Below are 115,343 nucleotides of genomic sequence, written 5' to 3' on the forward strand. Positions count from 1 at the left end.
GTCCTTGACTTTCGCCGTCATGGCCATGAAATCCATACCTTTCGAAAAAACACCCTGAACGCCTCTGCCGGTCGCCAGTCCCGACACTGTAGTGCGCCACGCCGAACAAACTCGTCGGTAGGTGCCGCACCACCGCCCGCCCGAGACGGTCTCGTGCCTAGCCCATCACGTCACGGTATGCGGCGGCCAGGCGAAGAGTGTCGTGCGCCACGGGCCGATCCGGATCCGCCACATCGGTGAGCACCACCTCAGCTCCGTGAGCCTGAGCGGACTCCCTCAGCTCGGCGGCCGCCGAACCCACGGCCTTCTCGTCAGCCAGGACCACATCAAGGTGAAGATCACGCGCGTGTTGGGTGAGGACGTCGAGATGATCCGAGGGCGAAAAGCCATCGGTCTCACCTTGGTTGAGTACGAGATTGAGGGTGACGAGTCGACGAGCCTTGGTGTGCACCAACGCATCTCGTAGTTCAGGCACCAAAAGGTGGGGCATCACCGAGGTGAACCACGAACCGGGACCGAGCACCACCCAATCGGCGTCGTAGATCGCTTGCACAGCTTCGGCGCAAGCCGCGGGTGGGTCCGGCTCGAGATAGACGCTCTCGACCGCACCGGGGCTCACCGCCAACTGGACCTGGCCACGTACTTCTTGCACCTCGTGCGGTCGCTCCGGGTCATGACCGCGGACGAGACCACCGATGCGTACGGGCTCGATGGCCATGGGGAGCACGCGCCCGCGCACACCCAGCAGTCGCCCGACCAGATCGAGGCCCGCGACTGGATCGCCAAGAAGATCCCACAGCGAAGCAATCAGCAGATTGCCAAGGGCGTGACCGCCAAGCTCTCCCTCCCCAGGGAACCTGTGCTGCAACGCATCTCGCCACTGCACACCCCAGTCGGTTGGGCTGCAAAGCGCCGATAACGCCATCCGCAAATCTCCCGGCGGGAGAATGTCGAACTCATTGCGTAGCCGCCCACTGGAGCCACCATCATCGGCGACCGTCACGATCGCAGTGATTCCATCCGTCACGTGCTGGAGGGCTCCCAAGGACGCGGCCAGGCCATGGCCACCACCCAACGCGGCCACCTGGAGTCGCCGGGTCGTCATTCGCGGCCCAGGTCCCGGTGGACCACAACCGTGCCGATCTCCGAACTCGCGATGCGCTTCGTCAACTCCTCAGCCATGGCGACCGACCGGTGCTTGCCGCCGGTGCACCCCACGGCGAGCGTGACATAGGACCGACCCTCACGGTGATAACCGGCGGTCATCGGCTTCAGCAGGTCGAGGACTCGCTCGACAAACTCCTCCGCACCGGGTTGGGCCAGCACGAAGTCGGACACCACCTGATCCTGACCTGTGTAGGGGCGAAGCTCAGGATTCCAGTAGGGATTAGGCAGGAACCGCGCGTCAAAAACCAGGTCGGCATCGAGGGGTAGTCCGTACTTGAAGCCGAAAGACATCACCGCGATGCGCAGCGGCACTCGCTCCTCGGAACCGACCAACTGGCGAATCTTGGCGGACAACTGGTGCACGTTGAGACCGCTGGTGTCGATGAGCAGATCGGCAGTGGACCGGAGGTCGCGCAGCATCTCGCGCTCGCGAATAATGCCGTCGAGCATTCGCCCCTCGCCCTGCAGTGGGTGAGGTCGGCGAACGGACTCAAAGCGGCGTACCAGCGACTCATCGGTCGCATCGGCAAACACCACGGTCGGTGAGTACCCGTGGTCGCGGAGTCGATCGAGCCCATCGCGGAAGTCGGTGAAGAACGCCCTGCTGCGGACGTCGACGACCGCCGCGAGGCGGATGCCTTGGCCGACTCCGTCACGTTCCAACAGCTCGGCCATCGGCACCAGCATTTGGGGCGGAAGGTTGTCGATGACATACCAACCGGCGTCCTCCAGGACTTTGGCTACCGTCGATCGACCTGCGCCGCTCATCCCCGTCACGATGAGGAGTTCGCTGGTGACGCGGTCGTCGCCTTGCTCGTGCATGTCGGCCCTTTCGCCAGGCTCCCGGCCTAGGTCGCTCAGTCCATCACCTCACCGGTTGTCACGTTGACCGCCGGCGTCGTCTCGGTCGAACTTTGTTGCAGTGCTGCGTAGACGTTCGCCGCCAGACTAGGCCCTACCCCCTTCACCTCGGTGAGGTCCTCGATGCTCGCAGCCCGCATCTTCTTCACCGAGCCGAAGTGACTCAGGAGTGCGCGTTGACGAACCTCGCCCAAGCCCGCAATGTCGTCCAGCCCGGACCGTGTCATGGCCTTGGATCGGCGTTGCCGATGAAAGGTGATCGCGAAGCGGTGCGCCTCATCGCGAACGCGCTGAAGCAGGTAGAGGCCCTCGCTCGTGCGCGGCAGCAGCACGGGAAACTCATCGTCCGGCAACCACACCTCTTCCAATCGCTTCGCCAGTCCAATCACTGCGACATCGTCGATGCCCCATTGGTCCAACACCCGCCGTGCCGCGTTGACCTGAGGACGCCCACCGTCGACCACAACAAGTTGCGGCGGATAGGCGAATCTCCTCGGCCGACCGGTGGTTTCATCGATCGGACCGCCAGGGAGATCATCCTCATCGGCGCTGCTGGGGCCGACCCCTTCCAAGTCGCCCGCCTGATCACGGTCTTGGAGATAACGACGGAACCGCCTACCGAGAACCTCGGCCATCGCGGCCGTGTCATCGGTTCGTACCGACCCGTCCTCTTGTTCAAGGCCACGGACGATGAACCGTCGGTATTCGCCCTTGCGCGGAAGCCCGTCCTCGAACACGACCATGGAGGCCACCACCTGCGTGCCCTGGACGTGGCTCACGTCGTAGCACTCGATGCGCAACGGCGCCTGGTTTAGATCCAGCGCTTGTTGCAACTCCTCCAAAGCTTGGCTGCGCGCGGTGAGGTCGCCGGCTCTGGCGACCTTGTGGCGCGCCAGTGACTGCTCGGCGTTGCGTCGTACGGTCTCCATGAGTGTCCGCTTGTCACCCCGCTGAGGGATGCGTAGGTCGACCTTGGCGCCACGCACGGTGCCCAGCCAACTCGACATCGCCACGGGGTCGGGTGGGAGTTCGGGTACCAGCACCTCCCGTGGCACGCCTTCGGGCGACTCCCCGCCATAGACCTGCTGCAGCAGATGCTCGATGACCTCAGGCATTCCCAGATCGCCCTCGGACTGAATCTCCACCACCCACCCACGTTGGCCGCGTACCCGGCCACCGCGGACGTGGAACACCTGCACTGCCGCTTCTAGCTCATCACCGCTCACCGCAAAGACATCCGCGTCGGTGGCATCGCCCAGAACGACAGCCGACCGCTCAAGTGTCTTGGTCAGAGCCTGCAGGTCATCGCGCAAACGTGCGGCTGTTTCAAAGTCCAGATCATCGCTGGCCGCCAACATCTCGCGCTCAATCCGCTTGACGAAGCGCTGGGTGTTGCCGGCCAGAAAATCGCACAGGTCTTCGACTATCGCGCGGTACTCGTGTTGGTCGACCCTGCCCACACAGGGTGCCGAGCACTTCTCGATATAACCCAACAGGCACGGCCGACCGACTTGGGCGGCGCGCTTGAAGACGCCATTGCTGCAGGTGCGGACCGGAAAGACCCGTAGCAACTGATCCAACGTTTCGCGGATGGCCCACGCATGCGCGTAGGGGCCGAAATATCTCGTGCCCTTGCGTTTGCGTCCACGCATGACTTGAGCGCGCGGGTAGTCCTCGCTCATCGTCACCGCGAGATAGGGATAGGACTTGTCGTCCCGGTACTTCACGTTGAAGCGGGGGTCGTACTCCTTGATCCAGGTGTATTCGAGTTGCAGCGCCTCGACCTCATTGCGGACAACAGTCCACTCCACGCTGGCAGCGGTGCGCACCATCGTGCGCGTCCGGGGGTGCAGTGCCGCAATATCTTGGAAGTACGACGACAGTCGACTGCGCAATGACGTTGCCTTGCCGACGTAGATCACCCGCCGGTCGGGGTCGCGGAATCGATAGACGCCTGGTTCAACCGGGATCTCCCCCGGTTTCGGGCGGTAGGTCGACGGGTCAGGCACAGGTCCAGCGTACGAACCGGCACCGACATCCGAGATGCAGGCATCCGAGGCTTGCGCTCAACGCGCCAAACCTGGTTCCATGCAATGCGCATAATATCGTCCTCAAAACCTGCGGAGCTCTATGTCGTTTGTAGCCTGCCCGCTGCTGTTCGTATCACCGGGCGCGTGCGGTTCTGATCCTGGTTCACGGCTTTGAAGACTCTGCGAGAACCAGCCAGCACGACCAGTATTCGGGTGGTGTCTGCCATCCGGGAAGGCGCGGCGTCCCAGGCCGAAATTGCCACGCAGATCGGTTTGAACCAAGCAACGGTCAGTCGAGTGCTCCAACCGATGCTTGATAGCGGATTGGTGCGCTCAGAGCCGATGCCGGTTCAGGGACCGGGGCGACCGGCACGCCAACTGCGTATCGCCCACGAGAACTTCTCGACCGTCGGAGTTCACCTCAGTCGGTTCGGGGCCCACGTGGCGTTGACCGACATCGGCGGGCGCCGCCTGCACCAGAGCGTGCACCGTATCGACCTCGACTCGCCGTCATCCACGCTGCAGAACGTGGCCTCGATCGTGCGCGGCGTCATCGCCTCGGCACCCCGCCCAGTGCTCGGAGTGGGCGTGACGTGCGCTGGCGACGTCGACGCGCAAGAAGGAGTCATCCGACACTCATCATCGCTCGAGTGGCGTGACGTCGAGGTCGTGGAAGTGCTTTCACGCGAACTCGGCAGCCTCGTCGTTCTCGATAACATCGCACGGAGCCTGATCGCCGCCGAGTTCACCTTTGGAACCCTCGCGCGCGGCAGCCACATCTTGGTGGTTCTCGTCGCTGAGGCAGTGGAATGCGCCTACACACTCAGCCTGAACGGCCCACTCACCCAGGCCCGCCAGGGCGACCTCGCCAACCTGGTGGTACCCGGTCTGCAGGCCGGGACGTACGCACCGTTCGGCGACGTGGGCGTCAACCGGGCCTTCGTCGCCGAGGCACGTCGTCGCGGCCTCGCGCTGGACAACATTCTGGAACTCCAACGCTTTGCCGATGCTGGCAACCCGATCGCTGAGGAACTCGTCGGCCGGCGCCGGCAGCAAGCCGTGGCAGCCATTCGGGCCGTCTCGGACATCGTGCGCCCAGAAATGGTCTTCCTCACCGGGCTGGGCATCTCCGCACCCGTCATGATGGACGCGATCCGGGAGGACCTCGAAGACCGCTACCCTCGGGACGCTATTTGCCCAACCGGGCGCCGCGGGTACACCGTGGAGTCGGCTGCGGCATGTCTTGCCCTACGGCATTCCCTGGTGACTGGGCGGTTCACCGCAATGAAGGAGATCCCATGACCAGCGCGCCGATCACCGTTGAGGATGTCGCGCTCTGTGTGTGCGAGCCGCGCGACGACCGCGGATTGACCGCGGCCGTGATCCGCCTGTTCGACGAGAGTGGCCACGAAGGCCTCGCCGAGATCTCTCGTCCGCACCACGCCGTAGACGTCGTGGCCTTTCTTGGGTCCCTATTGGACATCGGACATGAGGCCCTCGACCTTGACCGCTCCACCACGCTGGCACACCACGGTCACACCAGTCTCGAACGCGCTGTTGGCACTGCGCTCTCAACCGCGTGGCACGACCTGCAGGCACGTCAAGAGGGTCAGCACCTGGCGACCTATCTCGGCGGGGTCCGGCGCCCGGTCCTCACCTTCGCGCGCCTGTGGCTGGATGCGGTGTCCCACCGATCCGCAGATGCCTCCGACCTCATTGGTGCCGCCGAGCTCGCGGCGAGTATCGGCCACCAGGATTACCTCCTGGCGCCCTTTGTCGAGACGGCCAGCGAGCGGCCGTTGGTTGCTGGACTCGACCTGTTGACCACCGTGCGCGAAGTGGTCTCCCCCAACACCAATCTGCGCGTCGACCTCTGTAGCGACCTGGCGTTGAACGACGTCCGATGCATCGGTTCGGCCTTGAGGGACCTGCACGTCGGCACGCTGCACAATGCCGCACCGGTCGAGGACCTCGACACCTTGCACGCACTCCGCGAGGAATTTCCCTTCACCCTCACGTCCGTGGTCACCTCAGCGGCCCAAGCCAAACCAGCCATCGACCGGGGCCTCCTCGACGCGGTCTACCTCGACCTGCGCCACGGTGCTGGACCGGTTGAACTCCTCACCCACCTGCAAGAACTTCGAGCCGCTGGCGTCCAGGTCGGTGTGTGCGGAGCCACTGGCCCGATCTCTACCGCCGTGGGTGGCCACGTCCTGGGCGCCCTTGGGCTTGGGCACCTCGAGGTGCCCGTGACCGCTAACGTCTGGCGTCAATCAGGTGTGGTGCCTGCAGGACGACTACCGGGCGGGACCTGGTTGGCCGGGCCCGGTGTTGGCACAGGGTTATGGCTCGACGCCGACGCGTGGACCGCAGACGATATCCAATACCGCATCATCGCCTCCTGATCCACGCGCCGTACGTCACGCCCTAGGTCGTCCTAGGACACCGTGATCTGATCACCGTCCACAGTCGCCTTCTTCGCGTCCAGGCCCTTCTTCGCTGGGCCGCCCGTACGCTCACCAGTCGACCCGTCGAAGGTACTGGCGTGGCAGGGACACCCAATCTCGTTGTCCTTGACTTGATCCACGACGCAACCCTGATGAGGGCATACGGCACTGAAGGCTTTGAACTCGCCTTTGGCAGGCTGGGTTACGACGATCTTGTTTTTCTCATCGATGAACCCGCCTCCCATCGGCACCTTCGAGGCGGCAACGCTCACGCCACCGCTGTCACCGCCTGCGCTCGATTTTGCGGCTGAACTCGGTTCGGCGGCTGCGCTGCTGGGTTGGTTCTCGGAGGCTGGCGATCCTTCCTCCTCCCCCGATCCGCAGGCCGCAAGCCCGGTCGCAGAACCAACGACGGCGACTCCTGTCACCACTCCGCGTCGGGTCAATCGGGTGTTCTGGTCTGTGAATTTAGCCATCACGGGGCTCCTCTCGACCGGTCCGGCATCCGGTCTGTGCCCTCAGCATGCCTGCCCAACCTGCGCTAGCCCTGGATTCGCGCCGACCAATCCGAAAATGCGCCCTTCAGGCCGACCGGCGACGGGACTTCGCTGCGCCGGCCCCTGCCCCCTTGGGGGTTCGTGACGGAGTACTTCCGCCTGCCCGCTTCGCGGGAGCCGGACGTTTGCGCCGCTGGCTGGGGCGGGCACCACTGGTTCGCTCGAGCATGGGCGCCAGGAATCGGCCGGTATGACTTGCCGCGACTTGAGCAACATCCTCCGGTGTGCCCTCGGCCACGACCGTGCCGCCGCCGTAGCCACCCTCAGGGCCCATGTCGATGACCCAGTCAGCGTTTTTGATGACGTCGAGATTGTGTTCAATGACCAGGACGGTGTTGCCTTTGTCGACCAAGCCTTGAAGCACGCCGAGCAGTTTGCGGATGTCTTCGAAGTGCAGGCCGGTGGTCGGCTCATCGAGGACGTAGATCGTGCGACCGGTCGACCGCTTCTGCAACTCCGTCGCGAGCTTCACCCGCTGAGCCTCGCCACCGGACAATGTGGGCGCTGACTGACCGAGCCGGACGTAGCCGAGTCCGACCTCATTCAAGGTCGTCATATGGCGAGAGATCGCAGGTACAGCGGCGAAGAACTCGGCAGCTTCCTCGATAGGCATGTCGAGAACGTCGGCAATGGTCTTGCCCTTGAACCGGACCTCGAGGGTCTCGCGGTTGTAGCGCGCCCCGTGGCATACCTCGCAGGGGACGTAGACGTCCGGGAGGAAGTTCATCTCGATCTTGAGCGTGCCGTCGCCGCTACACGATTCGCAACGACCGCCCTTGACGTTGAATGAGAACCGGCCAGGTTGGTAGCCGCGCACCTTGGCCTCTGTGGTCTCGGCGAAGAGCCGACGCACATGATCGAACACGCCGGTGTACGTCGCGGGATTGCTTCGCGGGGTCCGCCCAATAGGGCCCTGGTCGACGTGCACCACCTTGTCGAGCTCATCGAGTCCTTCGACGGTCTTGTGGCGCCCTGGCACGTGGCGGGCGCCATTCAACTGGTTAGCCAGAACGCTATACAGGACGTCGTTGACCAGAGTCGACTTTCCCGAGCCGGACACACCGGTGATCGCGACGAGGTTACCGAGCGGGAAACTCACGTCGATGTTGTGCAAATTGTGCTCGCGCGCTCCGCGCACAGTGACGTGACGGCCGTCTTGTGGTCGACGCTCCCCTGGGGTGGGGATTTCTTCTCGGCCGGACAGGTAGGCGCCCGTGATCGATTCGGGGACTTTGAGCAGGTCAGCCACGGTCCCCGAATGGACCACATCGCCGCCGTGCTCGCCCGCCCCAGGACCGATGTCAACGATCCAGTCGGCAGTCGCGATGGTGTCTTCATCGTGCTCGACGACGATCAAGGTGTTGCCTAGATCGCGAAGCCGGGTCAACGTTTCAATCAGGCGATGATTATCGCGTTGGTGCAGGCCGATGGAGGGCTCGTCAAGGACGTAGAGCACGCCTACGAGGCCCGACCCAATCTGAGTCGCCAACCGGATGCGTTGCGCCTCCCCACCAGACAGCGTGCCCGCCGGGCGATCCAGCGCGAGGTAGTCAAGACCAACATCCAGCAGAAAGCCCAGACGGGCGTCGATTTCCTTGATGACGCGCTCAGCGATCTGGCGTTCACGGGAAGTGAAGTCGACGGTGTCCAGAAAGCCGTAAGCATCGGAGATCGGGAGCGCGGAGACCTCGGCAATGGATTTTCCGCCCACTGTGACGGCGAGGGTTTCAGGTTTGAGCCGAGCGCCGTTGCACACCGGGCACGGAACCTCACGCATGTAGCCCTCGTACCGCTCACGGCTCCAGTCGGATTCGGTCTCCGCATGCCGACGCTTCACGAACGTCACCACGCCCTCAAAGCCGGTCGAGTAGTTGCGCTCGCGGCCATAGCGGCTGCGGTACCGGACGTGCACCTTGTGGTTCTTCCCGTGGAGCAACGCCTCCTTGGCCCGCTCGGGAAGAGAGGACCACGGCTGGTCGAGCGAGAACTTCAGGTCGTCACCCAGAGCTGTGATGACTCGCTCGTAGTAGTCATTGAGGCCTGCGCCCTGCGCCCACGGCAGCAGGGCGCCGTCACGAATGGACTTGTCCTGATCGGGTACGACGAGGTCGGCATCGACCTCCAACTCGGTTCCGATGCCGGTACATGCCGGGCAGGCCCCAAAGGGGCTATTGAACGAGAAGGAACGCGGTTCGATTTCGTCTATCGACAGCGGATGCTCGTTGGGGCAGGCCATCTTCTCGGAGTAGCGGCGCTCGCGCGGCTCCCCATCAGCGTCGTCCGCGCGGTCGACGAACTCGATCACCACCAGGCCGGAGGCAAGACCGAGCGCGGTCTCCACGGAGTCGGTGAGACGCTGCTTTGCGCTGGCATCTTCACTGCCCTTGGCGACCAGTCGGTCCACGACGACGTCAATGGTGTGTTTCTTTTGCTTGGCCAACTTGGGGGGCTCAGCCAGCGTCACCGTCTCGCCGTCGACCCGGGCGCGGGAGTAACCCTTGCTCTGCAGTTCATGGAAGAGGTCGACGTATTCGCCCTTGCGCTCGCGCACCACCGGGGCGAGTACCTGGAACCGAGTGCGCTCGGGCAGCTGCAGCAGCTGATCGACGATCTGTTGGGGCGTCTGGCGCCCCACCGGCTCACCGCACGTGGGGCAGTGCGGGCGACCAGCGCGCGCGAACAGCAACCGGAGGTAGTCGTAGACCTCGGTAATGGTGCCAACGGTCGAGCGCGGGTTGCGGTTCGTCGACTTCTGATCAATGGACACCGCCGGCGAAAGGCCCTCAATGAAATCGACGTCCGGCTTATCCATCTGGCCCAAGAACTGGCGCGCATAGGCCGAAAGCGACTCGACATACCGCCGCTGGCCCTCGGCGAAAATGGTGTCGAACGCCAGCGATGACTTGCCCGACCCGGACAGTCCGGTAAAGACGATCAGGCTGTCTCGCGGCAAGTCGACAGCAATGTTCTTAAGGTTGTGCTCGCGCGCGCCACGAACTCGAAGGTGGTCGCGCGCGTGGCCGGGGGCCGGGACGGGAGTGGGGGTCGCTGCAGGCACGCCTGCCATCGTAGGTGCGACCACCGACAGCGCCGTATTTAGTACCTCTGGTCGCCCGGGTCAGGCTGTCCCGGTGGCGTGGAACGGCCGATGTTGTCGGGCCCGGGAGAACTCGGGGGTGCTGGCGGCGCCGGCTCTGGACGGGCATCTTGCGGCGGGTAGGGAGTCCCGGGACGGGCCGGCTCGGTCGGCGGGATCTGACCACGGGGCCGACGCGGTTCGGTGGGTGGGTACTCACCATCGTCGCTTCCATCGTCGGTCTGGAAGAGCAGTTCGTTGAGGCGTACCTGGACCTTCTCAACGCTGGGCACGTCGTGGAGTTCCATCCCCGCCTTTTCCGTCGCGTCCGACACAATCAATGTGCCGCAGCCAAGGATCCGGTCGAGCGGGCCCTTCTCATAGGTCACGTCATTGATGCGGTAGAGCGGAATGTCGCGGCCTGTCCGGGTGATCAGACCCGTGCGGGTCAGGAGCCGTCGGTTGGTGACGACGTACTGGGTCGTCCGCCACTTAATCAGCGGAATGGCCACCCACACCAGGAAGACCAACACACCGACGACGATGATCAGCCACATCAGCCAGCTCGCCCACTCGTTGTCGGCACGCAACTTCAGCAGGTAGGCCACCGCAGCAACCGTGACGATGAATACCAGGATCGGCGCTGCCACCGTCTTGACGTGAGTGCGGAGCTCGAGCTCTACGCGCTCGCCCTGGGCGAGCAACTTCTCCGAGAAGGCCATGGGCTCATGGTGCCACGCCCAACTCGATCGGCAGCGTTGCGGGCGCGGTGCGCCCTCCGGTCATCAGCCCAAACGATCGGCTGCCACGACCCCACGAAGTACCGAATCCACGGCATAGCGAGCGGTCCGTCGCACCTCCTGATCGGGCGAGGCGTCCGCGATCTGGTCGAGCAGGTCGATCAATTGCTTGCACCGTCGCACGAAGTCACCCGCAGTGAGGTCGCTATCGCGCAGGCATACCTCAAGGCGTTGGCCGCTCGCCCACCGGTGAATCGTCCAGGCAATCCCTGGCTCGGGCGCACCCATCGGCGCAACCCGGTGCTCACGCTGGAGGTACTGGAGCTCGCCCCAGATGGAGTCAAGTTCCTTCAGCGCGTCGCGCACCTCGTCGTTCGGAAGCCGCGGCATCACATCGGTTGGCTCACGACGTGGCTCGTGAACCAGGGCACTGATGACGCTGGCAAACGATGCTGGATCGAGTCCGCGCCACACTTGTCGGCGGAGACACTCAGCCACCAAGAGATCCTTCTCGGTATAGATGCGCTGCAGCACCCGGCCTTCCTCAGTGACCTGCTGACCTTTCGCATCGAGATAGCCCAGGACGCTCAGCAGGTCGCAGATTCGGTCGAAGGTCCGCGCCACCGTGTGCGTACGCCCCGCGACCTTGCGTTCCAATCCATCAGTCTCTCGACGCAGACGCCACCAGCGTTCGGACCAGCGCGCGTGGTCCTCCCGATATGGACATTCGTGGCTCGGGTGATCAGTGAGCGCCCGCCGCAAGCGATCGATCTCGGCGGTGCTCTCGGCGTCCCGTTCTTCGCCCGACTCCGAGCGCCGCGGCGGCGGATCGTGCGGCGCTTTCGCGCGCAAGGTGGCCGCCAGATCCCGTCGAGACTTCGGATTGCGGCTACTGAACGACTTGGGAATCTGGATTGTCATGATGGGCTCAAGCGGCTCATCGACATCGCTGTCGCCGATGGCCCGCACCTGACCATCCGCAGTGAGCACGATCGGATCGCCCGCCACGGCCCGACGGGGACCGCGCTTGCCGGGGACGACGACGGCCAGACCAGCCCGCCGACCGTCTGGCACGCGGACTACGTCACCGGGTTCAAGCAAGCTGAGCGAGTGGGCCGCCGCGGCACGCCGATTCCCGGCACGCTGCTTCTGAACTGACTTCTGGAGGTCGGACAGCTCGCGGCGTAGACGGGCATACTCGGCGAAGTCGCCCAGGTGACAGCGCATCGCATCCGCGTAGCCCTCCAGGCCTTCCTCGTTGCGCTTGATAGCCCGTGCAATGCCCACGACGGCGCGGTCTGCCTGAAACTGTGCGAACGAGGACTCCAACACCTCCCGAGCTCGCGCGCGGCCAACCTGGTCCACGAGGTTGACGGCCATGTTGCTGGTGGGCACGAAGCTTGATCGCAGCGGATAGGTACGGGTCGAGGCCAATCCCGCGACCGACTCGGGATCGATGCGGCGATCGTGCAGCACGACCGCATGGCCTTCGACATCGATGCTGCGGCGGCCGGCCCGACCCGTCAGTTGGGTGAATTCAGCAGGCGTGATGTCGGCGTGCGTCTCTCCGTTGAACTTGACCAACTTCTCCAGTACGACGGTCCGGGCTGGCATGTTGATGCCCAGCGCGAGCGTCTCCGTGGCAAACACCGCTTTGATCCGACCATCGGTGAAGAGGTCTTCGACGATCTCCCGAAAGGTGGGAAGCATCCCGGCGTGATGGGCGGCGAAGCCGCGCGACAGCCCCTCGACGAAGTCGTAGTAACCAAGCACGCCGAGGTCCTCGTCGGGCAGGCTCGACACCCGTTCCTCGACCATGCGACGAATGGCGCGACCTTCGGACTCAGGAATGAGCTCGGTACCCCACGCCAGGAGCTGGCTCACCGCAGCGTCGCAGCCAACTCGACTGAAAATGAACGTAATCGCTGGCAGAAGACCGCTGCGGTCGAGCCGATCGATGACCTCAGCCCGACTCGGACCACCGCCCGGTCGGGCGCCGCGCGGTGGCGGCCCACCGGATTGACGACCGCGAGTCTGCCGGCCCTGGCGACCTCTGGGTGCGCCTGCGTCCTCACGTCGACCGCGTCGCTCCTGCTGGATTTGCGCGATGCGCTTGCGCAGTTGCGGGTTGAGCGCCAGCTGAGACTCATCGCCAGCGCGCCGGGTGTCCTCGACGAACAAGTCCATGAGTTCGCGACCGACCATCATGTGCTGCCAAAGAGGTACGGGGCGATGCTCCTCAACGATGACCTCGGTGTCGCCACGGACTTCCCGTAACCAGTCGCCAAATTCCTCGGCGTTGGAGACGGTTGCGGACAACGACACCACCTGCACCGCCAGCGGCAACTGAATGATGACTTCTTCCCAGACTGCGCCACGGAACCGATCGGCGAGATAGTGCACCTCGTCCATGACCACGAACCCCAGCGTGTCGAGGGTCGCGCTACCGGCGTACAGCATGTTGCGGAGCACCTCGGTGGTCATGACGACGATCGAGGCTTCACCATTGATCGATGAGTCACCGGTGAGGAGGCCAACGTTGTGTGTGCCATGACGCTCGCACAAGTCGGCGTACTTCTGATTGGACAACGCCTTAATCGGCGTCGTGTAAAAGGTCTTACGACCGGTGTGGACTGCGAGGTAGCACGCGAACTCACCCACCACGGTTTTGCCCGAGCCTGTGGGTGCCGCAACGAGCACCCCGCGGCCTTCCTGAACCGCCTCGCACCCCGATACCTGGAAGGCATCTAGCGGGAAGTCATAGCCCTGCGCGAAACGGGTGAAGTGGCTGGAGTCGTAGCGACGGCGCTCTGGCGCTGCCTCGGAGGTTGAGCTGGGCATGCTGCTGAGACTAGGCGGACAACGAGGGGCCGGACGGCGCGACGCGCTCAGACCTCAGAGCTCAGATTGTGCTTCGTCATCGACATCAAGCCACTCGGGTCGTTCCTTGGCCTCGCGGCGCTTGTCGAGCATGATCGCCAGCCCACAGGAGCCGTAGTACAGGATCATCAGGGGGATCAGGATGACGAACATCGCCAACGGGTCGGGCGTCGGGGCCATCATCGCCGAGAACACCGCGATCACCAGAACTGCCACGCGCCAGCCCTTGAGCATGATGCGACCCGGGAGGATACGAATGGTGTTGAGCGCCATCAGGATCACCGGCAACAGGAACGACAGCCCCATCAGCAGGATGAACTTCGTGACGAAGTTGATGTAGTAGGTCGCGTCGATCAGATTGGACGTGATGTTGTCGGCTGGCGTGAAGCCGAACAGCGCGCCGATGATGGCCGGGATCGCCAGGCCGCCAAAGATGCAGCCGATGATGAACAGGGGCACCGCCGACCCGATGAACAAGCGGGCGACTTTCTTCTCTTTCTTGGTCAGACCCGGCACCAGGAAGCCCCAGATCTGCCACAGCCACACCGGACTCGACAGAATCAGGCCAACAAAGAAAGAGATTTTGATCCGCAAACTGAATGCCTGCGTCGCCTGCCCGAAGTTGGGCTGGATTTGGGCTGAAGGATGCTCGTCGCGATAGTCGAAGATCGGCTGGATCAGGACGTTCCAGACACCCTTGAAATCCCAGCTGCCGATCGCGACCGGGTCGAAAATGAGCCAGCCAATCACCGCTCCGGCCACGATGGCGCCGGTCGCGATCAACGTGCGATTGCGGAACTCCCGGAAGTGGTCGCCGAGCGACATCCGGGCTTCGGGGTTGGCCGACTTCCGGCGCAGCAGCGCCATTCAGCAGGTGCCGTTCACGCGGTCATGGAGTGGAAAGTTCGCAACGGAGCGGGTGGGCTCAGTTGCCCTGCGAGGGGCCGGTGGCGCCGCCCTGGTTCTGCGGGGGCTGCTGACCTGCGACGGGAGCCTCGCCGGGAACCGACTGATCGGGGGCGGCCGCACGTGGTGCCTCGCCGGGGACCGTGCCGTCGGCGCGCTTGGGCTGGCTCGCCTGACCCTGAACGGTTTCTTTCGATGCGTCGCTGTCGGTCAGGTCGCCGAGTTCACTCTTGAGGATGCGCGTCGAACGCCCCAGGCTACGGGCTGCGTCCGGCAACTTCTTCCAGCCGAACACGACCACGATGATCAGCACCAAGATGACAACGGCCATCGGGTTATCGAACAGTCGGGCCACGGTGGATTCCTCTTCTCACACGCACAGGATGAACTAGGTCTACCCAAGTCTACGCACCACTCTGGTCGTACGTCGCCAGTGCCTCACGCGCGGCGGCAGACACCCGGTCTGCCACGGCTGCCGGCGCCAAGACCACGGCCTCTCCCCCGAGGCGACTCACCAGGGACACCACCCACGTCGGGTCGGTGACGCGCAGGTCGACTTCGATTTTTCCGTCGGGTCGCGTCGCCACCTGCTCGATGGGGTAATACTCCGCGACCCAGGCCGCGGCTGGCTCAAGAAGCAATTGGACCAGGACGTCGTCTGCTGACGGCTGGAACAGCCCGTCGCTCAACTCACGAGGTTGCACGCCCTCCGGTGGGGTCCCATCGACATCGAGTACCTCGACATGTTCGATTCGATCAAGCCGGAAGAGCCTCCGGTCCTCAGCGCGATGGCACCAACCTTCGAGGTACCAACGGCCATCAAGATTGACCACGCGCATCGGATCGACGTCTCGCTCGGTGGATTCGTCCCGCGCCGCGACCAGATAGCGCAAGTGGACGCGACGACTCCGGTCGAGTGCGCCCCGCAGCAGGGCCAACGCCTCACGCTCGGAGTCAGCACCGAGGGCGACCTGCACCTGCCCTGCGCCCTCCAGCATCTCGCCGGTGGCGCTCGTGAGTTTGGCCAGGGCGCGAGAGGCGGCTCCTCGCTCGCTCAGGTCGGGGATTGCGAGCAGCGTCCGAAGGCCCACGATGAGGGCAAGCGCCTCATCGCGATTGAGCCGCAACGGTGTCGAGATGGTGTCAGCGTTGCGGAGATAGACCCGTCCGTCCTCCCACTCTGCCTCGATGAGGTCATCGGGCATGTGCCCCGGCGTGCCACAGAGGAACAACAACATGAGGTCGGCTTCGACCTGCTCGGGTGTGACGCCCAACTCTGCCGCAGCCTCAGTGAGGTCGATGCCTTGGCGGTTCACCAGCCACGGGACCATGGTCAACAGTCGCGCCAGCCGTCCGGTCGCGCTTTCTACCGTCGCGGTCATACCGACCCTTCCTGAGCGGCCACGAGCGCGGCCAGTCGGGCGCGTACGCCCTCGACAAGTTCAGTGGGGCTGATGGCCACCGCCGACGGACCGAACCCGCATACCTCCGACACGAGACGCTCGACGTCGTGATGGGCCAGGGTGAGTTGATCCCAGTCATCATCGACGGCAACGACTTCACTGGCCCGGCGCCGCAACGTATTTCCGGCGCCGGCGCGCACTCGCACGACGGCGGTCCGCGCGCTCCGCCCGCTGTCGTTGGTAGCGATCATCGACATGGCGTCGTGGCCTTCGGGAATGTCGTAGGCCTTGGCCGGACCCTGAACCTTGACCTTTCCCACCACCCGACTTAACCGGAAGACTCGGGGTGCGTCGCGGTCAAGGTCGAAGCCGGTGACATACCAGTGACCATGCCAACTGGCCACCGCCCACGGCTGCAAGCGACGCGCTTGCGCGGGTGCGTCAACACCCTTGCGGTAGGAAAACGCAACCATGCGGCGCTGCAACGCCGCGTCCTTTATCGGCTCAAATGCTGGCTCCGTGGTGCGGACCCGCGGTTCGAGGGTGACCACCGGTCCGACCTCACGGTCGACATCGTGAACGCGCAGTTTGCGCATCGCCTGAGCCGCAGCTCCCCCAAGGCTCGCCTGCTGCCAGGTTCGGGCGGCCAAACCCAGCACCGCGAGTTCGTCGGTCTCGAACGCGATGTCAGGGAGGGCGTATTCGCGTTGGTCGATGCGATAGCCCGGTTCATCGTCGAAGTAGGCGTCCAGCGGCTCGGTACGCAATGGGATACCGATATCGCGAAGTTCGTCCTTGTCGCGCTCAAACATTCGGTCGAAGGACTCATCAGACGCCGCGTCACCATACTGCGGGACGGCCTTGCGGATGTCCTGTTTGGACAGCGGTCGGCGCGTAGACAGGAGGCAGATCACGAGGTTGAGGAGGCGCTCGGTCTTAAGAGCGGGCGAAACCGCACGCGACGAGGAAGCCATGCCCCCGAGCCTACCTAGCCGATTCGGACTAGTGTGCGAGGCGTGATTCATTGGCGATCGGGTGTCGTGGAGTCTGAGGTATCGCGCCGGTCGGGTGCCGTCGAGCATCTCGTCCGGATCGACGACCGAGTCGTCCGGGCGTTGTCCTACTCCGAACTCGTGGGCGAGCCCGCTGTCGGTGACCGAGTTCTACTCAACGTTTCTGCGCTCGATCGGGGCCTGGGAACCGGTGGCCTCGCTCTCGTGGTCGCCCTGCCAGACCGCCTGCCCAAGGACCCACCGGCCGGGCCAGGTCACGTGGTCAAGGCGCGCTATTCCCCCACCCAGACGATGGTCCTCGGGGTCGACGAGCAGGAGTCACCCCATCATGAGGTGCTTCGCGAGGCCGATGACCTGGCGGGCATGCCGGTGGTCGTTGCCGATCTGCACTCGGCTGTCCCGGCGATCCTCGCGGGTCTGCGGGAGCAGGCCGGGCTACGAGTCGCGTACGTCATGAGTGACGGTGGCGCGCTGCCGATTGCGTTCTCCCGCACGGTCGCCGACCTGAAGGACGCTGGCTGGCTGGCCGGGACCGTGACAGCGGGGCAGGCCTACGGCGGTGACCTGGAGTCGGTCAACGTGCATACCGGCCTGCTTGCCGCCCACGCCGTTCTGGGCGCCGACGTCGTCGTACTCAGCCAGGGCCCGGGCAATCTCGGCACTGGCACCCGATGGGGCTTCTCCGGCGTGGCAGCAGGTGAGGCGCTCAACGCCGCGTGGGTCCTCGGCGGGCGCGGCGTGGCCTCACTTCGGGTCTCGCAGGCTGATGAGCGCGAGCGCCACCAAGGAATTTCGCACCACTCCATGACGGCGTACGGTCGAGTCGCGCGGGTACCAGCAGACCTACCAGTGCCGATCCTGGAGGGAGAACTCGGCGCAACGATCCGAACTCAGGCGCAGGACCTGGTGGCCCTCAGCGACGACCGACTCGTGCGCCATGACATCGAGACCGAGGGTCTGCGCGCTGCGCTTGAGGACTGCCCGGTCGACCTACGCACCATGGGACGCAATCTGGACGCTGATGAGGCGTCGTTCCTCGCCGCAGCAGCCGCCGGGCGCTTCACGGCTGCCCTGCTGTCAGCGGACCAACAGTGACTTGTTGTCCGGGTGGCGGGTTCCTCACCCGTTGGTGCGATGTACCGCACCAACGGGTGGGAAAACCACCAGTGGCTAGCTGAGACCGAAGGAACGGCCTGCGCCAGGCTTGTTGGTCGATACCAAGTCGACGACGAAGATGAGCGTCTCACCCGGGGCGATGGCCTCGCCCGCGCCGCTGTCGCCATAGCCGAGGTGCGGCGGGATGGTGATCTTGCGGCGGCCGCCGACCTTCATGCCGAGCAGGCCCTGGTCCCATCCCTGGATGACCTGGCCGACTCCGGCCTGGAACGCCAATGGCGTCCCACGGTTCCAGGATGCGTCGAACTCTTCGCCGGTGGACCAGGCAACCCCGACGTAGTGGGCCTGGATGCTGTCACCGGCCGCTACCTCGGCGCCGTCACCGACGGAAAGATCTTCGACAACCAGTTCTTCCGGCGGGTTCTCACCGGGGAAGTCGATCTCGGGCTTGGTCGTGCTGGGGTCAAACGGCATCGTGAAACTCCTGAATTGTGCTGTGCAAGAACGGTTTAGAGGGCAGCGAGGATATCGACCACGAAGACCAGAGTGTCCGTGCCCTTAATCCCACCCTGGGGGTTGCCCTTCTTGCCGTAGCCATCAGCGGGCGGGATCGACATCAACACCCGGCTACCCACGGTCTGACCGACGAGGGTCTTGTCCCAGCCGGGGATGACCTTGCCCGCGCCGATCTGCATCGGTGTTGGCTGTCCCGGAGTCTTCTGCGGGTTCGGCGGCTGGCCCGGAACGGCGCCTGTGGAATCAAACATCTTGCCGCCCCAGATCTGCCCGGTGTACTGGACGAGCATCTGTTGGCCCGCCACGACCTTCGGTCCCTCACCCTTGATGAGGACCTGGGAGCGCAGCTTGGCCGGCGGCTTCGAGCCCTTCGGGACAGTGATCTTTGCGGGCTTCGCATAGCTGCTCGGCATCGTGACGGTCGGAAGGCCAGGCTCGGATGGAGCCTGCTTCCCGGTGAGCTTGGTCAGGATCGGCATCGAGTCGTTGATCTTGACGTAGAACACCAGAGTGTCCTTGGCCTTGACACCGACCTGCTTGTTGCCCTTCGTGCCGAAACCATCAGCTGGCGGAACGGCGACGACCATCTCGGTCCCGACCTTCTTGCCCTTCAGCGAGTCGACAAGTCCGGGAAAGGTCCCCGGGTTGCCCAGGTTGAACGACGCGTTCGGCTTCCCGAAGGTCGATTCGATCGTCTTGCCCGATGTGCCGTTGACCGCGACATAGGACACGTACGCGATGTCCTTGTTTCCGACCTTTTTGCCGGTGCCCTTCTTGGTCACCTTCGTCGTGGTCTCGTTGACCTGGAAGGGCGCGTCTTTGACCGTGAGCTTGGGCTTTGCCGGGTCGGCCGTGCTGACGGTCGCGTCGGAGATCGGCGCAACTTTGCTCTTGGCGACCGTGTGCGGCGAGGCCGCGGTGGTCGGCTTTGCACTGGAGCTGTTGGCCTTCTGCTCACTGTCATCGCCGCAGGCGGCGAGGAAGGTGAGGGGAACAAGGGCAGCAGCCGCGGCGAACCGCATACCGGGAGAACGCACAGAAAACCTCATCGTCGACGATCGGACGCGTCAGCCTAACGTTCGACCCTGAGTCCGCGGTGTGTGCGGTCTCGATACGGCTCGCGCCAGGGCGCTCGCCTACTCGACCAGCGATGGCAGTGGCTCACATGCCGTCGATCAGTCGCTGCACCCGGGCATCGGAATTTTCGAACGGGTTCTTGCACAACACCGTTCGCTGCGCCTGGTCGTTCAACTTCAGGTGCACCCAGTCGACGGTGAAATCGCGACGCTTCGCCTGCGCGGCGCGGATGAAGTCGCCGCGCAACTTGGCCCGGGTCGTCTGTGGCGGAAAGGTCTTGGCCGCGAACACTTCGAGGTCCGTGCTGATCCGGGCGATCTGACCGCGCCGCTGCAGGAGGTAGAACAACCCGCGCCGACGGTTGATGTCGTGGTAGGCCAGGTCGAGTTGCAACATGCGCGGGTCACCGAGGTCGAGACCATGACGGGCCGAATAGGCGTCCAGCAGTTTGTGCTTGATCACCCAGTCGATCTCGGTGTCGACCAGGCTCAGGTTGTCGGTCTCGATCGCCGTCAGAGTGCGCTCCCACAGGTCCATGACGGTGGTGGTCACCGGGTCGACAAGTCCGTGGTGCTCGACATAGGCCTGAGCCCGAGAGAAGTACTCGGCCTGCATTTGAAGTGCCGACATCTCCTTGCCGTTCGCGAGACGTACCGCGGTGCGTCCCGTGCGGTCGTGACTCATCTCGCGGATGGCGCGGATCGGGTTCTCCAGCGTCATATCCCGCATCGCGAATCCGTCTTCAATCATCCGCAGCACCAGGTGCGCGGACCCCACCTTGAGCAAGGTCGTCGTCTCGCTCATGTTGGAGTCACCCACGATGACGTGCAGACGGCGGTAGTGCTCAGCGTCCGCGTGCGGCTCATCGCGCGTATTGATGATCGGACGCGAACGGGTGGTCGCGCTCGAGACGCCCTCCCAGATGTGGTCGGCCCGCTGGCTCACGCAGTACGTCGGGGTCTGACCCAGCATCGCGATCTTGCCTGAGCCACAGGTGATCTGGCGGCTCACGAGGAAGGGAATCAGCACATCGTTGACGACGTTGAGGTCGCCCTGGCGGCTTAGAAGGAAGTTCTCATGGCAGCCATAGGAGTTACCCGCGGAATCGGTGTTGTTCTTGAAGACGTAGATCTGGCCCTCGATGCCCTCGTCGGTCAGGCGCGCTTGAGCATCCTCGACGAGACCTTCGATGATCCGCTCCCCAGCCTTGTCATGGACAACGAGCTGATGGATGTCGTCGCACTCGGCGGTGGCATATTCCGGGTGGCTGCCGACGTCGAGATAGAGCCGAGCCCCGTTGCCAAGGAACACATTGCTCGACCGGCCCCACGACACGACCTTGCGGAAGAGGTAGCGCGCGACTTCATCTGGCGTGAGACGGCGCGCTCCGTTGAACGTACAGGTCACGCCGTACTCGTTCTCGATGCCGAAGATGCGCCGCTCCATGGGCCTGACTCTAATGTGGTGCAACCGCGGCAGTGGCCCGCCTTACGCTCCACGGCGCCATATGGCACTCTTCTGTCACATTGTCGTGGGGGCAAGGGAGGACACGTCATGACCTCGATTTACGAAGAGTTGCGCCAGCGGATCATCCGCAACGACCTTCAGCCAGCCGCCCGCATCAATATCGACGCGCTCACCCGCGAGCTTGGCGTATCTCAGACGCCGATTCGCGAGGCGCTGCAACACCTCGAAGGCGCTCGCCTCGTCACCCGGGAACAGGGCCGGGGGTATGCCACGACTCCCCTGCTCGACGAGACCTCGCTTCGGCACCTGTTCGAAGTCCGCATGTTGATCGAGCCCTGGTCCGCCAAGGTGGTGGCGGCGGATCGGGCCTGGAACCCGGGACCTGACCTCACGGCACTCATCGAGCGGTTCGAGGAAGAGCATCCCTCGGTCAGCCCGCGATTGGAGCTGGCCGAGCATGACCTTGAGTTCCACACCATCGTGCACCGTGCCACGGGAAATACGTTCCTGGTCAACGCCTTTGTCGACATGCACCCTCAACTACATGTGTGCCGGTTGTACGGCGAAGACTTCGATGGCACGTACACCCTGGATGATCACCGCTCGATCGCGAAGGCCATCACGGACTGCGACCCGGTGGCAGCCGAGCGGGCCATGCGCGACCACCTGGAAAGCGCGCTGCGCTTTCTGCTCGCCCAACTGAACCCCGCCGGGCCTGCCTCACCAGTGGCGAGCCGCGACCTCCCGAACCGATCCCAGGTGTTCCTCAAACCCAATCAGCCCGGCTAGGACCACTCACTCATCGCCTTCGGGCACATCATGGATGGGGTCTTCTGGCGAGAGCAGTGCCGCAAGGAGGGATTCGTTGATCCGGCGGAACGTCCGACGCGTGCGGTGACGGTCCAGGACCGCCGCCTCGAGCTGAGTCGGCTCGAGCGTGCGCGATGCGTCCGCATCCTGCGGGTCGATGCTCAGCACTTCCACGGCGAGGCGCAGCACCGAGTCAAGGTCTTGGCCCGGCTGCCACAGCTCTTCAAGGGCTGCGGTCATCTGCTCGCTGCCGCCACCCATCGCGACAAAGCCGGACTCAAAGGCCACCGACCCGTCGTAGGTGAGCCGATACATCTGGTCGTCCTCGGGGCGCTGACCGACCTGCGCCACCACGATTTCGACCTCGTAGGGCTTCTGCTCCTGGGTAAACACCGCACCGAGCGTCTGGGCATAGGCGTTGGCCAGCCCGCGGGCGGTCACATCGGTGCGGTCATAGGAGTAACCGCGCAGATCGGCGTAACGCACGCCAGCGACGCGGAGGTTCTCATATTCGTTGTATTTGCCGACGGCGGCGAACGCAATGCGGTCGTAGATCTCCGACACCTTGTGGAGCGCCCGCGACGGGTTCTCGCCGACGAACGCGATGCCTCCGTCGTACGCCAAAACCACAACGGCCCGACCGCGAGCAATTCCCTTGCGCGCGAAGTCAGCCCGGTCCTTCATGAGCTGCTCGGGCGAGACATAGAACGGCATCGTCATCAGCGCGCACCTCCTGGATTGTCGTGCCGGTCGGCGATGACCGAGCCCACGACCTGCTCGAGTTCGGCATCGTCAAGGAAGCGGACGCCCTCCACATCGAGTACGGCAACCGTCGGCCAGATGCGTCGACCCAGGTCGGGACCGCCGGTGGCCGAGTCGTCGTCCGCCGCGTCGTACAGCGCCTCGATCGCTGCGCGCACTGCCTGGTGTTGGTCATGCCCAGGACGCCACAACTTCTTCAGCGCCCCTCGGGCGTACTGCGAGCCTGAGCCCACACTGTGGTGACCGCGCTCCTCGTAACACCCACCGGTGACGTCATAGGAGAAAATCCGACCGGTCCCCTCCCTCAGGTCGAAGCCGGCGAACAGCGGAACGACCGCGAGGCCCTGCATGGCCATGCCGATATTGCTGCGGATCATCGAGGCCAGCCGATTGGCCTTTCCCTCGATGGACAGCAAGTCGCCTTCGATCTTCTCGTAGTGCTCAAGCTCCACCTGGAAGAGTTTGACGAGTTCGATGGCAATGCCGGCCGTCCCCGCGATTCCCACGGCGGAGAACTCATCGGTCGCGTACACCTTGGTCATATCGCGATTGGCGATGATGTTGCCCATGGTGGCCCGGCGGTCCCCAGCCAACAGCACCCCACCCTGATAGGTGGCCGCCACGATCGTGGTGCCGTGCGGTGCCTCCAATGTCATACCTGCCGGGATCTGACGAGCCGACGGCACCAGATGCGGCGCGTGGCCGGTCAAGAACTCGGCGAAAGATGACGTTCCCGGCGTCAGGAAGGCTGCGGGAAGTCGGGCGCCATCAGGTGCGGGACTCACTGGCCGCCCTTCTGGACGAACCCGCGGACGAACTCCTCAGCGTTGGACTCCAGCACCGAATCAATCTCATCGAGCATCGAGTCGGTCTCCTCGTCCTTGACCTGAGCGGTGGGAGCCGTGGGCACCTCGGGCGCGTCATCGCCGCCGTCTGGCTCGCCGTCACGACGCTGTGGGCTCTTGTGCTCCTGAGCAGACATCGTCTCGCCCCTCTCTGATCAACCGGGCATGTCGACGCGCGTCACGTCGATGTGATCCCAACCTTATTCCACGGCAAGGCGACTCAGCAGGTCCGCAACATCTGTCGCAGACTCAAGTACCTCGCCCACCGCCGCCCGGGTTCCCCGCTCCGGTTCCAGCATCGGAACGCGCTGCAGACTGCGCTCGCCCGGCACATCGAAAATGATCGAATCCCACGAGGCCGCAGCGATTCGGTCGGGAAAACGAGCCAGGCAGGTGCCGCGGAAATATGCTCTGGTGTCCTCCGGCGGTTCGGTGACTGCCCGCAGTACGTCCTCCTCCGCGACCAATCGCTCCACCTGCCCGCCCGCAAGCATCCGGTTGAACAGGCCCTTGTCCTCGCGCACATCTGACCACTGGATGTCGATGGCCCGCAGGCGTGGGTCCGTCCACTCCAGACCAGCTCGGTCGGCATAACTACGCAAGAGTTTGAGTTTGGCGACCCAGTCCAGTTCTCGGTGCAGGGACATGGGATCGGACTCGAGTCCCGTGAGCACCTGTTCCCACCGGGTCATCACCTCAGCGGTGTCCTCATCCGGCATAGTGCCGCCGTAGGTCCTTTCCAACCACTTCGCAGCCATCTCGTAGTAGGCCCAGAGCAACTCGATCGAGGTCATTGAGCGGCCGGACGCGAGCCGTACAGGGGTCTGCAGCGTGGGGTCATGAGAAATGTCGCGCAACGTCGAAACCGGTTGGGACAGTGTCAGATCCGAGGTGATGGCGCCCGCCTCAATCATGCCGAGCACCAAACTTGTTGTGCCCATCTTGAGCAGATTGGCCACATCGCAGTGGTTGGCATCGCCGAGGATCACGTGCAATCGGCGATACCGATCCGCCACCGCATGGGGCTCGTCGCGGGTATTAATAATGGGCCGTTTCAGGGTGGTCTCCAGCCCCATTTCCACTTCAAAGAAGTCAGACCGCTGAGCGAGCTGGAAGCCCGGGCGGCTCGACTCCGCGCCGATACCGACCCGACCGGATCCGCACATCACTTGGCGGACCACAAAAAACGGGATGAGGTTCTTAGCGATGTCCGCGAACGGCGTCGCACGGGACATCAGGTAGTTCTCGTGCGTGCCGTAGGAGGCACCCTTGCCATCCGTGTTGTTTTTGTAGAGATTGACGCCCGGTTGCTGGGGCGAGAGCAGTCGTACCGCCTCTCGCATCACCAACTCCCCCGCTCGATCCCATCGCACGGCATCGCGTGGACTCATGACCTCCGGTGAGGAGTACTCCGGATGGGCGTGGTCGACATACAGCCGTGCCCCGTTAGTGAGGACCACGTTGGCCAGCGTTGGGTCTTCCTCGTCGGTGAGTTGACTGGCGTCAGCGTCGACCCTGGCCATCTCCCACCCGCGGGCATCGGACAACGGCGTCTCATCTTCGTAGTCCCATCCGGTGCGCGCGGCAGGCAACCCCACGTCCTGGGCGTACGACGTCACGACCCGCCCGGATTGCACCATCGGGTTGGCCTGCGGACTTCCCGGGACAGAAATGCCGTACTCGGTCTCCACGCCCATTACGCGTCGTACAGTCATGAAGTCAGCCTAGGTCGCCCAGTAAGGACAACCAGCACCCATGTCTCATCGTCACCTGATGCCGTTGCGCACTCGCGCCTTCACTTCGGCGTATGAGCGCACGGCTCGACGGGATTTCGCGAACTTCACGCCCGAGCAAATCGCCGAGGACCGCGCCAAGGTCATGCCCACCCGGCCGCCCGCGAGTTGGGTCACCGGAGCCGTGCCCGACGGGGTGACCTTCAGCACCGCGCAGATCCCCATGCGAGATGGCACCACCATCCGCGCGCGCATTGCCCGGACGAGGTCGGCTGCCGCACACGCACCCGTCATCATCTACTACCACGGCGGTGGGTGGACCCTCAGCAATCCGGCCAACTACGACTCCCTCACCGGCTACCTCGCTTCCACCTTGGGAGCCGTGGTTGTAGGCCCGGACTACCGAAAGGCGCCTCAGGACAAGGCCCCTCAAGCGTCGTTCGATGCCTACGACAGCCTGCTCTGGGTCGCGAGCCGCCCCTCTGAAGTCGACGCCACCGGCCCGATTGCCGTGGCCGGTGACAGCGCTGGCGGCAACCTTTCCGCGGTGGTTTCGCTCATGGCGCGGGACCTCGAGGGGCCGACCATCGCGGGTCAGGCCCTCATCTATCCCGCTACCGACCTCACCCGCAGCCACCCCAGCTCGCGATGGCGGGAGGAGGCGGTCCTCACGGGTGAGTCCATGGACTTCTTTCTCGAGGCATATCTCAATGAGGCTGACGTCACCGCCGAGGATCCGCTGGTGTCCCCGCTCTGGGCTTCATCGCACGCCGACCTGCCGCCGTGCCTCATTCAGACCGCTGAATGCGACCCCCTCGTCGATGAAGGCGAGCGCTACGGCGCGATCCTCGAAGCGGCGGGCGTACCCACCCGTGTAACCCGATACGCACAGATGCCACATGGATTCATGAGCTTTCCTGGTGTGGCTCCCGTCGCGGCCCAGGCTCGCTCAGAACTCTCACGTTGTCTGCGGGACTGGCTTTCGACGTCGCCAAAGACTCGCTAGCGATCGGCGAGGTCGAGGTCGACCCGCGTCGACTCCTGGAGCACCGCGAGACTGCGTGTCAGCACCGCTCCGTCACTTTCCCGCCACGCCGAGAGCACGTAGCGACCAGAGGTGGGTAGCGGGAGTTCATAGCCGCCATGTTCATCGGTCACTGTGTGGGCGACTTGCTCACCCAGGTGGCGCACGAGCGCCACGCCCGCGCCAGGCGCGGCCTGACCACAATCAGTCACGGTTCCCCGCATCGTGAGCCGTTCACGCAACTCGGTTGGCGGCAACTCAGCATCTGTCACGCGGACAATCTCTGACCGTGGCGCAAAGCCGTCCGCCGTCAACACCAACAACACCGATTCGCCGTGCCTGAGCGCCAATCGGTAGGTCCCGGTGTCATCGGTACGGCCCCAGTCGATCTGCTCGCCATCCATCCGCAGTGCGGAGGCGACCGCCCTGTTGAGCGGCTCCTTGGTCGGGGTGTGCACCACGCCGCTCACGATGAGTTCCTCAGCATCGTCTTCATCAGAAGGGCTGGCGGTGGGTGCGGGCGTGGCCGCAGGTGCGGACGCGGGAAGTCCTGGGATCGCAAGCGCGACGCCGACGGCGATGAGCGCGGCAACCATCGCCACCCAGAAGGTGTGCTTGAAGGCCTCGAGGGTGGGAAGAGTTTGCCCGGAAACCACCATCGTGGAGGCGCCGAGGAAGGCGACGACTGCAGCCGAGGAAGTCGACGTACCGATCGCCCGAAGCAGCGTGTTGAGGCCGTTCGCGGAGGCCGTCTCGGTGATCGGAACCGACCTCATGATCAAGATCGGCATGGCCGCATAGCCAATGGCCGTACCGATCGAAATGACAGTGGCGCCGATCAAGACCTGGGCAACGGAGTGGGTGAGGAAGACGCGCAGGAGGTAGCCGGCAGCCATCAGCAAGCTGCCGACGATCAGGGTGAACTTCGCCCCGAACCGGCGAGTGACCGACGCTGAGATCGGCGCGAACACCACCATGGCCAGGCCGCCGGGGAGCATCGCCAGACCGGCCTGGGTGACCGATAGTCCGAAGCCATAGCCGGTCGCCTCAGGCATTTGCATCTGCTGGGTCGTGCTCAGCATGTTTCCGAACATCGCAAAGCCGAGAAGGAGCGAGGCAATGTTGGTGAGGAGAACGGGGCGGCGTACCGAGGTCCGCAGATCGACCAGCGGCTGTCCAACGCGCAACTGCGAGGGCAACCACAGCGCCAAGAAAACGGCCGCGACCACGAACGACACCAGGGTTTGCTCGCTCCCCCAACCCCACGTGCCGCCTTTGGAGATTCCCAAGAGCAAGCCCACGAGCGCAACGGACAACAGGACGGCGCCGACATAGTCGAATCGGCCGCCGGTGCGCATCTGTGACTGCGGAATTACCACCAACACGGCCGCGAACATGACGGCGGCGAAGACGGCCGAGACCCAGAACAGCGCGTGATAGGAGAAACGGTCGCTCAGGACGCCAGAGAGCGGCATTCCGATGGCGCCGCCGATGCCGAGGGTGGCACTCATCAGGGCAACGGCGCTGCCGACCCGATTCGGCGGCAGCTCATCGCGCATGATCGAGATACCGACTGGGATCAAGGCCGCGCCAACACCTTGTAGCCCCCGGCCAGCGATCACCACACCAATGGTCTCCGGACCGAGTGCAGGCAACAATGAGCCGACAATCACGGTCCCCAGGCACAACAGCATCATCAATCTCTTGCCGAACATGTCGGCCAAGCGAGCGACGATCGGTGTCGCGACAGCGCCGACGAGCAGGGTGATCGTGACCAGCCAGGACGCGGTGTCGGCAGAGGTGTTGAGGAGCTCTGGAAACATCGGCAGCATCGGGATGACCAGCGTCTGCTGCAGCGAGACCACCGTCCCGCAAATGCTCAGGACCGCGACGACCAGCGGAGTTGACGGACGGGAACGGGCAGCACGGGACACGAGAAAAAGACTCCTAGGGGTGAATATTGTCATTCTATCTATGGCCGCCGTCGCCTGCTCTGGGGTCCCCGTTAGGTTGGTGGGGTGACACGTCGAATCCAGCTTGCCCTCGGCCTCGATCTGCTCAGCATCCTGTTGTTCGCGATCGTTGGTCGGCTCAGTCATCAAGAGTCCGTGCTCGGGGCGCCGCTCACCGCGCTTCCGTTCCTGATCGGCGCCGGACTCGGCTGGTACGTGGTGCGATCCCGCTCTGGTTTGGATGCCGACACCGTCGGCCCTGGCCTCACCGTGTGGGTCTTCACCGTCGTCATTGGTTTGGTTCTGCGGGCCGTGACCGGCGGCGGAATCGCGGCCTCGTTCATGGTGGTCACGCTGGTGATTTTGGGCATTCTGATGATCGGATGGCGAGCAGCAGCAGAGCGCTGGCTCCCGGCGGGCTTCGGAGCCGAGACGCCGGCAGCGTCCGAGGACCAAGATGTCGACGCCTGACTAGGCTTCACCCATGCCCTATCAGACGATGAGCACCGCGGACGTTTTCGAGTTTCTCTCGACCCAGCCAGCGCGTCCAGGTGCCCTGGCCAGCACGCGCAAGGATGGACGTCCGCACGTGGCGCCGATCTGGTACCTCGTCGATGGCGAACCCGACAATTTCACGATCGTGTTCAACACCGGCGCACAGACCGTCAAAGGCCGGTCATTACGCCGGACGGGACTGGCCTCACTCATGGTTCAGGACGACCGAGCCCCCTTCACCTTCGTGACGGTGCAGGGCACCGTCACGATCTCGGAGGACCACGCCGAGGTGCGCGAGTGGGCCGGTCGGCTCGGCGCGCGCTACATGGGCGCTGACCGCGAAGAAGAGTTCGCAGCCCGCAATGGTGTCCCGGGCGAACTCCTCGTCCGCCTTACTCCGGTGCATCTGACCGGCGCACGCGACGTCGCCGACTAAGCAGGACCGCAGCCCTAGAGGTACTGGCCCGTCGCAGCCGCTTGATCGATGGACCGTCCCGGTTCGGCGCCGTCCTTGCCGCTGATCAGCGTCCGGATGTAAACGATGCGCTCGCCCTTCTTACCCGAAATCCGTGCCCAGTCATCAGGATTCGTGGTGTTGGGCAGGTCCTCGTTTTCCTTGAACTCATCGACACAACTGCGGAGCAAGTGCTCGACGCGCAGGCCCTTCACTCCCGTGGTGATCTGATCCTTGATCGCCATTTTTTTGGCGCGCCCGACGATGTTCTCGATCATCGCGCCGGAGTTGAAGTCCTTGAAGTAGAGGATCTCCTTGTCACCGCCGGCATAGGTGACCTCCAGGAACCGATTCTCATCCATCTCGGAGTACATCCGCTCGACGGTCGCTTGGATCATCGCGGCGACGGTGGCCTCGAAGGAATCGTCATTCTCGGCCACGTCATCGGGATGCAACGGCAAATCAGGGGTGAGGTATTTGCCGAAAATATCTCGTGCACTCTCGGCGTCGGGCCGCTCGATCTTGATCTTCACGTCGAGTCGGCCGGGCCGCAGAATGGCCGGGTCGATCATGTCTTCTCGGTTGGATGCACCGATCACGATGACGTTCTCGAGACGCTCAACGCCGTCGATCTCCGCAAGCAACTGCGGGACGATCGTCGTCTCGACGTCGGAACTCACGCCCGAACCACGGGTCCGGAACAAGCTCTCCATCTCGTCAAAGAACACGACGACTGGAACGCCCTCGTTGCTCTTTTCGCGCGCCCTTTGGAAGATCAGGCGGATGTGTCGCTCGGTCTCGCCGACATACTTGTTGAGCAGCTCGGGACCCTTGATGTTGAGGAAGTAACTCTGCTGCTCCTCGCGACCTGTCTGCGCAGCTACCTGGCGCGCGAGAGATGCCGCGACCGCCTTGGCGATCAGCGTCTTTCCGCATCCGGGCGGGCCATACAGCAGGACACCCTTGGGCGGCCGAAGTTGGTGCTCTTTATAGAGATCCGCATGCAGGTACGGCAACTCGACCGCGTCGCGGATTTGTTCGATCTGGCCAGTCAGTCCCCCAATGTCCTCATAGGAGATATCTGGGACTTCTTCGAGGACCAGATCGGCCACCTCAGCCTTGGGGATACGTTCGAAGACGAAGCCACTTCGGCTGTCGAGCATCAAGGAGTCGCCCACCCGAATCGTTTCGCCTGCAAGGGAGTCCGCGATCCGACAGACCCGCTCTTCGTCGGCGTGCGACATCACCAGGACTCGGCCGGTGCCGAGGAGTTCTTTGGCCATCACGAGCTCGCCGACCTGCTCAAATCCGGCGGTCGCCACGATGTTGAGCGCCTCGTTGAGCATGACTTCACGGCCGGGCGCCAACTCACCTGCCTCGACGTTGGGACTCACCGCGACCCGCATTTTGCGGCCGCTGTTGAGGATGTCAGCGGTCGAATCCTCGTGGACAGCAACGATGACGCCGTAGGACGCGGGCGGCTGCGCGAGCCGGTCTACCTCGTCCTTCAACGTGACGATCTGTTGACGGGCGTCTTTCAGCGTCCGCACCAGCCGCTCGTTTTGGGCCGACAGGGTGCCCATCGAGGACTTGAGTTGGATGACTTGCTGCTCGAGCCCGCGATCCTGACCCGGCCCTGGGGAGGCCTGGCCGCTCAGATTGCGCACCTCGGCCCGCAGGCTTTCTTCGCTAGTCGGGCTGCCGTCCGCTCGGCGCTCGGGCTGCTGCTCGCTGGTCATCGCAGGCACCTCCTCGGTTGGCCTCGACCCTAACCCGCGCACCTGTCGATCAGCAGCGCCGACTCACGGTGTGGGCATCGGCGATGTGGCCCGTGTCCCCCTACCCGGTGTAGGAGCAAAGCAGGGCGGCGACGGCGGCGACGACTCCCACACCGAGCGCCTTACTACTGGAGGAGGTCACCCTAGTGTCCCTCAAGGCCCAGATCAGGACAATGCCAGCGGCCGAACCACCGAACAGGAGACCGAGCGGCAGACTTGCCCATAGGTCGCTGGTCGCGCTACCCGGAAACCATGTACCGATAAAGGCCCCTGCGACAGCTAATCCCATCATGAGCCCAAGGAACTCGAGCGAAACCTTCTCGCGCCCTTTAGTCGAGAACACGATCAGGAGGAGGAACGCGACACAAAGCACCGCAGCCGTCAGCATGAGCAGCCCGGTGACCCAGTCCATTTGATGTCTCCTAAGCCCTATTCGCTCTCGTCGGGCGCCATCTTGCGAGCCAGCTTGCGCACCTTCTTGTCCGACACCGGTCGCTCGCCATAGTCCGCCGGGTCGTTGGACTCGATGGGCAGGTCCTCCGGCGCGACCTCTGAAAAGTCGCCCTTCCCAGGGCGGCGCTTGCGCAGCGGCGGCGTGACACCCGGCGCCAGCCGACGAGTCGTGATCAAGAATCCGGTATGCCCGTGCATCCGGTGCTCCGGCCGCACGGCCAGGCCCTCCAAGTGCCAACCACGCACCATCGACTCCCATGCCTGTGGCTCGGTATATCCACCGTGCGTCCGGGCGGCCTCGGCGACTCTGGATAGCTGTGTCGTCGTGGCGACGTAACAAATCAGCACGCCTCCCGGTGCGAGCGCATCACCCACCGCCTCCAGACATTCCCACGGCGCGAGCATGTCCAGCACGACCCGGTCGACAGTGCCGGGCTCAACGTGCTCGGGCAGTGCCTCCACCAAATCTCCAACGGTCACCGTCCAGGCCGGGTGCTCGACGCCGAAGTACTCCCGCACGTTGCCTTGCGCGATGGTCGCAAAGTCCTCACGGCGCTCAAAGGAGTGCACTGAGCCGAAGTCGCCGACGGCACGCAGCAGGGCCATACTCAGCGCGCCGGAACCGACGCCTGCCTCCACGACGCGAGCGCCAGGAAAGATGTCTGCGAAGGTGACGATCTGACCAGCGTCCTTGGGGTAGACGACCGCTGCGCCACGCGGCATCGACATGACGTAGTCCGACATGAGTGGCCGCAGCGCGAGGTATTCCACACCCGCTGTGTTGGTGATGGTCGTGCCGTCCGGCGCACCGATGAGCTCGTCATGGGTGAGGTGGCCACGGTGCGTGTGGAACTGCTTTCCCGCCTCAAGCGCGATCGTGTGCATCCGCCCCTTGGGGTCGGTCAGTTGGATTCGCTCGCCCTCGGTGAAGGGTCCTCGGCGCGACGCTGCGCCTGTCGGATTCGGTTCGTCCGTGCGGTCATTGGCCATGAGGAAGGAGTCTAGGAGGCCACCCCCACGTCGTCCCGGTCAGGATCGACGGTTGGCTCGGGACAGCGCGTCCAGCATGTCCTGGGCGCGTACGAGCCCAGCGATCTGTGTTCCTTGGGCGTACGTCACGATGACCTGCTCGGCGCGAAGGTCCCGAAGCGCCGAGATCACCGGCAGGATGTCGCCATACGGATCGATAACGTCGACTACCCACCCCTGTGGCTGGGCAACGGCTACGGCGCTGGTCGCCACGTCGCGGCGTTCGCCGTCGGGGACGGATTCCGACGCTTGCGCGTCGATCAGACCCCACAGCCCGCGCTCGGGGCTCGCCACCACGGCAACCCCATCAGGGACCTGCGACAGCGGCGCACGGTCATCAACGACCCTGACCGGAATGGTGATCTGTTCGAGGCGCACCCCCGAAATGCGAGCCGCGCCTTGGGCGGAGCGGATCGATGACGTCGCACCAAGCCACATAAACATGGCGATGAAAAGCACCCCGACCACCGTCACCAGGGGCGGGCGTGTCCCCTGAAGAAGGGGCAGTACGGCAAACCACCCCACCAAGATCACCGCGGCAGCTCGACCTGCCCAGCCAGCCACGATCGTCCCCCTTGACCGGGAGCCAGTCAGGCGCCACACCACCGCCTCGACCAGAAATCCTCCGTCGAGCGGCAGTCCGGGCAGCAGATTGAAGATCCCGACAAAGGCGTTGCTCCAAGTGAACGCGATGAGGAGCAACTCGATGACCTGATTCGGGGCCGCCGGTAGCAGCACCCACCCCAGCCCCGCCATTGCCCCGTTGGCCAGCGGGCCCACCACCGCGACCAACGCGCTCGCACCCGGCGACTGCTCATTGCCGTGGTCATAGGCGGTATGGCCACCCCAGAGGTTGGCCACGATGCGCTGCACGCGATAGCCCACCCGCTGGCCAACGAGGGCATGGGCTGCTTCGTGGACGAGCACCGACAGCAGCAGGAGCACGGCATACAGGCCAGCCACGAGATAGGCCAGGACGCCCAACGTAGGAAGCTGGGCCTCCAGCCGTGGGCCAAAAAGCAACACGATGACCACGGCCACCATGAGCCAAGACCGGCTAATGATCACAGGCACGCCGCGCAGCGTGGCGACCTGCCAGCCGACGAGACCGCCGCTAGACGCACGATCCGGGGCTGCCATGAACGCGAGCCTAATGTCGGATACGTCCTGTCGGCCCGGCGGCATAGGCTCAGTACATGCCCGCTCAGCCTGCGTTGTCCCCGAGTCGAGCGGCCGACTTCTTGCAGTGCCCACTGCTCTATCGCTTCCGAGTGATCGACCGCCTTGAGACGCCGCCCTCACCCGCGGCTGCCCGCGGAACCCTGGTCCATAGCGTGCTCGAACGCATTTTTGACGTGCCAGCCGATCAACGCACTCCCCAGGCGGCCGTAGACATGATCGGCGCTGCTTGGAGCGACATGCTGACCGACGAACCGGAGCTGGAAACGCTCGTCGTCGGCCCGGAGGCGCAGGAGGCCTGGTTCAGCGAAGCCGCGACGCTGGTCCACCGCTGGTTCAGGCTGGAAGATCCCACCCGACTCGAACCCAGCAGCCGGGAGCGCTACGTCGAGACCGAGGTCGGGGGTCTGCTGTTGCGTGGCTATATCGATCGCATCGACACCGCGCCGACGGGTGAGGTTCGGGTCGTGGATTACAAGACTGGACGATCGCCGTCGACACGGTTCGAAGCGCAGGCGCTCTTCCAGCTGAAGTTCTATGGCCTCGTGCTGTGGCGCTCTACCGGCGTACTCCCCCGACTGCTGCAACTGGTTTATCTCGGCAATGGCGAGATCCTTCGCTACACACCCGACCGCGACGATCTTGAGGCCACCGAGCGCAAAATTCGGGCGCTGTGGCAGGCCATTGCCGCCGCAGCCGAGTCCGACGAGTGGCGACCACGGCGCTCAGCGCGATGCGCGTGGTGTGACTATCGCGCGCACTGCCCAGAGTTTGGCGGGACTCCTCCGCCGCTGCCGCCCGATGCCGCTGTGCGGGCCCTCTCACCGGGCTATCCGCCCGAGGCCGACGAGTCGGGTTCATGACGCCGTTCGCGGCCGACGCTGACTCGGCTCGCAGTCAGGTCACGTCGGCCCAACTGCCGCTTCGGCCGTACGTCTCGGTACGTCACGCTGATGTCCTATCCGAGAGGTGTGCCGGGGCCGATGAGGACGTGCACTTCTCGTCAGCTGTGGCCCGCGCGGTGATCGAGGACCTCACCCATCCGGGCGATCGTGTCCTCGATCCGTTCGTCGGGTTTGGGACGACGTTGCGGGCGGCGACCGAACTTGGCCGTGTCAGCGTCGGAGTGGAGTTGCTGCCCGAGCGCTGCGCGACGACCCGGCAGGTGGCCCCGGAGGCCCTCGTGATCGAGGGTGATGCGCGCGGGTTGAGTGCGTTGGTCGCGGGTCCCTTTGACCTCGTCCTCACCTCCCCGCCCTATCGCACCGAGTTCTCTCATCCCGACGACCCGTTGACCGCATATACCCGGGCTGGTGGCGACTACGACGGCTACCTGGACGACTTAACGAGAATTTTTGCGGCCTGTCTCGCCATGCTGACACCGTCCGGATACCTCGTCGTCAACGTCGCAAACATCGCTGCCGACTCTGGATTCACACCGTTGGCCTGGGACCTGGGTTTGCGGATGAGCGCGATTGGGCAAATTGTTCAAGATGTTCCCGTGTGTTGGGACCAGCCCCTGCACGATCTCGCGGGTGACCATCTCATCGTCGTGCGGGCTTCGCACACCCAGGAGTCATCGAGGATTCTGTAAGTTTCTCCTGGTATTTACTGCCCAAATCCGCATTCGGGCCTATGGTGGTGAGGGCGTGCCGCAGGGAGAGCAAGTGGCTCGCTCCACCGGTATCAGTTTTTGAAGGGGTTTCTGGCATGACATCTGTTCGATCGCACCGCCTTGCCTTTGTGGGTTTGGCGTCCACCGCCGCACTCGGCCTTGGTGGCCTGACCCTGGGCATCAGTTCTGCACACGCGACCACTGTCGGCGTGGCCGGCACCTGCGAGGTACAGGTCAATGTGGCCGACGCCGTACCAGGTTCGACCGGGACCCTGTCTGCGGTCGTCAACCCAGAAGGTGGCGGCGAAGAAGTCCGCCAGCGCACCCCCATCGAAATCGATGAATCTGGTTCAGCGACCTGGACCATTGCCGCCGACTCCTTCCCCGACGGTACGGGTGAGGTGCGGTGGTTCGGCCGGGATGCCGGAAACGCGCGCGAGTCCGTCGCCACGCCGATCACGATCGACTGTGTGGCCGATCCGGAGCCCACCGAGACGACAACTCCGCCCGAGCCCACCGAGACCACGACTCCGCCGGAGCCGACTGACACGCCTGAGCCCACGGAAACAACCCCGGAGCCGACCGCGACTTCCGAGCCCACGAGCACTTCAGAGCCCACCAGCACTTCAGAGCCCACGGGTACCTCAGAGCCGAGCAACACCATGCCCGCACCAGCCACCACCAGCGGGCCAAAGATCGACACGGGTGTCACGAGCGATGGCTCCTCGGGCGCGGTGCTCGCGCTTGCTGGTCTCGCCACGCTTGGCGGCGTCGGTGCAGCCGGCGTGTTCGCCCGCCGTCGCCTGCACGGTGACGACAACTAGTTTCTGCACCACAGCACCATCCGCAGGGCGGCCCCATAGCGATGGGGCCGCCCTGCGGCTGTTGGGGGTGGCGAAGGCGAAGGACGTCCGCTCAGTCACGCAAGGACACGGTGAGCTCGGCCACCGTGTCCGCGTTGATGCCACTCAGCGAAGACACCCGAACTGCCAGGGGCAGATCTGGCACCGGGACCATGTGCGGGACCGCGATGGTGGGTACCCCCGCTGACGCCGCAGAACGCACGCCCGGAGGCGAGTCCTCAAAAGCGACACACTGCCCCGGCCGCAGGCCCAACCGCTGCGCCGCCGTGAGGTAGGCCTCCGGGTGGGGCTTGCCGTGCTTGACCTGATCGCCGGTGACCAGGGTGGTGAAGGTCCCGGCGGGCAACTGATCGACGAGAACCTGCGCCAGCGACTCGTACGACATCGTCACCAAAGCACAGGCGATGCCCCGCTCTCGGAAATCAGTCAGCAACTCCAGCGCGCCGGGTCGCCACGGCACATGGGCTTCCATCTGAGCAGTGACTTTCCCCAGCAGGAAGTCGACAATCTCCTCGGGCGTCAGGTCGACCGGAGAGTTGTCACGGATGATCTGCCCAGAGACCAGCAACGGGTTCCCGACGCAGCGGTGGGCCAGATCGTCCGTCCAGTCGCCTCCGAACGACTCCACCAACTCACGCTCCGCGCCGATCCAGTAGGGCTCGGTGTCGACCAGCGTGCCGTCCATATCCCACAGGGCGGCGAGGATCGCGCTCATTCGGGGTCGTAGCCCAGGTTCGGCATCAACCACTTCTCAGTCTCGGCCAACGTCCAGCCCTTGCGCTCGGCATATTCCTGCACCTGGTCACGTCCCAGCCGCCCGACGACGAAGTACTGCGACTGGGGGTGGGAGAAGTACCAACCGCTGACCGCCGCCCCTGGCCACATCGCCATCGACTCGGTCAACTGGATCCCCGTCTGCGCCTCGACATCCATCAAATCCCACAGCAAATCCTTCTCGGTGTGATCTGGGCAGGCCGGATAACCAGGAGCCGGGCGAATCCCGCGATAGCCCTCAGAGATGAGTTCCTCGTTGCTCAACCGCTCATCAGAGGCAAATCCCCACATTTCGCGGCGAACTCGCTCATGCAGCCTCTCGGCAAAGGCTTCAGCGAGTCGGTCGGCCAAGGATTCCAACAGGATCCCGCTGTAGTCATCGAGCTCTTCCTTGAACTCGGCGATCTTCTCTGACGCCCCAAGGCCTGTCGTCACCGCGAAACTTCCGATGTAGTCCGCGAGTCCCGTCTCTTTCGGCGCGATGAAGTCCGAGAGCGCCCGATTTGGCACGCCCTCCCGGTGCTTGCCCTGCTGGCGCAGGTGATGCAGCGTCATCCGCACCTCGGAGCGGGTCTCATCGGTGTAGATCTCGATGTCGTCGCCGACCGCATTGGCCGGGTACAGCCCGATGACCGCAGCGCCGCGCAACCACTTGTGCTCCAACAGTTGATCAAGCATCGCTTGAGCATCTTCATAGAGCTTGCGAGCCGCTTCGCCGGTAGCCGGGTTGTTCAGGATGTCCGGGAAGCGACCCTTCATCTCCCACGCGTTGAAGAACGGCTGCCAATCGATGTAGTCGCGCAGTTCCGCCAGCGGATAGTCCGTCCACGTGCGGGTGTATGCCGTCGGCGATCCGCTGGGATGCGGGCCCTCGTGATAGTCGCGCTCTTGCTGAGCCAACAGGTGGGGGCGGAAGGGGCGGTAGTCGCTCCAGTCGATGGGTGTACGCGCCGCGCGAGCCTCGTCCAACGAGATCAGCGGGCGGTCATTCTTCTTAGCGGCATGGCGAGCGCGCAGGGCGCCATACTCCTCACGCACTTTTTCCATCATCGGCCCACGACGCTCGTCCGAGAGCAGCGAAGACACCGTCGGCACCGACCGTGACGCGTCCTTCACCCAAACCACCGGGCCGTGATATTTGGGCTCCACGCGTACGGCGGTATGGGCCTTGGACGTCGTTGCGCCGCCGAGCAGCAGCGGCATCTCGAGTCCAGTGCGCTCCATTTCCTCTGCGAAGCCGACCATCTCATCGAGAGATGGCGTGATCAGACCGGACAGTCCGATGATGTCGGCGTCGTGTTCCTTGGCCGCGTCGAGGATCTTCTGTGCGGGCACCATGACGCCCAGGTCGATGACCTCGTAGTTGTTGCACTGCAACACCACGCCGACGATGTTCTTGCCGATGTCGTGCACGTCGCCCTTGACGGTCGCCATGATGACCGTGCCTTTAGCCTTCTTGCCCGCCGTCCCGGTGCGGATCTTTTCTTCTTCGATGTAGGGGATCAGATGCGCCACGGCCTTCTTCATCACCCGCGCAGACTTCACGACCTGGGGCAGGAACATCTTTCCGGCGCCGAAGAGGTCGCCCACGACACCCATACCGTCCATCAGCGGGCCTTCGATCACCGACAACGGTGGCTCGCCGGCTTCGGCGAGCTCGGCGCGCATCTCCTCGGTGTCATCGACGACGTGGTCATCGATGCCCTTCACCAACGCGTGCGTAATCCGTTCTCGCACAGGCAATTCGCGCCAAGCGTCCTTGGCACTAGTGTCTTGCGCCTCCCCCGCGACATTGAACCTCTCGGCGACTTCCAAAAGTCGCTCGGTGGAATCCTCGCGCCGGTTGAGGATGACGTCCTCGATCCGCTCACGCAGTTCAGGATCGATCTCGTCATAGACCACCAACTGCCCCGCGTTGACGATTCCCATGTCCATACCTGCGCCGATGGCGTGGTAGAGGAACACCGCGTGGATCGCCTCGCGCACGGGGTTATTGCCACGGAAACTGAAGGACACATTGGACACGCCACCGGAGATCAACGCGCCCGGAAGGTTCTGCTTGATCCATCGAACGGCCTCGATGAAGTCCACGCCGTAGTTCGCGTGCTCCTCAATGCCTGTCGCGACCGCAAAGATGTTGGGGTCGAAGATGATGTCTTCGGTGGGATAGCCAACCTTGTCCACCAGCAGGCGGTACGCCCGCTCGCAAATCTGCTTGCGGCGTTCGAGATTGTCGGCCTGCCCGTCCTCATCGAACGCCATCACCACTATGGCGGCACCGTATTTGCGGCACAGCCGGGCATGGGCCAGGAAGGGCTCTTCGCCTTCCTTCATCGAGATCGAGTTCACGATCGACTTGCCTTGAATGCACTTCAGGCCAGCCTCAATGACATCCCACTTGGAGGAGTCGACCATGACAGGCACCCGGCAGATGTCGGGCTCTCCAGCAATCAAGCGACAGAACTGCTCCATCGCCTCGATGCCGTCGATCATCCCCTCGTCCATGTTGATGTCGATGATCTGAGCACCGGACTCCACCTGCTGGCGGGCCACGCTCAACGCGGTTGGGTAGTCGCCTTCCTTGATCAGGCGGCGGAAGCGAGCCGACCCAGTAATGTTGGTGCGCTCGCCGACGTTGACGTAGAGCGACTTGTTGTCGATGGTGACGGGCTCCAGGCCCGACAGACGCATCGCTGAGGGCACCGTCGCTGGTTTGCGCGGGGTCTTGCCTTCCGCCCGGCGCGCAATCTCCGCCAAGTGCTCGGGTGCGGTTCCGCAGCATCCTCCGACGAGGTTGATGAGCCCCGCTTCGGCGAACTCCTCCAAGACATCGCCCATCTGGTCGGGCGTCTCGTCGTACTCACCAAAGGTGTTGGGTAGTCCCGCATTCGGATAACAGGAGACATAGGTATCCGCGATCCTGGCCAACTCCGCGACGTACTGGCGCATATCGGACGCACCCAGCGCGCAATTCAGCCCGATCGCCAGGGGGCGAGCATGCCGGACACTGTTCCAGAACGCCTCAGTGACCTGCCCGGACAGGGTGCGCCCGGATGCGTCGGTGATCGTGCCGGAGATGATGATCGGCCAGCGCCGCTCGCGCTCCTCAAAGAGCGTCTCGCAGGCAAAGATCGCCGCCTTCGCATTGAGCGTGTCGAAGATCGTCTCGATGATCAGCAGATCTGATCCGCCATCCACCAGTGCGCTCGCCTGTTCGTGATAGGCGCTGACCAGACCTTCGAAGGTGATGTTGCGTTTGGCGGGGTCATTGACGTCGGGCGAGATGGAGGCCGTCCGGTTGGTCGGACCGAGCGCGCCAGCAACGAACCGCGGGCGGTCAGGCGTCTTCGCCGTCGCCGCATCGGCCGCTTCTCGAGCGATCTGCGCCGAGACGTAGTTGAGCTCGTAACTCAACTCCTCCATGTGATAGTCCGCCATCGAAATCTGCTGCGCGTTAAAGGTATTCGTCCCAATAACGTCGGCACCAGCATCGAGGTATGAGTCGTGAACCTCTCGAATAATGCCCGGCTGGGTGAGTGACAGAAGGTCGTTGTTACCGCGTACGTCGGAGGCCCAGTCGGCGAAGCGCTCGCCTCGGTAATCCTCCTCGGAGAGCTTGTGCCGTTGCAACATGGTCCCCATGGCGCCATCTAGCACGAGGATGCGCTGATCGAGCAGCGCGGTGATTTCGTCAGTGCGGTCCGGCTGAGGAGCAGCGCGGAATGACGTCTGGGACAAGAGAACCTCCCGTGGTGGCAGGCCCCCATCGTATAGACGGGCCGATCTCCGGATTCGCCTGGCGTGTCGCAGGCGTGCTGACACCGCGCGTCGACCGCAGCCATAGGCTGAGTCATCAGTTCCCGACCCACCAGGAGGACGCGAGCGTGATTCAGCTCGAGGATCTGCCCGAATTGCGTGATCCGATCATGATCGCGGCCTTTGAGGGTTGGAACGACGCTGGCGAGACCGCGAGCGCCACCCTGGCTCACGTCATCCGAAGCTGGGAGGCCGAGCCCGTTGCGGCGCTCGACCCCGAGGACTACTACGACTTCCAGGTAACTCGCCCCCGGGCGGTGTTCGACTCCGACGGGCACCGTGCGCTGCGCTGGCCGACGACGCGCATCCTGATTGCCCAAAACACGCCGCTTGAGCGGGACGTGATCTTCGTTCAGGGCATTGAGCCGTCTATGCGGTGGATGACTTTTTATGGCGAGTTGCTCGATCTTGCAAAGGATTTGGAGGTCAGCCTCCTCATCACGTTGGGCGGGCTGCTCGCCGACGTCCCCCATACGCGCCCGATCCCGGTCACGATCACCTCAGAGCACCCGGAAACCAGACTGCGTTTTGACCTGCATGCCAGCCAGTACGAAGGCCCCACCGGCATCATCGGGGTTCTCGTCGACGCCGCGCATGAAGCTGGCATCGCCACCATGTCGGTCTGGGCGGCCGTACCCCACTATGCCGGCGGCAGTCCCTCGCCGAAGGCGACCCTGGCGCTTCTCACCCGGCTCGAGGAGGTGCTGGACACGATCATTGGTCATGACGACCTGCCCGAACAGGCACGCGCCTGGGAACACGGCGTGGACGAACTCGCGCAATCGGACGACGAGGTCGCTGAGTACGTCCAAACCCTGGAAGAAGCGCAGGACACCACAGAACTGCCCGAAGCCAGCGGCGATGCGATCGCGCGCGAGTTTGAGCGCTACCTGCGCCGCCGCGACGACGACCCTCAGTAGCCCCACGCCCGTCGAGCAACCGCCGGTCGAGCTCACGCCGGTCGAGCTTGTCGAGACCAACCCCGATCGAGCACACGCCGGTCGAGCAGGTGGGAACGCAGTGATCCACCCTGTCGAGACCACCCAGCACGGGCCTCGACACGGCCTCGGCTCACGCCTCGCCCGGCTCGACCAACGCCGGTCGAGCTTGTCGAGACCAACGCCGGTCGAGCAGGTGGGAACGCAGTGATCCACCCTGTCGAGACCACTCACCAAGGCCTCGACACGGCCTCGGCTAACGCCTCGCCCGGCTCGACCAACGCCGGTCGAGCTTGTCGAGACCAACGCCGGTCGAGCAGGTGGGAACGCAGTGATCCACCCCGTCGAGACCACCCACCAAGGGCCTCGACACGGCCTCGGCTCACGCCTCGCCCGGCTCGACCAACGTGAAGAACGCCCCGCCCTGCTCACCCAACGCCGGTCGAGCTTGTCGAGACCACCCGTGGGCTTCCTACGGCCGACAGGTGACCTGAAGAGTCGTAAATCGCGCCCCTTGGTGCAGGGTTCGTACCTTCGCGAAGTTGCATCCCGGCACCGACCTCAAGTGGGCACCTTTCGAGGTGTCGACAACGACGACGCTCGTTGGCTGCCCACCCGCTCGCTCAGGTCCCCACAAGTCGCCGCCTCGGCGTGCTGCTGCCCACCACGTTTCCTGCGACCACTGCTGGTCCAGCCTCCCTGAGGCGAACAGCACCGCCCTGCCCGTCGGCTTGGCGAACGCCACCCGACGTGGGCCAGCATCGTGGACCGCCCTCTCGTGGACTGTGAGATTTTCGCCCCAGTGGCCATCACTCGCCCGGGCCGACAAGAAAGACGGCACCGACAACGCCACAACGCACCCCAGCACGATCGTCCGGGCCGCCCGCGGCAATCCCGACCGCGCGGCCACGAAGCCGACCAGCAAACTCATCGGGATCACGGAAGGCGAGAAATAGCGCTCCGCGAAGACGTCAATCCCCGCGAGGACCGCGGCACTTGTCGCAAGCGGCGCGAGCACCCACATGAGCAGCAACGTCCCACCCACGAGTCTCGTGTTGGCCCGCACCAGCAGGCCGGCAGCGCACACTGTGAGCACAACGCCGAGCGCTACGCTCGTCGCGATGGTCACGGCCTGATAGCTGCTTGAGATGGGGGCGCTGACGCCGACGCGGAGAAAAGAGGCCAGGGCATCGACGGCGGCGTTGGTGTGTATCCAGCCGACTTGGCCTTTCTGCTTCTCGCAAAACAGCAGCCAGGCTCCACCCGCAACGCTGAGGCCCCCCGCGAGCGCGGCCTCGGCCGAGGCCACCCGCCTGCGTGCCAGGATCGGCACCGCCAACGCGAGGGGCAGGTAAAGGACGTTCAAGGCGTAGCACAGGCACGCGGCTACTGCCGAGGTCACCTGAAGGACGGGACGGGTGGTCAGCGCTGCGTAGAAGTACACCGCAAGTAGCAGAACGGACACGGCTTCAGGGCGAGCGTTGACCGCGGACGCCGCCGACGCCGGGAGGATGGCCACGACAAGGCCCGCGACGAAGGCCGCGCGTCGCCCCCACAACCGGTTGGCAATTGTGGTCACGACAGCAGTGGCAACTACGAGCGCCACTGCTGAGACGAGCCGTCCTGCCGTCAGCGAATCGAGTCCCAAACCGTCTGCTGTCGCCTTGGTTGCCGCGTAGTACCCCACGAGCGCACGGTCGTGTTGATTCGCCAAGCGATATAACTCGCCCCACGAGCGCGACGTAGCGCTGATAGTTGCTGCTTCGTCGAACCATGTACCGGGCCGAGGGGCAAAGCTGACCAGGAGGGCGGCACCGAATGCGGGAGCCCAGAGCACCCATTGCTCAGTTCGGAAGGCGCGCACCGCGCTGACCTTACCGGCGTCAACCTCGCAGCTGAACGCCCAGCAGTGCGTCAATCGAGTCTGTGACCAGGTGGCCGGAGCCGTCGTCGGCACCTGCCGGGTGCGCTGCGACCCAGGCGTCGACGGCCGCCACCGCGGCTGGCGTGTCGAGGTCGTCGGCGAGGCGCGCTCCCAGGGTGCGCACCAACTCGGCATCGGCCGAGCCTGGAAGCGCTTCCTGCCAGGCCACCAACCGTGCTTGGGCGGCCTCCAGGAGAGAACTGGTCCACTCCCACGGAGTGCGGTAGTGCTGTCCAAGCAGGACCAGGCGAACCGCCATGGGGTCGATGCCTTCGGCACGCAAGTCGGACACCCGCACCAGGTTTCCCAGCGATTTGCTCATCTTGTGCCCGTCGTAGGCCACCATCGCCTGGTGCACGTAGGTCTGCGCGAACGCCGGCCGCCCCGGCAACGCGGCGGCCTGAACGGCGCTCATCTCGTGGTGCGGGAAAATGAGGTCATCGCCGCCGCCTTGCACATCAAATCCGGCGTCAAGTTCGTCGAGCGCGATCGTCGTACATTCCAGGTGCCAGCCCGGGCGCCCGGGCCCTGCGGTCGCGCCGTCCCAGGACGGTTCACCGGTCCGCGCCCCGCGCCACAGCAACGGGTCGAGAACATCGCGCTTTCCGGGCCGGTCCGGGTCGCCGCCGCGCTCGGCGAAGACGTCGAGCATCTGCTCACGACTCCACCCGCTGACCTGTCCGAAGCTGGGCTGACGGGCCAGGTCGAGGTAGGTATCGCGTACGCCAGGCTCGGCGGCTTCCTCATCGGGAACCGGGAGCGTATATGCCGCACCGTTGTCGAGTAGTTCGGCCACTCGTTGCGCGTGCCGCGGCATCGACTCCTCGACGCCGACATAGGCATCCGGCGGGATGACTCGCAGCGCCGTCATGTCGTCGCGGAACAGTTGCACCTCGCGCGCGCCCAGATCGCGCCAATCGATGCCATCGCGATCCGCGCGCTCAAACAGCGGATCATCGACGTCTGTGACGTTCTGGGCGAAGCGCACCGCCAGACCACTGGCGCGTACGGCACGGCCCACCAAGTCAAAGGTGAGGTACGTCGCGGCGTGACCCATGTGAGTGGCGTCGTACGGCGTGATGCCACAGACATAGAGCCGAACCAGGCCATCCCGGCCAAGCACCTCGTGTCGGGTACCGCTTGCCGTGTCGTGTAACTGCAGCACCGGCGACAGAACGGGGGTCTGTGGGAGCGCGGGTCCGTTCCATGTCTTCACGTCGAGAGACTACGTCCGACGCTGCCCAAATATTCCTGCGGCGTCACCACAGCGGCCAGGGCAACGGATAGCGATCTCCGGTAGGCACGGGAAACACACCACCGTCGAGCAGTTTCCTGGCGCGCAACCGGAGCGCCGCGACTTCCTCCTCGGTGAGCAAATCGCCGAGGGCGTCCCCGAGTCCATCTGCCAACGCGGCCAACAGCCGGGACAACCTCTCAGTTTCTCGCGTTGGCAACGGATCCGCCGCCCAACCCCACAGCACGGTGCGCACCTTCGGTTCGGCGTGCAGCGTGACGCCGTGATCGATAGCCCACAGTTGATGGTCGTCTTCGATGAGGTGGCTTGCCTTGCGATCAGTGTTGTTCAGCACGAGATCGAGGACCGCGAGCCCAGCCAGCCGGGCATCATCGGCATGCGACACCACCATGGGCGTGCCGTCCTCAAGTTCAACTCCGACGACCGGCAAGTATCCCTCTGGCTGATCAGCCACCGGATCGACTCTGATGAGGTCAGACTCGACACCGTCCAGCGGACCGACCCAACGCTGCACGCTGCCTGGTCCGAGGGGGCCTTCCCGCAGGACAGTTTCTGGCACATGTGGCCAGCCGCCCGCACGGGCTATGAGGTAGGTCGCAAGCTCTCGGCCCGCCAAGGTCCCATCCGGGAAATCCCAGAGTGGTCGCTCTCCGCGAACAGGCTTGTAGATGGCTCGGACTCGGCTCTCGCCGACCCATACCCGGAGCGCGACGTTGGAGGCATCAAGAAGTCGACCCTCAACCTCGATCTCGCCGGTCTCCAGGGTGTCCAGCATGGTGGCCGCACTCAGCGTTTGAAGCCGTTGGCTCGCGGGCAGACGTGGCCAGAGTCATCGAGCGGCCCCCCGCAGAACGGGCATGGCGGACGCCCCTGCGCGACGGTGGCGAGTGCTCGACGGACAAACTCCCGGGCGCCGCCGATGCCCAGTGCGACCTTCAAAATCGAGGTTCCCGCCGGGGTGATCTCCACCATGCCGTCACCGGTTTCGTCCGGCTCGATCTCAACCTGCGCGTCGTAGGCCTCCACCACCACGACCTGACCGTCCTCATTCCAGGACAGGCTCAGCGTGCTGACCCGGAACTCATCCTCGATGGGCGTACTGAGCGGTGCGTTGTCTTCGGGTGCGGAGAGTTGGGTGCCGGGAATTGGCATATCTTCCAGCAGCTCGCTGATGCGTTCGGCGAGCGCCTCGACCTGCTGCTTCTCCAGCGACACACTCGTCACGCGGCGCCCGTCGACCGCTTGGAGGAAGAAGGTGCGCTGTCCGGGAGGGCCGACGGTTCCTGCGACGAATCGCTCGGGGCGGACGTACTCGATCAACGGCATGGTTCGAGCCTAATCGTCGGAGGCGGTGGCGTGGTCGGCGCCAGGTGAGCCTCCGGGTGTTGCGTCGCTGGAGTCCGACTGCAGTTCGCTCGGCAGGAGGTCATCCACGCCACCGGTGTCGTTGCTGCGCAGGACGAACGCTCGCCGCGGCGCGTAGCGCACCACCGACAACGACGCCGGGTTGACCACGATGCGCTGAAAGGAATCCAAGTGCATGCCAAAGGCGTCCGCCAGAAGTGCCTTGATGACATCCCCGTGCGAGACGGCCGCCCATACCGCGTGCTCGCCGTGCGCTTCTGCTACCTCACGATCCAACCGCCGGATGGCAGCGACCGCCCGGGCCTGCATCTGAGCGAGGGACTCGTGGGCATAGGTCGCATCCGGTGGGAAGGTCGCGCCTGACGGATGGTCCTGGACCACGCGCCACAGGGGTTCCTTCGCGAGATCGCTCAACGACTTCCCGGTCCATCCGCCATAGCGACATTCGCCGAGGTCGTCGTCCGTCTCGACCTCGTTCGCGCGATCTTGCGCGAGGTGCGCTGCGGTCTCTTGGCAGCGCTGCAGTGGGCTCGACACGAGACGAGCCAGGGCGACCGTACGCAGCCTCTGACCCAGCCGTGCAGCGTGCTCGACGCCTGTCTCATCAAGACCGACGCCCGGGCTCCAGCCGGCCAAGACACCAGAGGAATTGGCGGTAGTCCGACCATGGCGGATCAACAGGACGGTGGGCACAGGGCAACTTTACGACCGAACCTTCCCGCTTCGCGACGCCGACCGTGGTGCGATGTCTGCATGATCGTGGATCAGGCCGTCTATAGCGCTGGCACCCGACGCCCCTGTGAGGACGTCGCATCTGAGTTGGACCGACTTCGCGACGGCCCTGAGAAGGACTTTCTCTGGATTGGCGTGAAGGAACCTCACTCCGAAGAGTTCCTGCTCATGCAGGACGCGTTGTCGCTCCACCCGCTCGCCGTGGAAGACGCATTGACCGGCGACCAGCGGGCCAAAGTTGAGGTCTACGACGACACCGTCTTCGTCGTACTCAAGACGCTCGTCTACATCGATGAGACGTCGCAGGTCGAGACCGGTGAGCTGATGCTGTTCGTCGGCCCGCATTTTGTTCTGACAGTGCGCCGGGGCGAACACTCGGGGCTTTCCCAGATTCGACACTCGCTTGAGCACACCCCCGAGTTGTTGGCGCACGGCCCCATCGCGGTGTTGCACAAGGTGATGGACAACGTCGTCGATCAGTACGTTCGGGTCGACGCGGAGTTGGCATACGACCTGGAGCAACTCGAAGAGAAGGTGTTCTCCCCATCGACCGAAGTCGATGTCGCGGAGATCTACCTGCTCAAGCGGGAAGTTCTGGAGATGCGGCGCGCTGCCTCTCCCCTGGTCGAACCACTCAGCCGCGTCATGCGTAGTAGGCACGTCCCGTCCGATGCCGTGCCGTTCTTTCGCGATGTCAACGACCATCTGCTCCACGTGGTCGACCGGGTCGACTCTTATGACCGGCTGTTGAGCGATGTCCTGAACGCCCATCTGGCGCAGGTCTCGGTCAATCAGAACGCTGACATGCGCAAGATTTCCGCGTGGGTCGCGATCGCCGCGCTCCCCACGATGGTCAGCGCGATCTATGGCATGAATTTTGAAGGGATGCCCGAACTCACTGCGTCCGTGGGCCTCTTCGGGCGCGAATTCTACTACGGATATCCCCTTGCGCTTGCGGTCATGGCCGGCGGATGTATCGCAATCTATCGGGCCTTCAAACGGAGCGGCTGGCTCTGATTCGGCGACGACCTCGATAGGTTCGTCATCATGCGTACGCGCCATGTCGGATCATCGGGCCTCCAGGTGTCCCCCTTGACCTTGTCCACTGCCGGCTGGGGAACCACGGTCGATGACGACATGGCGCGCACTCTCGCTGAGACCTACCTAGGTGCGGACGGGATGACGTTCGCCACAACGGCCGGGGATGACCAGGCTGAGGAGACCCTCGGCAGTTTGCTGGGTGACCTCGTGCCTCGACGAGATGTGACGTTGGTATGCCAAGCGGGATCCGGAGCCGTGGGACCGACTGGCTCCCGCGGCAGCATGTTGCGGGACCTGGATGACACGCTTAGCCGGCTGCGAACCGACCACCTTGACCTGTGGCTCGCACCTGGATGGTCCGCGACGGTTCGTCTGGAGGAAACGCTTGGCGCTCTAGAGTTTGCGGTCCTCAGCGGACGCGCCCGCTATGTCGGTGTGTCCGGACTCACCGGCTGGCAATTGGCACGGGCCTTTTCGCTCCTCGAGAACCTGCGTGTGCCCCTGGTCGCAGACCAGGTCGAATACAGCCTGCTTCGCCGCGCCGCCGAGGCGACGATCCAGCCGGCCGCTACCTATCTCGGAACCGGCATCTTGGCCGGCGCGCCCCTTGGGCGGGGCGTGCTCACTGGAAAGTACCGGCATACCGTTCCGGCCGACTCCAGGGGCGCCTCGCGCCCAGATCACGTGAGCGCCTATCTCGACGATGACAGCCGAGCGGTTGTCGAGGCCGTCTGCACGGCGGCCGACGGCTTGGACCTCACGCCCGCCGAGGTTGCCCTGCGATGGGTTCTCGACCGGGATGGGGTCGCGAGCGCGGTGGTGGGGGTACGCACACCTGGGCAACTTCGATCCGCAGCCCAGGCGGCCACAGATGCGCTGCCGATTCAGGTCACCAACGCGCTGAACGACGTCAGCGCGTTCTCCTAGCTCAGCCGACGACGCTTACTCGCTGTCGTCGGTGTCGTATTCCTCGGCGTCCAACCCGGCATAGGTGCCCTCGGCCTCGTCGTCATCGTCGTCGAACTCGATGTCGTCGTCCTCGTCATCCTCGTCGACCAACTCGTCCTCGTCGCCGGCGTACACCTCCAGCGGGGTCACCTCGCCGTAGGCGTCCATCAGCGCATCGTCGTAGGAATCGAAGGCGTCAGCGACGTCGCGGTACGCCGCAACCACCGTGGGGTCGTTCTCACCTCGTCGCCCGGCTGCGGCTTCCAGGTGACGTTCGAGGGCAGTCACCAAAGTGGACAGCGCGGCGCGCGGATCAACGGTCATGTCGAAACCGTAGCGAACTGCAGCACGCCGACGCACCCTCCCTCGACACACAGGCCTGACATCGCACAATGTCTGTCATGGTCGAGTTCGAATATCGGGTCTTGGATTTCCAGCGAAACATCTCTCGAATGGACATGCGCCAAGCCCTCACCGACCACGCGGAGTACGGCCACTGGGAGCTCCATCGAACCCGGCTTTACTTCGGCGGCCATCGACGGGTCTGGCTTCGCCGGAAGATCATTCGGGTGCGGCGTACCGCCTAGGCCGCCTCAGCAGTTGGCCAGAAAACGGCCGAGAACCCGCGTCCCGAACTTCAACGAATCAATCGGGACTCGCTCATCGATGCCGTGGAACATCGGGGCGAAATCCAGGTCCGCCGGGAGTCGAAGGGGCGCGAATCCATAGCCTTTAATGCCCAACTGGCTGAGCGATTTGTTGTCGGTGCCGCCGGACAGGCAGTAGGGCAAGATCGCCGCGTCCGGGTCTTCGGCGAGCAGGGACGACTTCATCACCTCAACGAGCGCCCCTTCGAAGGGCGCGTCGATCGCCTCATCGCGGTGGTGAACGCTGACCTCCACGTGCTCTCCGGCGAGCTCTTGCACGATGCGCATCAGATCCGCTTCGTGCCCCGGCAGGAACCGGCAGTCCAACGAAGCACTCGCCGACTGCGGGATGACGTTGTGCTTGTAGCCACTGTCGAGCATCGTGAAATTCGCCGTGTCTTGCAGCGTGCCCTCGACGAATCCGCGAGCGCCACCAAGCGTGGCGATGAGTTGTGAGCAGTCGTCCTCGGCATAAGAAATTCCGGTGATATCCGACAAACCATCGAGCAACTGGCGCACCGATGCGACGTATTCACGCGGCCAGACATGGGCGTCGATGCGCGCGATGGCCGCCGCGAGGCGGACGACCGCATTCTCGTCGTTGGGCACCGAACCGTGGCCCGCGCGGCCGTGGGCCGTGAGCCGCAGCCAAGCGATCCCCTTCTCCGCGGTCTGCAGGAGATAGGCGCGTTGCTGTCCGCCCCCTTGGGTGGGGACTGTCACGCTGTAGCCACCGACCTCGCTGACCGCCTCCGTGACCCCGGCGAAAAGCTCTGGGTGGTTTTCCACCATCCACCGGGCGCCGTAGACGCCTCCGGCTTCCTCATCGGCGAAGAACGCGAACACCACGTCGCGAGGCGGCTTCTTGCCCGAGCGCGCGAGGTCCTTGAGGCACGCCAGGATCATCGCGTCCATGTCTTTCATGTCGACCGCGCCCCGGCCCCAGATCATGTCGTCCTTGATTTCGGCGCCGAACGGATTGACCTGCCAGTCGTCGGCATTCGCCGGAACCACATCGAGGTGGCCGTGTACGCAGAGCGCGCCGCGTTCGGAATCCTCGCCCTCCACACGGACCACCACGCTCGCCCGACCCGGTTCGCTCTCATAGATCTCGCCGTCAAGACCCACCTCGGACAGTTCAGCCATGACGTACTCGGCGGCCTTGCGTTCTCCCGGGCCGCTGCCGTCGCCATAGTTACTGGTGTCGATGCCAATGAGGTCCTGGCACAGTCGCACCACCTCATCCTCGGGCGTCGTTGCCGGGTCAACCGTGGAGCGCGTATCAGCCATAGGTCCTACTGTGCCACGCGATCCACCCCGTGCAGGCCCTCGCTGCTCTAGGCTCGCGAACGCGTGACCTGCGGCACCCGACGCAGGAACGCCACTCGAAGGAGACCCATGTCTGTGCAACCGTTGACCCGCCGAGCCATTCTTGCCTTGACCGCAGGTGGAGCTTTTACCGCCGCCATCCCCGGCCAAGCCTGGGCCAGCGGCTCCACTCGTCCGGGTGCGGTGCGCGCGCCCAAGTTGACCGCGGCTGATCAGCAGATCGTCAAGGCCATTCGTCCGGGCCGCGCGCTGGATCAGCTCTTTCATCTGACCGAGGACATCGGCCAGCGCTACGCCGGGACGCCCGGTGAGGTGCAGGCCGCGAAGTACCTCGAGCGACGCCTCGAGAAGCTCGGTCTCGACGTAGAAACACCATCCTTCTCGGTGCCTGACGTCAACCTCGGCAAAATCATCTCGCCAGCGTTGGACAGTCACCTGTGCTGGGACTGCCGAAGCGCGACCGGTGCACCCACCGGAGCCGAGGCGCGTGGCCGCCTCACGCAGGCATACACCGTGGTTGCGGACCTCCCAGCGAAACTCAACAACCGAATCGTGTTGGTCAACAACGGAACTGCGGTTAAGGACGTGGTCGCCGCTGCCCAGGAGCGTCGGGCGCGTGCTGTGATCGTGCTGGCGACTCCGGCCACGCCGCCGCGGCAGAGCGGACCCCCGTCCCTCAGCCTCACGACGCCCAGCACGATCCCGGTTCTGACGGTCGGCCAGGTTCAGTCGAAAGACCTGCAGCGCATCGCCGCAAACGAGCGCACCATCAGCATCGAAACGGTTGCGCACAAAGTCATCACCTCGCGCAACGTCATCGCGACGAGCCCTGGTTCAGGCCCCAAGCGCGCGCGCAAGAAGGTCATGATCAGTGCTCATTACGACTCGGTCATCGGCGCCCGGGGCGCCAACGACGACGGCTCTGGCACGGTGCTGACGTTGGAACTGGCTCGCGTGCTGCACAAGATGCCGCACTTCCACGACCTGCAGTTCGCGCTGTGGGGTGCCGAAGAAATCGGTCTGGTGGGTTCGCGTGACTATGTGGACTCGCTGAACCAGAACGATCGGGACAACATCGCCGGGGTTTTCCAGAACGACATGGTGGGCACCAGCTGGGAAGAGGCCGAGAAGTACTGGGTCCTGTCCTATGACGGCAAGGCCAATCCGGTCAACGAGCAGGTGCTCGCGGCCGGCAAACGACTCGGGTACGCCAAGCGCATGAGCGATGTCACCGAGCGCGGCTCCAGCGATCACCAATCGTTCCAGGAGGTCGGGGTCGCCAGCGGCAACTTCTCCTGGCGCGGAGTGGAAGCCCCGTCGCTGTTGGAGCCGGAGTACCACTCAGCAGACGACACCATCCGCGACAACATCTCGGTCGAGCGACTCACCGTGTCGATGGAGCTCATCGGTACCGCGGCATACGCGCTGGCGGCAACCAAGTCCTGACGGTCAGGATGCTCGCGGCGGGTCGCCACCGCGAGCATCCTGTCGGCGACGGGCCACCTCCAACGGCGCTCTCCCGATGGGGCAGTCTGGGCAGGTGACCACATCAACGCGCATCGTCCTGGCCTCCCGCCCCCACGGAGAGCCGACCGACGACAACTTCCGTACCGAGCACGTCGAACTCCCCGAGCCCGCCGACGGGGAAGCGCTGCTCCAGACGCTTTATCTCTCGCTCGACCCCTACATGCGGGGACGGATGAGCGACGCGAAGTCCTACGCGGCGCCGGTGGAGATTGGTGCTGTCATGGTGGGCGCCACCGTTTCGCGGGTGCTTCGGACAGCCTCGGACGCCGTAAGTGAGGGAGACATCGTCCTCGGCTACGGCGGCTGGCAAAGTCACTCGGTCGAAAAGGTCGCGCACCTGCGGCGTATCGACCCTGGTGCTGGCGTTCCGGTCAGCACCGCGCTCGGTGTCCTCGGAATGCCCGGCTTCACCGCCTACGCCGGGCTTCGCAACATCGGACGACCGCAGCCTGGCGAGACTGTTGCCGTCGCCGCCGCGACCGGCCCCGTCGGCTCTGCCGTTGGCCAGATCGCCCGGCTCAAAGGCGCGCGGACTGTCGGCATTGCGGGCGGGCCCGACAAGGTCGCCTATGCCAAAGAACTCGGCTTCGATGTCGCGCTCGATCACCGCTCAGAGACCTTCGCCGACGACCTCAAGGAAGCAGTGCCCGGAGGCATCGATGTCTACTTCGAAAATGTCGGCGGGGCGGTCTGGGACGCGGTACTCCCCCGGCTGAATCCCTTTGCGCGGGTGCCGGTGTGTGGACTCGTTGCCGGATACAACGCCACTTCCCTTCCTGAGGGACCGAACCGTGCACCCGCCCTGATGGGGGCGATCCTGAGCAAGAGCTTGCTTGTGCGCGGGTTCATTCAGACGGAGTTTGCGGCCGAACAAACACCAGACTTTCTTCGGGATATGACCGGGTGGATTGCCGACGGAAGCGTTCAGTACCGCGAGGACATCGTCGACGGACTGGACCAGGCGATCGAGGCTTTCCGCGGACTCCTCAAGGGGCGCAACTTCGGCAAGCTCGTGGTGCGCGTCAGCGAGTAGTCCGACAGGCCCCTCGATTTGGGATCAGGGACGCCCTGCGTGTTAATGTCTGGCGTCGCCGCGGCGGACTTCCCAGTCCACTCGGCGCCACCTCGTCCGGGTGGCGGAATTGGTAGACGCGCTAGCTTGAGGTGCTAGTGGGCCAGAGGCCCTTGGGGGTTCAAGTCCCCCTCCGGACACAAAGCGAATGCCCCGGATCTCCGGGGCATTCTGCGTTTGTCGCCGGCCGAGCCGTGTCGAGACCCCACCCAACGCCGGTCGAGCAGGCGAGCGCCCCAGCGCGAGCCGTGTCGAGGCCCCGCAAGTGGTCTCGACAAGCTCGACCGACGTTAAGGAGTGCTCGACCGACCTTAGGTAGGTGCTCGACCGGCGGAGGGCGCTCGACCGCGAAGTGGGCCGCGGCAGATTAAGGGGCGCTATTCGGCCAACGGTGTCAGCCCCGGCCATACCCTCAACATCAGTGGTCGCGATCATCGTCAACATTCGCGACCGCCGCTCCCCTTGCGTCACCCAACTCCCAGAAGGTGTCTCCAGATGAAGCACTTCAACCGTGTGGTCGGCGTATCCGCCGCTGCCCTTGTGACGGTCGGCTCGCTCTCGCTCTACCCAGCGCATTCCGAGCCCTCCAATGATGAGAAGGGGCTAGCCAGAGCGCTGGCCAAAACGTCCGACTCGCTGACCACGCCCTTCGAAGACTCCGACGGAGCGAAGTGGACGACCTACGAGCAGTCCCTCACGTTCAACCGTCAACTCGCGGCCTCGACTGACCGCGTGAGCGTCACGAACGTCGGCACCTCGACCCAGGGCCGGAAGATCCAACGGGTCGCCGTCGGGCATCCCGCCCCGCAGGACGCCGCCAAAGCGGTCAAAGGTTCGACGGCAATGGTGGTGTGCTCCATCCACGGCAACGAACCATCCGGTCGCGAGTCCTGTCTGAAACTTGCGCGTGACCTGGCGCTCAGCAAGGACCCTGCGGTGACTCGTTTTCTGAAGACGACCACCGTGCTGTTCCTGCACGCCAATCCCGACGGATGGGTGGCCAACACTCGCGGTAATGCCACAGGAGCGGACCTCAACCGCGACTACATGGCTGCCGAACAGCCGGAGACCCAGGCCGTTCTGAAAACCATCCGTGATTGGAAGCCGGACATCCTCAACGACCTGCATGAGTATGGCGCCCGCCCGGACTACGACACCGACCTGCTTCACCTGTGGCCGCGAAACCGCAATACCGATCAAGGCGTCTACCGCTATGCCAAGAAGATGAGCCAGAACTATGCCAGCGCTCAGGTCGTATCCCAGGGCTACACCTCGGGTGTCTACGGTCAGTTGGTCCGCGACGGCAAGCCGTACCTGCAGGTTGCTGGGGACTCCCAGGCCCGAATCCTGCGAAACTACGCAGGGTTGGTCAATGTCGTCGGCATGCTCAGCGAGACGGCAGCCAACGCGCTGACACCGGAAGAGAAGGCCGACCCGAACCTCCTCAATCGCCGTCGGGTTGACGTCAACCTGTTCAGCGCCGTGGGGTCACTGCAGCTCGTGCAGGAAAATCGAAAAGACCTGATCAAAGTCACGGCAGGTGCCGAGACGCGTCAGCAGAAAATGGGTGCCGACCAGAAAGGCATCATCTACTTCGGCGGCCAGGACGACATGGTCCCGACCGAATCCAAGCTGGTCGAACCCGCACCGATGTGTGGATACCGCCTCACGGCTGAGCAGTTCGCCAAAGTCAAGAAGCCGCTGGCGCTGCACGGCATTGCCTCGAGCAAGGTCGGAGCTGACCGCATGGTCTCGATGGCGCAAGCACAACGTGGCCTCATTCCCCAACTCCTCGATGGCCGCTACGAGTTCAAATTGGTCGACGGAACGCCCATGAAGTCCTGCTGAGGACTGGCCTGGCCTAGCGCTCGCTAGGCCAGGCCGAGCACTCGGACGGCTTCCAAAGCCACGTGCACCTCGGCCGCCGGTACGGGCTGTGCGAGGTCGCGTCCGGTGATTTCGTGGAGCCGCCGCAGCCGATAGCCCACCGTGTTGCGATGCACGTGCAGGCTCTCGGCTGCGGCGGAGGTCGACCCCGCGACGGCAAGCCACACCCGAGCGGTCTCCAACAACATCGCCCGATCGTCCTCACGCAACGCCAGTACACCGCCCAATACTTGGCGCGCCATGGACTCCGCCGCTTCTGAGGAGCCGGCGAGCAACACCGCCAACGGCTCGGCGTCAAAACACACCACATCGGCGCTGTGGGGTGTCGCCGCCAGCGAGGCCGTACGTGCCTGTCGACGCGCCGCGTGGGCATCGGCCATCCGCTCAAAAGGCTGGCTGACCCCGACTCGGTCTTGACTCACCTCGGAGAGGTAGGAGACCAGTTGCTCCAGGCCAAATCCTTTGCGTAGCGCGACAACTCCGTCCTGCATGTCGCGTTCAACCCGCCATGCGGAGGCCACCTGGCGACGGCGCAGCAGCTCCTCAATTCCCGGCAGCGCCTCCTGGCCGGGCGCTCGGCATTGAGCCGCAACCACCGCATATTCGGCGTGCCGCGGGAGGTCAAGGACGGTGACCGACTCGAGTAATTGGTCGACCAGCGAACTATCGCCATCGAGCAGGGTCGCGAGGTGCGCCGACCGTACTTGGGTGTCGTGCCGGGCGCGCTCGACCAACGTCGCCCGGTAGGCGTCGGTGACTTCGCCTTGCAACTCATCGGTGACCGACCAGATTTCGGCCGCGCCTCGCAACACCAACTCGCGCGCCTCGGCGGGTGCGTGCTCGACCAACACCTCCCAGATAAAGCGTCCTCCCACCCGGTATGCCTGCAGGACGGCCGCATACGGCACGCCTTGTTCAGCCCGCTCGCGACCCACCGCCCGGGGTACATCCGGTGCGAGCACGGCGGTCCCCGCCAGACCGCCAAGGACATACCGGAAGTTGTCGACGCAGGAAACCAGCAAACGATCTGGAGGCACTACATCGGACTCTCGATAGAGCCGGACCTCGCAGCGGACTCGCTCGGCCATCGCCTCGCCTAACTCCTGAACCCTGGGCAACAAGCCTGTGCTCACGTCCCGCAGGGCCCTCTTGACGTCGACGTCATCCATCGTTGGACGATAGCGGCGCTGTGCACGTGCACAATCGGTTCAGTAGGAATTAGGTGCCCGAATCCCATGCGAGATCGCGCGTCACAGGAGAGGCTTAGTACCTCAGGCTCCGGAGAAAGTAGGAAACCCATGAACGTTGCAGAGTTTGTCACCTCCTCAGCGCAGAAGCGCCCCGACCATCCCGCGCTCCGACTGGGTGAGTTCACGCAGTCCTACGCCGAACTGGACGAGGCGACGGCGCGCGTCGCCACGTTGCTCGGGACACTTGGTCACAAGCCGGGCGACTCGGTGGGCATGACCCTGCCCAACGTTCCAGAGTTCGCCGCGATTTATTACGGCATCCTGCGCGCGGGTGGCGTCGTCATCCCGATGAACCCGCTCCTGAAGGGGCGCGAGGTGGCGTACTTCCTCGAGGACTCCGACGCGCGCATTCTCTTCTCCGCCAACACGTTTATTGCCGAGGCCAAGGAAGGCGCCGAACAGACCGGCGCCACGGTCGTCGAAGTCGTCCCTGGCGAGTTCGCCTCTGTCCTTCAAGACCATGAGCCCGCCACCGGCATGGTCGACCGCGACCCCAGCGACACCGCAGTGCTGCTTTACACCTCGGGTACGACCGGCCGCCCCAAGGGAGCCGAGCTCACCCACTCAAACCTCGGACGTAACGCGGAGATCGTGCGCGACACCGTGATCACCCTGACCGATGAGGACATCATTCTTGGTGGCCTGCCGCTGTTCCACGCCTTCGGACAAACCGTCACGCTCAACGCAGGCATGGCTGCGGGTGCCACCCTGGTCCTGCTCCCCCGCTTCGAGCCCACCGAGGCCCTGCAGACCATGGCCGCACAGAAGACCACGATCTTTGCTGGCGTTCCCACGATGTACGCCGCCATGCTCGGTGTCTCTGATGCTCCCGCGCTCCCCAACCTGCGCCAGTGTGCCTCCGGTGGCGCCTCTCTTCCGGTCGAGGTGCTGCGTCGATTCGAAGAGGCCTTCGGGTGCAAAATCCTCGAAGGCTACGGGCTCTCAGAAACCTCGCCCGTGGCTTCCTTCAACCACCCGCACCTGGAGCGCAAGGCCGGATCAATCGGCACTCCGCTGCAAGACGTCGAGATGCGGATTGTCGATGACAACGGCGAGGTCGTCGCGCAGGGCGAGCGTGGCGAGATCGCGGTGAAAGGCCACAACATCATGAAGGGCTACCGCGGGCGCGCTGAGGCAACGGCCGAGGTGCTCTCCGAGGATGGCTGGTTCCGTACGGGCGACATCGGCATCGTCGATGAGGACGGCTACTACTTCGTGGTTGACCGCAAGAAGGACTTGGTCATTCGTGGCGGCTACAACGTCTACCCGCGAGAGATTGAAGAGGTGCTCTACGAGCACCCCGCGATTGCTGAGGCCGCCGTGGTCGGCATTCCGCACGACAGCCTCGGCGAAGAGGTCGGCGCCGCAGTGGCGTTCCGTGCCGGCGAAAGCGCCACCGAGGACGAGGTCCGTGAGTTCGTCAAGGAGCGGGTCGCGGCCTACAAGTATCCGCGTGTTGTCTGGGTCGTCGACGAACTTCCCAAGGGCCCGACCGGCAAGATCCTCAAGCGCGAGATCACACTGCCAGAAACCCAGAAGGATGCGTAAATGACCGACCAGCAGATCGCCGATCAAGCGGCGCCGCTCGACGCTTTGCTCGTCGGCGCCGCGACCGGCACCATCCGCAGGTTCCTTCCAAACTCCTCGACCACACGCTGGGCGACCGCACTGGCGCGTAAGCCCCATTCGACCGCCGCGCGATTGACCAGCCTCGGTGCGGAGTTTGCCAAGATCGCAGTCGGTGACTCCGAAGTCACCCCGCACCCAAAGGACCGCCGCTTCGCCGACCAGGCATGGGAGCAGAACCCGCTCCTACGCCGGCTGGTCCAGACCTATCTGGCCAGCGGCAAAACCGCCAATCAACTCATCGACGACGCGAACCTCGACCAGGACGACCTGAACCGCGTGAAGTTCTTCGTCGACAATGTGGTCGAGGCCATGGCGCCGAGCAATGTCCCCCTCGTCAATCCGGCCTCTGCAAAGGCCGCGATCGACACGGGTGGACTCAACTTGCTGCGTGGCGGCGGCCAGTTGGTCCGGGACCTGGCGTCCGCACCGCGTATTCCCGAGATGGTCGACCCCAGCGGCTACCGACTCGGCGAGAACATTGCTGCGACGCCAGGGGCAGTCGTCCTGCGTACCGATGTCTTCGAACTGATCCAGTACACCCCGCAGACCGCCAAGGTCTCCGAGGTGCCGTTGATGATCGTGCCGCCGACGATCAACAAGTTCTATGCGATCGACCTGGCACCAGATCGCAGCCTGGTCGAGCACGCGGTCCGACAGGGTCAGCAGACGTTTGTCCTTTCGTGGCGCAATCCTGATGCCCGACACCGCAATTGGGATTTCGCGACCTATGTCGACGCGATCCTTGAAGGCCTTAGCACGGTCGAGCGGATCACCGGGAGTACCTCCACGGTGCTTGGTGGGATCTGCTCCGGCGGGATCCTCGCGAGCATCACGGCCGCCTACCTTGCGGGTGTCGGCCAGATCAGTCGGATCAAAGCCATGGTCCTTGCGGTGACGGTGATCGACAGCAGCAACTTCGGCACCACCGGCTCATTGACCTCCCCCAAGATGGCCGAGCAGGCGAAAGCAAACTCGCGGCGCCAGGGTTACCTCGACGGGCGAGCCCTCGCGGAGATCTTCGCGTGGCTGCGGCCCGGAGACCTGATCTGGAACTACTGGGTCAATAACTACCTGCTCGGGAAGCGACCGCCCGCGTTCGACATCTTGTACTGGAACTCTGACACGACGCGCATGACCGCTGGGTTGCACGCTGACTTTGTCGACCTCTCCTTGGAGAACGCCATCACTCGCCCGGGTGAGTTGGTCGTCAAGGGCGTGCCCATCGATCTCTCGAAAATCGAGGTCGATGCCTACATCGTCGCGGGCATCGCCGACCACATCACCCCGTGGGAGGCCTGCTACCAGACCACCCAGCTGTTCGGCGGAAAAAGCCGCTTCGTGTTGTCCACCAGCGGCCACATCGCCGCACTCGTCAACCCACCTGGCAACCCCAAGTCGACCTACCGGGTCGCGGAGAAGAATCCGCCGGCCGCATCCGAGTGGTTCGAGGTCGCCGAGATCACCAAAGGCACCTGGTGGACCGACGCCGCCACCTGGCTCGACAAGCGCAGCGGCAAGCATGTGAAGGCACCGGAGACCCTGGGGTCTGAGGAATTCCCGCCCCTGGTCGACGCGCCCGGCACCTACGTTTTCGATAAGTGAGGCTCCATGTTCGACAACATCGGTCGCTCCCGCGGCACTGACTATTTCCAGATCGGCGACCAGTTGACGGACGAAGAGCTCGACTACTGGAATCGGACCCGGCACTTCGTCGACGATGAGGTCATCCCCGTGATCGGCGAGCACTGGGAACGCGCTGAGTTCCCTCGCGAGTTGGCCATGCGGTTGGGTGACCTCGGGCTCGTGGGCGATGGCATCGAGGGCTACGGCTGTCCGCCGATGAGTCCCATCGCCGCGGGACTGATCCACATGGAGCTCAACCGTGGTGACGGCAGCCTCGGCACCTTCCTCGGCGTCCAAGCTGGCCTAGCGATGCAGTCCATTGCCATGCTCGGCTCCGAGGAGCAGAAGGAGCGCTGGCTACCTCGGATGGCGACCTTGGAGGCCATCGGCGCGTTTGCGCTCACCGAGCCCAACCATGGTTCAGATTCGGTCGCCTTGGAAACTTCCGCCCGCCGTGAGGGCGACACCTGGATCCTCAACGGCCAGAAAAAGTGGATCGGCAACGCCACCATCGCCGATGTCGTCGTGCTGTGGGCCCGTGACACCGAAGACGGCAAGGTCAAAGGCTTTCTGATCGATACGGCCAACGCGCAGGGCTACGACGCCCGCCGCATCGACGGCAAGGCGTCCCTGCGCTCGGTCTGGCAGGCCGAGATCACGCTGACCGACCTCAAGGTGCCCGAGAGCGACCGTCTCCCGGAGGCACAGTCGTTCAAGGATGCCGGGCGTGTCTTGGCCGGAACCCGCAACACCGTGGCCTGGGCAGCCCTCGGACATGCCGTGTCGGCCTACGACATCGCGCTCGACTACTGCCTGGAGCGCGAACAGTTCGGCAAGCCGTTGGTTTCTTTCCAGATGGTGCAGGAGCGGCTGGTCCAGATGCTGGCCGAGGTGTGCTCGATGCAGCTGTACTGCCTACGTCTCGGGAGACTGATCGAGCAAGGACAGTTGACCGACACCATCGCGGCACTGGCAAAGATGAACAACACGCGCAAGGCCCGCGAGGTCATCGCGACCGGCCGGGATCTGCTCGGAGGCAACGGTATTCTGCTGGACTTCCACATCATGCGGCACATGGCCGACATGGAAGCCCTACACACCTACGAAGGCACGGAGAGCATGCAAACCCTGATCGTCGGACGAGAGATCACCAACGTCGGCGCCTTCGCGTGAAGACGGCATCGAAACTCCAGCAGGTTCGGGTCGGCCGCCAGGAAGTTCGGGTTTCGGTGCGCCCCGGGTCAGGCGAGCGTCCGCCGCTGCTCCTGTGCAACGGCATCGGCGCCAGCCTGGAGTTGCTCCAGCCTTTCGTACGCCGCCTAGACCCCAGCCTCGAGGTCGTGTCCTTCGATGTTCCCGGCGTGGGCGGTTCGCCGCTCCCCTCCACGCCGTACACCTTCCCGACGCTGGCGTGCTTCGTCGGCAAGATGATGGACGAGCTCGGATACGACACCTTCGATGTCCTGGGCATCTCCTGGGGTGGCGGGCTGGCTCAGCAGTTGGCCTTCCAGAATCCCCGACGCGTTCGCCGTGCCGTACTCGTGGCAACCGCGACTGGTTCGATCATGGTTCCGGCTGGGCCTAAGGTTCTGGCCGCAATGATCACCCCACGTCGCTACCGTGACGCGACCTACGCCGCCTCGGTTGCGGCACAGTTGTATGGCGGAAGTTTGCGGGGGCGGCCTGAAGATGCGGCTCGCTTCTTGCATGACGGCTCACGTGTGGGGTCCCAGCGGGGATACCTCTACCAACTGCTCGCGGGCGCTGGCTGGACTAGCCTGCCGGGCCTTCCGTTCCTCCGCCAGCGGGTCCTGATTCTGGCGGGATCGGATGATCCGTTGATTCCCCTGGCCAACGCCAAGATCATGAAGCGCCTGATCCCCCGCTCGACGTTGCACGTCTACGACGACGGTCATCTGGGTCTGGTCACTCAAGCTGAGCTGCTCGGACCACGGGTCAACGAGTTCCTCGAGGCCCCATAACACACCCGGTGCCAGATTTCCGGCCGACGGTGGGGGTCCGTTATGATCCTCGCTGGAAGGTGTATCAGGGTTCCCAGCCTGCACCTTGCTTACCGAACACCCTGGGGACGCGCCAACGGCGGGCAGTTCGCGTCACCTTGTTTCTTCTGCCCACGAGGATCCGACTTCATGCGCTCCATCTCTCGACGCACCCGGGCCACAGCGGTTGCAGGCTCGGTCACCGCCGCTCTGATTCTTGCTGGCTGCGGCACGGCAGACCCCAAGGCCAACCAGAGCCTGTCGACCGAGGCACCTACCTCGTCGACGAAGTCCTCCTCCCAGCCGGCGCCCACGACGAGCAGTTCGACGTCGACCAGCAGCACTTCGACAACTCGGACGCGCACCCAAACGCCCACCCCCACGCAGACGCCGACTCAAACACCGACGCCTACACCGACGCCAACTCAGACGCCGACTCAGACTCCAACGCGCACGCAGACGGAAGAGCCCACCAAGACGCAGGAGCCGAAGGAGACGGCGAAGCCCAGCCCGTCGACCTCTGATGCTCCGCTCGAGGACGACGGCTCCACGATGGCGCTGGGGTCGTCGGGCGCCCGAGTTCTTTCAGCCCAGAAGCGACTGACCTCGCTCGGCTACTTCATGCCCTCACCCGATGGCGCCTACGGCTCTGGGACTCGCCAGGCGGTGTGGGCCCTGCAGAAGGTGGCCGGGCTGCCGCGTACCGGAAACATCGATGCGGCCACGCTGAAGGCCATGAACAAGGGTGTCCGCGGAAACCCGAAGATCTCCACCGGCCTGGAGATCGACCTCACCAAGCAGGTCATGTACGTCGTCCGTGACGGCCAGTTGATCCGTACGGTCAATGTCTCCGGTGGCAGCAATCAGTCGTTCAAGTACCCCGTCAAAAAGGACGGCAAGGTGGTCCGCTACGAGACGGCGGATGGGCGTACCCCCACGGGCGACTGGGACATCAACTTCCAGCGAGATGAGTTGCGCGAATCCTCCCTGGAGATCGGCAATCTGTACCGTCCGAAGTATTTCGCCGGTAACGGGATCGCCGTGCATGGCGCGTCCAGCGTGCCCGCCTATGGCGCCTCCCACGGTTGTGTCCGGGTGACCAACACCACGATGGACTGGCTCTGGTCCAGCGGCTACGCAAACCTCCAGACCCGGGTCCTCGTTCACTAACATGCGCGCGGTCTATGCCGACTATCCCTCAGCGGACACTCCGCTCGCGGGGTTGACCGTCGGTGACCGTCCGGCGCCGACGGCCGCGCCGCACGAGGTGCTCCTCACGGTGCGCGCTGCCAGCCTCAACATGCACGACCTGTGGACGCTGCGCGGCGTGGGCCTCAAGCCCGAGCACTATCCGATGATCCTCGGCATGGACGCTGCCGGGACGCTTCCCGATGGCCAGGACGTTGTGCTCTATCCGGTGCTAAGCAGCGATGGGTGGCGGGGCGATGAGACCCTCGACCCCAAGCGCAGCATGTTCACCGAGGGGCGCCAAGGCACCTTCGCCGAGCAGGTCGTGGTCCCAGCCGCCAACGTGCTGCCCAAGCCAGAGCACCTGAGTTTTGCCGAGGCCGCCTGCCTCGGCACCTCGTGGTTGACCGCGTACCGGATGTTGATGACACGCTCGGGACTACGCGCTGGTCAGACGATGCTGGTGCAGGGCGCCAGCGGTGGCGTGGCGACCGCGCTGATCGCGCTCGGCGTCGCGACCGGGCTTCGGGTCTGGGTCACCGGCAGCAGTCCGGAAAAGCGGGCGTTGGCCACTGAACTCGGCGCGCACGAGGTCTTCGAGCCCGGCGCCCGGTTGCCCGAACGTGTGGACGGCGTCTTCGACTCGGTCGGCAAGGCGACGTGGTCCCATTCGATCAAGTCGCTCAAGCCCGGCGGCGTCCTGGTCACCTGTGGCGCGACGTCTGGTGAACCCGACGCCACCGAACTCACCCGGATCTTCTACCTCCAACTGAGCGTGATCGGCTCCACGATGGGCACCCGTCAGGAGCTTGCCGACCTGCTCTCCCTGTGTGAGACAACTGGCTTGCGCCCGCAAGTGGGGCTCACGGTGCCGATCGATCGTGCCGCCGAGGGGTTCCAGGCCATGCTCGATGGTCGGACGCAAGGCAACATCGTCCTGACCACCTAGGCGGACTCTTCGCTCGGATCGATCCAGTGCGGTGGATCAGCAGGCTCAAGCAAGGGATCGTCCGCCGCGAAGGTGCGTACGGGTCCCGGAGCGGTCAGCGGTCCCTCAAAGCGCACCGTCACTCGACCACGCCCGCTCCCCCAAACCCACCCGGGCCCGTGGTCCTGGTGGCAGATGTCGGCACCGGTGCGCCACAACGAGATTCCTTCCGGCTGAGCGGAGGTGGACACCATGGGCGCAGACGCAAGATCGGCGGCACCGGCCTCATAGTCCCGGTCGCGGTGGGTACGCGGGGCGCTGGCCGCTAGCCCGAGGTCAAACTCGTCCTGCGCATGAGGGGTGAACCCCGAGACCCCCACCCCGATCAGCCGCAACCCGCCGCTCACATCGATGCCGTCCAAGAGCGACACTGCGAGCTCGGTGACGTGATGTGGCTGGTCAGTGGCGTGGCCCAGCGTCGCCGCCCGAGTCTGCAGGCTGAAGTCTGGGTGGCGCACTTTGAGTGTCACGGTGCGCGCGAAGGCCGCCTGCGAAGTGAGCCGGCGACAGACGCCCTCCGCAAGTCGAGCAAGTTCAGCGCGCAGTCGCGCGCGGTCGGTGATGTCGACCTCGAAGGTCTCCTCTGCCGAGACACTCTTGGCCTCCCGCTCGACCACCACAGGACGATCGTCCTGCGCTCGCGCGAGGCGGTGAAGACCGCGCCCATGGGACTCGCCAAAGATGCTCACCAGGTCCGGGACGGTCATCCGGCGCAGGTGCGCGACCGTCTCGACCCCGAACCCGCGGAGCCGATCTGCAGTAGCCGGACCGACACCCCCAAGGGCGCGTACGGACAGCGGAGCGATGACCTCGAGTTCGCGCCCGGGGTCGATCACCACCAGCCCGTTCGGCTTGTCGAGCTCGGAGGCAATCTTGGCCAGCATTTTGGAGGAGGCGATCCCGGCTGAGGCGGTGAGCCCTCCGGTCTCACGCTCGATACGGGCCAAGAGGCATTCGGTCAGGGTGCGGGTGCCCTCGGGACTCAAGTCGAGGTCGTCTCCGGCGGCAAGGTCGACGTAGGCCTCGTCGACCGACACTTGCTCGACCACCGGCGACAACTCGCGCAGCAACTCCATAACGACCGCCGAAGAACGACGGTACGCAGCAAACCGACCGCCCAAGAACGCCGTTCCTGCCGGACAGCGGCGCCTGGCCTCCGACGTGGGCATCGCCGACCGCGCGCCAAAGGCTCGCGCCTCGTAGGACGCTGTCGAGACGACACCGCGTGGCCCGATACCTCCCACGATGACCGGTCGTCCGCGCAGCGATGGTTTGTCCCGCTGCTCCACAGCAGCGAAGAAGGCATCCAAGTCAAGGTGCAGGATGCTGGCGACGGAGCGCACGGTCTACTCGAGCGTGAGGACGACCTTGACGTCGTCCGGTTCTGGTTCCAGGGCGGAGGCAAAGTCCTCCAGCGGCACCCGTCGGCTGATCAGGCGGCGCAACCAGTCGAGATCCGCTGCGGCAAGTGCGGAGGCCGCTTGGTCGTAGTGACGCTTATTGGCGTTGACCGAGCCCACCACGACACCGTTGCCGAGCACCAGATCACGGGCCACCGTGCCCAGATCAACGATGAGCTCCGGCGATGGCGCGGAAATGCCTGTCAAAACCAGGATTTCGTAGGGCACCTGATGCCCGAGCAGCGCCCGAATCACCGGGCTAGCGCCGGTCGCTTCGATCACCACATCAGCCTTGACCTGCGCGGCCACCTCCGCCGCGTCACCAGCGTGATAGGTCGCGCCGAGTTCGGCGACTCGGTCGGGTTTAGCACCCTCGGTCACCTGGTCGAGAACGTGCACGTCGTGGCCCCGTTGCACGCCCACCATCGCGGCCAACAGTCCGATCGGACCCGCGCCCGTGACCAGGACGGTCTGTGGACTAAACCAGGCACGCTCGCCGATGCGGTCGACTTGCTCCCAGGCTTTGGTCACCACTGTGGTCGGTTCGAGCAACGTGCCGACCTCGCTGAGCGCCGGGTCGAGCCGCACGACGTGATCTCCTTGGGCCCGCCACCGCTGGGAGGCGAATCCGGCCAGCCCCTGGATGCCGTGCTCGGTGAACTGGCCGTTGCGGCACATGTCCCATTCGCCGTGGGCGCAGGCCGAACAGGGCACCGGGTCGGGGTGACGCACGATGCCTACCACCAGATCGCCTGGAGTCACCGCACTCGATCCGGGGGCTTCCACCACCCGACCCAGAGATTCGTGGCCCAGAATGAGTCGCTCGCTCCCCGGCGGTGCCTGACCGTGCAAGCCCTCGATGATCTCGTGGTCGGTGCCGCAGATCCCGACCGCCAGGCCTTGCACAAGAACATCGCCCTGTGCCGGGTCTGGTTCGTCGACGTCCAGGACTGCAGCCGAACCGATCTGGCCGGGAATGACGGTGAGCGCACGCATACCGACCACGCTAATGGCTACCGATGACAACCCCGTTGATGGCTCGTGGTTCGTCCTGTCTCACACCACCCGGTGGATGACGAGGGGCAGGACCGCCTCGGCGCCTGCTTCCCGGAGCGCGGCCGCGCCGACGGTCACGGCCCACCCGCTTCGGGTCCGGTCCACCACCAACAAGACGCGCCGATTCGCGACCTGATCGCGCACTCCGGAGCTGTCGAGCGCGCCGCGCCATCCGGCCGCTTCATCTGCGGATGCCAGATCGGGATCCACCGCACCCGTGGGAGTCCACGTTGTCCACTCAAGGCGTCCGACCTGCGCGAGGTGCTCGGCAACACCGTTGGTCAACGACGTGAGGCCAGCGGCTGGCAGCGCAAGCACCAGGTCGGGCCGCTGCACCCAGGTGTCCTTCCACCGGCTCAGTGCGGTCACCGCAGCATGCAGCACCTCAGGCGTCGGTGGCCCGTCCTGGACGAGCACCCCCGTCCGGGCCTCCGTCCACTCCGGTGCGTCGGCGTGCACGAGAACCCGGCCCTCGTCGGCACTCAGGTGCTGAGGAATGCGACCGCGTGCACCAAAGGCACCACCTGGCCACATCTTGCGGGTTTCCAGCAGATGAGTCTGCCCACGGAGTACCTCACGGACCCCGGCAACCATGTCCGCGGCGGCTTCGGCCTGCAGCGGCTCCGGCAGATTTCCCAGACACACCGAGCACCGCCCACACGGTTGCGCTGCGGGATCGTCAAGGGATTGCTGCAGCAGCTTCATCAAGCACGACTCACCGCGAAGGTATTGGCGCATGATGTCTGCTTCGCGGCGGCGCACGGCCACCACGGCGTCGTAATGCTCCTGGTCGTAGGTCCAGTCCGTGCCGGTGCGGGTCCAGCCGTCCTGGCTGCGCTCCACAACATCGTCCACGGCCAGCTGTTTGAGCATGAGCTCAACGGCCGTACGTCGCAGTCCTGTCTCTGCCTCCAGCGCTGGCACACTCGCCGGTTCGTCATGGTCATTGAGTGCAGCGAGCAGGCGTTCGACCCGGTCCTGCTTCGGAATCGTCGCCGTGGCGAAGTAATCCCAGACACCGTCGTCGGCCGCTGAAGGCAACAGCACCACGGCGGCGTGATCAATGGCGCGGCCCGCGCGGCCGACCTGCTGGTAGTAAGACACTGGCGAGGGTGGTGAACCCACGTGGACGACAAATCCAAGATCGGGCTTGTCATAGCCCATCCCCAACGCTGAAGTCGAGACCAGCGCTTTGACCTCGTTAGCGCGCAGCGCCTCCTCGCGTTGTTCGCGATCCGCGGCATCGAGACGGCCGGTGTAGGAGGCCACCCGCAGATCGGGGTCGTCGCCGTACCTGGCCTGAATCGCCTCGGTCAACCGCTCTGCGTCGGCGATGGTCAGGGTGTAGATGATGCCTGATCCAGGAAGCTCGGGCAGGTGTTGTACTACCCACCCATATCTGGCCAACGGGTCCATCTGCGGCAACACGGTCAATTGAAGGGAGGACCGCGCCAACGGGCCCCGAAGCACCGTGGTGTGCTCCCCCAACTGCAGCGCGAGGTCGTCGGTCACTCGCGCGTTGGCCGTCGCCGTGGTGGCCAGAACAGGCGTATCCGGGTTGAGTCGCTGCAGCACGTCTGACACTCGCCGGTAGTCAGGTCGGAAATCATGGCCCCAGTCAGACACCGCGTGCGCTTCATCAATCACCAGCAATCCGAGACGTCCCGCGAGCGCATCCAGCACGCGCTGGCCAAAACCAGGGTTGGCAAGTCGCTCCGGTGACACGAGCAAGACGTCGATCTCGCCTGCTTGAAGTTGCTCCTCAATCTGACGCCACTCACCCACGTTGGAACTGTTGAGGGTGGCAGCGGTCAGGCCGGCACGTTCCGCAGCAGCGACCTGGTCACGCATCAGCGACAGCAGCGGGGACACCACCAACGTGGTACCCGCTCCGCGACCGCGCAACACCGCGGTCGCCACCCAGTAGACCGCCGACTTGCCCCACCCCGTCGCCTGCACCACGAGCACCCGCGCGCCTGGCCGCACCAACGACTCGACGGCGGTGCGCTGGTCATCCCGGAGGCGGGCATCGGGACCAGCCAACGCCCCCAGCACTGTGGTGGCCGCGTTGTCGATTTCCTGCGCCACGCTTGTCAGGTCGCTCGCGTCGCTCACCATGTTGCTCGTCATGCCACTCACCGTAGGCGCTGCCGCAGACATCGCGTACGGCCCTAGTCAACCTTGTGAATACCGCGGCGGCGCCACTGCGCCCTGTGGATAGGTTCGGCGGTCGGCGGGTTTTAGCCGCGCTTCTTCGCGCACTTTGCGGCGTGCTTGGCACGCCGCCGTGCCACCTCAGCCTGGTCGAGTTCACGCGCTTCGTCTGCGGTCGGCGCGGCACCACCAAGGCGAGCCGGAACGTAGACCTGCTCCTCGGCAGGCAGCGTTGGGTAGTTCTCCTGCAGGCGGTTCAGGATCGTCGTCATGTCGGCACGAAGCCGTTCAGTCTCCGTGACCGGGGCGGCCTCAGGGTCAATCCACATCGGGGCACCGACCTCCATCGAGATCGGGATCCCGCTGCGCCCCAGTCGCTTTGGATGGTCCTTGGTCCACACGCGGTGGTTTCCCCACGCCAGGAGCGGAATGACCGGGACACCAGCCTCCTGAGCCATGCGTACTGCTCCGGTCTTGAACTCCCTCAGGTCCAGGCTCCGGGAAATCGTGGTCTCAGGAAAAACCCCGACGAGTTCGCCGCCCCGCAGTGCGGCGACCGCCGAGCCGAAAGCTCCGAGGCCCGCCGCCCGATCCACCGGAATGTGCTTCATGCCGCGCATCAGCGCACCACCCCCAGGGACATCGAAGATCTCCTTCTTGGCCATCCACCGCACGATGCGTCCCTGCTCTCGCGCGGGGAGACCTGCGTAGGCGTAATCAAAGAAGGACAGGTGGTTCATCGCGATCACCGCACCTCCGGAGGCCGGGATGTGCTGCGCACCCTCGATCGTGAACTTCAGGCCTTGCGCCTTGAAGACGCCGAGTGCCACCCGGATGACGGGTGCATAGACCCATTCCCGACTTTCGCCAGAGCTCGTGCGTGTCATGGGGGGAGGCTACTTGCCCTCGACGGCCCGTGGATTCATGGCCCTTCACTGAGGAGGTAGTCGCGCACGATCTGCTCCCAACGCTGCGGATCGGTGTTCCACTCGCGGCAATGCTGGGCCACCTGCCACGGGACATAGGTGACCAGGTCCGGGCGCACCCTGGACAGCGCCGCCGACGGTCCCGACGGCACGTAGTCATCGTCTTCGGAATGGATGATCAGCATGGGATGGTGCAGCCGGTCCGCACGAGCCACCCAGTCGGTCAGCCCAAGATCGAGCGGCTCTCGCAGGCCGACGGTGCGACGCCCGAGCGCGCCGCCGAGCAATGCACCCCCCAGGCGCGCGATCGGTGTGGGGAGCCGGTTGAGTCGTGCCTGATGGCGCAGGACGTCTCCCCAATCGACGACCGGGCCGTCCAGCACGACGCGGCTGACGTGGTGGGCGCCGTGCGACCGGTCCAACGTCTGCAGCACGGTCGCACCCCCCATCGACCAGCCGAACAACACCAGGTCGTCGGCGCCATGGGCTACGGCGTATGCCATGGCCGCATCGATGTCCCGCCATTCGTGCAGGCCAAGCCCATAGCGCCCATCAAGGCTCGCCGGTGCTTCGGCATCGTTGCGATAACTGACCGTGAGCGAGGTGATCCCAAGATCGCGAAGGAGCGGAAGGGCGCGAATTGCCTCATCGCGCAACGCTGCTCGGCCATGGACCAAAATCGCCCAGGTGCGTGAAGGACGTTCAGCACGGACCAACCACGCGGGGAGGGAACCCAACTCTCCCGGGATCCGTACGTGCTCGCAAGGCAAGCCCAGCGCCGCGTCAGGCGGGCCGATGTAATACGCACCGTTCCAGCGCGCACCCCCGCGCTCCAGCGTGCCGCGATCAACGCCGAGTACTTCACGAGTCACCCGGCTCCTGTCCTCATCGTGGGACAGCACCTTGCCCACCCGGGCATGACCACCGTCTGGCAGCCAGAGCCCGTAGCGCCCGGGAACAGTCGATTCCGCATCGGCGAGAAGGGTGATCTGCGGCGGCGTGGTGTCGAGGTCGACGTCCACCAGGACGGCGTCATCGGCACGATGCTGCTCAGGTGTCACCACCCGCCGCGCGAAATAGGTAGCCAGTCCAAACGTTGTCAGCACACCAGCCGCCGCGCTCGTACCGACGCCGACGCCAGCCCGCACGACGCGTCGCATACTCGTGCTACCCACACGGGCATCGTGCCAGACGGTGCCACCATCGGCGCGACACGACACAATGCCCCCATGGACCTGCCGATCGAGTTGCCGATCTCCCCCATGCTCGCCAAGGCGACCGCCGCTGTTCCGGACGCCGACACCGTTGCGGGTGGTTACGGCTACGAGCCCAAGTGGGATGGGTTCCGCGTGATCCTGCTCAAGGACGGCGACGAGGTCGAGTTGGCCTCGCGCGGCAAGAAGCCGCTCACCCGATACTTCCCCGAGGTAGTCATCTCGGCTCGAGAACACCTCCCGGAGCGCTGTGTCCTCGACGGCGAGATCGTCGTACGTTCGGGCGCGCCCGGTGCGCAACGCCTCGACTTCGAGGCTCTCGGTCAGCGCATCCATCCGGCGGAGTCGCGCGTGACCAAGCTGTCACAGGAGACGCCTGCCGAGGTGATCTTCTTCGACGCGTTGGCCATCGGTGACCGCTCGTTGCTGGAGGACACCTTCCGGGATCGTCGCGACGCGCTCGTCACGGCGCTTTCCGGGGTGTCCGCGCAGGCGCCCTTTCACCTCACCCGCGTGTCGGATGACCCGCAAGAAGCGCAGGACTGGTTTACCCGGTTCGAGGGCGCCGGTCTCGACGGCGTCATGGCCAAGCCGTGGGATGGGGTGTATGCCCAGAACAAGCGGACGATGCTGAAGATCAAGCACTCCCGCACTGCCGAGGCTGTGCTGGTGGGCTATCGGGTGCACAAGAGCGGCGAGGGTGTGGGGTCACTGCTCCTAGCGCTCTATGACGATGCAGGCAATCTGCGCAACGTCGGCGGCATCTCGGCGTTCACCATGCAGCGACGCCGGGAGCTCGTCGAGGAGTTGGCAGAGTTGGTCGTCCGTGACGACGAGGGCGATGCGATGACCGGCGAAACTGATCGGTCCCGGTTCAGCAGCAGCAAGGATGTCTCGTTCGTCCGGCTCCGTCCCGAACGGGTCGTCGAGGTGAAGTTCGACCAGTTGGAGGGTTCCCGATTTCGGCATGCCGTCGGGTTCCTCCGGTGGCGCCCTGATCGCGAGCCCCAGTCGTGCCTACTGACCCAAGTCGAACGAGCGCCTGCCTATGACCTGGACGCCGTACTCACCGATTAATGGCGTACTCATCACTCCGGGCGCGGCCACTGGCCTTCTTCCGGATGCTCCTCGATCCAGCGCTTAGGTCGCTCGTAGCCTTCCCGCTTCTCTGGGTCTGGTAGGTCGTCGCGCTTCTTGCTCGGCTGCACCCGGCGCGGCTCACCCGGCATCTTGGGGTAGTCCGGCGGGAACGGCATCTCACCAAGCCCGCGCTCGTCAACATCCTTGTCCCACAGGGCAATTGCGACGCTCGCGTCGCCAACCGATGCGTTCATGTCGGCCCAGGCATCTCCATCGGACGCGAGAATTTCTGGAGCGGTGAGCACGGTGAAGTCAGAGGTCTTCACGTCCCGCAACTGGTCCCAGGTCACCGGCATCGAGACGGGAGCCCCAGGCAGCGGACGCGGCGAGTAGGCACCGGCAATCGTCCGATCACGGCACATCTGGTTGAAGTCGACAAAAATGCGCTGCCCGCGCTCTTCCTTCCACCACGCGGTCGTCACCAGATCGGGCAGGCGACGCTCCAACTCGCGCGCGATCCCAATGACGCCGTGCCGTACTTCCAAGATCTCGTGCTCGGCCGCGATGCGCGCGTAGACGTGAACACCTCGACTTCCCGACGTCTTGACCCACGGCGTCAGCCCGATGTCGGTCATGACCTCGCGCAGGCCGTACGCCGCCTCCACCACATCGCCGAACGTCTGGCCCGGCTGCGGGTCAAGGTCAATCCGGATCTCGTCGGGATTGTCGTTGTTGTCAGCGCGCATGGGCCAGGGGTGGAAGGTGATCGTATTCATCTGCGCGCACCACACCGCCGAGGCAATCTCATCGAGCACCAGTTGCGGGTGCTTGCGGCCCGACGGATAGGTGCAGACCGTCGTTCGGGTGTAGTCGGGAACTCCCCGTGGTGGATTCTTGGAGAAGAACCAATTGTCCTCGACACCAGCCGGGAAGCGTTGCAGCGCAACAGGTCGACCGCCATTAGCGCGCAGGAATGGCTCGGCAACGGCCACGAGGTAACGCGCGAGGTCAACCTTGGTGATGCCGACATCGGGCCACAGCACACGGTCCGGGCTGGAGATCCGCACCGTGCGCTCACCGTCAGGGCCTGGGACCTCGAGGATCTCTGGCTTCGCCTTCGCGGGACTCATGTCGCTGACTGTAGTCAGGTAGTTCCAGGCATGCCTTGCTTCGCAGCGAGTTGGGCCCGACGCTCGCGCTCGGCAACCGCGTGCACGTCGGTACGCGCGTCGTACCGCCAGAAATCGTGCAACCACACAGCGGTCAGCCCCACCATGCCCATACAGGCGATGCCGCCCGAGGTGATAGCGCCCCGCACCGACCAGGCGTCGGCAACCAGCCCCGCGCGGGCTTGACCGGCCATCGGACCGAGCGAGTACGACAACATCTCGATGCCCGCGAGACGGCCTCGAAGGTGGTCAGGAATCGTCTGATTCCAGATGATCGACCGGAAGACACCGGAGATCATGTCCATCGCGCCAGCGACCATGAGGCACAGCACAACCCAGATCATCGACGGCATCAGCCCGACGAGCGCGATGGCACCACCCCACGCTATGGCTGCCAGCACGACTGCCCGACCGTGGTGGTGGACGCGGCTGGTCCATCCAGACGTCGAGGTAGCGACCAGCGCGCCAACCGCCTCCGCCGTATAAAGCAGGCCGAGCCACTCCGGCTGCTCTAGGACATCAGTGGCTAGCGCTGGCCACAGCACGATCGGCATCGCCATGATCATGGCCACCATGTCGATGACATAGGTGCCCACGAGGTCGCGACGGGAGGCGGCATAACGCAACCCGACCAGCACTTGCCGAAGCGAACCGATGTCCTCGCCGTCGCCTTCCTGCGGGCGGCCGCGAATCGACAAACCCCAGAGCAAGGCCGTCGCCGCCGCGAGAGCAGCGACGTCGACGGCGTAGGCAACGGATACGCCAAATTGCCCGATGATCAGGCCGGCCAGCGCAGGGCCGGTGAGCATCGCGACCTGGCGACCCAGTGAGTTGAGCACCGTCGCGGCAGGCAACTCGTCATGCCGGACCGTGCGGGGCATCAACGCCTCTCGTGCCGGACGCTGCAGCGAGGACGCCACGGCATAGAGGGCGCCGATGACATAGATCAGCCAGATCTGCGGGCTCTCCAGCACGGCATTCGCTAGCAACGTCGCGATGAGGAGCACCTGTGCTGCTGAGGTCGACAGCAGAATCGTCCGGCGGTCTGCCCGGTCCGCGAGCGCTCCGCCATAGAGCCCGAACACGATCAGCGGGACGAGTTCGACGAGCCCGAGCGCGCCGACTGCGAAGTTAGAACCGGTCAGGTCATAGAGCTGAAATGGCAGTGCCACATAGCTGAACATCCCGCCAAACCAGAAGATGCTTCCGCCCCAGAAGAGTCGCCGGAAGTCGGCGCTGGATCGCAACGGCGTGATATCGACACGCAACTCGGCTATGCGTGCAGACAGGGACGAGGTCACAGCGGATCACTCTCGTCCCCCAGCGACGGGCTCGCAAGTCAGATTCCGTGGAGGCGGCAGCCGTCACCCATGAGTGATCGGCGCGACACAGGTGGTCACCGACGCATGCACCGGCAATCCCAACTGCGCACACACAAGATCCAGGAAGGTTTCGGATTGCCGGACCAGATCATCTGCCTCACGGGTGGAGACCTGGACACCTCGCTCGATGGCCTGACGCCGACGGCCTGACCCGGCAAAGAACGCGGCCCACTCGGTGAACTCCGGGACCGCGGCCGGGATTAACTCCCACACGCTGCGGGGCCGCGCCCGTCGCCCGACTCGCCCCTGGGCAGCCAACATTGCCCCCGCGGCGCGCAGCGCAGCCAGATGCGCCAGGGTGTATCGCTCGCCCGCACCCTGGGCATGACAGGCAGCCCGCAGGCCACTTCGCGAACGGTCGATGAGGTCAAGGACCGCTGACGCCGTCGGGGCAACCCCCGCTGGCGCCGAAGCCGGCGCCGAGAGACGTGCCGTTGCCGTCATGAGAGCACCCGACCCGGCTGACTGACCCCCACGAGAACCCAAGACTCTGGCTGACGCTCATCAGCGGGCCGATGGGCGAGGTCGTAGACCGCCACACCGAGCCCTCGGCCGGCACTGGCCTCAACGCGCCATACGGTCTCGACGCCCTTCGCGTCGGCCACCAAGACCGCACCGCCACTGACCGATTCGTTGCTGCCGGGCTCACCGCGGTCTCGATCGCACACGCGGTCGGCCCCCACTGACCGTCGCCAGCCGGGAGACTCCTCCCAGCAGCCCAGCACGGCTCGAATGACATACAGCCGACCGTCCCACACAAACATCGTCGGCTGCGGCTCACTGGCGGCTGCCTCACCCGTGACCGAATCGGCCTGCTGAACTCGCACCTCAATGTGCTCACGGCATCTGCGCATCAGATCTCCCACCTCGAACGACATCGAACAAATGTTCGATGTCGAGCACTCTAACGCTGCCCCCCGACAGGCCTCAACCCTGATGTCTTAAGCGTCAGTCTTGAAGTCGGGCGAAGACCTCCAACGTCGCCGTCGACCGGTTCATCGTGATGAAGTGAATGCCTGGCGCGCCTTCACTCAACAATCGGCGGCCGTGCTCGGTGGCAATACGAATTCCTTCGCGACGCACCGCGTTCGGGTCATCCTTGACCGCCTCGAGACGGTCAAGGACCTCCTGCGCCAGAGGCTGCCCGTTGAGGTCAGCCATGCGCTGCAGTTGGCCATACCGGGTGACGGGCATGAGGCCCGGCACGATCGGCATCGAGCACCCGCGAGCATCGACCAGGTCGCGCAATCGGAGATAACTGTCCACGTCCGTCACCATCTGCGTAATGGCGAAAGCTGCACCTGCTTGCGCCTTGCGCACCAGCGCGTCGGCGTCGCCCTCCAATGAGTGGGATTCGGGATGCTTGTCCGGGAAGGCTGCAACACCGATATCGAATGTCCCCAGCGAGGCGATCAACGTGACCAGGTCGTCCGCGTGGTCCAAGCCTTCGGGGTGCGCGACCCACGGCTGCCCCAGGCCTCCGGAGGGGTCACCGCGCAGCGCCAAGATGTTGCGCACGCCGACAGCCGAGAACTCCCCCACGATCTGTCGTAGTTCCGCAACCGAACTTCCGACGCAGGTCAGGTGGGCCAGCGGCAACAGCGTGGTCTCCTCGGCGATCCGTCCGGTGACGCGCACCGTTCGATCCCGGGTCGAGCCGCCTGCACCATAGGTGACCGAGACGAAAGCTGGGCCAATCTGCTCGATTCGCCGGATTGACTCCCACAGCACCGCCTCGGACGCATCGTCCTTCGGCGGAAAGAATTCAAAGCTGAACGAGGGATCGGAATGGTTGAGGAGGTCCGGGATGGATGTCGCAGCCATGCCAGTGATCGTATGCGGGCGGTGAACACGTACGCTCGTGACCAGCCCTCGTACCAAAGGAACGATCGTGCGCAACCCCCTGGACGTTGACGATCTGCGCGCCCGCGTTCAGGCCGCGATCGACGAACAGCTGACCTGCCAGCGAACCGTGCTGGACCCGGTCGGCTCGGCCGCTGAGCCGTTGCTCGACGCGGCAACCGAGTTGCTCAGCGGCGGCAAGAGGCTGCGCGCCGCGTTCTTCTACTGGGCTTATCGCGCAGCCGGGGGCCAAGACAGCGACGAGTTGATCAAAGCCGCGACCTCGATGGAGATGTTCCAAGCGGCGGCGCTGATCCACGATGACGTTATGGACGACAGCGACACGCGGCGCGGACAGCCTGCCGTCCACCGTCGACTGGCGCTGGAACACGACAAACAGGCGTGGATCGGCGATGCCGATCGGTTCGGCGCCGCCGGGGCGATTTTGGTCGGCGACCTGTGCCTGACCTGGACCGATGAGCTGTATGCCACCAGCGGACTTCCCGTCGCCGAGCTTGCGACCGGCCGCTCCACCTTCGATGCCATGCGCAATCAACTCATGGCCGGGCAGTTCCTCGACGTCCTGGAAGCCGCCCTGGGCTGGGACGGTGCCAGCACGCAGGACCGCATTGACCGAGCGCGCCACGTGGCCCGGGTCAAGAGCGCCCGCTATACCGTCGAGCAGCCACTTCTCATCGGAGCGGCGTGCGCCCAGGCCGATTCCGCGCTTCTCGGCGCGCTGGGCACCTATGGCCTTGCGCTCGGCGAGGCCTTTCAACAGCGGGATGACCTTCTTGGCGTCTTTGGCGATCCCGACGCGACAGGCAAGCCCGCCGGAGACGATCTTCAAGAAGGCAAGCGCACGGTGCTGATTGCGCACACTCTGGCCGGGCTAGACGCGCCAGACCGGGCGCGTTTCGAGTCGCTCCTCGGAGCCCCGGACCTCGCCTACGAGGACGTCACCTGGATGCGCGACCGCATCCGGTCGACGGGAGCCGTGGACAGTGTCGAGAAACTCATTGCCGAACTTGCCGACAAGGCTCGCACCGCACTACATCACGCCCCGATCGCCGATAGCGCACCGCGTGCGGTGCTCGACGAACTCATCACCCTCGCAACGGACCGATCCGCCTGAGCGCGTACGCCCGGCCGCTCGCTAGAACGCCAGCTCTTGCGCCCGTTTGCGGATCTCGGCCTTGCGACCGGCCTGCAACATATCGACCGGCGCACCCTCGATCGGCAAGGTCTCATCCGGAGTGAACAGCCAGGTCAGGATCTCTAGATCGGTGAAACCTGCGTCGGTCAGCACGGTGATCGTGCCCGGTATTGAGGGAAGAACCGAGCCTTCCTTCACGAATTTCGCCGGGACGGCAATCACCCGACGCTCCCCCACTCGGTGAGCCAGGAGGATCCGGTCATTCACGAGCCGACGCACCTCACGTAGCGGCATGTTGAGTTGTTCGGCCAGGTCAGGAATGGGAAGCCACTCCTGGACAAGGCGTTCCACGGCGAGGTCTTCGGGGGTCGGATTCTCGTTGCGCACCCGCCCAGCCTGCCAGAGGCAGGTCGGGTCACGCTCCGCGCGCCTCCTCGGCACCGCGCTTCGACCGCACTAGCGTGCAAGGCGCACCTTCGCCGCGCTGGACCGCGCGGACCAGCGGAGCCCGATGGCACCCACGGCGGCGTACGCAACCGGAAGGAACCCCTATGGCTCCACTGGACTATTCCCCACCTGCAAATACGCACCTGATGTCAGATCACCCTGCGGCGGTCCAATCGCAGTATGGCGCCAAGGACGGCCGGACCTGGCACGACTACACGGTTCGGCCTGGCGACAGCCTGGTAGCGATCGCGGCACGACATCAGACCACCGTCGCAAGCCTGGTCACGAAGAACAAGATCGCGGACCCACGCCACCTGACCACCGGCCGCACCATCAAAGTTCCCGGCGCAGCCCCCAAGCGCAGCACCGCACCGGCGACCCGACCTACGCAGCCGAAACGCGCGGCAGCCAAGGCTTCAGCACCCACTCGCTGGACACGTACTCACCTAGTCCAGCCTGGTGAGACGGCATACAGCATTTCGGGCAAATTCAACACCACACCGCGCGCGCTGCTGAAGGCCAACCGGATCTCCGATCCTCGACTTCTCAAGCACGGCACCAAAATTCGAGTCCCGGCCAAGCCGAAACCCGCATCGAAACCCACGGCGAAATCGCCCACGTCAACCAAGAACAACACGTTCTTGGGGCGGACCTACCCAAACGAGGTCGTCGCGCAGGCTGCGCGCAATCGCGAGGCTCTTCGGCACGCCGAGGTCCCTTCCCGCAGCGCCACGCGCGCCCTGGTCACCCGCACTGCCCAGCAGTACGGCGTGAACCCCAAGTTGGCGCTCGCCATCGCATGGCAAGAGTCAGGGTGGAACCAGCGTGCGGTATCCGTTGCGAACGCGGTGGGCGTCATGCAGGTCATGCCACGCACCGGACCGTGGTGCGCGTCGCTGGTCGGTCGCGACCTTGACCTGATGGACCCCACGGACAATGTGACGGCCGGAGTCGTGTTTCTTCGCTGGCTCACCGAGCACGCAGGCTCATCTGAGGACGCCATCGCGGGCTATTACCAAGGGCTCGGAAGCGTCGAGAAGAACGGGATGTTTCCTGACACCAAGGACTATGTCGCCAACGTCAAAGCGCACATGAAGCGCTTCTAGGGCACTCCGACCCTCGCCATGCCGGGCCTGACCTGACCGGTCAGGGGCGGTTGGCTCCGTAGACTCACCTGCGTGTCCACGCCACCCCACGACTCCCTCGTCGACCAAACGGTCGACGGGCGCTATGTCGTGCGCGGCTACCTCGCCAAGGGCGGGATGGCCTCGGTCTACATCGCCATGGATACCCGCCTTGACCGCGAAGTAGCGCTCAAGGTGATGCGCACCGACCTGGCCGAGGACGATGAGTTCGTCGCCCGGTTCCGTCGTGAGGCCCGCGCCGCCGCCCGCCTCTCCCACCCCAACGTGGTCGGAGTCTTCGACCAGGGCCGCGACGGTACGCGCGTCTTCCTCGCGATGGAACTGGTGCGCGGGCGCACCTTGCGGGAGCTCATCCGTACCGAAGGTGTTCTGACGCCACGCGCCGCGCTCGACCTCCTCGATCAGGTGCTTCAAGCTCTTGGTGCTGCACACCGCGCGGACACCGTGCATCGCGACGTCAAGCCAGAAAACGTCCTGATCAGCCATGACGGCGCCGTGAAGGTTGCCGACTTCGGGCTGGCCAGAGCTCTCACGACTGACACGCTGACCACCAACCACGACATCTTGCTCGGCACCGCCGCCTATCTCGCACCAGAGCAAGTCGAGCACGGGCGCGCCGACAAGCGGTCCGACGTCTACTCCGCCACGTTGTTGCTGCACGAAATGCTGACGGGGCAGAAGGCGTTCTCCGGCGACAGTCCGATTCACGTTGCCTATCAACACGTCCACGGCGACGTGCCACGCCCGAGTGCGGTGCTGCCTGGCGTCCCGGCGGAACTAGACGTCTTGGTGGCCCTCGGGGCCGCAAAATCACCGGAGCAGCGCCCCGATGATGCTCTTGAGATGCTGCGACAGGTCCGCGCGACCCGCGCGCAGCTCAGCGGCGAAGACCTTGACCAACTCCCCGCTGGACTGGCTCCCCACAGCGCCGACGGCACCGATGGCCGTACGCAGGCAATCTCCGGCGTCTCGACGAACAACCTCCGGCACGGCCGCAAGAGTGCACCGCCTGCCGCGGCACCAGCAACGCCAGCGGCACGCCCGCGCCGAACCGGCGGCCGACGATTGGTCGGCGGCCTGGCCGCACTCGTCCTGGTCGTCGGCGGAGCCGGCTGGTGGTTTGGCCTCGGCCCCGGGAGCGCATCGACCATCCCCAACATTCAAGGTCAACCTCAAGGTAAGGCGATTGATGCGCTCGACCAAGCGGGTCTTTCCGCACAGGTCGATGAGGTCTTCTCCGAGTCAGTGCCCAAGGGCCGCGTGGTCGCGTCCTCGCCCAAGGCTGGTGCCGATCAGCGCCGTTCGGACCCGGTCACCCTTCGGGTGTCTCGTGGTCCCGAGCGGCTCAGCGTTCCTAAGGTCGTAGGCGCGACCCAGGACAAGGCGACCACTCGCATTACCGATGCGCGGCTCGCGGTGGGCAAGGTCACGCAGGAGTTCAGCGAGACCGTGGCCAAGGGCGCGGTCATCTCATCGGACCCCGGTAGAGGTGACGACCTCAAGCCAGGGGCAAAGGTCGATTTGGTCGTCAGCAAGGGTCGCGAACCGATCTCGATACCCGACGTCAGCAATCAATCGCAACAGGCTGCCGAAAGCACCCTCACTGAGCTCGGCCTCAAGGTGAAGATGGCCGAGCCGAAGCACCACGACTCAGTGCCCAAGGGCGACGTCATCTCCTCAGAGCCCAGCAACGGCACCGTTTTTCGGGGCGACACGGTCACGCTGACGATCTCCAAAGGCCCTGAGATGGTCAAGGTACCGAGCGTGATCAACAAGAACACCGCATCGGCCCGCAAGATCCTCGAAGGCGCAGGCTTCACCGTTGATGTGTCCCGGTTCCTCGGTGGCGTCCTGGACACCGTACGAGGTCAGACCCCAAGCCCAGGAACATCCGTGCGCAAGGGCACGAAGATCAAGATCACCGTGGTGTGACGGCTACCGAGCGCTGAGCATCTCCGCAACCAGGAACGACAACTCCAGGCTTTGCTGATGGTTGAGGCGAGGGTCGCAGGCCGACTCGTAACGGGTCGCAAGATCCGCGTCGAGAATCTTCTCTGAACCGCCGAGGCACTCGGTCACGTCGTTGCCGGTCAACTCAACGTGAATGCCGCCAGGAATGGTGCCCAGCGAGCCATGGACCTCGAAGAAACCGCGGACCTCATCGACCACGTCGTCGAACTCGCGCGTCTTGTAACCAGACGCCGACTCGAAGGTGTTGCCGTGCATCGGATCGCACACCCACACCGCCGGAGCGCCGCTCTCGGTGACCTTCTCGACCAGACGCGGCAACCGCTCCCGGATCTTCCCCGCACCCATGCGCGTGATGAAGGTCAGGCGTCCCGGCTCCCGCTCGGGGTCGACCTGGTCGATGATGCGCAAAATCTCGTCCGGGTCAGCGTCCGGCCCGACCTTGACACCAACCGGGTTCTTGATGCGCGAAACATAGTCGAGGTGCGCGCCGTCGAGCTGGCGGGTGCGCTCCCCCACCCACACGAAGTGGCCGGACACGGCGTACGCATCGCCCGTGCGCGAGTCGATGCGCGTCAGGGGCTGTTCGTAGTCGAGCAACAACGCCTCGTGGCTGGAGAACAGTTCGACCGCGGACAGCGGAGTCGACTCGAAGTCGACGCCACATGCCGTCATGAACTTCATGGCGTTGTCGATATCCCGGGCCATGGACTCGTACCGCGCGTAGGCGGAGTTGGCGATAAAGCCACGATTCCACTCATGGACTCGGCGCAGATCCGCGAATCCACCGGTGGTGAAAGCTCGCACGAGATTCAGCGTCGATGCCGAGGTGTGGTACGCCCGGAGCAAGCGCTCCGGGTCGGGACGGCGCGCTTCAGGAGTGAAGGCGAAGTCGTTGACGATATCGCCACGGAAGGCCGGCAGCGTCACATCGCCGCGGGTCTCGGTGTTCTTGGACCGCGGCTTGGCGAACTGGCCCGCAATGCGGCCCACCTTGATGACCGGCGTGCTCGCCCCGTAGGTCAAGACGGCCGCCATCTGCAGCAGGGTCCGGATACGATCACGGATGTTGTCGGCGGTCGCAGACTCGAACATTTCCGCGCAGTCGCCGCCCTGCAGGAGGAAGGCTTCACCTCGCGCGGCGTCGGCCAGTCGCGACTTGAGAACATCGCATTCACCAGCGAAAACCAGCGGCGGCAGGGCCGCCAGTGTCTCGCGAACTCGTTCGACCGAACCATCCTGCGGCCACTCGGGCTGTTGCGCAGCAGGGAGATCAGGCCACTGCAACTGCGCGCCCGTGATGTCGCCAGAAGTGATGTCGTGGGAGGAAGCCGTCGTACTCACCCGCACAGGGTAGTTGGCGCTCTACCGCCTCCTGACATCGCTCCCATGGCGTGGACACGGCATGGCCGGGCGGCAACCGCCCTGGGTGGAATCTTCTAAGACCCGCCCACAGAATTTCCCGAAGAATCTGGCCGATGATCTGGGTCGTCATCCGCGAACTCGGCGATGTCCGGGAGTTCGGCCCCCTCGTCCGCGGAGTTTCCTCGTCGGCCAATCTCGGTGAGGCTCTTCCCGAGCGCAGCCGCGCCCCCGCCGATCTCCTTGACCTTGCCGGTCAGCCGGTCTTTGACCGATGCCGCGTAGACATCGACGTACTCCTGCCCAGACAGCAACATCAGTTCGTACATCACCTCATCGGTGATGGACCGCAGCACGAACCGGTCGTTCTCCATGCCCTGGTAGCGAGAGAAATCCATGGGCTTTCCGATGCGGACGCCGACCCGCATGATGTTGGGGATGACCTGGCCTGTGGGTTGGGCCTTATCCGTGTCGATCATGGCCACCGGCAGCACGGGAACGCCGGCCTCTAGCGCCATGCGCGCCATGCCGGTCTTGCCCTTGTAGAGCCGGCCATCCGGCGACCGGGTCCCCTCCGGATAGATCCCCAGGAGCTCCCCCTTGGCCAAGACGCGCAGCCCAGAATTGAGCGCCGCCTCACTGGCCTTGCCGCCAGAACGATCAACCGGGATCTGCCCGATAGCGCGCATGAACATCGCTGTGGCGCGGCCTTTCACGCCCGTTCCGGTGAAATATTCGGCCTTGGCTGGAAAGGTGATCCGCCGATCCACGACGAGCGGCAGGAAGATCGAATCAGAGAAAGACAGATGATTGCTCGCCAGGAGCGCCCCGCCGGTTTCTGGCACATTCGTTTCGCCATCGACCCATGGCTTGAAAAGCAAGTTGAGGATCGGGCCCAGGATGATCTTCTTCAGAACCCAGTAGAACAAGCACGCCTCCCGCGGATCGCAACTGCCGCACCTGGCAGTGGCTCTCCAGATGTTCACATTGCCGCTTCATGTCACTCGACGGCTGAACTCTACGTCACCTCTCGACCTCACCGCTGGGAGTGGGAGGATGCAGGCATGAGCATCCTCCCCGGGGCCGAACCCTTGAGCGCCGATGGATCACGCACGGGCGTCTTGGTATGTCACGGCTTCACGGGAAGCCCCTCGTCGATGCGCGGCATCGCCGAGCACTGCGCCCAATCTGGTTGGACCGTACGCATGCCGCGCCTTCCCGGCCACGGCACCACCTGGCAGGACCTCAACCAGCGCACGTGGCACGAGTGGCACGCCGAAGTAGCCGCAGCATTCCTCGAGCTTCGGGATCGCTGCGACGACGTCATCCTGGTAGGCCTATCCATGGGCGGCAGCCTGATGACTCTCTTGGCCGAGGAGTACGGCGAGCAGGTCGCAGGACTCGTACTCATCAATCCCGCCTATCGCATGACTGATTGGCGGTTGAAGGCACTGCCGGTTCTCAAGCACCTCACACCGTCGATCGCAGCCATCGGCGATGACATCAAGAAGCCTGGTGTCCGCGAGGGTGCCTACCCGCGAACCCCGTTACGGGCGTTGCACTCCGCCACGGAACTATGGGCCAAGGTCACTCGTGACCTCCCCCAAGTCACGCAGCCGGTGCTTCTGCTGCACTCCCGCGTGGACCATGTGGTCGACCCGAGCAATGCCGAGCTGCTGTTGTCGCGCATCTCTAGCCACGCCGTTCGTGAGGTCGTCCTGGAAAACTCCTTCCACGTCGCTACCCTCGACCACGATGCCGACCTCATCCTGAACGAACTCACTGCTTTCATCGCTCACGTCAGCGACAGAGAGGATGTCAGCGAATGACTACGGCTGACAGCCCGAACGGGGAGGATGCCGAGTTCGATGCGATCGTCGCTCGTCTCCACGAGGACGGCTGGACACCTCCTGACTCGCCAGAGCAGACACCTCCCGAGGACCCCGCACCCGACCCGGTTGCGGCCCTGCCTAGCCAGTGGCGCATCCCCACCGGCGAAAGCATCCTGGATCAAGAGGATGAGTTCGTGCCCGACGCGCCACGCCCCCTGCCGAGCGGCGACCTGGGGTTCTGGGGTGCGCTCGCGGGTCTAGGCGGCGGAATGGGCTGGCTGCTCTACCTCTTTTTCTTCGATCGATACGCGCGGCCGCTCTGGTGGGCACTGGCTGTCATCGTCACCCTGACCGGTCTCGTCTTGGTGTTCTTGCGGCAGCCGGAGTCCCGACGGGACGATTGGGACGATGACGTCGATGGCGCAGTGCTCTAGCGCACACCCATCCGGGGTGGTGTTCGCTACGAACACCACCCATGAAAACGTCGACTGAAGCCAGCACGCCCGCGGTCGGTCGATTCCGGGCCGCCATTTTCGGTGTCATTGCCACCGTGACGGGCGCTGGCGTCGGCCATCTCGTCGCGGCCCTCATCCGACCAGAGTCATCCCCGGTCTTAGCGGTCGGGTCCGTTGTCATCGACAACACACCAACGCCGCTGAAAACATGGGCGATTCGCACGTTTGGCGACATGGACAAGCTGATCCTTGTCGGTTCCGTCGCGATCGTCACCTTGCTCCTGGGCGCCATCGCGGGTTTGCTCGCACGCCGCCGACCTGTTTTGGGCATCGCCGTCCTCGCCGTGCTCACCTTGGCCGCAACAGTTGCCGCCATGTTGAGCCCGACTGCAGGAATCATCGCGGTCCTTCCGGGACTCGTGACAGCCGCGGTGGGAATCGCTTGCATGACAGCGCTTTTCGCCTATAGCTCTAAGAGTGAAGCCGCCACTTCTGAGGGTGCAGACACTAATTCCGATGAGTCATCCGAGGCCTCGGGCGTTACGCCATCGCGCCGCATCTTGCTTAAGTCGACCGGTATCGGCGCCGCGATGGCCGTCATCGGAGTTGCCGCGGGCGCCGCTGGACAGCAGATCATCACTGCGGCACAACGCGTTTCGGGCACACTTCCCGACCCGAGCAACATCTTGGCCAAGCTCCCGGAGGGACTGGAAAAGAAGATTCGGGGCATCACGCCATTCCGCACGAAGAACTCTGACTTCTACCGGGTCGACATCAATCTCACGGTTCCCACCGTCAACGAGAACGAGTGGACGCTGAAAATCGATGGCGACGTGGAGAATCCGTACGAACTGACCTACCAGGACATCCTCGACATGCCGCTCATCCAGAGCGACATCACCATGACGTGCGTCAGCAACGAGGTCGGAGGCCAGTACGCAGGTGCAGCGCGCTGGATGGGAATTCCTGTAAGCGACCTTCTCGAGCGGGCGAAGCCTCGCTCGGGAAACAACCAAGTGCTGTCCACTTCCGTTGATGGATATACCTGTTCGACGCCGCTCAAGGCTCTGCAGGATGACCGCGGAGCACTGTTGGCGGTCGGCATGAACGGCGAGCCGCTCCCCCGCGACCACGGTTACCCGGCCCGTCTGATCACACCCGGGCTGTACGGCTACGTCGGCGCGACCAAGTGGGTTACCCGCCTGACCGTGACCACCTTCGACAAGGACAAGGCGTACTGGACCAAACGCAAGTGGTCGATCGACGGGGAAATCAAGCCCATGGCGCGGATCGATACCCCGGAGCCGTTGACAACCGTTTCTGCGGGAACCGTGCCCATCGCAGGGATCGCGTGGGCACAGCGTCAAGGAATCACGGGTGTTGAGGTCAAGATCGACGATGGCCCATGGAAGGCCGCCAAACTCGGCCCCGAGGTCAACATCGACTATTGGCGGCAGTGGTGGTTCCCCTGGGAGGCCACCCCGGGCACGTACCGCGTGTTCGCCCGGTGCCGCTACGGCGACGACGAGAAAACCCAGACCAAAGATCGTGCCAAGCCCTTCCCCGACGGCGCCTCCGGATGGCACGAAATCGCCGTCATCGTTGACTAGTAGACCCGATTGCCAACGGCTTGAAATTCGTTGCCAATCAATCCAATCCGGATCCCACCGGGCTCCGAACACCGTATGTATCTTCCGCAAGAACTTCCTCGAATGGAGCAACACCATGAAGCGCACGACCACCGCCCTGGCCTTCAGCGCCATCCTCGCCCTGTCGCTCTCCGCTTGCGGTGGCGACGAGTCCTCGGAAAGTACAGGAGCTGGCGACACCGCAGCCGCAAGCAGCCCCGCCGCTGCTGAGAAGTCCTCCGAGGCTCCTGCCGAGTCCTCGAAGGCCGCCTCCGCGGACAACGCTGAGTTTGGTCCCGGCTGCAAGGCTGTCCCGGCAGATGGCGCTGGCTCGTTCGCCGGCATGGCCAAGGACCCGGTTGCCACCGCTGCGAGCAACAACAAGGACCTCTCGACTCTGGTCACCGCCGTGAAGAAGGCCGGCCTTGTCGACACCCTGAACACCAGCAAGGACATCACCGTCTTCGCCCCGGCGAACTCCGCCTTCGCCAAGATCCCCGAGGCCGACCTCAACAAGGTCCTCGGCGACAAGAAGGCGCTGACCGGTCTGCTCACCCACCACGTGGTGAAGGGCAAGTTGGCCCCGGCAGACCTCGCGGGTGAGCACAAGACCCTCGCTGGCGACACCGTCACGGTGTCCGGCAGCAAGCCCGACTTCGACGTTGCAGGCGCCAAGGTTGCCTGTGGCAACGTGCAGACCGCGAACGCCACGGTCTACATCATCGACTCGGTGCTCATGCCCGCCAAGTAATTCCGACCCGCAGGCGCACATAGTCCGACCCGCAGGTCAGGGCCCTCTCACTCCGGTGAGCAGGGCCCTGACTGCTGTCTACGGCCCGTACGCCGGTCGAGTAGGCGGGAACGCAGTGACCCCGCCAAATCGAGACCACCTCACCACGGGTCTCGACACGGCCTCGGCTCACGCCTCGACCGGCTCGACCAACGCGAACCAACGCCGGTCGAGTAGGCGGGAACGCAGTGACCCGCCGTATCGAGACCACCCACCACGGGTCTCGACACGGTCTCGGCTAACGCCTCGACCGGCTCGACCGACGTGAGATGGGACTACTCGACCGACGTTAAGCCACCCCAACGCCGGTCGAGTAGGCGGGAACGCAGTGACCCGCCATATCGAGACCACCCACCCAGGTCTCGACACGGCCTCGGCTAACGCCTCGACCGGCTCGACCAACGCGAACCAACGCCGGTCGAGTAGGCGGGAACGCAGTGACCCGCCGTATCGAGACCACCCACCCAGGTCTCGACACGGCCTCGGCTCACGCCTCGACCGGCTCGACCGACGTGAGATGGGACTACTCGACCGGCTCGACCAACGCGAACCAACGCTGGTCGAGTAGGCGGGAACGCAGTGACCCGCCGTATCGAGACCACCCACCCAGGTCTCGACACGGCCTCGGCTCACGCCTCGGCCGGCTCGACCGACGTGAGATGGGACTACTCGACCGGCGTTAAGACCTGGCCCTGCCTTAGGGGGTGGGGTGGATCTCCACGACGAGGGGGCGGTGATCGCTAGCGGCGATCAGGTCCGCCTCGGGGACATCCACGGGAATACGCACCGGCTGCAATGCCGGCGAACTGAAGATCGCATCGATGCATCGCGACGGTGCGTGCGCCGGGAAGGTCATCGCGGCCTCACCCACGTCGAGCATGCCGTCGGCGAGCCGGCCCCAACCCGGGCCCTCGCCCAGTTCATTGATATCGCCCGCGACGACAAGCGGTCCCCCACACACGGTGTCCTCCCGCAGCAGTCGAGCATGCTCTTCGTGCTCGCTGGTCCGAAGGGACAAATGGACGCTGGCCACCGTGAACACATCGCCGTCCCCCAACTGGAGGCGAGAATAGGCCCACCCACGAGGCTCGTCGAAGAACTTCACGGGAAACCGCCGGTGCCCACTGCCCAAAACTCGCAGCCGCGTTCCGGTGAGCAGGGTCGTGCTCATGAAACCGCGACCTTGACCGCCAGGCCAACGCATCCCGCAGTCTCGTGCGAATCGGGCGATCCGCCAGCCAGAGAATGGATGCCGCGGCGCCTCCTGCAGACAGAGAACATCCGGCTCAAGCGACCTAATCACGCGAACAAGGGCGGCTCGATCATCCTTCAACGCACGAATGTTGTAGGTCATCACCCGCACCGATGACATCACTCGGAGTCCCGCTCAACGCGCTCCTGCTCGACATCGAAGCGCGCGAGATCGGCAGCACCGACCAGCCCCGCATCATTGCCAAGGCTCGCGGGCAGGATCCGCGCTTCGGGTCGATAGCCACGCCCTGCCAAATGCTTGCGGAATGATTCGCGCGCCGGGCCCAACAGCAGGTCCCCGGCCTGACTCACCCCACCGCCGATGATGAAGGCCCCGGGGTCGAAAGCGTTGGCCAAGCTGGCCAACCCGACACCGAGCCACTCGCCGATCTCGGCCAGCAACTCGGCGGCAGTGGGATCACCCTCGCGCGCCGCTTCAGTCACCATCGGTCCAGTGATGTGCTGTATGTCGCCGTCGACTCTTGCGGTGAGGTCAGCGGCCAATGGACTTCCCGCAGAAACCAACGAACGCGCCTCTCGCACAAGCGCATTGCCCGAGGCGTACTGTTCCCAGCACCCGCGGTTGCCACACTCACAGCGATGCCCGCCGGGCATCACCTGCATGTGGCCGAACTCCCCGGCGATGCCGAATCGACCGCGTTGGATACGCCCATCCAGGAGTGCCGCCCCACCGATCCCGGTACCGAGTGTGACCATCACCAGGTGCGTCTCACCCTGCCCGGCTCCGAATCGATACTCGGCCCACAACGCGGCGTTAGCATCGTTGTCAACAAAAACCGGCAGGTCCACCCGCCGCGCTAGCGCATCGCGTAACGGCTCATGCCGCCACGACAAGTGGGGCGCGAAAACGACAGTCGCTCGGTCTGCGGCGACAAACCCCGCTGCGCCAATCCCGACAGCGCTCACCGATTCCGGCTCGACCTCAACCAACTCGGTGACGACATCCACGATCATGTCTTCCACTACGCGTGGGGCGGTCGATCGATGTGGCGTATCGCGACGGGCACGATGGATCACCTTCCCGGTGGAATCCACTACTCCACCAGCGACTTTCGTACCGCCAATGTCTATTCCGATGGCCAGGGCTGGGGGTAGCTTTGACTCGTTCGCCATCACCGGCCAGCCTCCGCGGCGGCCAGCGCCGCCGCACCAATCACCCCGGCATCGTTCCCGAGTTCAGCGAGCGCAACCGTCACAGTCGGTCGGTGACCGCGCTCCTGGATCTGGGCGTACATCTCACGCGCAGGACCAAGGACGAGGTCGCCGACCTCCGCCAGGCCACCACCGACCACGATGCGCTGCGGATCAAGGATCGCACTCATCGTCGCGATGCCCCGGCCAAGCCAGCGCCCGACGTCACCCACCAGTTCTTGGCTCAACAGGTCACCATTCTGGGCGAGCTCGACAATTTCTGGCGACTCCAACGCCGCCGCATCGCCCGAACAACGCTCGGCGAGGGCCTCATGGCCAGCCACTTTGTCTTCGAGCGCCTTGCGTCCAGACTTGGCCAACGCGGTTCCGCTGGAGTACGCCTCCAAGCAGCCTCGCAATCCACATCCGCACAGCCGACCTCCAGGTTCAACCGTGATGTGCCCTACCTCGCCACCGGTTCCGGTACCGCCGATCAACACCGACCCGCCAATGACGACTCCCCCGCCAACGCCGGTACCCAGGGTGACCATGAGCACGTCCTCGTATCCGCGCCCGGCTCCGTGCCGCCATTCTCCGTATGCCGCTGCGTTGGCATCGTTTTCGAGCCTGACAGCCCTTCCGAGGCGCGCCTCCAAGTTGGCTCGCAACGGCACGTTGCGCCAGGCATCGATGTTGGGCGAGAAACGGACCATGGAGCGCGGGCGGTCAAGGTAGCCAGCGACGGCCACCCCGACCGGGAGCGACTCGGCCACCTCGAGTTGTTCGATGGCCTCGACGATGGACTCAAGCATGTGGTCGGTGTCATCGGGCGTACTTGGCACTTCGACCGTGCGCTCACTGGTGCCATCAGAGTTGACTAGCGCGGCGGCAATCTTGGTCCCGCCGACGTCGACGCCAATGCTATTCACGGTGAGTCATCCTCGTCATCGACCTGGACCGATTGCCATTCGGTACCCTCGCGCATCTCGTGATCGGCCGGGCGACTGGATCCGTCCTCACCCGGCTCACCGGACATCTCTTCCCGCCGGTGCGCTGCAAAAGCTTCGAGCGAGCCGACCACCATGCCCAGCAGATCGGCGACCCGCTCTACGGTCTCGGGTCGGATCTCGGACAAGAAGGTCGCAACCCGACACACGGGACACACTTCACAGACCGCTTGCACGGCCGGGGTATCGCACGAACAAGGCGAGGGCGCAGTGCCCTCCCCAGTGCGGTCGGACGAGGAGGAGTCGGCCGAGGACGACCCGTCGGCCGTCACGGTGTCCTCTCGAGCTGAGGGGCCGTCACCGGCACCGGTGCCTGACGGCGTACCCATCGCCGCCAATGCCGACACCAGTCGGATGGCCTCATCGGCAACAGCCGAAGAGTGATGGTCTTGTGCGCCGCTCACTTCGTGCTCTCCTTGGGGACGAAACTGATCTCTAGATGGTCTGCCGAGACCCGCGCCCCGGCCGTGCGGAAGCGGCGAAGTGCCGACGGAAGGGTCACGAGTCGTCGCATCCCGAGCACCTCCACTGCGAGATCGTCACCAGACCGATCAACCCGCACCTCGTGAGAGCGTAGTCCGGGCACCGTCAATCGCCACGCCCATCCCGTGTCGCGTTCAACCATGGTCGCCGCGGATCGAGGCGCAGGCTCCGGGAGCAGGGATGCTCCGCCCGTCACCGATGGAGCGCCGAGCTCGTGAAGTGCGAGTCCCAGTCGAAGGCGACGGGTACGCGGGTCGCTCTCCTCGCCCACGAGGTATGCCTGCGCAGCACTCAGGTCACCAGCCCAGCCCACAACACGATCCAGAACCCTTTGCATCTGCGCATGAGTGTCTGCTCCCGGCCACCAACTCAACCTCGTCGCCGCCCGGGGACGTGCTGAGGACAACCACCCGCGCTGAGCCCGCAACAGGTGAGTTACCAACCAGGGCAAACGATCTGCGGTCGATACGACATCAACGATGTGGCAGCCGACATCGACGAGCACGACGTCCAGGTCGGTGCGCTCGGTGAGCATGCCAAGTCGATGAATCAACTCCAGATAACCCGAACCTGGCGACACCACAAGTTCGCTCGCGAGCCGCGGGTCCAGCCCAACGCGGTCGAGCAATCGCCCCGCCGGACGCGCCATACCCTCGGCCGAGGAGGTCACCACCTCCACGGAGGTCCCCTGCAACCGCGACGACGCGCCGTTCCACGGATCAAGGTCGGCGACCGCCACCTGCTGACCGGCGCGGGCATAGTGATCGGCGAAGTCCGCACACGCCGCGGAAGTGCCAACTCCCCCGGGCCCGCCGAGGAGCACCAGCCGGGGTGCTGTCGAGCGATGAGTTGACGTCACCCCTCGGCGCGCTTCTTGAGCTCCTTGAGCGCGGTGTCGATGATCATCTTCTCGGCCTTGCGCTTGAGAGCACCAATCATCGGAATCGACACATCCACCGACAACTCGTAACCAACGTCCGTGCCACTTTCGGACGCGGCCAGGGTGTAAGCACCGTCGAGCGCCTTGAGCATGGTCGCTTCGACTAGCGTCCACGACACTCGCCCCGTGGACGCCTCATCAACGTCCCAGACATAGGCAAGGGTGTAGGAGTCCTTGACGATTCCGGCATCGAGGTCGAAGGTGACCTGCTCGGCCCAGCCGTCGGCATCCTCGGCGATCACCTCGGCACGTTTCACCTGCCCTGCCCATTCGGGGTAGGCCGCGAAGTCGGCAATGATGTCGAGAACGGTCGCGGGCGGGGCGGCAATGGTGATGGAAGACTGGGTGCTCTGAGCCATGCCGAAACTCTAGACGGCCCACCGACTGCAGGGATACCCGTGTTTGGCTACGACGACGCCTGAGGTGGCGGGTAGCCTTCGGCACAGGTCAATATGGGTTGGGAGGCCACGGTGCAGGAGTTCGAGGTTCCACCGCTCGTGCTGCCGACGACGGTGGGAAACCTTGGTCTCCTGCCCGCACGCAATGCCGCTGCTGAGCCGCGAGCCATCGGCTACTCCCGGCGCACGCCCGACGGTGATTGGGTCGACGTCACGCACGCCGAGTTCGGAGCGGAAGTCGAACAACTCGCTCGCGGTTTCATGGCAGCCGGCATCGTGCCGGGCGCGCGCGTCGCCCTGCTGTGTCGTACTCGCTATGAATGGACGCTCGTCGACTTCGCTCTCTTGGCGGCTGGCGCGATTGTGGTGCCGATCTACCCATCGGCCTCCGATGAGCAGGTGGCGTGGACGGTGCGGGACAGCGAAGCCGTCGCGGCCATCGTGGAGAATGCCGATGACGCCGCGCGGATCTCGTCGGCACGGCGCACGGCACCCTCACTGCGCGATGTCTGGCACATCGATGGCGGCGGCCTCGCCGACGTCCTCGCTGGCGCCCTCGAGATCACCGATGCCGAATACCGTCAGCGCAGCACCCTTGCCGACCGCGAGACGGTGGCGACCGTGATCTACACCAGCGGTACGACCGGACATCCCAAGGGCGTCGAACTCACGCACGGCAATTTTCTCGGTCTGACCGAGAACGCCGTCGAGCGGTTGCGGGAGGTCGTCGATGTTCCGCAGGCGGCGACCTTGCTCTTTCTGCCCCTCGCGCATGTCTATGCCCGACTCGTGCAGATCGTGGCCGTCTACTCTCGCGCACGTCTGGGCCACGTCCCCACCACCGATGCGGTCGTCGACGACCTTGGCTCGTTCCAACCGACCTTCATCCTGACTGTCCCGGGTGTCCTGGAAGCCATCTACCACCGCGCCGAGCAGGCTGCCGTCGGCGATGGTCGAGGGCGCCTGTTCGCGTCGGCCATGCGCTGCGCAGAAGCCTGGAGCAGGGCGCTGGACACGCCTAAAGGACCGAACAGTCGCCTGCGGTTGGAGCACGCCGCCATGGAACGACTGGTCTACCGAGACCTGCGCGAGCAACTCGGCGGCCGCCTGATGTCAGCGCTGTGCGGCGGAGCGCCATTGAGCGAACGCTTGGGCCATGTTTTTCGCGGCATTGGTGTTCCGATCTTGGAGGGCTACGGGCTGACCGAGACCACCGCATCCGCGACGGTCAACACACCCCAACTCACCCGTATCGGATCCGTTGGTCTCCCGCTTCCGGGAGTCTCGGTCCGTATTGCTGATGACGGCGAGATCCTGATCCACGGGATCGGCACGTTCGCCGGGTACCTCAACGATGAGGACTCAACGGCACGTGCGCGTACCGAAGACGGGTGGGTACACACCGGCGACCTGGGGCGGTTGGATCACAACGGCTATCTCACAATCACCGGCCGTCGGAGCGATCTTCTGGTCACCTCCAATGGCACCACGATCTATCCCGCGGCCCTCGAGGCAGCGGTACGCGCCCACCCGTTGATCTCGCATTGTGTGGTGGTGGGCGAGGGACGACCTCACCTTGGCGCGTTGATCACCGTTGACGCCATGTTGCTGTCCCTGTGGCGCGACAACCGGGATCTAGCGCACCTCACCGAAGAGAACGCAGCCTCGGACGACCTGGTTCTCGCCGAGGTGACTCGGGCCATCCAGGACGCCAATGCCGCTCCGGACGCCGGGGCGCCGATCCGGAGTTTTCGGGTCCTTCCGGTCGACCTCACCACGGCCAACGGCTACCTCACCCCGACCGACAAGGTGCGCCGAGACCTGGTCATGCACGACTTTGCCGACGAGGTGGAGTCGCTCTACGAACCGGACGCCATCACGGTGACGTAGCCGAGAGCCAGGACGCCAGCCATCGCGGGTAGCCGTCGGCGGCGCGCTCCGGAGTGGTGCCGTACGTCGCGCGAAATGCTGCCGACGTCCCGGCTGATGACCGTTGCTTCCCGACCTCACCGACGAAGGCGACAAAGCGGTCCCGGCCGTGCTGGTCGACGAGATAGCTGCACCAGGCCCAGGCCAGGCCATAGCCGTCGTCGCCAGAAACCTCGGTGTCTGTGGGTGGTGCGGTGAGGCGCTCCCCTGCGCGCACACGTGCTGCCAGCCCGGGCGCGATCTGCGCCGGGGTCAGGTCCGTGCGTCGATAGGCCGTGTATTCAGCCGATCCCTCGACCACCCACCTCGGCACTCTGCGCCACGTTCCTTGATCGAGCGCCACGTGGGTCAGTTCATGCCTCATGACCGTGCGGCGGCCCGCCTCCGTCGTGCGGGACCACAAGCCTGGATGGATCACCACAGTTCGATCAGAGCGAGTGATGGCTGGTACCTGCGGATCGGCGGTGCCCGCAAAATCAGCGAACTCCGTGCTCGTGGCCGGGGCCAGCACGCGAATCGGCACCGGCAACGAATGCCCGGCCCACACCTGCGTGACCGGATCGATAGCCGCCAACGCATCTTCCTGTATCTGTCGCAACCGTGCCGGAGCAGCCGTTCCCTGGAGCTCAACTCGTGGCCCTGACGCCGTGGTCGAGGCTGCGAGGTCCGTGTCGGGCTCAGATCTAGCGCACCCGCCCAGTGGCAACGAAGCCAGCGGTAGCGCGAGTGCTACTCGTCGACTCACGTGGCAGGGCACTGACGCAGCCTACGGCGCCCGCCCGCGCCGACCGGCCATCGCCGGCCTCAGCTCACAGATGCCCACGCTGCTACTCCTGGCTCGGCCCTGGCGATAGCCTCCTCGGCCTCAACGTGGGAAATTAACCCGGCATTGGCGAAGACGCCGACCGCGCGTTGCTCGACCGCATCGAGTGGCATCTCGCCCGCCCCAATGGCAAGCATGGCGGTGACCATGCACCCATCGCAGGCGATGTCGCGTACGGGGCAGGCCGCGCAGTCGATCTGCATCGGTATGTCAGTCATGTCGATCTCCTCTCCTGGAGTGGTTCTGATCGTTGCGGCGCACGCTAAGAGCGACCACCGACAGCCGCCCGGTACGACCTCGGCGACCCGGCCCGTTGTCACACCTGCGCTCTACCGTCGCTGCCATGACCACGACACCGCTCCCGGTCCAAGGGACCTTCGACGATCTGGGCACGCCCCTCGCGGGCGTCACCTTCGTCGTCGTCGACCTGGAGACGACCGGTGGCAGCGCCGCTGAGAGTGCGATCACCGAGATCGGCGCGGTCAAGGTGCGTGGCGGCGAACACCTCGGCGAGTTCCAGACGTTGGTCGATCCCGGACGAGCTATCCCGGCATTCATCTCGGTGCTCACCGGAATCACCGACCGCATGGTCGCCGAAGCACCCACCATCGACCAGGCTCTCCCGGCATTCCTGGAGTTCAGTCGTGACGCGGTGCTCGTCGCGCACAACGCCCCGTTCGACATCACCTTCCTGAAGGCTGCGGCGGCCCAACTCGACATTCCCTGGCCCCGGTTTCGCGTCATCGACACAGCACACCTGGCGCGCCAACTCGTGACGCGTGACGAGGCGCCCAATCGCAAGCTCGGGAGTCTCGCGCGCCTCTTCGGGGCCTCGACGACACCGGATCACCGCGCCTTGCACGACGCCCGGGCCACCGTGGATGTGCTGCACGCCTTGCTGGGTCGGGTGGGCAGTTTGGGGGTCACAACCCTCGAGGAGTTGTCGTCCTACACCTCACGTGTCGCTCCCGCTCAGCGACGCAAGCGGTTCCTGGCCGACGGCCTTCCCTCTGCGCCGGGTGTCTACATCTTCAAGGACTCTGAAGGCCGCCCGCTGTACGTCGGCACCTCGGTGGATATTCAGCGCCGGGTCCGTACCTATTTCACCTCGAGCGAACAGCGGACCCGGATGGCCGAGATGGTCGGTATCGCCACCAGCGTGACGCCCATCGTGTGCCCGACCTCGTTAGAAGCAAACGTTCGCGAACTTCGGCTCATCGCGACGCACAAACCCCGATACAACCGCCGCAGCCGCCACCCCGAGCGCGCCGTCTGGGTCAAACTCACCGTCGAGCCCTTTCCTCGGCTCTCGATCGTCAAGCAGGTTCGTGAGGATGGCGCGCGCTATGTCGGACCGTTCTCCGGGCGTCGACAGGCAACACAGGCCATCGCCGCGGTGCACGAAGCGATCCCACTGCGACAGTGCACGCGGCGCCTCTCGCCGACCAAGATCGAGTCAGCTTGTGCTCTCGCAGAACTCGGCCGCTGCGGCGCTCCCTGCGCAGGGCAGCAGACCGTCGCCGATTACAGCGCAGTGGTCGCTCAAGCTGAGGCGGTGTTGTGTGGCGACGCCGAACCGGTGATCCACGTCCTCGAGGACAAGATGCAGCGATTAGCCGCCCAGGAACGGTTCGAAGACGCTGGCCGCTTGCGGGACCGGGTCTTGGCCCTCGTGCGTGGCGCCGCGCGCGCCCAGCGTCTCGCTCCGCTCGCGACAAGTCCCGAACTCGTGGCGGCTCGCCGCCGAGTGGACGGGGGGTGGGAAGTCATTTGCGTGCGTTACGGCCGACTGGCTGGAAGCGCAATCGCCCCGTCCGGCAGCGACCCCATGGCAACCATCGAGACCTTGCGTTCAACGGCTGAGTCAGTTGTTGCGCCCACCAGCCCGGCACCGGCCGCCCTCCCCGAGGAGACCGAGCAGATCCTGCGCTGGATTGAGCACGACGGCACGCGGCTGGTATCCCTTGACGGCGCCTGGACCTGCCCCTTGAACGGAGCTGGTCGCGCTCGGGACCGACTAGAGCCCCTGGTCCGCGCCCAAGACCAAGTCGCTGGCTTTGACGAGCCCAGGGGTCGGACCATGCACCAACCAGCCGGCGCGATCGCGGTTCGCCGCCGGACCGATACAGTGGACCGGTGATCACCGCCATCGTGCTCATCAAGGCCGACGTAGCCCGCATTCCTGAGGTCGCTCAGAACATTGCCGAAATCGAAGGAGTGGCCGAGGTCTACTCCGTCACCGGCGACGTCGACCTCATCGCACTCGCCCGGGTCGCCCGGCACGAGGACTTCGCCGATGTCATCGCCGACCGTCTCAACAAGGTTGAGGGCGTACGCGACACCCAGACCCACATTTCTTTTCGGGCCTACAGTTCTGATGATCTCGGCGCCGCTTTCAGTATTGGCGCCGACTGATACCTCCGATGGAACTCAGTCCAGTGCCCGCGTGACCTGAACCCACCGGTCAAGGGCAGCCGTCGCCGCACCGTCATCAAGCGACTGGGCGGCACGGGTGATGCCATCGGCCAGCGCACCATCGAGGTCGCTCGAGGCACCAAACCGTCCCGGCACCTCTTCCAACTGGGTGAGGGCAAGTGCCATCCCGGTATTGAGCACCACCGCGTCGCGGATGGGGCCGGGCGTCCCGACGAATACATCCCGGGCAACCTGCGCATTGTGCTGTGCGTCGCCACCTCGCAGCGCAGAAATCGGCGCCGTCTGGAGACCAAACCGTCCCGGGTCGATGGTGTGTTCAGACACCTCACCATCGCGCACCCACCACACCCGTGAGGTGTCCGCAAGCGTCAACTCATCCAGACCGTCATCACCACGGAAGATCGCCGCGGTCCGGCCCCGGTCAGCGAACACCTGGGCGATATGCGGCGCCATCGTGGCGTTCGCGACGCCCACGGCTGAATAGCGCGGCTGCGCAGGATTGGTCAGCGGACCTAGCAGGTTGAGCGCGGTGGGGATGCCGATCTCGCGACGCGCCGCACCTGCGTGCCGCAAGGACGGGTGGAAGGTCTGCGCAAAGCAGAATGTGATCCCAGCCTCGCGCGCGACCTGCTCGACTTGCTCGGGACGCAGGTCGAGCCGTACGCCCAGGGCCTCGAGCACGTCAGCCGACCCCGACGATGAAGACGCCGCACGGTTTCCGTGCTTGACCACGTGGGCGCCAGCCCCCGCAGCAACGACCGCAGACATCGTCGAGATGTTGACCGTATGAGCCTGGTCACCCCCGGTGCCCACGATGTCTAGGGTCCGACCTGGAACCTCGATCGTGACGGCGTGCGCGAGCATGCCTTCGGACAAGCCCCGCAACTCCGAGGGCGACTCCCCCTTAGCGCGCAAAGCGACCAGGAAGGCGGCAATCTGCACTGGGGTGGCCGACCCCGACATCACCTGATCCATCGCCCATTGCGCGTCAGTAGCCGGGAGGTCATTCCCGGCGAGGAGGATGGTGAGGACTGAGGGCCACGTGGGCGCGGCGCTCATGTGCTGGCTACGACGCGGCGACGTGCTTGCGCACGACGTCGGCGACGGTGTTGGCCAGTACGAGCGGGTCGAGGGGGTGCGGCACAGCCGCCTCCGCCTGCGACCAGGACGCCAGCCAGCCGTCCTGCGGGCGGCCGGTCAACACGATGATCGGCGGGCACCTGAAGATCTCGTTCTTGAGTTGACGGCACAGACCCAGACCACCAGTCGGTGCAGCTTCGCCATCGAGAAGGACCAGGTCGTATGCACCGGACTCAACGGCCTCGATCACTGCCGCAGCAGTGGCGCACTCGTGCCACGAAGAGATCTCGACGTCTTTGGCCGGGCGACGGCCAACGCCGACGCGGACAGCATCACGAGTGGCGACATCGTCGCTGTATAGGAGGACGGACACGGCGCGGGTTGAAGCACCCGAGGTGTGGGTCGCAGCAGAAGTGGGCGCGGGCATGTCCCCGATGCTACCGACCGGGGGTGGAACTGTCGCACGGAGTCGCCCGTTAGACACCCACGGCGGCGGCCTCAAGGACATGCGACAGACCCACGCGCGCGCACTGTGACTATTGGGACATAATGGCGATGTGGCGACCGCGACAACTCACCCCAGCCCTGCCGAGGCCCATGCTGCCCATGGCCCCGTGACCCGGCCCAATATGACCGCAGTTGGCACCATGGTGTGGCTGGCTAGCGAGCTCATGTTCTTTGCCGGACTCTTCGCGATGTACTTCACGATTCGCGGTGCTGCACCCGACTTGTGGACCGAGAACACCCACCACCTCAACGTGCCTTTTGCCACCGCAAACACGTTGGTGTTGGTGATCTCCTCGATCTGGTGTCAGTTGGGCGTGTTCAAGGCCGAGCAGGGCATCCCCTACCGCACCGGCAAACTCACCAATGTCCGATCGTGGGGCATGCGCGAGTGGTACGTCCTCACGTACATCTTCGGCGCGATCTTCGTCGCCGGTCAGGTCCTTGAATACGCCGAACTCGTGGGCCACGCCGGGGTTCGAATCGACTCCGACTCCTACGGCTCGATGTTCTATCTGACCACTGGCTTCCACGGCCTGCACGTGACCGGTGGGCTCCTCGCCTTCCTCCTGATCATTGGCCGGACGTTCACGACCCGTAAGTACACCCACACGCAAGCCACCGGAGCGGTAGTGACCAGTTACTACTGGCACTTCGTCGACGTCGTGTGGATTGCGCTATTCGCGACCATCTATCTGCTGAAGTGATCGTGATGACGCCCGTTCGCCGTACCCCGATTTTCTGCCCCGACGACGACAGGACGACCCCGTGAGTTTCCTCGCCGCGCGCCGTAGGCACCCTGCAGCCATTTTCGTCGTGCTGCTGCTTGCCTTGGTGTTCACCGGCGGTGCGTACGCCGCGCTCGCCCCCAAGGACGCCGACGCTGCCTCTGCCTCGGCTCCCGCTGCGTCCTCCGGGGACGCAAAAGATGGCAAGGAACTCTTCCTTGCGAACTGCGCGAGCTGCCACGGCACCAACGCCACCGGCTCTAAAGCAGGCCCCTCGCTCGTGGGTGTCGGCGCTGCCGCAGTCGATTTCCAGGTGGGCACCGGGCGGATGCCCATGACCCAGCCTGGTGTCCAGGCGGCCCGCGGCAAGGTCCAGATGACCCCGCAGCAGACCAAGGACCTCGCGGCGTACGTCGCCGCCCTCGGCCCCGGACCCGGCATTCCTGACTCCAAGAACTGGAACGGCGAGGGTGATGTCGCCCGCGGCGGCGAACTCTTCCGCGTCAACTGCGCGATGTGTCACAACTTTGTGGGTTCCGGTGGTGCGCTGACGCGAGGTAAGTACGCACCGAAGTTGAGCAATGTGTCGGGTAAGCACATCTACGAAGCCATGCTCACCGGGCCACAGTCGATGCCGGTGTTCAACGACACCAACCTGTCGCCGCAGGACAAGAACGACGTGGTCAGCTACCTGAAATACGTCGAGTCCGAGGCCAATACCGGTGGCCATAATCTTGGAAATCTGGGTCCGGTCACCGAAGGCATGTTTGCCTGGACGGTCGGCATTGGACTCATGATCGGTGCGGCCGTGTGGCTGGGACGAAAGGCTGCCTGATGACCGACTCCCCCAACCAGCCTGAGCAGGGCGGCACGGTCGACCTGACCGCTGGCCACCATGTTGAGCCGGCCAGCAAGCACACCGCCCTGGACGCTGCCACCCCTCCGGCGCATTTCCCGAACCCAGGCCTGCCGCCCCATATTCACCGCCACGGTGATGACGACGAGGCTGCTGCCAAGCGCTCAGAGATGCAGGTCGCCGGCTTGTTCACCATGTCCATGGTGGCGACCGTGCTGTTTGCGGTGGCTTACTTCGCCATTGACGAAGATGCCACCATCTCCCTCCCCATTATCGGTATTACTGGTGCCTTGCACACCGCGCTCGGCGTGACGATGGCGTTGTCGCTCCTGGGCATTGGTCTTGGTGCGATCCACTGGGCCAAGACGTTGATGTCCGATGAAGAGGTCATCGAGGAGCGCCACGAACAGCGCTCGGACGACGAGGCGCGGGCTGGATTCCAGGCCATCCTCGAGGAGGGTGCTGAGTCTGCACAGATCAAGCGTCGCCCCCTGATCAAGTACTCCCTCGGTGGCGCACTTGGCTTGTTTGCTGTGCCGCTTGGACTGCAACTCGTGGGGTCGCTCGGACCTCTGCCGGGCAACGATCTCTCGACGTCGTTGTGGGATACCCCCTTCAAGGGTCGACGTCGCCGCCTGATGCGTGACCCCGAAGGTACGGCGATTCGCCTGACTGACTTCACCAACGGTTCGGTGTTCCACGTCCTTCCCGAAGGTATCGAGCAGACGGACCACCCACTGGACGAGAAGATCAAGGCGTCGGTGATCGCGGTGCGCCTCGATCCGGCCAAGATCAAGAGCCAGAAGGAACGTGACTGGGGTATCGACGGGGTAGTCGCCTACTCCAAGATCTGCACTCACGTGGGCTGTCCGGTTGGCTTGTACGAGCAGCAGACCCACCACCTGCTCTGCCCCTGCCACCAGTCGACGTTTGACATCACCGACGACTGCAAGGTCATCTTCGGCCCGGCCAAACGGCCCTTGCCGCAGTTGCCTATCGCCGTCGATGATGAGGGCTATCTGATCGCCGAGGACGGCTTCGCCGAGCCTGTCGGCCCGAGTTTCCCGGAGCGTGGATGATGACGACATCTGCTAGCGGTCAACCGCGACGCGGGGCCGACGCTCTGCGTAGCAACGACAAATCCGGCGCGGCCAAGCCTGCCGGTGGACCGGTCGGCGGCCTGGGCAACTGGGTCGATGAGCGTACGGGCGCCGCCAAGGGTGGCCGGTTCCTCATGAAGAAGGTCTTCCCCGACCATTGGTCCTTCATGTTCGGCGAGATCGCGATGTATTCACTCGTGATCTTGCTGCTGACCGGAACCTTCCTGACGTTCTGGTTCGTCCCGAGCATGGGCCACACGGTCTATGACGGTTCGTATATCCCCATGAAGGGCATCGGGATGTCGGAGGCCTACGCCTCCACCATTGAGATCAGCCATGACATTCGCGGCGGTCTGATCATCCGGCAGATCCACCACTGGTCAGCGCTGCTGTTCATCGTCTCGATCCTGATGCACATGGCCCGCGTCTTCTTCACTGGCGCGTTCCGCAAGCCTCGCGAAATCAACTGGATCATCGGCGTCAACCTGCTGTTGCTGTCCATGGTCGAGGGCTTCGCCGGGTACTCCCTCCCCGATGACCTGCTCTCGGGTACGGGTCTTCGCGCCGCTCAGGGCTTCATGCTCACGGTCCCGCTAATCGGGTCCTACGTGTCCTACTTCGTCTTCGGCGGTGGATTCCCCGGCGAGGACATCATTCCGCGCCTGTTTACGGTGCATATTCTGTTGTTGCCGGCGATCATCGTGGGCCTCTTCACCGTCCACATCATCTTGGTGATGGTGCACAAGCACACCCAGTTCCCCGGCCCGGGCCGTACCGAAAAGAACGTTGTCGGCTTCCCGATGATGCCGGTCTACGCAGCCAAAGCCGGTGGCTTCTTCTTCATCGTCTTCGGCGTCACGGCGCTGGTCGCGGCACTGGTGCAGATCAACCCGATCTGGGCATACGGTCCGTACGAACCCACCCAAGTCACGGCGGGGTCCCAGCCAGACTGGTATATGGGCTTCCCTGACGGCGCCTTGCGACTTCTTCCTGGCTTCTTGGAGTTCGAGCTATTCGGAATGACCTGGAGTTTTAATATCTCCTTGGGCGCCATCTTCTTGATGCCTGCGATGTTTGTGATTGCCGGCGCGTACCCGTTCTTCGAGTCCTGGGTCACGGGCGACAAGCGCGAGCACCACATCCTGGACCGCCCGCGCAATGCCCCGGTCCGCACCAGCATTGGTGTCGCGGCGATCACCTTCTACGCGGTGCTTCTCCTCGCGGCCAGCAATGACATCGTCGCCATCAAGTTCGGGCTGTCGATCAACGACATCACCAATGTGCTTCGGGTGCTGCTCCTGGTCGGACCGATCATCGCGTTCATGATTACCAAGCGCCTCTGCCTGAGTTTACAGCGCCGTGACCGCGATCTGGTCCTGCACGGTCGCGAGACCGGTCGGATCGTCCGCACGGCCGAAGGCCGCTTCTTCGAGGCCCACGAGCCGCTGGATGAATACACCCGTTGGCAGTTGGTGGCCTACGAGTCGTTCCGCCCCTTGGAGGTGGATGCCTCCCAGGACGAACACGGCGTTGACAGTGGCACTCTGCGCAAGGACACCCTGCGCAGCAAGATGACTCACTTCTTCTTCGACGACCGGGTTGAGGCCGTCACGCCAGCCGAGCTCGCGGCCGCCCACCACCATGGTGAGCACGATGCCCTCGATCAGGACGACCACCGCGGAGAGTTGAACGTCGGCTCACACGAGGTCCGTGAAGGCGCATACGAAAAGCTAGGTAAGGGCGACTAGTCCTCACCCACTCACATTCGGCGCGGTCCATCAGGACCGCGCCGAATTTTTGTGCTCGGCCGCACGGGTGATCTCGACGCAGCCCCAGCGCCTAGAGTTGCTTCGTGGTCACCATGAGCAGGGAAGAATTCGAGAACGCCGCCGGTGAGGCCTTGGACCTGGTGCCGTCAGAATTCATGAACCGACTCACCAACATCGCGATCGTCGTGGAGGATGAGCCCGGCCCTGACCAGCCGGCGAACCTGCTCGGGCTGTACGAAGGCGTACCCCTCCCCGAGCGCACCAGTGACTGGGGACACCCGACCTTCCCGGACCGGATCACCTTGTTCCAAGCGCCGCTACAGCGCATCTGTCGCGATGTAGAGGAACTACGCGAGCAGATCGCGGTGACCCTCATCCACGAGATCGGGCACTACTTCGGCATCGATGATGACCGGCTGCACGAACTCGGCTGGGGCTGAGGCCACGCGCCTACCTGAGCGCGCGAATCCCCTGGCCGCACCGGGTGTGCAGCCAGGGGATTCGTCAGAAGGTACGTGCGCCTCTGCTCAGACCGCGTCGTCTCCGCGGTGGTATTCAAAGACCCAACCGATGGTGGCTAACGCGACCATCGGGAAACCGAGGATCACCAGCCACCAACCGACCGCAACGCCGAGGAAAACGATGGCGCACGCGCCGGCAAGGAACAGCGGCCACCAGCTATGCGGGCTGAAGAAGCCGTACTCGCCCTCAACATCGGAGATCTCGCCCTCGGGGTTGTCATCCGGACGCGCCTCAAGCTTGCGTCCGGTCACCGCGAGGAAACCGGAGATCATCAAGCACATGCTGGCGGTGAGCACCAAGCCCACCACGCCAACCGGCTCGTCTCCGCCAGTCCACAGCACGTAGACCACGGCCATGATCGCGGCGAAGGCGCCGACGATGCTGAATAGCTTGACCTCAACCTTCATCAGACCGAATCCTCCTTGTGGGGCTCGTCTCCGCCAAACGTCTGCGAACCGTGGTCAGCCGGGCCGAGCACCTTGGACAGGGTGTCCGGTGCGGGAGCCACCGATGCTGGGACCGCCTCTGGGTGATGCAGGTCAAAGGCGGGCCGTTCGGATCGGATCCGCGGAATGGTGTCGAAGTTGTGCCGTGGCGGCGGGCACGAGGTCGCCCACTCCAGCGACATGCCGTAACCCCACGGATCGTCGGTTTCGACCAGCGGCGCGGTACGCCAGGTCTTCCAGACGTTGTAGAGGAACGGGAGCATCGAGGCTCCCAGGAGGAAAGCTCCGATCGTGGACACCTGGTTGCCCCAGGTGAAGCCGTCCTCGGGCAAGTAGTCGGCGTACCGGCGGGGCATGCCGATCACGCCCAGCCAGTGCTGGATGAGGAAGGTCATGTGGAAGCCGATGAACAGCATCCAGAAGTGGATCTTGCCTAGACGCTCATCGAGCATCCGGCCGGTGAGCTTTGGCCACCAGAAATACCACCCGGAGAACATGGCGAACACCACAGTGCCGAACACGACGTAGTGGAAGTGAGCCACCACGAAGTAGGTGTCGGTGATGTGGAAATCAAGCGGCGGACTGGACAGAATGACACCGGTCAATCCACCGAACAAGAAGGTCGCGAGGAAGCCGATAGCCCAGACCATGGAGGCAGTCATGTCCAACTTGCCCAGCCACATGGTGCCGATCCAGTTGAAGAACTTCACACCGGTCGGAACAGCAATCAGCATCGTCATGATCGCGAAGAACGGCAGCAGGACGGCACCGGTGGCATACATGTGGTGCGCCCACACGCTGACGGACAAGGCGGCGATTGAGATCGTGGCAAAGACCAGGGTTTTGTAACCGAAGATCGGCTTCCGTGAGAAGACGGGCAGAACCTCGGAGATGATGCCGAAGAACGGCAACGCAATGATGTAGACCTCGGGGTGCCCAAAGAACCAGAACAGGTGCTGCCAGAGCATTGCTCCGCCGTTTTCGACGGCGTAGACGTGCGCCCCCAACACCCGGTCGGCGCCTAGACCGAAGAGCGCGGCAGCAAGCACCGGGAACACCACGATCGCCAGCAGGGACGTGATCAACACGGTCCAGGTGAAGATCGGCACCCGGAACATCGTCATGCCAGGCGCGCGCATACAGATGATCGTCGTGATGAAGTTAACCGAACCAAGGATGGTGCCGAAGCCAGCCAAACCAAGGCCCATGACCCACAGATTGCCGCCCAAGCCCGGACTGAACATCGTGTCCGATAGCGGGGTATAGGCAAACCATCCGAAGGCGGCCGCGCCCTGCGGGGTGAGGAACCCCGCCACGGTAATAAGACCGCCGAAGAGGTAGAGCCAGTAGGCAAACATGTTCAGCCGTGGGAACGCCACGTCGGGCGCGCCAATCTGCAACGGCATTAAGGCATTAGCGAACCCGGCAAAGAGCGGGGTCGCGAAGAGCAACAACATAATCGTGCCGTGCATGGTGAACAGCTGGTTGAACTGCTCTTTGGTGTCGATCACCTGCATACCTGGCTCGAAGAGCTCGGCACGGATGACCAGAGCCATCGCGCCACCCGCCAGGAAGAAGGCGAATGAGGTGATGAAATAGAGGTTGCCGATCACCTTGTGGTCAGTGGTGGTGATCCACTTGACGACGGTGCGACCAAGGCGACGCTCCGGCTTGGGTGCGGGTCGGCCAGCCGAGCCCGCACCGGGGCGAGCGGTAGTCGTGGTGGCCATTATTTGCTCAGCTCCTTGGCGTCAGACTCCCGCAGACCCGGAGGCAGGTATTGCTGCTGCTGCTTAATGAGGCCCGAACGGTCCAGGCTGTTGCTCAAGAAGCCGCTTTGCCCGGCGTCACGCAACTGCTTCATCTTCTTGTCGTATTCGTTTTGCGGAACCACCTTGACCTGGAACAACATTTCACTGTGGTATGCGCCACAGAGTTCGGCACACTTTCCGGTGAAGGTGCCCGTTTCGGTGGTGGTGATCTGGAACTTGTTGACCCGGCCAGGCATCATGTCGAGCTTTTGCAGGAACTGCGGAACCCAGAACGAGTGAATGACATCACGCGCGGTCAGGACGAACTCGACCCGCTTGTTCACGGGGAGATACATCGTCGGCAGCGTCTTTTCCACGCCGCGCTTACCGGTGAGCTCGGCTTGGACACCAGTGTCGTAGGCCTTGGCTTCGATGTAGTTGAAATCCCAGCTCCACTGCTTGCCGACCACGTTGACCGTGACGTCAGGCTTCTGTGAGGTGTCCAACATTTTGTCCTCGAGTTCGACGGTCTTGCCGAAGAGGACGGCGACCATGAACACGGGGACCACCGTGTAGAGGATTTCCAGCGGCACGTTGTACTGCATCTGCGGGGGCAGCGTCTTGTCGCCCTTCTTGGCGCGATAGCGCACCATCGCCCAGAACATCAGGCCCCACACCAGGACACCGACCGCAAGGGCCCAGAGCCACGTCGCGTTCCAGAAGAACGTGATGTCGTCGCTGTTGCCGGTCACGCCCTTCGGCAGAAACCCGCGCTTCAGGTCTTCGGTGCAGCCCGTTAACAGCAGCACTGAAAAGCCGAACAGGCCAGCGGCACCGAAACGGCGTCGCGCCTTCGGCCTGGACGGTCGATCAAGGGGGCGACTCACGGCGCGTACCTTCCGCAGATCGTTCAAGGGCACACGCGAAACCTTACCGGAGGCACGTTCGTTCAATCCCGTGGGCCCGCCGTATCGACCGGGCCGCAAATTTGGTGAGCGCCAGACCCTCCGGGCTGGCCGCTCCAAGCGCTCGGGAGCGCTTGCTCCAAGACCTCGGGAAGGGCTGCGAGATAGTCCGCGCGAGGGATTTCTCGGACGCCCAAACTGGCCAAATGCGGGGTCTGCCATTGCACGTCGATCACCCGGCCGGGGGCCTCGCCCTCGAAGCACAACTCCGCCAGCGTCCACAGGGCGACCTTGGAGGCGTCGGGCGCACGGTGAAACATCGACTCCCCCGCAAACAGCCCCCCGATCGCAACGCCGTACAACCCCCCGACGAGTTGTCGCCCGGACCACACCTCGATCGAGTGCGCCCAACCCAGGTCGTGGAGGGTGCCGTAGGCGCTGATCACTTCGCGGGTGATCCACCGCCCCGACCGGGCCGGGTCCGCGCATCCGATGACCACGTCGGTGAAAGCCTCGTCAATGGTGACGTCGTACTGCCGGGCCGAGCGTCGCAAGGACCGACTGACATGGAAGTCCCCCGGCAACAGCACGCCGCGACGCAGTGGGCTCCACCAACCCATGGGCCGACCGCCTTGCCGACCAAGGCCCATCGGAAACAGGCCGTTGCGGTATGCCTCAAGAACCGTTCCTGGTTCCAAGTCACCCCCGACAGCAACGACTTCTTCGCCATCGCGCAGCGGCGCGTTTGCGAGATTCCATGCGGAGGGTGGGGGTTCAATCACCGCGATCAGGAGGGGATCAGGAAGGGCCTTACGGCAGTCGCGGCGACTGCGCCGTAGGTGTCCTCCAGCCGGGTCAGGAAATGGTCGGCCGTGAAGTGGTACTCCTGCGGCCCGACCGTCTCGATGACATACGCCGCCAACGTCGACCCCACCTCCGCGCACAGTTGGGGCTCCAATCCCCAGGCGAGGCCACTGAGGAATCCCGCGCGGAAGGCATCCCCGACACCCGTGGCTTCCACCGCGGTGACCGTCAGCGCGGGCACCTCAATCGGGTCCTGCCCCTGGCGCAGGAGCACCGCACCGTCCTTGCCCTTAGTCACGACTCTGGTGCCGACCTTCTGGAGAATCTCCTCGCCGCTCCAGCCGGTCTTCTGCTCAGTCAGGTGCGCCTCGTACTCGTTGGTGAACAACCAGTCAGCCCCCTCGATGAGGTCGCGGATGAACGCACCATTAGCAAAGGCCAACTGCTGGGAAGGGTCAGCGATGAACGGGATCTTGCGCGAGCGGCACTCCGCGGTATGGCGACGCATGGCCTCTGGGTCATTGGCCCCGATCAGAACGTGGTCAAGCCCACCAACGCGGGTGGCGATCGGCGCCAGTTCGATTTCCCGTGCCTCACCCATGGCCCCGGCATAGAACGTCGCGATCTGCGCTTGATCGTCATCATTAGTGCAGACAAATCGCGCCGTGTGTTTCGTCTCGGAAACATGGATCGATTCACAGTCCACACCGTGCCGTTCCAACCAGGATCGGTAGTCGGCGAAGTCCTCCCCGACGGCCCCGACGAGCACGGGTCGAAGCCCGAGGTTAGCCATGCCGAACGAGATGTTTGCTGCCACTCCGCCCCGCCGGATCTCTAGGTCTTCGGCGAGAAATGACAGCGAGATTTTGTCGAGTTGCTCGACGACAAGGGACTCCGCGAACCGCCCCCGGAAGGTCATCAGGTGATCGGTGGCAATGGACCCGGTAATTGCGATCTTCACCTGCGTGACGATAACGGACCTATCACGCATGAAGGCGACCGCCACGCGAAATTGCGTGGCGGTCGCCTTCAGTGGACGCCGTGTCGTTCAGGTGGCGCCGGATGAACTCACCTCAGCCGAAGCTGTCACCGCACGCGCACGAGGAACCTGCGTTGGGGTTGTCGATGGTGAAGCCTTGCTTCTCAATCGTGTCGGCGAAGTCGATCGTGGCGCCCTCAAGGTAGGGGCTGCTCATCCGATCAACCACGACCTCAACGCCGTCAAAGTCCCGGACGAGGTCGCCATCAAGGGAGCGCTCGTCGAAGTACAACTGATAGATCAGCCCGGAGCATCCGCCCGGCTGTACGCCCACCCGAAGGCGCAGGTCATCGCGGCCTTCCTGCTCGAGCAGGCTCTTGACTTTTGTCGCGGCGACCGACGTGAGCTCCACGCCGTGGGTCTTCTCCTCGGTAACCGAGTTTGTCTCGACGCTCATGTGTGGTTCCTTCATCTGTCGCGGTGCCGGTGCTGCCTTGCCAAAGGTGCAACCGTGCCGATGCCCGAGATGTTCCCCGGGAGTTTCACTGTACGTGAGCACCCCCTGTTCGGCGCAGCCCGGCTCACCCTCGTGCCGGTGTCCAGGTCGTGGCGATCCTGGCCGCGAGCGCCTGAAGTGCTGCCTCGTCTTGGCTCGCGGTTCGCGTCTCACCGCGGGCGCGCATACGGCCGGGACGAAGCACGCCGTAGGAACTCGCGAAGCCCAATGACATCGTTTCGCGCCGTCCGACTTGGATGTCGTCTGCGAGCAAGACGGCCGGAGCGGCGTTGCTGGCTGCGGCAGACGCGACCTCCTCAGCGACGCTATGGTGCAAAACCGTCCAGTCATAGGACGTCACCGCGGTCACGACGACCGCCGACCCGCGCGCGGCCGCGGCCAGGCCGGACACCTCGGCAACAACCTCTGGACCCGAGCGAATGTGCGCCCCGAGCGCGGCCAGCGCGAATCCGATTCCGCCGCCGGCTCCCGCGCCGGGTAGGCGGTCGGTGCGTTGCGGCTGGCCGCTGAGGAGGTCGACCGGCGGTGGCAAGGCTCGGCGTACCTCATCGACCCACTCCCCCATGTGGCGCTCCGCGGTCTGCGCCTCCTCTTGGCTAAGCCCGAGCTCGCTCGGCGCACTCGCGCACGCGCCTTGGAGGCCCAGAAGCACGCGGTCGGTGTCGGCGGCCACGACAATCTCCATCCCCTGCAGTCGCGCGCGGGCTTCCGCTGGCCCCGCACCGAGCGCCTGCACCAATCCGCGACCACCGTCGAGAACGCTGACATCGCCGAGCCCAATCACCACTCGAGGCACATCGGTGGCGTTCACGCGGTCCAACAACCTCCCCAGCGGTGCCGACGACGTCGCGTTGTCCAGCACCTCAGCGGCTTCCACATAGGTGGTCAGCGTGTCCTTCGGCACCGTGACCGCAGGAACACTGAGCTCGTCGCCGACATCGAGAAGGTGCAAGTCACCCTGAGTCACAGCCTCGATGGCCCGCAGGAAGCCCCACCCACCAGTCGACTGCGGCAGTTCGACACAGTCCACACCGGGTGCGCTTTGAGCCCATCCGGCCCGCAGTGCCGCGGCTGCCTCCACACTGGTCAGCGCTCCAAATCGGTCCGGAGCCAGCAGTACGCGCATGTGGTCATTCTGATCGCACCGCAGAACGACCGGAGCAGTGGCCTGCGCCGCTCAGAGGCTCCCGAGCAACAACCACGCACCCAGCGCTAGCGAGCCCAGGGTGCTGAGGAAGAAGATGGCAATCCATGCGGTGGCTGGTAGCGGTGTGAGTCTGCTGAGTTGCCCGGCGTCGGAGTCCCAGCCTCGGCCGCGTCTGTGGGCGGTATGCAGATCTCCTACGGCACGAGGCGCCGCCAGCAGCAGAAACCACACCAGGAGGTAGGCGATCATGGTCTGCCCTTCCACCGGCAGATAGCGGGTCACGGCAACCAGAACAGCCGCGCTGGCCAGTACGGCCACCACGCCGAACCAGTTGCGGATCTGGACCAGCATCAGCGCCAGGACCAGCAGCAAAAGCCACAGGAAGAGCACCGGGCGGTCCTGGTGAATGAGTCCCGCGCCGAAGAGTGCGAGCAGCGCTGGACCCACATACCCAACAGCCAGTGTGACCACCATCCCGGGGCCGCGGGCCAGCCCACGACTGACCGTGACCCCGGAGGTGTCTGAATGAAGCCGTATTCCGGTAAGCCGCCGACCGCACAGCACCGCCACAAGGGCATGCGCGCCTTCGTGCGCAATCGTGACCACCTGACGCAGCACTCGCCAGGACGGCTGCCAGGCAATCAGTCCGAGGGCCAGCACGGCGAGGAGCACCACGAGGACACGGTCCAGCGGCGGTGCCGTGTTGGTTAGTCGTTGCCAGAACTCATCCACGCCCGGATGCTCGCACGCTCATCCTTGAGCGCGCTGTGAGCCGACCGAACTCCGGTCGAGCACACCCCCGCCGGTCGAGCACACCCACGTCGGTCGAGCACACCCACGCCGGTCGAGCACACCCACGCCGGTCGAGCACACCCACGCCGGTCGAGCACACCCACGCCGGTCGAGCTTGTCGAGACCAGCGTGCGGTACCAACTCTCGTCGTCATGACAGGTTCCTGACAGCGAACTTCAGGAAGAAGTCGGATCATGGTCCCCATGGTCGATCTCGTGGTGTTGCTGGTCGTGACCTTTGCGGTGTTCGCCGGCTGGCGCCAGGGGCTCATCACCTCAGCCCTATCGGCGGTCGGCTGGCTCGGTGGGATTGTGCTCGGGCTCTGGGCGACGCCCTTGGCCCTAGAGGCCTTCAACGCCGTGCCGGAGTCTGATCTGTCGATGGCCATCATCGTGCTTGCGGCAGCGCTGTGTCTTGGTGTGGCGAGTGCAGCGGTGCTCGGGTCACTGGGGCAGACGATCGCATCACGCATCCCCTTTCATCCTGCTCGCCTCCTCGATGCTGGGCTGGGGGCCATCGCCATGGCGATCGTCGCCCTGGTGGCGTCCTGGGCCGTGATGACCTCCGCTAAGCCGCTGCTATCAGCTGACGCCAACCAACAACTCGAGCGCTCGCTCAGTTGGCGCACTCTTGAGGACACGGTGCCGGACTCCACCCGGGCTGCCGTGAGTGACTTCAACCAGCGTTTTGCGGATTCGCCCTTCCCCGAGGTGTTTTCCGGAATCGAACCGCGAGTCGAGGTGGAGGCACCGGACGGCTCGGCGGCGGCATCCCAGGCCGTCAAGAACGCCCGGCAGAGCATCGTCAAGGTACGCAGTTCGTCCGCGCAGTGCGCCGGCCTATCGGTCGGGAGTGGTTGGGTCGTCAGCGACGATCGCGTCGTGACTAATGCCCACGTGGTAGCTGGCGGGAGCGACCTCAGCGTGCAAGCAGGCGGCACTGGAATTCGGCTGGGCGCCACCGTTGTTGCTTTCGATTCCGACCTCGACCTGGCCATCCTGAAAGTCCCCGGATTGGACTCGCCAGCCTTACCTCGGACGGGAGACCTCGACCGCGGCACCTCGGTCGCCGCGGCGGGCTACCCCTTCGGTGGCGACTTCACCGTGTCTGACGGTCGCGTTCGCGGCCAGACTCAAGCCGCAGGCCAGGACGTCTACGGAACGGACCGGGTGAACCGTGAGATCTATCTCCTGCGAACCACGATCTCGCCCGGAAACTCAGGCGGCCCGCTCCTCACGGCAGACGGATCGGTCGCCGGAACAATCTTCGCCAAATCTGCCACCAACGATGACACCGGCTACGCCCTGACGGACGATGCCACGGACTCCTGGTTGGACAGCGCACCCGAGCTCACGACTGAGGTTTCGACGGGCCAGTGTGCTCCGCAGCCGTCGAGCTAGCGGCTCACCTCACGCGGCCGTGACCTGTACGAGTCCGTCGGCACCGATCGCCGGGTTGTTTGCCTGTGGCACTCGCTCCGCCTCGGGGACGCCCCCCGGCGGCGTGCCGTCACCAAACGCGTTGCCGCCGAGCTGTTCTCGCCCGTGCGGACTGGTCCAGTTCCCCAACGCTGGTCCGGCCGGAACCACGCCGGTCGGATTAACGTCGCGGTGCACCAAGTAGTAGTGCTCCTTGATCTGAGTGAAGTCGACGGTGTCGCCAAATCCCGGCGTCTGGAACAGATCACGCGCGTAGCCCCACAACGCCGGCATCTCAGTCAACTTTGACCGGTTGCATTTGAAATGACCGTGATAGACCGGGTCGAAACGCACCAGCGTGGTGAAGAGACGAACATCGGCCTCGGTGATCGTCTCGCCCATGAGATAGCGCTGGCCACTCAGTCGTTCTTCTAACCAGTCGAGCGCGGTGAAGAGGCGCTCGTACGCGGACTCGTAGGAGTTCTGCTCCCCAGCGAAACCGCACCGATAGACGCCATTGTTGACCTCGGTATAGATCCGCTTCATGACTGTCTCCATCTCCTCCCGCTGAGCCTGCGGCCACAGGTCGGGGGCACCTTCGCGATGGAACTGACGCCACTCGAAGAACATGTCGTGCGTGATGTCAGGAAAGTTGTTGCTCACCACGCCACCGGTAGGGATGTCGACGATCGCAGGAACGGTGATCCCACGAGGGTAGTCAGGGAAGCGCGTGAGATAGGCGTCCTTAATGCGCGGGATGCCAAGCACGGGATCGACCTGACCGGGGTCCAGGTCGAAGGTCCAACTATCGGAGTCGTGCGTAGGGCCGGTGAGGCCCATGGAGAGCACCGGCTCCAGACCAAGGAGCCGTCGCACGATGATGGTGCGGTTGGCCCAAGGGCAGGCCCGCGCCGCAACCAGGCGGTAGCGGCCCGCCTCCACCGGCCACCCGTCTGCACCATCGGCCGTGATCCGGTCCGAGATGTATCGGGTGTCGCGCTCAAAACTCTTCTCGACATAGGTGCCTTCAGCCATGCCTGCACGCTATCCGAGAATAGTTGATACGTCAATCATTTTACGAGGCGGCCGATCCTCTCCAGCAGCACTGCTTCGGCGACACAGACCCGCTCGAACTCCCCCAGGTGCAAGGATTCGTTCGCGCCATGGGCGCGGGTGTCGGGATCTTCCACACCAGTCACCAGAATCGCGGCCTGTGGAAACTTCTCCGCGAACGCCGCCACGAAGGGAATCGACCCACCAATTCCCATGTCGACCGGCTGCGTGCCGTCCCATCCATCGGCGAAGGCCGCACGGGCCGCGTCGTAGATCGGACCCTGCGCATCAGCTTCGAAGCCCCTGCCCTCATCATCGAGCGTCACCTCCACCTGCGCACCCCAGGGCGCGTGTTGCGTGAGGTGCCGAGCGATCGCGTCATAGGCCTGGCGCGGGTCTTCGCTGGGATGTAGGCGCACGCTGACCTTGGCGCGAGCCTGAGCGACAAGGGTGTTGGAGGCCGTATCCACGGGCGGCGCGTCGATGCCGATGGTGGTCACTGCGGGCTTGGTCCATTGCCGCGACAGGATCGAGCCGGTGCCGATGAGCTCGACCCCATCCAGCAATCCGCTCTCGGCTCGCAGTCGCTCCTCAGGGAAATCGAGGTCGGCGGCTTCGCCGGAGGCCAGACCTGCGACGGCGACATCGCCCGCCGCGTCGTGCAACGAGGCGAGCAGCCGAATCAACGCCGTCAAGGCGTCCGGAACCGGGCCACCAAAAATCCCCGAGTGCAGCGAGTGGTCCAGGGTGCGTACGGTCACCGCAACGCGCACCATGCCGCGCAACGTCGTGGTGAGGGCTGGCGTCCCAATCTCCCAGTTCGTGGAGTCGGCCAAGACGATGGCGTCCGCACGAAGGCGTTCGCCATGCCGCTCAAGCAGGCGTGGCAGGGAGTCCGAACCCACCTCTTCCTCACCCTCCACGAACACCGTGACGCCAACAGGCGGAGACCCTTCGTGGGCTCGCAAGGCGACGAGGTGGGCCATGACTCCGGCTTTGTCGTCGGCGGCACCACGTCCGTAGAGCCGCCCATCGCGCTCCGTCGGCACGAACGGGGGTGTTTCCCAATCGTTTTCGTTCCCCGGCGGCTGCACGTCGTGATGGGCATACAGCAACACGGTCGGCGCGCCAGCAGGAGCCGGAAGGTGACCGATCACGGCGGGTCGACCGCCCTCGGTCACGATCTCGACGTCAAGGCCCTCCGCCTTCAGTAAGTCCGCGACCGCTTCGGCCGAGTCGTCGACATGAGACTGATCGAAGGTGTCGAGGGACACACTCGGAATGCGAGTGAGCGCCTCCAAGTCAGATTGGGCCGCTGGCATCAAACCGGCGACGGCAGAGCGCAACTGGGCAATTCGGGCGGCAT

General features: G+C 64.6%; 107 protein-coding genes and 1 tRNA gene (2 of these 108 running past the window's edge). 41 read left to right on the top strand and 67 right to left on the bottom strand.

The window, feature by feature from the left end; genetic code table 11:
- From whiA to uvrC, 4 genes are all read right to left on the bottom strand, one after another.
- Positions 1–27: the start of a DNA-binding protein WhiA gene (gene whiA, locus F562_RS0106320; RefSeq protein WP_026181056.1), read on the bottom strand. 954 nt of this gene lie to the left of the window's left edge; the window shows 27 of its 981 coding nt (coding positions 1–27); it begins with the start codon at positions 25–27; the stop codon falls past the left edge of the window.
- A 130-nt stretch (positions 28–157) separates the two neighbouring features.
- Positions 158–1,105 (bottom strand): gluconeogenesis factor YvcK family protein, encoded by a 948-nt coding sequence (locus tag F562_RS0106325; RefSeq protein ID WP_018156095.1) that lies wholly within the window; start codon positions 1,103–1,105, stop codon positions 158–160.
- Positions 1,102–1,989, bottom strand: coding sequence for an RNase adapter RapZ (rapZ, locus tag F562_RS0106330; protein ID WP_018156096.1), 888 nt, complete (start codon positions 1,987–1,989; stop codon positions 1,102–1,104). The genes F562_RS0106325 and rapZ overlap by 4 nt, the downstream gene beginning before the upstream one ends.
- A 35-nt stretch (positions 1,990–2,024) precedes the next feature.
- Positions 2,025–4,037 carry an excinuclease ABC subunit UvrC gene (gene uvrC / locus F562_RS0106335; protein WP_018156097.1) on the bottom strand — a complete coding sequence of 671 codons (2,013 nt, stop codon included), beginning with the start codon at positions 4,035–4,037 and terminating at the stop codon, positions 2,025–2,027.
- A gap of 237 nt (positions 4,038–4,274) precedes the next feature.
- Here uvrC and F562_RS0106340 point away from each other — a divergent pair, with 237 nt between their 5' ends.
- Both F562_RS0106340 and F562_RS0106345 read left to right on the top strand, forming a co-directional pair.
- Positions 4,275–5,360 carry an ROK family transcriptional regulator gene (locus tag F562_RS0106340; RefSeq protein ID WP_169333366.1) on the top strand — a complete coding sequence of 362 codons (1,086 nt, stop codon included), beginning with the start codon at positions 4,275–4,277 and terminating at the stop codon, positions 5,358–5,360.
- Positions 5,357–6,463, top strand: a complete 1,107-nt coding sequence (locus F562_RS0106345) for a mandelate racemase/muconate lactonizing enzyme family protein (protein ID WP_018156099.1) — start codon at positions 5,357–5,359, stop codon at positions 6,461–6,463. Before F562_RS0106340 ends, F562_RS0106345 begins: the two co-directional genes overlap by 4 nt.
- A 32-nt stretch (positions 6,464–6,495) precedes the next feature.
- Here the strand turns inward: F562_RS0106345 and F562_RS0106350 are convergent, their stop codons facing one another.
- The 8 genes from F562_RS0106350 to F562_RS0106385 all read right to left on the bottom strand — a co-directional run bounded on the left by F562_RS0106350 (position 6,496) and on the right by F562_RS0106385 (position 17,041).
- Positions 6,496–6,981: a Rieske (2Fe-2S) protein gene (locus F562_RS0106350; RefSeq protein WP_018156100.1), complete on the bottom strand. Its 486-nt coding sequence runs from the start codon at positions 6,979–6,981 to the stop codon at positions 6,496–6,498.
- A 106-nt stretch (positions 6,982–7,087) separates the two neighbouring features.
- Complete coding sequence (gene uvrA / locus F562_RS0106355; RefSeq protein WP_018156101.1) at positions 7,088–10,129, bottom strand: excinuclease ABC subunit UvrA; 3,042 nt, start codon at positions 10,127–10,129, stop codon at positions 7,088–7,090.
- A 29-nt stretch (positions 10,130–10,158) separates the two neighbouring features.
- Complete coding sequence (locus F562_RS18275) at positions 10,159–10,860, bottom strand: PH domain-containing protein (protein ID WP_018156102.1); 702 nt, start codon at positions 10,858–10,860, stop codon at positions 10,159–10,161.
- Between the two features lie 63 nt (positions 10,861–10,923).
- A complete protein-coding gene (locus F562_RS0106365; protein WP_018156103.1) occupies positions 10,924–13,719 on the bottom strand; it encodes a DEAD/DEAH box helicase in 2,796 nt (931 codons plus the stop codon).
- A 54-nt stretch (positions 13,720–13,773) separates the two neighbouring features.
- On the bottom strand, positions 13,774–14,625 hold the full coding sequence (tatC, locus tag F562_RS0106370) for a twin-arginine translocase subunit TatC (protein ID WP_018156104.1): 852 nt from the start codon (positions 14,623–14,625) through the stop codon (positions 13,774–13,776).
- A 58-nt stretch (positions 14,626–14,683) separates the two neighbouring features.
- Positions 14,684–15,019 carry a twin-arginine translocase TatA/TatE family subunit gene (locus F562_RS18280; protein WP_018156105.1) on the bottom strand — a complete coding sequence of 112 codons (336 nt, stop codon included), beginning with the start codon at positions 15,017–15,019 and terminating at the stop codon, positions 14,684–14,686.
- 49 nt (positions 15,020–15,068) lie between these two features.
- Positions 15,069–16,046 carry a helix-turn-helix transcriptional regulator gene (locus F562_RS0106380; protein WP_018156106.1) on the bottom strand — a complete coding sequence of 326 codons (978 nt, stop codon included), beginning with the start codon at positions 16,044–16,046 and terminating at the stop codon, positions 15,069–15,071.
- Entirely contained in the window at positions 16,043–17,041 is a 999-nt protein-coding gene (locus F562_RS0106385; protein ID WP_018156107.1) for a helix-turn-helix transcriptional regulator, read from the bottom strand. Before F562_RS0106385 ends, F562_RS0106380 begins: the two co-directional genes overlap by 4 nt.
- Before the next feature lie 42 nt (positions 17,042–17,083).
- On the opposite strand from F562_RS0106385, the gene F562_RS0106390 reads away from it, so the two are divergent.
- Positions 17,084–18,175 carry a DUF3866 family protein gene (locus F562_RS0106390; protein WP_018156108.1) on the top strand — a complete coding sequence of 364 codons (1,092 nt, stop codon included), beginning with the start codon at positions 17,084–17,086 and terminating at the stop codon, positions 18,173–18,175.
- A gap of 75 nt (positions 18,176–18,250) precedes the next feature.
- On the opposite strand, the gene F562_RS0106395 is transcribed toward F562_RS0106390, so the two are convergent.
- The 3 genes from F562_RS0106395 to pafA all read right to left on the bottom strand — a co-directional run bounded on the left by F562_RS0106395 (position 18,251) and on the right by pafA (position 21,235).
- On the bottom strand, positions 18,251–18,670 hold the full coding sequence (locus F562_RS0106395; RefSeq protein ID WP_018156109.1) for an FKBP-type peptidyl-prolyl cis-trans isomerase: 420 nt from the start codon (positions 18,668–18,670) through the stop codon (positions 18,251–18,253).
- Positions 18,671–18,705: 35 nt separating this feature from the next.
- Entirely contained in the window at positions 18,706–19,749 is a 1,044-nt protein-coding gene (locus tag F562_RS0106400) for an FKBP-type peptidyl-prolyl cis-trans isomerase (protein ID WP_169333367.1), read from the bottom strand.
- Positions 19,750–19,873: 124 nt separating this feature from the next.
- Positions 19,874–21,235, bottom strand: a complete 1,362-nt coding sequence (pafA, locus tag F562_RS0106405; protein ID WP_018156111.1) for a Pup--protein ligase — start codon at positions 21,233–21,235, stop codon at positions 19,874–19,876.
- A gap of 108 nt (positions 21,236–21,343) precedes the next feature.
- Between pafA and F562_RS18285 the strand changes: the two genes are divergently transcribed.
- Entirely contained in the window at positions 21,344–22,045 is a 702-nt protein-coding gene (locus F562_RS18285) for a GntR family transcriptional regulator (protein ID WP_018156112.1), read from the top strand.
- Between the two features lie 6 nt (positions 22,046–22,051).
- On the opposite strand, the gene prcA is transcribed toward F562_RS18285, so the two are convergent.
- The 4 genes from prcA to dop all read right to left on the bottom strand — a co-directional run bounded on the left by prcA (position 22,052) and on the right by dop (position 25,388).
- Entirely contained in the window at positions 22,052–22,786 is a 735-nt protein-coding gene (prcA, locus tag F562_RS0106415; protein ID WP_018156113.1) for a proteasome subunit alpha, read from the bottom strand.
- A complete protein-coding gene (gene prcB, locus F562_RS0106420; RefSeq protein ID WP_018156114.1) occupies positions 22,786–23,613 on the bottom strand; it encodes a proteasome subunit beta in 828 nt (275 codons plus the stop codon). The genes prcA and prcB overlap by 1 nt, the downstream gene beginning before the upstream one ends.
- Positions 23,610–23,810 (bottom strand): ubiquitin-like protein Pup, encoded by a 201-nt coding sequence (locus F562_RS0106425; RefSeq protein ID WP_018156115.1) that lies wholly within the window; start codon positions 23,808–23,810, stop codon positions 23,610–23,612. The genes prcB and F562_RS0106425 overlap by 4 nt, the downstream gene beginning before the upstream one ends.
- 63 nt (positions 23,811–23,873) lie before the next feature.
- Positions 23,874–25,388: a depupylase/deamidase Dop gene (gene dop / locus F562_RS0106430; RefSeq protein WP_211206436.1), complete on the bottom strand. Its 1,515-nt coding sequence runs from the start codon at positions 25,386–25,388 to the stop codon at positions 23,874–23,876.
- 40 nt (positions 25,389–25,428) lie between these two features.
- On the opposite strand from dop, the gene F562_RS18290 reads away from it, so the two are divergent.
- Positions 25,429–26,412 carry an alpha/beta hydrolase gene (locus F562_RS18290; protein ID WP_018156117.1) on the top strand — a complete coding sequence of 328 codons (984 nt, stop codon included), beginning with the start codon at positions 25,429–25,431 and terminating at the stop codon, positions 26,410–26,412.
- Here the strand turns inward: F562_RS18290 and F562_RS18295 are convergent.
- On the bottom strand, positions 26,409–28,364 hold the full coding sequence (locus tag F562_RS18295) for an MFS transporter (RefSeq protein WP_018156118.1): 1,956 nt from the start codon (positions 28,362–28,364) through the stop codon (positions 26,409–26,411). The two genes, F562_RS18290 and F562_RS18295, sit on opposite strands and share 4 nt — an antisense overlap.
- An 84-nt stretch (positions 28,365–28,448) precedes the next feature.
- Between F562_RS18295 and F562_RS18300 the strand changes: the two genes are divergently transcribed.
- Together F562_RS18300 and F562_RS0106450 are read left to right on the top strand one after the other, a co-directional pair.
- Positions 28,449–28,853 carry a DUF3054 domain-containing protein gene (locus F562_RS18300; protein WP_018156119.1) on the top strand — a complete coding sequence of 135 codons (405 nt, stop codon included), beginning with the start codon at positions 28,449–28,451 and terminating at the stop codon, positions 28,851–28,853.
- A 13-nt stretch (positions 28,854–28,866) separates the two neighbouring features.
- Positions 28,867–29,313: a PPOX class F420-dependent oxidoreductase gene (locus tag F562_RS0106450; RefSeq protein ID WP_018156120.1), complete on the top strand. Its 447-nt coding sequence runs from the start codon at positions 28,867–28,869 to the stop codon at positions 29,311–29,313.
- A gap of 14 nt (positions 29,314–29,327) precedes the next feature.
- On the opposite strand, the gene arc is transcribed toward F562_RS0106450, so the two are convergent.
- From arc to F562_RS18305, 4 genes are all read right to left on the bottom strand, one after another.
- Entirely contained in the window at positions 29,328–31,070 is a 1,743-nt protein-coding gene (gene arc, locus F562_RS0106455; RefSeq protein ID WP_018156121.1) for a proteasome ATPase, read from the bottom strand.
- 100 nt (positions 31,071–31,170) lie between these two features.
- Entirely contained in the window at positions 31,171–31,521 is a 351-nt protein-coding gene (locus F562_RS0106460; protein ID WP_018156122.1) for a hypothetical protein, read from the bottom strand.
- A gap of 17 nt (positions 31,522–31,538) precedes the next feature.
- Positions 31,539–32,552 carry a tRNA (adenine-N1)-methyltransferase gene (locus tag F562_RS0106465; protein WP_018156123.1) on the bottom strand — a complete coding sequence of 338 codons (1,014 nt, stop codon included), beginning with the start codon at positions 32,550–32,552 and terminating at the stop codon, positions 31,539–31,541.
- Between the two features lie 39 nt (positions 32,553–32,591).
- Positions 32,592–33,731 (bottom strand): site-2 protease family protein, encoded by a 1,140-nt coding sequence (locus tag F562_RS18305; RefSeq protein WP_018156124.1) that lies wholly within the window; start codon positions 33,729–33,731, stop codon positions 32,592–32,594.
- Between the two features lie 56 nt (positions 33,732–33,787).
- Here F562_RS18305 and F562_RS0106475 point away from each other — a divergent pair, with 56 nt between their 5' ends.
- From F562_RS0106475 to F562_RS21025, 3 genes are all read left to right on the top strand, one after another.
- A complete protein-coding gene (locus F562_RS0106475; protein WP_018156125.1) occupies positions 33,788–34,633 on the top strand; it encodes a RecB family exonuclease in 846 nt (281 codons plus the stop codon).
- Positions 34,630–35,364: a TRM11 family SAM-dependent methyltransferase gene (locus F562_RS18310; RefSeq protein WP_018156126.1), complete on the top strand. Its 735-nt coding sequence runs from the start codon at positions 34,630–34,632 to the stop codon at positions 35,362–35,364. The genes F562_RS0106475 and F562_RS18310 overlap by 4 nt, the downstream gene beginning before the upstream one ends.
- Before the next feature lie 116 nt (positions 35,365–35,480).
- Positions 35,481–36,209, top strand: coding sequence for a hypothetical protein (locus tag F562_RS21025; RefSeq protein WP_211206437.1), 729 nt, complete (start codon positions 35,481–35,483; stop codon positions 36,207–36,209).
- A 91-nt stretch (positions 36,210–36,300) separates the two neighbouring features.
- Here F562_RS21025 and F562_RS0106490 read toward each other — a convergent pair whose 3' ends face one another.
- Positions 36,301–36,963: an HAD family hydrolase gene (locus tag F562_RS0106490; protein WP_018156128.1), complete on the bottom strand. Its 663-nt coding sequence runs from the start codon at positions 36,961–36,963 to the stop codon at positions 36,301–36,303.
- The gene (gene metH / locus F562_RS0106495) at positions 36,960–40,760 is read right to left on the bottom strand and encodes a methionine synthase (RefSeq protein ID WP_018156129.1); all 3,801 of its coding nucleotides are present in this window, start codon (positions 40,758–40,760) and stop codon (positions 36,960–36,962) included. Before metH ends, F562_RS0106490 begins: the two co-directional genes overlap by 4 nt.
- Before the next feature lie 146 nt (positions 40,761–40,906).
- Here metH and F562_RS0106500 point away from each other — a divergent pair, with 146 nt between their 5' ends.
- On the top strand, positions 40,907–41,758 hold the full coding sequence (locus F562_RS0106500; RefSeq protein ID WP_018156130.1) for a PAC2 family protein: 852 nt from the start codon (positions 40,907–40,909) through the stop codon (positions 41,756–41,758).
- A gap of 490 nt (positions 41,759–42,248) precedes the next feature.
- On the opposite strand, the gene F562_RS0106505 is transcribed toward F562_RS0106500, so the two are convergent.
- Genes F562_RS0106505 through F562_RS0106525 form a run of 5 tightly spaced genes read right to left on the bottom strand, consistent with a single transcriptional unit; the run spans position 42,249 to position 47,013 of the window.
- On the bottom strand, positions 42,249–43,640 hold the full coding sequence (locus F562_RS0106505; RefSeq protein ID WP_018156131.1) for a glycosyltransferase family 39 protein: 1,392 nt from the start codon (positions 43,638–43,640) through the stop codon (positions 42,249–42,251).
- Between the two features lie 19 nt (positions 43,641–43,659).
- Positions 43,660–44,916: a cysteine--1-D-myo-inosityl 2-amino-2-deoxy-alpha-D-glucopyranoside ligase gene (gene mshC / locus F562_RS0106510; protein ID WP_018156132.1), complete on the bottom strand. Its 1,257-nt coding sequence runs from the start codon at positions 44,914–44,916 to the stop codon at positions 43,660–43,662.
- Positions 44,917–44,959: 43 nt separating this feature from the next.
- On the bottom strand, positions 44,960–45,730 hold the full coding sequence (locus F562_RS0106515) for an SCO1664 family protein (RefSeq protein WP_018156133.1): 771 nt from the start codon (positions 45,728–45,730) through the stop codon (positions 44,960–44,962).
- An 11-nt stretch (positions 45,731–45,741) separates the two neighbouring features.
- Positions 45,742–46,281, bottom strand: coding sequence for a DUF3090 domain-containing protein (locus F562_RS0106520; protein WP_018156134.1), 540 nt, complete (start codon positions 46,279–46,281; stop codon positions 45,742–45,744).
- A 9-nt stretch (positions 46,282–46,290) separates the two neighbouring features.
- Positions 46,291–47,013 carry an MSMEG_4193 family putative phosphomutase gene (locus F562_RS0106525; RefSeq protein ID WP_018156135.1) on the bottom strand — a complete coding sequence of 241 codons (723 nt, stop codon included), beginning with the start codon at positions 47,011–47,013 and terminating at the stop codon, positions 46,291–46,293.
- Between the two features lie 60 nt (positions 47,014–47,073).
- Here F562_RS0106525 and F562_RS0106530 point away from each other — a divergent pair, with 60 nt between their 5' ends.
- Positions 47,074–48,069, top strand: coding sequence for a magnesium and cobalt transport protein CorA (locus F562_RS0106530; protein WP_018156136.1), 996 nt, complete (start codon positions 47,074–47,076; stop codon positions 48,067–48,069).
- Positions 48,070–48,099: 30 nt separating this feature from the next.
- A complete protein-coding gene (locus F562_RS0106535) occupies positions 48,100–49,020 on the top strand; it encodes an aldo/keto reductase (RefSeq protein ID WP_018156137.1) in 921 nt (306 codons plus the stop codon).
- Positions 49,021–49,035: 15 nt separating this feature from the next.
- On the opposite strand, the gene F562_RS20750 is transcribed toward F562_RS0106535, so the two are convergent.
- Positions 49,036–49,365: a hypothetical protein gene (locus tag F562_RS20750; protein WP_026181059.1), complete on the bottom strand. Its 330-nt coding sequence runs from the start codon at positions 49,363–49,365 to the stop codon at positions 49,036–49,038.
- 68 nt (positions 49,366–49,433) lie between these two features.
- On the opposite strand from F562_RS20750, the gene F562_RS0106545 reads away from it, so the two are divergent.
- Positions 49,434–49,628, top strand: a complete 195-nt coding sequence (locus F562_RS0106545; protein ID WP_018156139.1) for a DUF5703 family protein — start codon at positions 49,434–49,436, stop codon at positions 49,626–49,628.
- 6 nt (positions 49,629–49,634) lie between these two features.
- Here the strand turns inward: F562_RS0106545 and F562_RS0106550 are convergent, their stop codons facing one another.
- Positions 49,635–50,978 carry a M20/M25/M40 family metallo-hydrolase gene (locus F562_RS0106550; protein ID WP_018156140.1) on the bottom strand — a complete coding sequence of 448 codons (1,344 nt, stop codon included), beginning with the start codon at positions 50,976–50,978 and terminating at the stop codon, positions 49,635–49,637.
- A gap of 108 nt (positions 50,979–51,086) precedes the next feature.
- Here F562_RS0106550 and F562_RS0106555 point away from each other — a divergent pair, with 108 nt between their 5' ends.
- The 4 genes from F562_RS0106555 to F562_RS0106570 all read left to right on the top strand — a co-directional run bounded on the left by F562_RS0106555 (position 51,087) and on the right by F562_RS0106570 (position 55,464).
- Positions 51,087–52,463 carry a M20/M25/M40 family metallo-hydrolase gene (locus F562_RS0106555; protein ID WP_018156141.1) on the top strand — a complete coding sequence of 459 codons (1,377 nt, stop codon included), beginning with the start codon at positions 51,087–51,089 and terminating at the stop codon, positions 52,461–52,463.
- Positions 52,464–52,539: 76 nt separating this feature from the next.
- Positions 52,540–53,577: an NADP-dependent oxidoreductase gene (locus tag F562_RS0106560; RefSeq protein ID WP_018156142.1), complete on the top strand. Its 1,038-nt coding sequence runs from the start codon at positions 52,540–52,542 to the stop codon at positions 53,575–53,577.
- A gap of 94 nt (positions 53,578–53,671) precedes the next feature.
- A tRNA-Leu gene (locus F562_RS0106565) sits at positions 53,672–53,756 on the top strand.
- Between the two features lie 355 nt (positions 53,757–54,111).
- Positions 54,112–55,464, top strand: a complete 1,353-nt coding sequence (locus tag F562_RS0106570) for a M14 family zinc carboxypeptidase (RefSeq protein ID WP_018156143.1) — start codon at positions 54,112–54,114, stop codon at positions 55,462–55,464.
- 23 nt (positions 55,465–55,487) lie between these two features.
- On the opposite strand, the gene F562_RS18315 is transcribed toward F562_RS0106570, so the two are convergent.
- Complete coding sequence (locus tag F562_RS18315; protein ID WP_018156144.1) at positions 55,488–56,672, bottom strand: PucR family transcriptional regulator; 1,185 nt, start codon at positions 56,670–56,672, stop codon at positions 55,488–55,490.
- Positions 56,673–56,801: 129 nt separating this feature from the next.
- Here F562_RS18315 and F562_RS0106580 point away from each other — a divergent pair, with 129 nt between their 5' ends.
- From F562_RS0106580 to F562_RS0106605, 6 genes are all read left to right on the top strand, one after another.
- Positions 56,802–58,301, top strand: a complete 1,500-nt coding sequence (locus tag F562_RS0106580; protein WP_018156145.1) for a long-chain-fatty-acid--CoA ligase — start codon at positions 56,802–56,804, stop codon at positions 58,299–58,301.
- Positions 58,302–59,984, top strand: a complete 1,683-nt coding sequence (locus tag F562_RS0106585) for a PHA/PHB synthase family protein (RefSeq protein WP_018156146.1) — start codon at positions 58,302–58,304, stop codon at positions 59,982–59,984.
- Between the two features lie 6 nt (positions 59,985–59,990).
- Positions 59,991–61,178 carry an acyl-CoA dehydrogenase family protein gene (locus F562_RS0106590; protein WP_018156147.1) on the top strand — a complete coding sequence of 396 codons (1,188 nt, stop codon included), beginning with the start codon at positions 59,991–59,993 and terminating at the stop codon, positions 61,176–61,178.
- The gene (phaZ, locus tag F562_RS0106595) at positions 61,175–61,987 is read left to right on the top strand and encodes a poly(3-hydroxyalkanoate) depolymerase (protein ID WP_018156148.1); all 813 of its coding nucleotides are present in this window, start codon (positions 61,175–61,177) and stop codon (positions 61,985–61,987) included. Before F562_RS0106590 ends, phaZ begins: the two co-directional genes overlap by 4 nt.
- Positions 61,988–62,155: 168 nt before the next feature.
- Entirely contained in the window at positions 62,156–63,175 is a 1,020-nt protein-coding gene (locus F562_RS20755; RefSeq protein WP_156822564.1) for a L,D-transpeptidase family protein, read from the top strand.
- A 1-nt stretch (position 63,176) separates the two neighbouring features.
- Entirely contained in the window at positions 63,177–64,142 is a 966-nt protein-coding gene (locus F562_RS0106605; RefSeq protein ID WP_018156151.1) for a quinone oxidoreductase family protein, read from the top strand.
- On the opposite strand, the gene F562_RS0106610 is transcribed toward F562_RS0106605, so the two are convergent.
- The 5 genes from F562_RS0106610 to F562_RS0106630 all read right to left on the bottom strand — a co-directional run bounded on the left by F562_RS0106610 (position 64,139) and on the right by F562_RS0106630 (position 70,892).
- On the bottom strand, positions 64,139–65,524 hold the full coding sequence (locus F562_RS0106610) for a DNA polymerase IV (protein ID WP_018156152.1): 1,386 nt from the start codon (positions 65,522–65,524) through the stop codon (positions 64,139–64,141). The genes F562_RS0106605 and F562_RS0106610 overlap by 4 nt on opposite strands.
- Before the next feature lie 3 nt (positions 65,525–65,527).
- Positions 65,528–66,577, bottom strand: coding sequence for a glucose 1-dehydrogenase (locus F562_RS0106615; protein ID WP_026181062.1), 1,050 nt, complete (start codon positions 66,575–66,577; stop codon positions 65,528–65,530).
- A 60-nt stretch (positions 66,578–66,637) separates the two neighbouring features.
- Complete coding sequence (locus F562_RS0106620) at positions 66,638–68,767, bottom strand: RecQ family ATP-dependent DNA helicase (protein WP_018156154.1); 2,130 nt, start codon at positions 68,765–68,767, stop codon at positions 66,638–66,640.
- 110 nt (positions 68,768–68,877) lie between these two features.
- Positions 68,878–69,678 carry a lysophospholipid acyltransferase family protein gene (locus F562_RS0106625; protein WP_018156155.1) on the bottom strand — a complete coding sequence of 267 codons (801 nt, stop codon included), beginning with the start codon at positions 69,676–69,678 and terminating at the stop codon, positions 68,878–68,880.
- A gap of 35 nt (positions 69,679–69,713) precedes the next feature.
- Positions 69,714–70,892 (bottom strand): alpha/beta hydrolase family protein, encoded by a 1,179-nt coding sequence (locus F562_RS0106630; RefSeq protein ID WP_245553620.1) that lies wholly within the window; start codon positions 70,890–70,892, stop codon positions 69,714–69,716.
- A 54-nt stretch (positions 70,893–70,946) separates the two neighbouring features.
- On the opposite strand from F562_RS0106630, the gene F562_RS0106635 reads away from it, so the two are divergent.
- Positions 70,947–72,008, top strand: a complete 1,062-nt coding sequence (locus F562_RS0106635; protein ID WP_018156157.1) for an ATP-dependent DNA ligase — start codon at positions 70,947–70,949, stop codon at positions 72,006–72,008.
- An 11-nt stretch (positions 72,009–72,019) separates the two neighbouring features.
- Here the strand turns inward: F562_RS0106635 and ligD are convergent, their stop codons facing one another.
- The 5 genes from ligD to F562_RS0106660 all read right to left on the bottom strand — a co-directional run bounded on the left by ligD (position 72,020) and on the right by F562_RS0106660 (position 76,386).
- Positions 72,020–73,141, bottom strand: coding sequence for a non-homologous end-joining DNA ligase (gene ligD, locus F562_RS0106640; protein WP_018156158.1), 1,122 nt, complete (start codon positions 73,139–73,141; stop codon positions 72,020–72,022).
- A gap of 14 nt (positions 73,142–73,155) precedes the next feature.
- Positions 73,156–74,481, bottom strand: a complete 1,326-nt coding sequence (locus F562_RS0106645; protein WP_018156159.1) for an MFS transporter — start codon at positions 74,479–74,481, stop codon at positions 73,156–73,158.
- Positions 74,482–74,544: 63 nt separating this feature from the next.
- On the bottom strand, positions 74,545–75,006 hold the full coding sequence (locus tag F562_RS0106650; protein ID WP_018156160.1) for an SAV_6107 family HEPN domain-containing protein: 462 nt from the start codon (positions 75,004–75,006) through the stop codon (positions 74,545–74,547).
- A complete protein-coding gene (locus tag F562_RS0106655) occupies positions 75,003–75,440 on the bottom strand; it encodes a DUF6504 family protein (RefSeq protein ID WP_018156161.1) in 438 nt (145 codons plus the stop codon). The genes F562_RS0106650 and F562_RS0106655 overlap by 4 nt, the downstream gene beginning before the upstream one ends.
- 70 nt (positions 75,441–75,510) lie before the next feature.
- Complete coding sequence (locus F562_RS0106660; protein WP_018156162.1) at positions 75,511–76,386, bottom strand: methylenetetrahydrofolate reductase; 876 nt, start codon at positions 76,384–76,386, stop codon at positions 75,511–75,513.
- A gap of 67 nt (positions 76,387–76,453) precedes the next feature.
- Here F562_RS0106660 and F562_RS0106665 point away from each other — a divergent pair, with 67 nt between their 5' ends.
- Positions 76,454–77,539 (top strand): polyprenyl synthetase family protein, encoded by a 1,086-nt coding sequence (locus F562_RS0106665; RefSeq protein WP_018156163.1) that lies wholly within the window; start codon positions 76,454–76,456, stop codon positions 77,537–77,539.
- 21 nt (positions 77,540–77,560) lie between these two features.
- Here the strand turns inward: F562_RS0106665 and F562_RS0106670 are convergent, their stop codons facing one another.
- Entirely contained in the window at positions 77,561–77,947 is a 387-nt protein-coding gene (locus tag F562_RS0106670) for an Rv2175c family DNA-binding protein (RefSeq protein WP_018156164.1), read from the bottom strand.
- Positions 77,948–78,111: 164 nt separating this feature from the next.
- Here F562_RS0106670 and F562_RS18325 point away from each other — a divergent pair, with 164 nt between their 5' ends.
- Entirely contained in the window at positions 78,112–79,113 is a 1,002-nt protein-coding gene (locus F562_RS18325; RefSeq protein WP_051080158.1) for a LysM peptidoglycan-binding domain-containing protein, read from the top strand.
- A gap of 72 nt (positions 79,114–79,185) precedes the next feature.
- Positions 79,186–81,084, top strand: coding sequence for a Stk1 family PASTA domain-containing Ser/Thr kinase (pknB, locus tag F562_RS0106680; RefSeq protein ID WP_018156166.1), 1,899 nt, complete (start codon positions 79,186–79,188; stop codon positions 81,082–81,084).
- Between the two features lie 3 nt (positions 81,085–81,087).
- Here pknB and F562_RS0106685 read toward each other — a convergent pair whose 3' ends face one another.
- Positions 81,088–82,437, bottom strand: coding sequence for a class II 3-deoxy-7-phosphoheptulonate synthase (locus tag F562_RS0106685; RefSeq protein ID WP_026181065.1), 1,350 nt, complete (start codon positions 82,435–82,437; stop codon positions 81,088–81,090).
- A 122-nt stretch (positions 82,438–82,559) separates the two neighbouring features.
- Positions 82,560–83,411 carry a lysophospholipid acyltransferase family protein gene (locus tag F562_RS0106690; protein WP_018156168.1) on the bottom strand — a complete coding sequence of 284 codons (852 nt, stop codon included), beginning with the start codon at positions 83,409–83,411 and terminating at the stop codon, positions 82,560–82,562.
- A 135-nt stretch (positions 83,412–83,546) separates the two neighbouring features.
- Here F562_RS0106690 and F562_RS18330 point away from each other — a divergent pair, with 135 nt between their 5' ends.
- The 4 genes from F562_RS18330 (at position 83,547) to F562_RS0106710 (ending at position 87,148) form a co-directional block, all read left to right on the top strand.
- Positions 83,547–84,311 carry an alpha/beta hydrolase gene (locus tag F562_RS18330; RefSeq protein ID WP_018156169.1) on the top strand — a complete coding sequence of 255 codons (765 nt, stop codon included), beginning with the start codon at positions 83,547–83,549 and terminating at the stop codon, positions 84,309–84,311.
- On the top strand, positions 84,308–84,748 hold the full coding sequence (locus tag F562_RS20080; RefSeq protein WP_018156170.1) for a hypothetical protein: 441 nt from the start codon (positions 84,308–84,310) through the stop codon (positions 84,746–84,748). The genes F562_RS18330 and F562_RS20080 overlap by 4 nt, the downstream gene beginning before the upstream one ends.
- A gap of 41 nt (positions 84,749–84,789) precedes the next feature.
- Positions 84,790–86,379 (top strand): molybdopterin-dependent oxidoreductase, encoded by a 1,590-nt coding sequence (locus F562_RS0106705; RefSeq protein ID WP_018156171.1) that lies wholly within the window; start codon positions 84,790–84,792, stop codon positions 86,377–86,379.
- Between the two features lie 115 nt (positions 86,380–86,494).
- Positions 86,495–87,148 (top strand): fasciclin domain-containing protein, encoded by a 654-nt coding sequence (locus F562_RS0106710; protein WP_018156172.1) that lies wholly within the window; start codon positions 86,495–86,497, stop codon positions 87,146–87,148.
- A 736-nt stretch (positions 87,149–87,884) separates the two neighbouring features.
- Here F562_RS0106710 and F562_RS0106720 read toward each other — a convergent pair.
- Genes F562_RS0106720 through F562_RS0106745 form a run of 6 tightly spaced genes read right to left on the bottom strand, consistent with a single transcriptional unit; the run spans position 87,885 to position 92,379 of the window.
- The gene (locus F562_RS0106720) at positions 87,885–88,559 is read right to left on the bottom strand and encodes an endonuclease/exonuclease/phosphatase family protein (RefSeq protein ID WP_018156174.1); all 675 of its coding nucleotides are present in this window, start codon (positions 88,557–88,559) and stop codon (positions 87,885–87,887) included.
- Positions 88,559–89,572 (bottom strand): ROK family glucokinase, encoded by a 1,014-nt coding sequence (locus tag F562_RS0106725; protein ID WP_018156175.1) that lies wholly within the window; start codon positions 89,570–89,572, stop codon positions 88,559–88,561. Before F562_RS0106725 ends, F562_RS0106720 begins: the two co-directional genes overlap by 1 nt.
- Entirely contained in the window at positions 89,572–90,519 is a 948-nt protein-coding gene (locus tag F562_RS0106730; RefSeq protein WP_018156176.1) for an ROK family protein, read from the bottom strand. Before F562_RS0106730 ends, F562_RS0106725 begins: the two co-directional genes overlap by 1 nt.
- Positions 90,516–91,001, bottom strand: a complete 486-nt coding sequence (locus F562_RS0106735) for a hypothetical protein (protein ID WP_018156177.1) — start codon at positions 90,999–91,001, stop codon at positions 90,516–90,518. The genes F562_RS0106730 and F562_RS0106735 overlap by 4 nt, the downstream gene beginning before the upstream one ends.
- The gene (locus F562_RS0106740) at positions 90,998–91,939 is read right to left on the bottom strand and encodes an ArsA family ATPase (RefSeq protein ID WP_026181066.1); all 942 of its coding nucleotides are present in this window, start codon (positions 91,937–91,939) and stop codon (positions 90,998–91,000) included. Before F562_RS0106740 ends, F562_RS0106735 begins: the two co-directional genes overlap by 4 nt.
- Positions 91,936–92,379 (bottom strand): SRPBCC family protein, encoded by a 444-nt coding sequence (locus F562_RS0106745; RefSeq protein ID WP_018156179.1) that lies wholly within the window; start codon positions 92,377–92,379, stop codon positions 91,936–91,938. The genes F562_RS0106740 and F562_RS0106745 overlap by 4 nt, the downstream gene beginning before the upstream one ends.
- 111 nt (positions 92,380–92,490) lie before the next feature.
- On the opposite strand from F562_RS0106745, the gene F562_RS0106750 reads away from it, so the two are divergent.
- Complete coding sequence (locus F562_RS0106750; protein ID WP_026181067.1) at positions 92,491–94,308, top strand: AMP-dependent synthetase/ligase; 1,818 nt, start codon at positions 92,491–92,493, stop codon at positions 94,306–94,308.
- Here F562_RS0106750 and F562_RS20085 read toward each other — a convergent pair.
- Positions 94,295–94,921, bottom strand: coding sequence for a hypothetical protein (locus F562_RS20085; protein WP_018156181.1), 627 nt, complete (start codon positions 94,919–94,921; stop codon positions 94,295–94,297). The genes F562_RS0106750 and F562_RS20085 overlap by 14 nt on opposite strands.
- Positions 94,922–95,151: 230 nt before the next feature.
- Entirely contained in the window at positions 95,152–95,388 is a 237-nt protein-coding gene (locus F562_RS18345; protein ID WP_018156182.1) for a hypothetical protein, read from the bottom strand.
- 125 nt (positions 95,389–95,513) lie between these two features.
- Between F562_RS18345 and F562_RS0106765 the strand changes: the two genes are divergently transcribed.
- Entirely contained in the window at positions 95,514–97,310 is a 1,797-nt protein-coding gene (locus F562_RS0106765; protein WP_018156183.1) for a DEDD exonuclease domain-containing protein, read from the top strand.
- On the top strand, positions 97,307–97,585 hold the full coding sequence (locus F562_RS0106770; RefSeq protein WP_018156184.1) for an Lrp/AsnC family transcriptional regulator: 279 nt from the start codon (positions 97,307–97,309) through the stop codon (positions 97,583–97,585). Before F562_RS0106765 ends, F562_RS0106770 begins: the two co-directional genes overlap by 4 nt.
- A 15-nt stretch (positions 97,586–97,600) precedes the next feature.
- Here the strand turns inward: F562_RS0106770 and trpD are convergent, their stop codons facing one another.
- Positions 97,601–98,665, bottom strand: coding sequence for an anthranilate phosphoribosyltransferase (gene trpD, locus F562_RS0106775; RefSeq protein ID WP_018156185.1), 1,065 nt, complete (start codon positions 98,663–98,665; stop codon positions 97,601–97,603).
- Positions 98,666–98,672: 7 nt separating this feature from the next.
- Positions 98,673–99,113: a response regulator gene (locus F562_RS0106780; protein ID WP_018156186.1), complete on the bottom strand. Its 441-nt coding sequence runs from the start codon at positions 99,111–99,113 to the stop codon at positions 98,673–98,675.
- A 130-nt stretch (positions 99,114–99,243) separates the two neighbouring features.
- Between F562_RS0106780 and ctaE the strand changes: the two genes are divergently transcribed.
- The 5 genes from ctaE (at position 99,244) to F562_RS0106805 (ending at position 104,083) form a co-directional block, all read left to right on the top strand.
- A complete protein-coding gene (ctaE, locus tag F562_RS0106785) occupies positions 99,244–99,897 on the top strand; it encodes an aa3-type cytochrome oxidase subunit III (protein ID WP_040385253.1) in 654 nt (217 codons plus the stop codon).
- Between the two features lie 61 nt (positions 99,898–99,958).
- Positions 99,959–100,753, top strand: coding sequence for a cytochrome bc1 complex diheme cytochrome c subunit (qcrC, locus tag F562_RS0106790; protein ID WP_018156188.1), 795 nt, complete (start codon positions 99,959–99,961; stop codon positions 100,751–100,753).
- Positions 100,753–101,853: a cytochrome bc1 complex Rieske iron-sulfur subunit gene (qcrA, locus tag F562_RS0106795; RefSeq protein WP_018156189.1), complete on the top strand. Its 1,101-nt coding sequence runs from the start codon at positions 100,753–100,755 to the stop codon at positions 101,851–101,853. Before qcrC ends, qcrA begins: the two co-directional genes overlap by 1 nt.
- Positions 101,853–103,622, top strand: coding sequence for a cytochrome bc1 complex cytochrome b subunit (gene qcrB / locus F562_RS0106800; RefSeq protein WP_051080197.1), 1,770 nt, complete (start codon positions 101,853–101,855; stop codon positions 103,620–103,622). Before qcrA ends, qcrB begins: the two co-directional genes overlap by 1 nt.
- A gap of 113 nt (positions 103,623–103,735) precedes the next feature.
- Positions 103,736–104,083, top strand: a complete 348-nt coding sequence (locus F562_RS0106805) for a metallopeptidase family protein (protein ID WP_040385559.1) — start codon at positions 103,736–103,738, stop codon at positions 104,081–104,083.
- An 87-nt stretch (positions 104,084–104,170) separates the two neighbouring features.
- Here F562_RS0106805 and F562_RS0106810 read toward each other — a convergent pair whose 3' ends face one another.
- The 8 genes from F562_RS0106810 to F562_RS0106845 all read right to left on the bottom strand — a co-directional run bounded on the left by F562_RS0106810 (position 104,171) and on the right by F562_RS0106845 (position 111,446).
- Positions 104,171–104,572 carry a cytochrome c oxidase subunit 4 gene (locus F562_RS0106810; protein ID WP_018156192.1) on the bottom strand — a complete coding sequence of 134 codons (402 nt, stop codon included), beginning with the start codon at positions 104,570–104,572 and terminating at the stop codon, positions 104,171–104,173.
- Positions 104,572–106,341, bottom strand: coding sequence for an aa3-type cytochrome oxidase subunit I (gene ctaD / locus F562_RS0106815; RefSeq protein ID WP_018156193.1), 1,770 nt, complete (start codon positions 106,339–106,341; stop codon positions 104,572–104,574). Before ctaD ends, F562_RS0106810 begins: the two co-directional genes overlap by 1 nt.
- Entirely contained in the window at positions 106,341–107,249 is a 909-nt protein-coding gene (gene ctaC / locus F562_RS0106820; RefSeq protein WP_040385561.1) for an aa3-type cytochrome oxidase subunit II, read from the bottom strand. The genes ctaD and ctaC overlap by 1 nt, the downstream gene beginning before the upstream one ends.
- Before the next feature lie 62 nt (positions 107,250–107,311).
- Positions 107,312–108,049, bottom strand: a complete 738-nt coding sequence (gene aat / locus F562_RS0106825) for a leucyl/phenylalanyl-tRNA--protein transferase (RefSeq protein WP_018156195.1) — start codon at positions 108,047–108,049, stop codon at positions 107,312–107,314.
- Between the two features lie 5 nt (positions 108,050–108,054).
- Positions 108,055–109,032, bottom strand: coding sequence for a carbohydrate kinase family protein (locus F562_RS0106830; protein WP_040385563.1), 978 nt, complete (start codon positions 109,030–109,032; stop codon positions 108,055–108,057).
- Between the two features lie 112 nt (positions 109,033–109,144).
- Entirely contained in the window at positions 109,145–109,507 is a 363-nt protein-coding gene (locus F562_RS0106835; RefSeq protein WP_018156197.1) for a HesB/IscA family protein, read from the bottom strand.
- A 124-nt stretch (positions 109,508–109,631) separates the two neighbouring features.
- Positions 109,632–110,693, bottom strand: coding sequence for a glycerate kinase (locus tag F562_RS18350; RefSeq protein WP_018156198.1), 1,062 nt, complete (start codon positions 110,691–110,693; stop codon positions 109,632–109,634).
- 51 nt (positions 110,694–110,744) lie between these two features.
- Positions 110,745–111,446, bottom strand: a complete 702-nt coding sequence (locus F562_RS0106845) for a M50 family metallopeptidase (protein ID WP_018156199.1) — start codon at positions 111,444–111,446, stop codon at positions 110,745–110,747.
- A gap of 254 nt (positions 111,447–111,700) precedes the next feature.
- On the opposite strand from F562_RS0106845, the gene F562_RS0106850 reads away from it, so the two are divergent.
- Positions 111,701–112,906 (top strand): MarP family serine protease, encoded by a 1,206-nt coding sequence (locus F562_RS0106850; protein WP_018156200.1) that lies wholly within the window; start codon positions 111,701–111,703, stop codon positions 112,904–112,906.
- 9 nt (positions 112,907–112,915) lie between these two features.
- On the opposite strand, the gene F562_RS0106855 is transcribed toward F562_RS0106850, so the two are convergent.
- Both F562_RS0106855 and F562_RS0106860 read right to left on the bottom strand, forming a co-directional pair.
- Positions 112,916–113,959 carry a glutathione S-transferase family protein gene (locus F562_RS0106855; RefSeq protein WP_018156201.1) on the bottom strand — a complete coding sequence of 348 codons (1,044 nt, stop codon included), beginning with the start codon at positions 113,957–113,959 and terminating at the stop codon, positions 112,916–112,918.
- 35 nt (positions 113,960–113,994) lie between these two features.
- Positions 113,995–115,343 carry the 3' portion of a dipeptidase gene (locus F562_RS0106860; RefSeq protein WP_018156202.1) on the bottom strand. The gene runs 16 nt beyond the window's last position, so the window shows 1,349 of its 1,365 coding nt (coding positions 17–1,365); its start codon lies off the right edge, out of view; its stop codon occupies positions 113,995–113,997.

The organism is Demetria terragena DSM 11295, assembly GCF_000376825.1.
GTDB lineage: Bacteria > Actinomycetota > Actinomycetes > Actinomycetales > Dermatophilaceae > Demetria > Demetria terragena.

What these genes read in the sequence shown, in the direction of transcription:
- F562_RS0106325 (WP_018156095.1), bottom strand. Translation starts at nt 1,105, where the DNA reads ATGACGACCCGGCGACTCCAGGTGGCCGCGTTGGGTGGTGGCCATGGC.
- rapZ (WP_018156096.1), bottom strand. Translation starts at nt 1,989, where the DNA reads ATGCACGAGCAAGGCGACGACCGCGTCACCAGCGAACTCCTCATCGTG.
- F562_RS0106345 (WP_018156099.1), top strand. Translation starts at nt 5,357, where the DNA reads ATGACCAGCGCGCCGATCACCGTTGAGGATGTCGCGCTCTGTGTGTGC.
- F562_RS0106350 (WP_018156100.1), bottom strand. Translation starts at nt 6,981, where the DNA reads ATGGCTAAATTCACAGACCAGAACACCCGATTGACCCGACGCGGAGTG.
- uvrA (WP_018156101.1), bottom strand. Translation starts at nt 10,129, where the DNA reads ATGGCAGGCGTGCCTGCAGCGACCCCCACTCCCGTCCCGGCCCCCGGC.
- F562_RS18275 (WP_018156102.1), bottom strand. Translation starts at nt 10,860, where the DNA reads ATGGCCTTCTCGGAGAAGTTGCTCGCCCAGGGCGAGCGCGTAGAGCTC.
- F562_RS0106365 (WP_018156103.1), bottom strand. Translation starts at nt 13,719, where the DNA reads ATGCCCAGCTCAACCTCCGAGGCAGCGCCAGAGCGCCGTCGCTACGAC.
- tatC (WP_018156104.1), bottom strand. Translation starts at nt 14,625, where the DNA reads ATGGCGCTGCTGCGCCGGAAGTCGGCCAACCCCGAAGCCCGGATGTCG.
- F562_RS0106380 (WP_018156106.1), bottom strand. Translation starts at nt 16,046, where the DNA reads ATGACCGCGACGGTAGAAAGCGCGACCGGACGGCTGGCGCGACTGTTG.
- F562_RS0106385 (WP_018156107.1), bottom strand. Translation starts at nt 17,041, where the DNA reads ATGGCTTCCTCGTCGCGTGCGGTTTCGCCCGCTCTTAAGACCGAGCGC.
- F562_RS0106395 (WP_018156109.1), bottom strand. Translation starts at nt 18,670, where the DNA reads ATGCCGTTTGACCCCAGCACGACCAAGCCCGAGATCGACTTCCCCGGT.
- pafA (WP_018156111.1), bottom strand. Translation starts at nt 21,235, where the DNA reads ATGGAGCGGCGCATCTTCGGCATCGAGAACGAGTACGGCGTGACCTGT.
- F562_RS18285 (WP_018156112.1), top strand. Translation starts at nt 21,344, where the DNA reads ATGACCTCGATTTACGAAGAGTTGCGCCAGCGGATCATCCGCAACGAC.
- prcA (WP_018156113.1), bottom strand. Translation starts at nt 22,786, where the DNA reads ATGACGATGCCGTTCTATGTCTCGCCCGAGCAGCTCATGAAGGACCGG.
- F562_RS0106425 (WP_018156115.1), bottom strand. Translation starts at nt 23,810, where the DNA reads ATGTCTGCTCAGGAGCACAAGAGCCCACAGCGTCGTGACGGCGAGCCA.
- dop (WP_211206436.1), bottom strand. Translation starts at nt 25,388, where the DNA reads ATGACTGTACGACGCGTAATGGGCGTGGAGACCGAGTACGGCATTTCT.
- F562_RS18290 (WP_018156117.1), top strand. Translation starts at nt 25,429, where the DNA reads ATGTCTCATCGTCACCTGATGCCGTTGCGCACTCGCGCCTTCACTTCG.
- F562_RS0106450 (WP_018156120.1), top strand. Translation starts at nt 28,867, where the DNA reads ATGCCCTATCAGACGATGAGCACCGCGGACGTTTTCGAGTTTCTCTCG.
- arc (WP_018156121.1), bottom strand. Translation starts at nt 31,070, where the DNA reads ATGACCAGCGAGCAGCAGCCCGAGCGCCGAGCGGACGGCAGCCCGACT.
- F562_RS0106460 (WP_018156122.1), bottom strand. Translation starts at nt 31,521, where the DNA reads ATGGACTGGGTCACCGGGCTGCTCATGCTGACGGCTGCGGTGCTTTGT.
- F562_RS0106465 (WP_018156123.1), bottom strand. Translation starts at nt 32,552, where the DNA reads ATGGCCAATGACCGCACGGACGAACCGAATCCGACAGGCGCAGCGTCG.
- F562_RS18305 (WP_018156124.1), bottom strand. Translation starts at nt 33,731, where the DNA reads ATGGCAGCCCCGGATCGTGCGTCTAGCGGCGGTCTCGTCGGCTGGCAG.
- F562_RS0106475 (WP_018156125.1), top strand. Translation starts at nt 33,788, where the DNA reads ATGCCCGCTCAGCCTGCGTTGTCCCCGAGTCGAGCGGCCGACTTCTTG.
- F562_RS18310 (WP_018156126.1), top strand. Translation starts at nt 34,630, where the DNA reads ATGACGCCGTTCGCGGCCGACGCTGACTCGGCTCGCAGTCAGGTCACG.
- F562_RS21025 (WP_211206437.1), top strand. Translation starts at nt 35,481, where the DNA reads ATGACATCTGTTCGATCGCACCGCCTTGCCTTTGTGGGTTTGGCGTCC.
- F562_RS0106490 (WP_018156128.1), bottom strand. Translation starts at nt 36,963, where the DNA reads ATGAGCGCGATCCTCGCCGCCCTGTGGGATATGGACGGCACGCTGGTC.
- F562_RS0106515 (WP_018156133.1), bottom strand. Translation starts at nt 45,730, where the DNA reads ATGCTGGACACCCTGGAGACCGGCGAGATCGAGGTTGAGGGTCGACTT.
- F562_RS0106520 (WP_018156134.1), bottom strand. Translation starts at nt 46,281, where the DNA reads ATGCCGTTGATCGAGTACGTCCGCCCCGAGCGATTCGTCGCAGGAACC.
- F562_RS0106530 (WP_018156136.1), top strand. Translation starts at nt 47,074, where the DNA reads ATGATCGTGGATCAGGCCGTCTATAGCGCTGGCACCCGACGCCCCTGT.
- F562_RS0106535 (WP_018156137.1), top strand. Translation starts at nt 48,100, where the DNA reads ATGCGTACGCGCCATGTCGGATCATCGGGCCTCCAGGTGTCCCCCTTG.
- F562_RS20750 (WP_026181059.1), bottom strand. Translation starts at nt 49,365, where the DNA reads ATGACCGTTGATCCGCGCGCCGCGCTGTCCACTTTGGTGACTGCCCTC.
- F562_RS0106545 (WP_018156139.1), top strand. Translation starts at nt 49,434, where the DNA reads ATGTCTGTCATGGTCGAGTTCGAATATCGGGTCTTGGATTTCCAGCGA.
- F562_RS0106550 (WP_018156140.1), bottom strand. Translation starts at nt 50,978, where the DNA reads ATGGCTGATACGCGCTCCACGGTTGACCCGGCAACGACGCCCGAGGAT.
- F562_RS0106555 (WP_018156141.1), top strand. Translation starts at nt 51,087, where the DNA reads ATGTCTGTGCAACCGTTGACCCGCCGAGCCATTCTTGCCTTGACCGCA.
- F562_RS0106560 (WP_018156142.1), top strand. Translation starts at nt 52,540, where the DNA reads ATGGGGCAGTCTGGGCAGGTGACCACATCAACGCGCATCGTCCTGGCC.
- F562_RS0106570 (WP_018156143.1), top strand. Translation starts at nt 54,112, where the DNA reads ATGAAGCACTTCAACCGTGTGGTCGGCGTATCCGCCGCTGCCCTTGTG.
- F562_RS18315 (WP_018156144.1), bottom strand. Translation starts at nt 56,672, where the DNA reads ATGGATGACGTCGACGTCAAGAGGGCCCTGCGGGACGTGAGCACAGGC.
- F562_RS0106580 (WP_018156145.1), top strand. Translation starts at nt 56,802, where the DNA reads ATGAACGTTGCAGAGTTTGTCACCTCCTCAGCGCAGAAGCGCCCCGAC.
- F562_RS0106585 (WP_018156146.1), top strand. Translation starts at nt 58,302, where the DNA reads ATGACCGACCAGCAGATCGCCGATCAAGCGGCGCCGCTCGACGCTTTG.
- F562_RS0106590 (WP_018156147.1), top strand. Translation starts at nt 59,991, where the DNA reads ATGTTCGACAACATCGGTCGCTCCCGCGGCACTGACTATTTCCAGATC.
- F562_RS20755 (WP_156822564.1), top strand. Translation starts at nt 62,156, where the DNA reads ATGCGCTCCATCTCTCGACGCACCCGGGCCACAGCGGTTGCAGGCTCG.
- F562_RS0106605 (WP_018156151.1), top strand. Translation starts at nt 63,177, where the DNA reads ATGCGCGCGGTCTATGCCGACTATCCCTCAGCGGACACTCCGCTCGCG.
- F562_RS0106615 (WP_026181062.1), bottom strand. Translation starts at nt 66,577, where the DNA reads ATGCGTGCGCTCACCGTCATTCCCGGCCAGATCGGTTCGGCTGCAGTC.
- F562_RS0106620 (WP_018156154.1), bottom strand. Translation starts at nt 68,767, where the DNA reads ATGACGAGCAACATGGTGAGCGACGCGAGCGACCTGACAAGCGTGGCG.
- F562_RS0106625 (WP_018156155.1), bottom strand. Translation starts at nt 69,678, where the DNA reads ATGACACGCACGAGCTCTGGCGAAAGTCGGGAATGGGTCTATGCACCC.
- F562_RS0106635 (WP_018156157.1), top strand. Translation starts at nt 70,947, where the DNA reads ATGGACCTGCCGATCGAGTTGCCGATCTCCCCCATGCTCGCCAAGGCG.
- ligD (WP_018156158.1), bottom strand. Translation starts at nt 73,141, where the DNA reads ATGAGTCCCGCGAAGGCGAAGCCAGAGATCCTCGAGGTCCCAGGCCCT.
- F562_RS0106650 (WP_018156160.1), bottom strand. Translation starts at nt 75,006, where the DNA reads ATGACGGCAACGGCACGTCTCTCGGCGCCGGCTTCGGCGCCAGCGGGG.
- F562_RS0106655 (WP_018156161.1), bottom strand. Translation starts at nt 75,440, where the DNA reads ATGTCGTTCGAGGTGGGAGATCTGATGCGCAGATGCCGTGAGCACATT.
- F562_RS0106660 (WP_018156162.1), bottom strand. Translation starts at nt 76,386, where the DNA reads ATGGCTGCGACATCCATCCCGGACCTCCTCAACCATTCCGATCCCTCG.
- F562_RS18325 (WP_051080158.1), top strand. Translation starts at nt 78,112, where the DNA reads ATGGCTCCACTGGACTATTCCCCACCTGCAAATACGCACCTGATGTCA.
- F562_RS18330 (WP_018156169.1), top strand. Translation starts at nt 83,547, where the DNA reads ATGAGCATCCTCCCCGGGGCCGAACCCTTGAGCGCCGATGGATCACGC.
- F562_RS20080 (WP_018156170.1), top strand. Translation starts at nt 84,308, where the DNA reads ATGACTACGGCTGACAGCCCGAACGGGGAGGATGCCGAGTTCGATGCG.
- F562_RS0106705 (WP_018156171.1), top strand. Translation starts at nt 84,790, where the DNA reads ATGAAAACGTCGACTGAAGCCAGCACGCCCGCGGTCGGTCGATTCCGG.
- F562_RS0106710 (WP_018156172.1), top strand. Translation starts at nt 86,495, where the DNA reads ATGAAGCGCACGACCACCGCCCTGGCCTTCAGCGCCATCCTCGCCCTG.
- F562_RS0106720 (WP_018156174.1), bottom strand. Translation starts at nt 88,559, where the DNA reads ATGTCATCGGTGCGGGTGATGACCTACAACATTCGTGCGTTGAAGGAT.
- F562_RS0106725 (WP_018156175.1), bottom strand. Translation starts at nt 89,572, where the DNA reads ATGGCGAACGAGTCAAAGCTACCCCCAGCCCTGGCCATCGGAATAGAC.
- F562_RS0106745 (WP_018156179.1), bottom strand. Translation starts at nt 92,379, where the DNA reads ATGGCTCAGAGCACCCAGTCTTCCATCACCATTGCCGCCCCGCCCGCG.
- F562_RS18345 (WP_018156182.1), bottom strand. Translation starts at nt 95,388, where the DNA reads ATGACTGACATACCGATGCAGATCGACTGCGCGGCCTGCCCCGTACGC.
- F562_RS0106765 (WP_018156183.1), top strand. Translation starts at nt 95,514, where the DNA reads ATGACCACGACACCGCTCCCGGTCCAAGGGACCTTCGACGATCTGGGC.
- trpD (WP_018156185.1), bottom strand. Translation starts at nt 98,665, where the DNA reads ATGAGCGCCGCGCCCACGTGGCCCTCAGTCCTCACCATCCTCCTCGCC.
- F562_RS0106780 (WP_018156186.1), bottom strand. Translation starts at nt 99,113, where the DNA reads ATGCCCGCGCCCACTTCTGCTGCGACCCACACCTCGGGTGCTTCAACC.
- qcrA (WP_018156189.1), top strand. Translation starts at nt 100,753, where the DNA reads ATGACCGACTCCCCCAACCAGCCTGAGCAGGGCGGCACGGTCGACCTG.
- qcrB (WP_051080197.1), top strand. Translation starts at nt 101,853, where the DNA reads ATGACGACATCTGCTAGCGGTCAACCGCGACGCGGGGCCGACGCTCTG.
- F562_RS0106805 (WP_040385559.1), top strand. Translation starts at nt 103,736, where the DNA reads ATGAGCAGGGAAGAATTCGAGAACGCCGCCGGTGAGGCCTTGGACCTG.
- F562_RS0106810 (WP_018156192.1), bottom strand. Translation starts at nt 104,572, where the DNA reads ATGAAGGTTGAGGTCAAGCTATTCAGCATCGTCGGCGCCTTCGCCGCG.
- ctaD (WP_018156193.1), bottom strand. Translation starts at nt 106,341, where the DNA reads ATGGCCACCACGACTACCGCTCGCCCCGGTGCGGGCTCGGCTGGCCGA.
- F562_RS0106835 (WP_018156197.1), bottom strand. Translation starts at nt 109,507, where the DNA reads ATGAGCGTCGAGACAAACTCGGTTACCGAGGAGAAGACCCACGGCGTG.
- F562_RS18350 (WP_018156198.1), bottom strand. Translation starts at nt 110,693, where the DNA reads ATGCGCGTACTGCTGGCTCCGGACCGATTTGGAGCGCTGACCAGTGTG.
- F562_RS0106850 (WP_018156200.1), top strand. Translation starts at nt 111,701, where the DNA reads ATGGTCCCCATGGTCGATCTCGTGGTGTTGCTGGTCGTGACCTTTGCG.
- F562_RS0106855 (WP_018156201.1), bottom strand. Translation starts at nt 113,959, where the DNA reads ATGGCTGAAGGCACCTATGTCGAGAAGAGTTTTGAGCGCGACACCCGA.